Raw genomic sequence first — 105,087 nt, 5'->3', positions numbered from 1 at the left:
ATCAACGCTAATTATACAGCGTCGTTAGGCTGCGAAAATGTGCTAAAGACTGCAATGCAAACGTTGTGTAATAACGAAGAGACCGCTGGCGCGAAAGCGCAAGTGGCCGTGAATCAGGCACTTAGTTTCGGCGCGTTTTGGATCCTGGTGCATTAGGCTGCGAAGGGATCGCAGCATAACGTGCAGGGCGGGCCGGCGGGGCGCCGAGCTGCGTAGAAGGGAAGATATGGTGGTCGCGATGGGACGCCGTCCCGGAAAGCCTCTCGGCGGTCTCGCTGGACCATGAGAGCCGCCACGGGCAAGAGCACTGAGCGGGAGCCGCGAGCCCAAACACGCTCGCCGTTCCAGCTCAAGGCTCGTGCTCAAAGCTCCTGCTCAACGCTCGTGCTCGTGGCTAGGCTCGCTCCCCGTTCGAGATGCGAGCCCGCGCACGCTACTTGAACGATCCGCAGTTACCATCCGGGGTTTTGGTGTCCCGCCAACGCCGGGTTGAGATCGATCGCCCGCTGCGGAATCGGCATCAAATGGTACTTGTCCGGAATCGGCCCGCCGTTCGCCTTCGGGAATTTGCTCGTGCTCGACTTCGCGTGGGCCATGCTCGCCTCGATCCGCGCCTTCGACCACGCCCAGTTGCGCTGATCGTCGAAGTAGCCGTTCGGTCCCTCGAGCGACAGTTCCCAACGACGTTCGTTGAACACTGAATCGCGGAACAGGTCGTGGCTCAAACCGGGCGTCATCACCGGGATGCCGGCGCGCGTACGAATCTGATTGATCGCCGTGTACGCCTCGGCACCCGGACTGCCATTCACTTCGTTCGACGCCTCGGCGATCATCAGCAGCACCTCGGCGTAGCGGAGGACGATGTAGTTCGGCTCTTCCTGGCCCGTGCCCGTCATCTGGATGTCGAGGAACTTGCGCGGGAACGGCGTCTCGCTCGCGTACGGCTGCGACGCCGGCTTCGTCTCATCCCACGTGACGATCGTGCCGCCCTTGTTCCACGAGAAGATGAACGTGCCGTCGCGTCGCTTGTCGTCGGCGCGGAAGGTGTGGAACCAGATGCTCTCCGCCTCGAACGATCCGTTCGTCGACGCGCCGAGGAACGGCGCCGTGTTCGTGGGCGCCATGTGCGACGAGATGCGGCCGCCGAGCCCCGGCGCCCGGATGCACTCGACGTCGAAAATCACTTCGGTGTTGCGCTCGTTCACCGTGCCGCCGAAGAAGTCGAACAGCGTCTTGTAGTCCGCTACGAGGGAATAGTCGCCGTCCGACTGCACTTGCTTGGCGTAGGTGAGCGCGTTTTGCCAATCGGCCGACGTGCCGACGCCGGTGCCGGCCCGCTGCAAGTACATCTTGGCGAGCAGCGTCTTGGCGGCTCCTTTCGATGCGCGTCCGACATCCGCCGCCGTGTACGTCTTGGCCGACGGCAGGGCCGTGATCGCGTCCTTGAGATCCTGTTCGACGAGCGCGTAGACCTCCTGCGCCGTGTTGCGGGGAACGGCGAGGCTGTCGAGACCCTGCGTCGCGTGGATCTTGATCGGCACGCCGCCGAACATGCGCACAAGGTTGAAGTAGTGCGTCGCGCGCAGGAACTTCGCCTCGCCGACGATGCGCGACCGCAGCGCCGTGTCCATGTCGATCTTCGGCACGTTGTCGAGCACCGAGTTGGCGCGGTTGATCGCGTCGTACGCGGACTGCCACACCGACTGCACGTACGCGTGGTTGAGCGGGATCGCGTACACGTCCGGCTGGCTGCGCTCGTTCGTCGCCGACAAACGCGACGTCCACATCTCCGTGGGATGCTCGACGAGCATCACGAAGTTGCGGCCGTAATAGTTGTCGCCGGTACTGTTGATGAAATCGGCGTAGACGCCGTTGATCGCGGCGAGCGCGTCGCCGGCGTTCCGGTAGAAGTTCGTCGGGCCGATGAAGTCGAACGGCTGCTCGGTCAGAAACTGCTTGTCGTTGCACGCAAGAGCCACGGCCAGCAGGCCGAGCGCGCCGACAGTCTTCATTCGATTGCGCATTGGTCTGTGTCCTCGCTTCAGTAGGCGATGTTGACGCCGATCGTGACGCCCTTCGCGAGCGGATACTGCCCCACGTCGACGCCGCGGTTCACGTTGCCGATTCCCAGGCTGCTCACGTCCGGGTTGAACCCGCTGTAGTGCGTGAAGGTGAGGAGGTTCGTCCCCGTGACGTAGGCGCGCGTGTTCGTGAGGCCGTAGCGCGACAACAACCGTTCCGGCACCTGCACGTCCAGCGTGATGCTGCGGAGCCGCAGATACGAACCATCCTCGAGCAGGTCGCTCGTGATGTCCGATCCGGTGGTGCCCGGCGTGAAGTTGATGCGCGGGAAGTCGGCGCCGCTGTTGCTCGCCGTCCACGCGTCGAAGTAGCGGTCGGAGATGATGTTCGTGCCCGGGCTGCCCTGGATGAGACGCACGTCGTTGAGGTTCAGGATCCTGTTCCCGTACGTCGCGTCCATCAGCGTGCTCAGACGGAATCGTCCGAGCGTGAACTGGTTCTGCCAGCCGGCGTTGAACTTCGGATTGGGATCGCCGATGATCGTGCGATCGTCGGGCGTGATCGCGCCGTCGGGGCCGGTCGCCTTTCCGTTCACCGGAGCCCCGGCCAGGTCGACGATCATGATGTCACCGGGATGCCAGCTCGTGCCGCTCAGCGGCTTCACCTTCGCCGTGTACGCCGCGGCGGCGGCGGAGTCTCGGAGGATTCCGTTGGTCTTGTAACCGTAGAACACGCCGAGCGCCTGGCCGACCTGAATCAGTGATCCGAGGAGCTTGAGGTCGCTGTTGACGCTGCCGGCGAAGATCGACTGCACGCCGCCGAGGTCGAGCACGCGGTTCTTGTTGTGCGAGTAGTTCAGCGTCGTCGTCCACCCGAGCGAGTGCGTGCGGCCGTCGAGCAGCGTGAGAGTGAGCCCGAGCTCGTAGCCGTTGTTGCTCACCGAACCGACGTTCTGAAGGGCAGTGCCGAATCCGCTCTCGAACGGCAGGTTCACCGCGAGGAGCAGGTCGCTGGTCGTCTTTCTATAAATGTCGCCCGTGAAGCTCACCCTGCCGCCGTAAAGGCCAAGGTCCACGCCGACGTCGTTCTGCCTCGTCGTCTCCCATCCGAGATTCGGATTGCCGACCGACGCCGGGTAGTAGCCCGGGACGACCGCGCCGCCGAACGTGTATTGCTGCGACAACAGGTGCGCCATCGACTGGTACGGCTGGATCGACGGGTTGCCCGCGAGCCCCGTCGACGCGCGGAATTTGAGCAGCTCGATCCCCGGAAACTTCTGCATGAACGGCTCGTCGGTGACGCGCCATCCAAACGCGGCCGACGGGAAGAATCCCCACTGGTGGTCCGCGCCGAAGCGCGACGAGCCGTCCTCGCGCCCCGTGACGGTGAACAGATAGCGATTGGCCAGCGTGTAGTTCACCCGTCCGATGTACGACGCGAGCGTCCAGCGCGTGTGCCCCGACGACACGACAGGGCCGCCGGCCTGCGTGCCCGCGCCGATGTTCTCGAAGACGTCGATATCGCTGACGAAGTTGCTGTTCTGAACCGTGTTGAAGACGAGGTCGTTCTGCTGGCGCGAGTAGCCCGCCACCGCGTTGATCTGCTGCGACGCGCTGAACGTGTGATCCAACGACAGCGTGTTCTCGTTGAGAAAGTTCGTGTTTTCGGTCCGGCCCCGCTTCGCGTAGCCGTTCTGCTGCGACCCCATGAGCGTCGTGCGCGGGAAGTAGGTATCGCGCGACCGGTTGGAGAGATCGCCGCCGATGCTCGTCCGGAATTTCAGTCCGCTCATCACCTCGTATTCGCCGAACGCGTTCGCGAGCACGCGCGTGTCGCCGAGCTTGTCCGTCACGTCGGCGGCCATCGACACCGGGTTCGGGATGTTCGTCGGCTGGAGCACGGACGACGGGCTGTTCTGGCCCATCAGCGTGTACTGGCCGTTCGGCTGGCGAAGCGGCAGGACGGGGTAGTAGTCGATCGCCGCGCCGACGGCCCCGGCGCCCGCGTTGAGCGAGCCGTCGGTCGGCACCGAGTTCGTGTTCACTCGGCTCACGGTGACCGTGCTCGCGACGCGCGCGCGGCTCCCGATGTTCTGATCGAGGTTGCCGCGGAGCGAGATGCGCTTGAACGCCGAGTTGATGACGACGCCTTGCTGCTGGAAGACGCCGCCGGAAAGCGCGTAGTGCGTCGCGTTGGCGCCCGCGCCGCCGCCGGTCACGCCCAGCTGCAAGTTGGACGTCGGCGCGCTGCGGAAGATGAGCGACTGCCAGTCGGTGTTCGGGAGTGTGTCGGGATTCGCGAAGACGACGCCGGTGCCGTTGTTCACGGACCAGTCGTTGACGAATTTCGCGAAGCCGGCGGCGTCGAGCAGATGGTAGCGGTGCGCCACGCTTTGGCTACCGCTGTACGTGTCGAGCGTGAACACGGGGCGGGCCGTCTGGCCGTGCTTCGTGGTGATGATGATGACGCCGTTCGCGCCGCGCGCACCGTAGATCGACGTCGCCGATGCGTCCTTCAGGATCTCGATCGACTCGATGTCGGCCGGGTTGAGCGCCGCGAGCGGATTCGAAGGCACCGTCGTCGTCGCGTCACGGCCGCCGTCGCTCGGGTTCTGCAAATCCGGGTTGTTCTCGATCGGGAAGCCGTCGATGACGTAGAGCGGTTCGTTGTTGCCGGTGACGGACGAGCCCCCGCGAATTCGGATCGAGAGCGCGCCGCCCGGCGCGGCCGACGCTTGCGTCACCGAGACGCCGGCCGCCGCGCCCTGGAGCGCCTGCTCGAGCGAGAGCGTCGGCGTCTGGTCGACGTTCGGCGTCACCGTGGCGACCGACCCGGTCAGGTCCGAGCGTCGCTGCGCACCGTAGCCGACGACGACCATTTGGTCGAGCGTGACGGAGGCCGCGGAGAGCGCGATGTTGAGCGTGACGGTCTGGCCGGCGGCCACGGTCACCTGCTGCTCGACCGGGGCGTACCCGATGCGCGAGGCCTTGACGCGTTGGGTTCCGGCGGGCACCTCGTTTATGGTATATCGCCCGTCGGTGCCGCTTCGGCCGCCGAGCTGCGTTCCATTGATCGTCACCGAGACGTTGGACACCGGCGCCCCGGCGGTTCGGTCGGTGATCAGGCCGGCGATTCGGCCTGTCGTTCCCTGGGCCGACGCGGTCGCGGGGGCCGTGGCCGCAAGGAGGGCGGGGAGGACGAGTGCGAGACGGGAGAGGAGTCTCGACGAGAGCATGCGGCGTTCTCCTTCGGAATGGGTCGAAATTGCCTTTTGTTCTTTATACGAACAAAAGAGTCCAAGAAACGCGAGCCGAAGCTCGCGATCGCACTGACGACCGAACGTCCTGCACTCGGAAAACGGCGGGAAAAAACACTCACCTAACAACGTGGCCAGCGCTACGATTCGTCACATTCGCAGCGCCCGCCGGCCCCGCCCGCGATTTTGTTCGTACAACGAACATTCGCGACCCCCTAACCTGTGCATCCTCGGCCAATCGCGCCAGAGGCAACGCCGCCCGTGAAGATCACCTTTCGCTGGTTCGGGCAGACCGACCCGATACCGCTGGCTTACATCCGTCAGATCCCGGGTGTTACGGGCGTCGTGAGCGCCATCTACGACACGCCCGTCGGAGATGCTTGGCCTCAGGCGTCGCTCGAGCGGCTCGCCGAGCAGACTGACGCGGCCGGCGTTCCGCTCGCCGTCATCGAGAGCATCCCGGTCCACGAAGACATCAAGCTCGGACGCGCGTCGCGCGATCGCCTCGTCGATGCCTGGTGCGAGAGTGTCGCGCGGGTCGGCGCCATCGGTGTCGGCATCGTCTGCTACAACTTCATGCCCGTCTTCGATTGGATGCGCAGCAACCTCGCGCTGCGCCTCTCCGACGGCTCGACGGCCCTTGCCTTCGACGACGTCGAGCTGGCGCGATTCGACCTCTCCCGCGGCACTCGCGACTTGCCCGGTTGGGCCGCCGCGTACGACGCCTCGGACCTCGAGGCCCTCATCGATGCCTATCGGCGGCTGACTCCCGAGCATCTATGGGAGAACCTCGCCTTCTTCCTCGAGCGCGTCGTTCCCGCCGCGGAAAGCGCCGGTGTTCGCCTCGCGATCCATCCGGACGATCCGCCGTGGAGCATCTTCGGTCTCCCGCGCATCGTGACGAGCGGCCCCGCGCTCGAGCGTCTCGTCGGTCTCGTCGACAGTCCGGCAAACGGCGTGACGGTCTGCACCGGCTCGCTCGGCGCGGACCCCACGAACGACCTGCCTGCCATCATCCGCCGGGTGGGCCGAATGTCGCGGCTCCATTTCATGCACTGCCGCAACGTCAAGCGCACCGGCGACCACCGGTTTCATGAAAGCCCGCATCCGTCGGCGTACGGCAGCGTCGACATGCTCGAGGTCGTGCGCGCGCTGCACGACGTCGGCTATGCGGGCCCGATGCGCCCCGACCACGGCCGCATGATCTGGGGCGAAAGCGGCCGGCCGGGTTACGGCCTGTACGACCGCGCGCTGGGGGCGATGTACCTCCAGGGGCTGTGGGAGGCGGTCAGCGCCACGTAACGAGCGTGCCGCGAAGGCGGCCGAATCGTCCATTCGGAAAGGGGATCCACAAGGCGCGCTGACGGTTAGCGCGCCTTAATGATTTCGGCCAGGCATGCCGAAACTTTGAAACGCGATTTCCACCTTCCATCGACGAATGGCCGCACCGCAACTCACACAAGACCGGCTCGGGGAAATGCTCGTGCGCGATGGTTTGCTCACGCGCGAGCAATTGTCCAAGGCCTTGGCGGAGCAGAAGCAGAACGGGCAACGGCTCGGCTACACCCTCGTGAAGATGGGCATGCTGCCCGAGATCGACCTCACGAAGGCGCTCGCCAAGCAGCATCGCATGCCGGCCGTCGACCTGTCGCGATTCGAGGTGGACCCGAAAATCGCGAAGATGATCCCCGCCGAGTTGGCGCAGAAGAACCTCGTGATGCCGCTCAAGCGCGAGGGTCGTTCGTTGACCTTGGCGATCGCCGATCCGTCGAACCTCGGCGTGCTCGAGGACATCAAGTTCATCACGCGCTGCGACATCATCCCGGTCGTGGCCGGCGAATACACGCTGGCGACGATGGTCGAGAAGGTGTTCGGGTCGACCGACGACCAGCAGATGGCGTCGTTGATGGACACGATCACCGAGCTCGAAGGGATCAGCGACGTCGAGGTGCTCGAGGACGAGGACGAGGATGTCTCGCAGGCGGCGCTCCAGGCCCAGATGGAGGACGCGCCGGTCGTCAAACTGATCAACGCGATCCTCACCGACGCCGTGAAGCGCGGCGCGTCCGACATCCATTTCGAGTGCTTCGAGCACGAGATCCGCGTCCGCTACCGCATCGACGGCGCGCTCCAGGAAGTCATGAAGCCGCCGATGAAGCTCAAGGCGGCGCTCATCTCGCGGTTCAAGATCATGGCGATGCTGAACATCGCCGAGCGGCGCGTGCCTCAGGACGGCCGCATCAAGCTCAAGATCGGCAATCGCGTCATCGACTACCGCGTGTCGACGCTGCCGACGCTCTTCGGCGAAAAGGTCGTGCTGCGAATTCTCGACAAGGGCAACCTCGCCTTCGACCTTTCGACGTTCGGCATCGAGCCGCGCGCCGAAGCGGACCTCATGGAGGCGATCTCGAATCCGTACGGCATGGTGCTCGTCACCGGCCCCACGGGTTCGGGCAAGACGACGACGCTCTACTCGGCGCTCTCCAAGGTCAATCAGATGGACGTCAACATCATGACCGCCGAGGACCCCGTCGAGTACAACCTGTTCGGCATCAACCAGGTGCTCGTGCGGACCGACATCGGGATGACCTTCGCCGCGGCGCTCAAAGCGTTCCTGCGGCAGGACCCGAACATCATCATGGTCGGCGAGATTCGAGATCTCGAAACGGGCGGCATCGCCATCAAGGCCGCGCTCACCGGCCACATGGTGTTGTCGACGCTGCACACGAACTCGGCGCCCGAAACGGTGACGCGTCTGTTGGACATGGGACTCGAGCCGTTCAACGTGGCGTCGGCGGTGAACCTCGTGCTCGCGCAGCGGCTCGTGCGGCGCATCTGCTCCGGCTGCCGGGTGCAGTATCAGCCCGCGCCCGAGGAATGGGCGGCGCTCAAGGTCAAGCCGACGACCACGATGCGCGACCTGCGGTTCACCGAAGAGGCGCTCGCCAACGCGAAGCTGAAGGCGACCAAGGAAGCGGCGCCGTTCCTCGCGACCCTGAGCCTCGACACGCGGTTCGGTCAGCTCGGCTTTTTCAAGGGCGCGGGCTGCGACACGTGCGGTGGAACGGGCCTCAAAGGGCGTCAGGGCGTCTACGAGGTCATGACGATGACCCAACATCTGCGCAAGCTCGTCATGCAGAACGTCGGCGCGGCCGAGATTCGCGAGGCGGCCATCGAAGAGGGGATGCTCACGCTGCGCATGGACGCCTGGCTCAAGGTCATGAAGGGAATCACGACCACCGAGCAGATGATCCGCGAGACATCGGCGTGATCAAAGGGCGGCGCGGCACTGCCTCGGTCTGATTTCTATCGGCAAGTCGCTATCGCGCCAGAGGAAGCGAGCCTAGCCTCGAGCATCAGCCGACAGCAGGCGCTGGGAGCCGAAACGTCGGAGACGCGCCGCCGAACCGCGTCGTTCGGCTCGGAGCTCCTGCTCCAAGCTCGTGCTCACGGCTAGGCTCGCGGCGCCTCTCGAAATCTCTCCTCGGATCACCGGACCCTGAACGTTCCCGCGCGCCGTTCAGCGGATGAGAGAAATCTCACGCGCCTCTCGAAGCGGCGTGGAAATGGCCGGTATCGCGGGATTTCGCCTACACTTCCGGCGCGCCGAGGCCGAAACTTGTCGTCGAGGGCTCCGGGCGCCGACGAGGCGCCGACGTGCCCGGCGTCGATGGCGGCGCCGGGTGCGGGGGTTCCGCGCATGACCCAACCGATCCGTTCGTCGTCCCTCTAGGATGGGCGCCGTGTCTGTGGAACGAATCGTTCCATCTCGCGGCCCGTGCGTCCATCACACATCGCCCCAAGCGATTACAGCCCTCTACGCCTTCGATGACTCCATCTCCCTCGACCCCGTCGTCCTCCAGCAACCCTTCGGGCGTAAATCTTCGCCTGCTGCTCGAGGAGATGATCGATCGCAACGCGTCGGACTTGCACATCACGGCGGGCGAGCGGCCCAAGTTCCGCATCGACGGCGACATCACCAACTCGAACATCGAAACCGTGCTGCAGCCGAAGGAAACGCTGCAACTCGCGTATTCGGTGCTCACCGAAAATCAGAAAAAGCGGTTCGAGATGGAGGACGAGCTCGACTTCTCGTTCGGCATCCAGAACCTGGCGCGCTTCCGCGGCAACTGTTTCAAGCAGCGCGGGTGCGTTTCGATGGTCATCCGGCAGATCCCGTTCAACATCCGAAGTTTCGAGGACCTCGGCCTCCCCAAGGTCATCGCCGACCTGTCGGATCGTCCGCGCGGCCTGATTCTCGTCACGGGCCCGACGGGCTCCGGGAAGTCGACGACGCTCGCCGCGATGCTCGACCGGATCAACAAGTCCATGAAAGGACACATGATCACGATCGAGGATCCGATCGAGTTCATTCACAAGCACCAGGCGTGCATCGTCAACCAGCGCGAGGTCGGCTCGGACACGAAGAGCTTCCAGGCCGCGCTCAAGTACGCGCTGCGTCAGGATCCGGACGTCGTGCTCATCGGCGAAATGCGCGACCTCGAGACGATTCAGGCCGGTCTGACGATCGCCGAGACGGGACACCTCGCGTTCGCGACGCTGCACACGAACAGCGCGGCCGAAGCGGTGAACCGCATCATCGACGTGTTCCCGAGCCACCAGCAGTCGCAGGTGCGCGCGCAGCTCGCGTTCTCGCTCGAGGGGATCATCACGCAAACGCTGCTGCCGAAGCTGAGCGGCAAGGGGCGCGCGATGGCGGCGGAGATTCTCGTCGTCACGCCGGCGATTCGCGCCCTCATCCGCGACGACAAGATCCACCAGATCTACTCGATGATGCAGTCCGGCAAGAAGTACGGCATGCAGACGATGAACGACTCGCTGTACAACCTGTATATGAGCAAGACGGTGTCGCTCGACGAAGTGTTGCGCGCCAGCCACGACCAGTCCGAAATTCAGCGCATGATCGGCATTTCGCCCGACGGCAGCGAGAGCACGCCGGGCAAGCCTCAGGCGACGGCCGCCGCGGGCGCGGGACGGCGGTAGCGAAAGCGGGAATTTGGTGACGCGGCTCACGACGGGCGGCCCGTAATCTTCCGGCCGCCCCGGTCGTCTTTAAGAGGAAGCACCTCAGCAGCCATCTCGAGGGATTCATGCCTCAATACACGTACACCGCGCGCGCCGTCAACGGCGAGCTCAAATCGGCGACGATCGACGCGCCGTCGCGCGACGACGTCATCAAACAGCTCAGACAGCTCAAGCTGAACGTCGTCAAGATCGACGAAGGCACCGCGAATCGGAAGAAACGCGGCGGCTCGATCAAGATGCGCGACGTCGTGATCTTCACGCGTCAGTTTTCGACGATGATCAACGCGGGTCTCCCGCTCGTGCAGGCGCTCGACATTCTGGCGCAGCAGAGCGAGAACCCCGCGCTCAAAGACGTGACGCGGCAGGTCGTGTTCGACGTCGAGTCGGGCAACACGCTGGCCGACGCGATGCGCAAGCATCCGCGGGGGTTCAGCGAATTGTACGTGAACATGGTGGCGGCCGGTGAGGCGGGCGGTATTCTCGACACGATCCTCATGCGCCTCGCGGTGTTCATGGAAAAGAACGACGCCCTCATCCGCAAGGTGAAGGGCGCCATGATCTACCCGGGCGTCATCATCACGGTGGCGGCGATCGCCATCACGGTGCTGCTCATCTTCGTCATTCCGACGTTCGAGACCATGTTCGCCAGCGCGAACATCGCGCTGCCGCTGCCGACGCGAATCGTCATCGCGATCTCGCGCGGGCTCAAGAGCTACTGGTACATCGTCGTCGCCGCCGCGATGGGGATCTACTTCTCGATCCGGAGCTACTACCGGACACCGGGAGGAAAGCTCAACATCGACAAGCTGCTGCTGAAGATGCCGGTGCTCGGCGACGTGCTCCGCAAGTCGGCCGTCTCGCGCTTCACGCGTACGCTCGGCACGCTGATCTCGTCGGGCGTGTCGATCCTCGACGGCCTCGAGATCACGGCCAAGACGTCGGGCAACCGCGTCATCCAGGACGCGATCATGGAATCGCGGTCGTCGATCGCCGGCGGCGACACGATCGCCGCGCCGCTCAAGAAGTCCGCGGTCTTCCCGCCCATGGTGATCTCGATGATCGCCGTCGGCGAGCAGACGGGCGGTCTGGACGAAATGCTCACGAAGATCGCTGACTTCTACGACGAAGAGGTCGACGCGGCCGTGTCAGGCCTCCTCGCCCTCATGGAACCGGTGATGATCGTGTTCCTCGGCGTGGTGGTCGGCGGCATGGTCGTCGCGATGTACCTGCCGATCTTCGACATGGTGAACGCGGCGGGCGCGTAGATCCGGCGATCGCGAATCACAAGTCTGTCATCCGCCGCCCGGCGCGACGCGAGTCGCGCCGGGCGGTCTTCATTCGTATGCCTTCACGGACATGTCTACGAACACCGACTGGATCCACGATTGTCCGGCGACCGTGCAGGCAATCTGGCTTCACGACGTGGTTCGCTGCCATGCTAGACCGTGCGGCGGCCCCTACCTTCGCGTTACCCGGGCCGCGCTTCTACAATCCATAAAGGGCGCACTCTCCCACCCGGCTCCCGGCTGACGCATGATGGCTTATCGAGTACTCGTCGCGTTCGCGGCGGTCCTCCCAGGGTTCGTCGCCTGGTGGACGGGTCGCCGTCTCGCGCGTTCGCTCGACGATCCGGCGCTCGCCGAGCTCCTCCTCGCGCGGCGCCAGCGCCTCAGCGGGATCACGGCGACCGCGCTCGCCTTGATCCTGGTGCTTGGCAGCGACGACGCGTTCTGGAGCATCCCGCTGATGCTCCTCTCATTGCCCGTCGGCGGGTATCCGCTCCGTCGCGCGCTGGCCATCGACACGGACGGTATCGCACCCCACGTCTGGCGGTACGCGAAGAACGTCGTCGGCGCGATGGGGCTCTGGATCCTCCTCGCATGGATGCCGATGATCGTGCTGGCGATTCCGGCGCGGTATCGCCTCACGTCGCTCGCGTTCGCGCCGCTGCTGTGGGCGTGGGACCGCTGGTTCGCGCGCATCTGGCTCCGGTTGCACGACGCGCGCCCGCTCACGAACGCCGAAGTTGATTCGCGCGTGGCGGCGATCGCCGAGCGTGCCGGGATGCGGCCGCCGCCGGCGCTGTACGTCATCGGTTCGGCGCGTTCGCGCTGGGTCAACGCGGTGGCGCTGCCGGCGGTTCGACAACCGTCGATCGTGTTCGGCAACGCGCTCGTGGACCTGCTCGAGCCCGACGAAGTCGCGGCGGTCTACGCGCACGAATTGTCGCACTTGGAGCAGCACGGGCCGCGGATGCTGCGACGACGGCACGCGATGACTCGCGTGCTCATCGTGCTCGCGGTGGCGCTGCCGCTCGTCGTCGCCCGCTTCGCGCCGGGCAGCGAGTGGCTCGTCCGAATCGTCTGGCCCGTGGTGGTCTTGATGTTTCTCGCGCTGCGCGGCCGAGGACACAAACAGCGGGAAACGGAAAGCGACTTGCGCGCGGCAGCTCTAAGCGGTGATGCGGAGCTGGTCGCTCGCGCGCTTACGAAGGTCCACGTCCACGGACTGATTCCGCGCCGATGGTCGGTGAACTTCGAGAGTCGTGCGAGCCACCCGAGTCTCGCGCGCCGCATACAAGCGTTGCGCGGCGAGACGGCGGCCGCCGCGAGGGTCAACGCGCCGATGATCCTGCCGACGGCGCGCGAAGGCACGCTGTTGGCCTTCGACGATGCCCGAGCCTACTGGTTCGACGGCGTCTCTCCCGACACACCTCGCGAGCTCTCAGAGTTGCGCGCGAACGCCACCAGCATGCGGTCGGTCGCTTGGGCGGAGCTGGTCGAGCTCCGCGTGAGCGCCGCCGGCACGGAGCGCGCGTTGCTGGCGGCGCACCGCAACGGCGATCGGTGGAGCGTTCCGCTCGATTCGGCGCACGTCGCGGACGTTCAGCGGGCGCTGGACCGTGTCGACGTCCGGTTGCATCGCGAGTTGGGAAAGCGGGCCTTCCCAACGACGCGCATTCTCGCGGCCGCGATGCTCCTCGCGATGTTCTGGACGACCCAGATCGGCGTCCTGATCATTCCGGCGTCGCTGGCGGCGTTTCGTCCGAGCTTGGCGGCGCTCGCGGCGATGGGGACGATGGCACTCGGCACCGCGGCCGTCGGCATCGCTCGAAGTCTGCCGTTGGATGCGGCAAGCGCGTTGCGCATCGCGGTCATCGGCGCGCTCGGCGCGATCGGACTCGCGCTGGCCTGGCTCGAGGCGCGACGGGATCGCACCGCCGCGGCAAAACGCCGCGAGCACCGGACAGCCGCGCGCCCCGTGCTCCTCGTCCTCGCCGTCGCGGCCGTGGTGCTTGGCCTCGTGCTGGGCGGAGCCGCGGGAGACTTGTCGCTCTCGCAAGTCGCGCGCTTGCCCATGGCGCCGGCATTCGGCGTGACGCTTCTCGGACTCGGATCGGCGCTCTTCGTCTGGGGAGGTCGTGTCGCAGTCGCGTCGGCGGGAGCTTCGATGTTGGCGGGCATCGTCTTGTTCATCCCGACGCTGGTGTCGTCGACCGCGTCGAGCTCTTCACCTCCGCTCTCTCGCACCACCGCAGATGCGAGCGAGATCGCGCGCATCGCGGTTTCGGCGAACGTCTTCTCGGTCGATCTCTCGCCCACCGGTCAGCGGCTCCTCATTCGTCGCTACGATAACGGTAGGCCAAACGCGAATCGCTACATGCTTCGGTCGATCGACGGCTCGACCCGCGAAGTGCTCGGCGTTCAGGCCGCGTTCGCGGATGACGATCGCGTGTTGGTGTTGCGAAGTACCGGTGATTCGTTGTCGCTGCAACTCGAGCGCGCGGATTCGGCCAACGCGGTGTGGTCCGTGGCCCTGCCGCCGATCTTGGGACCACGGTTGCGCGTGTCGCCGCACGACGGCGCGTGGTCGATCGTCGGCCAAGACGACGAGAACGACTCGCTGGTCGTCGTCTCGGGCAGGATCGATTCCGCCAAAGCCATCGTACGCCGCCTCAAGTCGATGGCGACGCCAATGGGAGCGACCGCGATCTTCAGAGTCGGCTCCCGGCTCGTCGTACCGTCTTATGACGTTGGCAACCTCGGCGCCAACCCGTTTTCGCTGCTCGCGATGATGACGCCGCGCGCGACGCTGTGGGAGATCACCGACGCCGGCCGGAAACAGATCGGCGAGATGACGGGATTCCCGCTCTGCGGCGATGCGGACGACGGATCCGCCGCTTGCGTGGTACGGCAACAGGGCCAGAGCGAGGTGTGGACGCTCGCCGACACCGGTGCGCCGCGGATGGTCGGCCGGTTGTCGCTCGACGACGTCATGCGAGCGTCGCCCGGTCCGGGCCCGCGCGTGACCGCCATTCAAAAAGACGCCGCGATCATCCTCGACGCAGCGAGCGGCCGCGTGACGCGCATTCGTCTTCCGGCAGATTCCGGGTTCGCGATGGAGGCGCACAGCGTGCCCGGGCGGCTCGCCGTGCTGCGGCGAAAGACCGACGGTGGGTCGACCATAGTCCTATATCGGATTCCCTAGGTAGGTTCGCTAAACGTCGCGCCGTCGTCTGATTCGCGTCGGGTGAGACCGCCGCCGCAATCGGACCCACGAGGAACAACCGCGAGCGCGCCGGCGTCGCGGCGTGCGGCATGCCAATCAACCTCCGAGAACATCCGGAAGGACTGGCGGTATGCTTCGAGAACTCTCAGGCTCGCGCCCGGCACGCACCATCCGATCGGAGCACCTGGTCGGCAGCGCCCTCGCTCACGGCGCTGTGATCGCCGCCGTGATCCTGACTGCCCGCGGGGCGAGTCCGAACTCGCATGGATGGCAGTCGCCCCGAGAGAGTACGCCCGTGGTCCACTTGCAGTACCTCACATTGACCCCGGCGGATGTGGCGACGCCGGCAAAACCCGCGAACACATCCGAACGACGGACGACGCCCGCGCGAAGGAGTTCGGTGAGCGAGCGCCACGGCACGCCGTCGCGGCTCGTCTCTTTCAAGGAGTCGCTGGGCGCCATCACGGATCGCCTCGCCGAAATCCGTCCCGCGATCGACGCCGCCGACGTCGTCAACAAGCCCGACACCGACAATTCCCGATGGACCGCCGTAGCCGATTCCGAGTTCAGCAAGGGGCCGTCGCGACTGAGCGACGCCGTCCCGACGATGGTCGCGCAGGTCAAGAACGGGATCTACACGCCGGACCTCGTCGACGAGCAGGTGGCTCCACGTCCCGGCAACCCGAAGCCGAGATACCCTGAGTCCCTTCGCGCGGCGGGCGTCGAGGGCGACGTCAACGTGCAGTTCGTCGTCGACACGACGGGCCGAGTCGACGAGCCGAGCATCAAGTTCTCGAGCCACATCCACGAGTTGTTCATGGATGCGATCCGCGTGTCGTTGCGGAGAGCCCGATTCTTCCCGGCCCGACTCGCCGGCACCGTCGTGCCCCAGCTCGTGCAACAGGAGTTCCGCTTCGAGTTGCGCGAACGGCCTTAGACGGGGTGGGTGCGGGGGAAGGTGTGCGGAGACGTGGAACGAGTGCGGCGGCGGTGTACGGAGACCTGGAACGAGAGAGAGGATTGTGTGCGGAGGCTGGGCCGTTCTCCGCACTCCGCCTCCTTACGCGTTCCAGGTCTCCGCACGCCGTCTCCTCACACGCTTCAGGTCTCCGCACGCCGTCTCCTCACACCCATCCTGAATCCCATCCTCGATAGCCTACGTAGGGATTCCCGATACCAGGCGAAGCGCATCGGCGTTCTGCCGTAGCCGCGCGAGCGCCACCTGGTTTTGTCGACGGCGGTGCGCGCTGGCTTTCGCGCGCCCGGGCCACCGACTATATCCAATCCATCAGCGCGGACACTCGGAGCTGCCCATGTCGCTCGGAAGTTTCCTCAAGAAACAGTTCATCGACGTCATCGCGTGGACTGAAGAGGGCGCCGGCATTCTGCAGTATCGCTTCCCGATGCAGGACATGGAGATTCAGAACGGCGCACAGCTCACCGTGCGCGAGTCGCAGGCGGCGGTGTTCGTGAACGAGGGCGTGTTCGCCGACATCTTCTCGCCCGGCCTCTACACGCTCAACACGAAGACGCTGCCGCTCCTGACCAACCTGCGAAACTGGGACAAGCTCTTCAAGTCTCCGTTCAAGTCCGACGTCTACTTCTACTCGACGCGGCAGCAGACCGGCCAGCGGTGGGGCACGCCGATGCCCGTCACGATCCGCGACAAGGAATTCGGCGCGGTCCGGCTCCGCGCCAACGGCATCTATTCCTACCACCTGACCGATCCCGCCGTTTTTCATCAGAAGGTCGCGGCGACGCAGGGACAGTACACGACCGACGAGCTCGAGCCGCACCTCCGCAACGTGATCGTCGGCAAGGTGTCCGACGCGTTCGGCCAGAGCGGCGTCGCGTTCCTCGACATGGCGGCGAACATCGACGAGCTGTCGACGGCGATGCGCGCGCAGGTCGGGCCACTCTTCGCGGACTTCGGCCTTGCGCTCGACACCTTCCAGGTCGAGAGTCTGTCGCTGCCGGACGAACTGCAGAAGATGCTCGACCAGCGCATCGGCATGAACATGGTCGGCGACATGCGCCAGTACTCGCAGTTCCAGGCCGCCCAGTCGATGCCGATCGCCGCGGCCAATCCTGGCGGCGGCGCCGGTGTCGGCGTCGGGTTGGGGGCCGGGTTGGCGATGGGGAAGGCGATGGCCGACGCGATCTCCGGGGGGGGCGCCAGCGCGCCGAGCGCGCCGAACGGCGGCGCAACGCCATCCGCCGAGACAAAATTCTGTGGCGAGTGCGGCAAGCCGATCGCGCGGAGCTCGAAGTTCTGCTCCGAGTGCGGCGCAAAACAGGCGTGAGCGGCGTCGAGTGGGTCATCGACGCGCGTGGCTGTGATCCATCGAAGCTGACCGACCTGGCTTCGTTGAAGGAGTTGGTCGACGGCATCGTCGACGACTTGTCGCTCAACGTCGTCGGCGAGCCGCTCTGGCACACATTCCCGGGCGCGGGGGGCGTCACGGGGCTGTGCCTTCTCTCCGAGTCGCACCTCGCGATCCACACGTTTCCCGAGCACGCGTCGCTCTGCCTGAACGTGTTCTGCTGCCGCCCACGCGGCGAATGGGACGTCGAGGCTCGGCTTCGACGGCACGTGGTCGCGAGCGACGTGGACATCACGAAGATCCAACGCACCTACGCCGAGCTGACTGACCCCGTCCCCCTCCCGTGACCGGTCGAACTGCCGTCTGCCCGAACTGCGGCGCCGAGATCACGTTTCGCTGGTCCGGCGCCGTACAGACGACGTGCCCCGCGTGCCACTCGGTCCTGGTCCGCCACGACGTGGACCTCGAGCGAGTCGGCGCCGTCGGCGACGTGCCACTCTCCATGTCGCGCATCCAGCTCGGCACCGAGGGGTCGTACAAGGGCAAGCCGTTCGTCGCCGTCGGACGCATCGTCTACGAGTACGAGCGCGGGCATTGGAGCGAGTGGCACATCCGCTTCGGCGACGCGACGAGCGCCTGGCTCAGCGACGCGCAGACGGAATACGCGATCACGACGCAAGTCGAAAATCCCGGAACGCTGCCGGCGGCCGGAACGTGCAAGCCGGGCCAGCAGCTTACGCTTCCCGGCGGCTCGTACAGCGTCGCGGTGATCACGCACGCCCTCTACTCCGGCGTCGAAGGCGAGCTTCCGTTCGAGTACTGGGACAAACTGCAGGTCGAGTTCGTGGATCTCAAAGGATCCGGCGATCGGTTCGCGACGATCGACTACAGCGACGCCGCGCCGGTCCTCTACACAGGCGAATACGTCACGTTCGAGAGCCTGCGGCTCAAGAACCTTCGCGACCCGGCAGCCGACGAGGGTCCGCAGATTGCGGGCGTCAAAGGGCTCAACTGTCCGCAATGCGGCGCGGCGATCGAGATCAGGAGCGGCCACCTCGCGCAGACGGTTGCGTGCCCGTCGTGTACGGCGATCCTCGACGCGCGCGATCCTAATCTCGCGGTATTGGAAAAAGCGCAGGACCGGCTGAATCGCGCGACGCCGGCCATCCCGCTCGGCACATCCGGCGTACTCGGAAACGAGCGCTGGCAGGCGATCGGGTTTCAGCTGCGCGGCGTCGTCGTCGAAGGAGTCACCTACTCCTGGCGCGAGTACTTGCTCTGGAACGCCGAGCACGGCTTTCGCTATCTCACGGAATACGACGGGCACTGGAACGACGTCGTCGTGCTCAAGGGGGCGCCGAAAGAGACGCTGATCGACGGCCGACGACAGGCCGAATACGACGGAACGGTCTTCAAGCATTTCCAGTCCGCGAACGCCGAGACCCTCTTCGTGCTCGGCGAGTTCCCGTGGGAAGCACGCACGGGAGACAAAGTCGAGGACGCGGACTTCGTCGCGCCGCCCTACATGCTCTCGTCCGAGCGAACGTCCGACGAAGTCACGTGGTCGCTCGGGACGTACACGCCGCCGGAGAAAATCGCGCAGGCGTTCAAGCTTCCACCTCTTCCGACGCCGCGCGGCGTCTTCGCCAATCAGCCCAATCCACGGTCGGGCGCCGCGGGCGCGCTCAAAGGAACGTTCTTCTTGCTGGCCGCGGTGTTGCTCGTGCTCGCGGTTGCCCGCTTCATGACCGCGCGCAACGAGTCGGTGTTCACGCAGTCGTATGAGTACGGTGGAAGCGGGGACACCGCGGCGTACGTGACGCCCGTGTTCACGCTTGGCGGCCACACGTCGAACGTCGAGTTGGACATTCGCACGAGCCTCTCGAATGCGTGGGCGTACTACAACCTCGCGTTGCTGGACGAGAACGGCGGTCCGGGCTTCGACTTCGGGCGAGAAGTGTCGTACTACTTCGGCGTCGACGACGGCGAGGCATGGCACGAAGGATCCGCGGAGGACAAGGTGGTCCTGCCGTCGGTGCCGCCCGGGCGCTACTACCTTCGCGTCGCGCTGGACCGCGACGCCGGCGCGGGGCCGTTTTCGTACACGCTGGCCGTGAAACGCGACGTGCCGCGTATTTGGCCATTCCTCGCCGCGTTGGCGTTGCTCGCCGTGCCGGTGCTGTTCTCGGCGTTCGGTTCCGTGAACTTCGAGTACAATCGTTGGCGCGAGAGCGATCACCCGTGGGTAACCACGTCGTCCGACTCGGACGACGACGACGACCAGTGACGACGATGAACAAGACCTTCTATCTCATCCTCGGTGTGATAGTCCTCGCGACGACGGCGGCGGCTGAATGGCGAGGGTGGGGAATGACCAGCGTGACCGAGGTCAAAGACGTCCCGCGCACCGTGCGCAACAACCCGGGCTCCTATCGCCCGCACTACATGTTCCTGGGGTCCTCCTTCCGGCGGGGAAAATGACATGACCGTCTTCGACAATCTGGGTTCCAACTTCATCGCGGCCGTCGTCTTCGCATTGCTCGGGGTCATCCTGTTCGTGGTCGGCTTCATGATCTTCGACAAGATCACTCCAGGCAGCCTGTGGAAGGAGCTGCTCGAAGATCAGAATACGGCGTTGGGCGTTCTCATGGCCGGTGTGGCGATCGCCATCGCCATCATCATCGCCGCGGCGATTCATTGACCGTCGCGCTGTTCCTGTCGGTCCTGTTGATCGCGGCGTGCGGGCTCGTCTACGAGCTCGTCGCCAGCGCCCTCGCCAGCTACTTGCTCGGCGACAGCGTCTTCCAGTTCTCGACGGTGATCGGGACGTACCTGTTCGCGATGGGCATCGGGAGCTGGATGTCGCGCTACATTGGCCGCGGTCTGGTCGCGCGGTTCGTGACGATCGAGCTGATGGTCGGCGTGATCGGCGGATTCTCGTCGATGCTGTTGTTCCTCGCGTTCGCGTACACGTCGGCGTTTCGCCTGGCGCTCTACGCGATCGTCGTCGTCGTCGGTGTGCTGGTCGGCCTCGAGGTGCCGCTGTTGATGCGGATCCTTCGCGACCGGTTCGACTTCAAGGACGTCATCGCCAACGTCCTCACGTTCGACTACCTCGGCGCGCTCGGCGCGTCGCTGGCGTTTCCGATCCTCCTCGTGCCGCATCTGGGGCTCGTCCGGTCGGCGATCCTGTTCGGCATCGTGAACGCGGCGATCGCGCTCTGGTCGACCTTCCTCTTCGCGAAGATTCTGCCGACGCGCCGAGCGTTGAGGGCGGCGTCGGTAGCGGTCCTGGCGTTGCTGACGGCGGGGATGGCGGCCGCGGGCAAGATCACCGACGAAGCCGAAGGGAACATCTATTCCGATGACGTCATCTTCGCGCGAGATACACGATATCAGCGGATCGTGTTGACGGCGTGGAAGGACGACCTCCGCCTCTTTCTCAACTCGCACCTCCAGTTCAGCTCGCGCGACGAATACCGCTATCACGAAGCATTGGTACACCCGGGATTGTCCGCGCTGCCGGGAGCGAGACACGTGCTGGTGCTCGGCGGCGGCGACGGTCTGGCGGTCCGCGAGATCCTCCGACATCCGAACGTCGAGCAGGTCACGCTGGTAGACCTCGATCCGGCGATGACGAAGCTGTTTTCGACGCATCCGCTGCTGACGAAGCTGAACGACAGCTCGTTCTTGTCACCGAAAGTGCACGTCATCAACGCCGACGCGTTTGTGTGGCTCGACGAAAACAGTCAGGCGTTCGATTTCGCGGTCGTCGATTTTCCCGACCCCGACAACTACAGCATCGGCAAGCTGTACACCACGGCGTTCTATCGCCTGCTCGCGCGACACATCACCCCGGGCGGGTCCTTCGTCGTGCAGAGCACGTCGCCCCTCTTCGCGCGGCAATCGTTCTGGTCGATCGTCGAGACGCTCAGGTCGGCGGGGCTGAAGACCTACCCGTACCACGTCTACGTGCCGTCGTTCGGCGAGTGGGGGTTCGTGCTCGCCTCGCACGATGCGTACACGCCGCCGAGCGAGTTGCCGAACGGGCTGCGCTTCCTGACGGCCGCCGCGGTGAACGAAGCATTTCAGTTTCCGCGCGACATGGCGCCCGTCCCCGCGCGCGCGAACCATCTGAACGATCAGATGCTCGTGCGGTATTACGGCGAAGAGTTCGACAAGATCAACCGGTAGCGTCGTGAAGCGGCGTGCGTTTCTGGGCGCGTTGACGGCTCCACTGGTCGGAGTGCCGTTGCTCGCGCCCGCCCTCATCGGGTTGACGCGAAAATCGCCGCGAACGATCGCCGGTGGATTCGTGGACGACGGCGGCGCGTTCGGTCACCGGCTGCGCGACGGGACGATGCCGGTTTCGCGCGCGCCCGAATCTCGCATCCCAATCGTGATCGTCGGGGGGGGAATCGCGGGATTGAGCGCCGGCTGGGAGCTGCGGCGCAGCGGCATGACCGATTTCGTGATCCTCGAGCTCGAATCGGTGGCCGGCGGCAACGCGCGCTCCGGCCAGAACGACGTCTCGGCGTACCCGTGGGCGGCGCACTACGTGCCGGTGCCCGGCGTCAAGTCATCGCTCGTGCGCGAGCTGTTCGAGGAGCTCGACGTACTGCGCGACGGCGCGTGGGAGGAGCGATATCTGTGCTTCTCGCCGCAAGAGCGTCTCTTCGCGCACGGCGAGTGGCACGACGGCATCGAGCCCGATTTCGCGCTCGACGCCACGGGTCGCGCCGCGTTCAGCCGCTTCGACGAGCTGATCGCCGCCCATCGGGCGAGCGGTGAATTCACGATCCCGATGGCCGACGGTGTGCGGCGCGATTCTCCGTTGGATCGTGTGTCGATGGCGGAGTGGCTCGCGCAGCATCAGCTCGACACGCCGGCGATGCGCTGGTTCATCGACTATGCGTGCCGCGACGACTACGGCGCGCTGGCGAGGGACACGTCGGCGTGGGCGGGCATCCACTACTTCGCCTCGCGCCCGCACGACGAGCAGGGACCGCTCACGTGGCCTGAGGGAAACGGCTGGATCGCGAAGCGCTTGATCGCGATGCTGGCGGACCACATTCGGCCCGCCGAGCCGGCGGCACGAATCGAGCGAGCCGGCGCGCGTTGGCGAGTCATCTCGACAAAGGGGACGTATCTCGCCGCGTCGGTGATCTTCGCGGCGCCGTCGTTCTTGCTGCCGCACGTCGTTCCGGAGCTCGCGCCGCGGCGGGTGCCGCTCGTCTACTCTCCTTGGCTGACGGCGAACCTTACGCTCGACCGTTTGCCGCGGGAGCGCGGCCGCGGTGCGCCGCTGTCGTGGGACAACGTGATCTACGATTCGCCGTCGCTCGGCTACGTCGATGCGACGCATCAGTCGCTGCGCACGCATTCGGAGCGCGCGGTGTGGACCTACTACTGGTCGCTGGCGAATCGCACGCCGGCGGACGGGCGGCGCGATCTGCTCGCGCTCACTTGGCCCGACTGCGTCGATCGCATCGTCGCCGATCTGGAACGAGCACACCCCGACATTCGCGAGTGCGTGTCGCGGATCGACGTGATGCGGCTCGGACACGCGATGGTACGGCCGTCCGTTGGTTTCTTGGCCTCGACCGCCGCCGTGGCGCGGTCGCTACCGCCGGGACTTCATCTCGCGCACTCGGACTTGAGCGGCTTGTCGCTGTTCGAGGAGGCGCAGTTCCGTGGCGTGATCGCCGCGCGCGCCGTTCTGGGGAGGGGGCGGTAACGGTCAGCGGCCGCTTTTTCTCGCCCGGCGCGTTCTTAGGTGGGGCGGAGAGGAATTCAACGCAGACGACCCGGATTTTGAACCGCGATCCCGCAGATTGTCATTCTTGTCAACTGCGGGATTGTCATTCCGGTCTGCGTCGTCTGCGTTGAGGTTTTTGCGTTGTCGGTAGTGACGCGCTTTCACGGTGTCCGGTTAAGCCCACGACCTGTTGCATCGCCTCAGAGATGGGCGGTCCCATTCTGCGGCGACCCTCTCGCGTTTTTGTCGGCGGCATCATATATATGGACTACAATTGAAGCTTGCGGTTGCAACGCCGCCGATGGCGACCGTGAGTCCAGCCTAACGTTTTTCTCACTCACATGTCTCGCCTCTCTCGGAACGCTGCCCGCGCCTCGGTGGTGGTCGCAAGCTTGGCCTGCGCCTCTCCCACTTTTGCGCAGCGTTCTACCTCCACCAGCCCGACGTTCAACCACGGCGTCGTCCTCGGCGGCGAGTGGTTGCAGGCCAACGCGCTCCCTCTCAACCGGAATGCGTTGGGCAGTATGTCCGCCGACGTGTCGCTGCGCCGTCCGCACTGGGCAGTCGACGCCGGGTATCTGCGGATCGCGCGCGACCTGAGCACGGTGCAGGGCGGGTTTGTTTCGGCTGGTTTGCCACTGGCATGGGGACGTCTCCTCGCCATTCCGTCGATCGGCGCGTTCGGCGGACAGGCACAGCGCTCCGTCGACTCGACCGGCTACGACTTCATCGGCACGAACGGCGTCGTCGGCCACGTGCCGAGGTACAGCTTTTCGTCGTCCGGCTCGTTCGGCGGCGGTGTCGGACTCACGCTCGAGGTGCCGCTTTATCGCGTGATCGCGATCCGCGCGAGCGCTTCGGAGTGGTACTTCAGCGGCGCGACGCTCGAGGACGATCGGTCGCGCGGTCTGATCGGTGTCGGGCTATCGATCCGCGTGCCTCGCGTCGGAGGGGTCCGCTGATGCGACGAGCCCTCCCGTTCCTTTGCGCCGGATTGATCGTCGCTTCCGCCTGCGACGAAAATCTTCCCAACGGCCCGCAGACCTTCGGAGCGCAGCTGCGCATCGACGTCTCGCACGACACACTCGTCGTCGGCGACTCGAGCGTCGCGGCCGCGCAGGCTCTCGACGCCTCCGGACATCAAATCCAATCGTTGACGTTCAATTGGACCTCGGCCGACAACAGCGTCGTCGCGTTCGCGTCGCCTGGAACCTCCGACACGTCGAGCGGTCGCATTCGAAGGCTCGTTGGCCAGAAGGTCGGACGCTCGGCAGTGACGATCGCGCTTCCCGATCCCCGGTTCGTCACCACGCCGGCCTCGCGCAACGAGACCGTCGTCGTGGGCGGCGTCCGCGTCCTCACGACGCACGATTCGACCTTGAGCGCGGTCAATGACACGGGCGTCGCGATTGCGGCCGGTCTCGTGCGAGTGAACGGCGCGTTGGTACCCAAAGGCGGCCAAGGCGTGCGCTGGGTCCACGTGGGTTCGCACACGGCGACCGTCACCAACGGCGACACCCTTCGTTACATCGCCAAGTCGAACGGCCCCGACACGCTCATCGCCACGTCGGATTTCTGTCTGGCCGGGGCCAAATGCGCGGACACGGTCGTCGCGCGCGTCGCCCAAGTGCTCACCCTCACGCTCTCCACGCGGCAATTGCGCTCGTGGAGCTTCAGCGATTCGCTGGCGCCGAACGTCACGCTGGCCGATCGCCGCGGCAACGGACTCGCCGGAACGACGATCCGCTTCGTACCGCTCACCGCCGCCGATTCGGTGATCGTGCACGTCGGCGTGACCGTGGGCACCAGCAACCCGGCGACCGGCGCGATGGCGACGCCGCGGCTCATCTCCTCCGGAAATGGCACGGCGACCGTGGCCGTTCAGGGCATCGCGCCGGACGGATCCACGATCGTCGCGAGCGACGCGGTGACGGACATCGTGCGGCAGGTCGCTCGCTACACGAACGTCGAGGCGCTCCGCGCGGCGATGACAGCCATCGATTCGATTCCGGTGCGGCCCGTCGCCCGCGACGCGCGCGGTGCGGTGATCGCCGACGCGACGGTGTCCGTCGCGTCGAACGTCGGCGTCCTGTTCCACGCACCATGGGCCGGACCCAACGCGACCGTGAACGTCGGTACGGTCGCCGTGCTGACGCCGGCGATCACCGGCATCACGCTGCCGGATAGCAATCCGCTCGCGCCACAGGTTCCGGTCACGATCAATGAGTCGAACATTACGATCGTGAAGGTCGACACCGTGAAGGCCGGACACACGCTGCTCGGCGTCTCGCTCACCGCCTTCGACTCGACAGGTCTCCCGGCGTCTGGAGCGCCTGTTCGGTTTTCGGCCCCCGCTGGTCTCATACCGGCCACGGTCGTGACGGACATCAACGGCCAGGCGAGCACCACGTGGACGCCGCCCGACAGCGCGGCGACCTACACGCTGACCGCCGTTCCGACGACGCCGCTGGTGAACCTGGCCGATTCCACGGGGCGCATCATTCTCAGACGCTCGGTGCTGGTGGTCGCCGCCGATCCGGACGTGACCAAGTCGACCGTCGAGATCTCGGCGACGACCATCGCCGCGAACGGTACCGCGACCGTGACGGTCAAGATCCGCGACATCTTCAACAATTTCGTGAAGACCACCGTGCCGGCCGACTTCACCGTCGCGGTGACACGCGGCGCGGTCGGCGCCTTCACGTGCGTCAATGGCGCTTGTACCGCGACCTACACGGCGCCCGCAACCACCGGAGCAGACGGCATCTCCGTCCAGATCGGCGGGATCGACATCAAGTTCAGCCCGTTGGTGTTGACCATCAACTAAGCATCGCCGGCGGAAGGGTCCGCCGGCCGAAACCCTGGTGCACGAGTTGCGCGCGCGGGACCAGACTTCAAGTTGCTCGGCGAAGCCGGGATCGATGCGGGCGTGTAAGGACCCGCCGGCCGTCACCTCACGACCTCGAGGCCAGGTCATCGCCCTCGGCATCTTCTGGCGTCCGTGGAAAGCTGCGCGTTGATCAGGCCTCAGTGACCGCGACGCCAACTGGCTTTCGTCGCGCCGAGACGTAGAGCCCGACGCCGATTGCGTTCGCGACGAGCAGAACGAGCAAGATCTTCAGCGCGAACGTCGTGACGCTCGCCACTTGGATGATCGGGAAGATCGACAGCGCGCAGTAAAGCGCGGTCATGAGCAAACCGGAAAGCGACGTGATCTTGAGCCACATCGACGGCGCGGGTTTGATGCCGCGCAGGCCGATCAGCGGAATCGCGAACATCACCAGGTACGTGAGCGCGTAGAAGATCCCGCCGGCGTTCCAGATGAGTTGGAATGCTTCGGCCTGACCGACACCGATCAAACTGAGCAGGCCGATCACGAACGAGACGACGCCGACGAGCAAGATCGAGTTCACGGGTGTGCGGTACTTGGGATGGAGGCGGCTGAACCACGGCGGCAGGAGGCGATCCCAGCCCGCCACCATCGGCAAGCGCGCGACGGCGGTGAAGCTGACGCTCACTTGCGCGATGCGCATGCCGAGCGTCATCAAGATCGCAATCGTCACGAGCTGCGTGGCGATTCCGAACGGCCCGAACCCGACGCGCAGCACCTGCGCCATCGGGCCGATCAGATCGATCTGGTCGGCCGGGATGTAGGCGATGACGGTGCTCGTGCCGAGTACGAACATCAACGCGACGATCGGCGCGGCGATGACCACCGACCGTCCCACCGAGCGCGCCGGCGACCTGGTCTCACCGGCGAGAATCGCCACGTATTCGAATCCGCCGAGCGCGCCGAATCCGAGCTTGCCGAGGATGTTCAGGTTGAAGAGCGACACGGCCGGCATCTCCGTGCGCAGCGGGTGGTACTCGCGCAAGTGGCCCGTAGCGAGACCGATCAGCGGCAACGCGAGCAGCCCGGCGAACACGATGAGCATGAACACGCCGCCGATGTTGTGCACCCACTTGCCGATCGACAACCCGATCACCGACGCCGCGACCATGAAGGCGAGGATGACCGCGGCCGACACACCGACGAACCAGGAGCTCGAGCGGATCCAGTCCGCGCTCGGCCCGATGGCGTAGGAGAGGTACGTGGTGCACTGCAACCCGATTTCCGACAGACTCATGATCACGTAGAGCCAGAGGTTCCACGCGAGCATGAAGCCGATCATCTCGTTGAACCCGAGCTTCGCCCACTGATAGAGTCCGCCCTCGAGCGGCATCAGCTTGTTCAGGTAGATGACGACCGCCGCCGACGGCAAATAGAACAGCACGAGGGCCAGCGACCAAAGCACGACGTGCGACGGTCCGAGCTTGCCGGCGACGCCGATCCACGTGAGCCCGACGATGAACAGGATCTGCGTCAGAACGAGGTCGCCGACGCCCAGTTCCTTCTTGAGCGCGGCGCTGTGCGCCTCGACCGCGGCCTCGGCCTGCGCGAGCTCGGCGCTCGCCGACCCGATGGTGGACGTTCCGTCGTCGGTCATGCTTGCCTCTCACCTAGAATCGTCCAGTACCGCGCCCACGCCTCGAGTCCCTCGTGCAGCCGATGCACGCGAAAGAACTCGTTCGGCGCGTGGAAGTCCTCGTCCGCCGTCGAGAACGAGAAGAACACGGTGCTCAACCCCATGTGTCGCTGGAACAGCTCGCCGATCGGTACGGTGCCGCCCATGCGGACGCGAAGCGGACGACTACCATATACTGCGTGGAGCGCCCGGTCGGCAGCCTCGAGCGCGAAATGGTCGGGCTCGATGTGTGACGCGCCGGCGCCGTGGTCCATGGCCGAGATCGACAATCGCGTCCCCGGTGGAACGTGCGACTCGAGGTGTCGCCTCACGATCTCGACGATTCGCGACGGATCCTGATCGGGCACCAGACGACACGTGATCTTCGCGTGGGCTTCGCTCGGGATCACGGTCTTCGAACCCGGCCCCTCGTACCCGCCCCACATTCCGTTGACCTCGAGCGTGGGCCGCGTCCACTGCCGCTCGAGGGTCGAATATCCCGGCTCACCAAAGGCGGAAGGCGCGCCGACCTGCGCGAGGTACGTTTGCTCGTCGAAGGGCAGCGCGGCAATCGCCTCGCGCTCGGCTCGCGACAACTCCCGCACATCGTCGTAGAAACCGTCGACGGCGACGCGGCCGTTCGCGTCGTGCAGCGACGCGACGAGTTGCGCCATCGCGTGCAGCGGGTTGGCGACCGCGCCGCCGTGTCGCCCTGAGTGCAAATCCTTCGCTGCCGCCGCGAGCGTCAGCTCGAGGCCCGCGAGACCGCGACTCGACACGGTGAGCGACGGCTCGTCGATGCGCCACATCGCGCCGTCGGCAGAGATCACGAAGTCGGCGGCCAGCAGCTCCTTGTGGTCGCGAATGAACGCATCGAGGCTCGGGCTGCCGATTTCCTCCTCGCCCTCGAACATGAACTTCAGATTGATCGGGAGCGTGCCGTCGGCGGCGAAAAACGCCTCGGCCACCTTGATCGGAATGAGCATCGGCCCCTTGTCGTCGGACACGCCGCGCGCGTAGAGCTTCCCGCCGCGGATCGTCGGCGTGAACGGGGGGCTTTGCCACTTTTCCAGCGGATCCGGCGGCTGCACGTCGTAGTGGCCGTAGACGAGGGCCGTCATTGCGTGAGGCGTGCCGAGCCACTCGCCATACACCACCGGATTGCCGGCCGTCGCGATCGTTCTGACCTTGATCGGTCCCGCGGCCGCGAGCTTCGCGGCCACCCAACCCGTCGCCGCGGCGACGGCAGCCGCGTGCGCGGGATCGGTGCTCACGCTCGGAATCGACGCGAACTCGATCAACTCGTCGAGAATCCGTTCGTGGCTCGATTGCAGCGCCGCGAGTACGGCGGCGAGCCGCGCCGGCGTCGACGGCTCGGTCGAAGCGGCGCTCATCATTTGCCTCCGTCCACCGACAACACCTGCCCCGTGATCCACCCCGCGTAATCCGACGCGAAGAAGAGCACCGCGTGCGCGATGTCGTCCGGTGTCCCGAGCCGTTTGAGCGCGATGCGTTCGACGAGCTCGCGTTGCCCCGCCTCGCCGTACGACTCCCACTGGCGCTCTGTCGTCGGATTCGAGCGAACGAAACCGGGCGCGATGTTGTTCACGGTGATGCCCCACGCGCCGAGCTCGTGCGCCAGCTGGCGAGTCAATCCGATTTGCGCCGCCTTGGCCGCGGCATAGGCCTGAATGCCCGTGAGACTGATGCCGAGTCCCGCGCCGCTCGAGATGTTGACGATTCGCCCGGCGCGTGCCGCTTTCATTCGCGGCGCCGCCGCCTGCGAGCAGTAGAACGCGCCGCTCACGTTGACGTCGAAGATGCTTTGCCACTCGTTCGGCGCGATCTGCTCGAGAGGGCGCCCGATCTGACCGAGGACGCCGCCGGCGTTGTTCACCAGCACGTCGATGCGGCTGGACGCGGCGCCCGCTTCTTCGACGAATCGGTCGACCGCGTCCTTGTCGCGAACGTCGACGACGCGCGTGGAGCACGCGCCGTCATGGCCGCGCGCGAGCCGCTCGGTTTCACGCAGCTCGTCCGCGAGCACGTCGCAGGCCCACACGTTTCCGCCCCGCCGCGCGAAGGCGAGGCTGATGGCGCGGCCAAATCCGTGAGCCGCGCCGGTCACGACGATCGTCTTGCCGCCAAAATCGAATTCCATCAGCGGAACGCGGGCTGCGCGGTGGTGAGCGCGTCGAGGGTCTCGAGCGACTGAGGCCGCCGTGCGTCCTCGATTTCGTGGATCAACTCGACCAATCGCGCCGTGAGCGGCGTCGCGACGCCGGCCTCATTGCCGAGCGTGACGACGATGCCGAGTTGCGCATCGACTTCGGTGCGCCGCTTGCGCACCGCGAGGTCGCGCCAGATGCCGCTGTGGGTCTTGGCCGACTTCCGGTTGTGCGCGACCAGCGCGTCGAGCGAGGCAGCCGCGGCGTCATCCGAGGCCGATGGCAGGTACGCCGACGGGTCGAATCCGTCGAACGCTTCTGGCGTCACGCCGCGCGCCTGAGCGACTCCCAAAATCTCGCGCGCCAGGGCGACGTAGAGATTCCGATAGCGCGACATCGCCAGCGCGTCGGCGATGGACTCGTTCGTGAGAGCGGTCGCGAAGAGCATCGCGCCATACGCCTCCTTGCCCCACAAATACCCGAAGATGTTCGGCGTGACGATGGCGCGATCGTCGAAGCGCAGCCACGCCTCGTGAATGGCGGAAATTCGGGTAGTGACGCGCCCATCGATCTCGCCGAGCACCACCGCGCCGCGTCCGCCGTAATGAATGACGCCGGGCTCGATGTAGTCCGCGCCGAAGTTCACGAACGAGCCGACGGTGCGCGTCTCGCCGACGATACGCGCGATCGTGAGCTCATTGAGCCCGTTCTGCGCCGAGACCACGCAACCGTCGTCGCTCAAGTGCGGCAGGATCGCTCGCGTCGCCGCCTCAGTATGGTGTGCCTTGGTCGCGAGGACGATCGTGTCCCACGTGCCCGCCAACGTTACCGGCGTGAACGCGGGCACACGCTGCGTGAACTCGGCGATCGGTCCGGTGATCACGATGCCGGCGCTGTCGATCGCCGTAACGTGTTCAGTAACCGTGTCGACGAACGTTACGTCGTGCCCCGCGCGCGCGAGGTAGGCGCCGAGTGTTCCACCGATCGCGCCTGCGCCCCAGACGAGGAATCGCATCAGCGACGCTCAGGCGCTGCCCCAGGATCCGGTGAGAAGCGCGCGCGTCTCCTCGACCGCAATCTGCCACAGCGCGAGCATGTCTGCGTCCGGTCTCTGGTATAGTCCGCCGTAGTTACCGTCGCCGATGTAGCCCCGCATGCTCATCGGGTCGAGCGTCCGCACACGGGCCATGTCGAGCATCGGGCGCTGCATCGCCGGCATCTCCACTCCGGGCAGGCGCGTCCACGGAAAGTTCTCCATCCACGAGCCGTGCGAGGCCACCGGATCGATCTCGAGCACTTTCGCCCAGGTGCGCGGCGCATTCCACCAGTTGTGAAACACCGCTCGGCAATCGGGGTGGCACGCGGTCCACTCGGGAATCCACTGCTGGACCGCCGAATTCCCGCCGTGACCGTTCACGATGAGGATTCGCTTGAATCCGCTGTGGGCCATGCCGTCGAGGATGTCGCGCACGACGTCGAGATGGGTCGACACGCGCAGCGAGATCGAGCCCGGAAACTCGCGAAAGTACGGCGTGACTCCGTACGGCACGACGGGGAAGACCGGGATGCCCAACGGCTCCGCCGCCTCCACCGCGACACGCTCGGGGAGGATGCAGTCGACGGTGAGACGGAGGTGGCTGTGCTGTTCCGTGCTGCCGAGCGGAAGGATGGCGCGATCGTCGTGGTCGAGGTAGCGCTCGACCTGCATCCAGTTCATGTCGCTGATTCGCACGGCGGGTCTGGTAGCGGAGGGGGGAAAAATACGGCACTCCGGGAGACGGCGCGAACGGCTATGGCGGCAGGTGTCGTGCGGTTGTGCGACGATCACGAAAGGGGAGCGAGCCAAGCCTCGAGCAACAGCCGACAGCTGGGAGCTTTGAGCTCCTGCTCGGCGCTAAAGCTCCTCGTCGTCTTCCAAGACTTTTTGGCGATAGGCATAAGTCATCTTGCGGATTTCGACGGTCTCGGCCGAATAGCGAAGCCACTGTTCGCGGGGCATCAATTCCAGGTCGTGGACGCTGATCAAATGGTTTTCGGTCTCGTTGGATGACTTGATCGACATATCGAGAAATCGGGCGAGTTCGCGATTGGAATCCGTCCCGCACCCCTCGGCGATGTTCGTCTTGATGCTATCGGCCGCGCGCATCAACTGGGACCGCAGGTGACCGTAGCCGAGGCGTCCATAGCCAGCCGTGGCCTTATATAGCGCGATCACAAGCGCGTGCGCCCGTCGCCAGATCTCGAGCCGCTTGAAGTCCCGCATGGCTCAGCCTACGGCCGTCACCGACGCGAGCCCTCATCATTTCGTCTCTACCGGCGCCTTTCGACCGCTCAAGGCTCCTGCTCCGGGCTGACGCTCGCGGCTTGGCTCGCATCGTTCGTCGAGATCTCACCCCGGGGCGACTCACCCGGACGCTAGCGCCGGTGCCACACGGCGAGCATTCTCTTCCCATGCCTCGTCTCGCCGCGCTCTCAATCCTGGCTCTCCTGGCCGTCGCCTCGTGCGACCGTCCTTCTTCGCACTCCCTCGTCGGGGAGTGGGATGCCTATTCAGCCCTGGGCTCCACTCCGCTCCCCGGCTTCGAGGGCTGGCGCCGAATGGGCTTCGCGCATTTCGAATCGGACAGCGGTGGTATCGTCGGCGCAATCCGCAGCCGCACCGGCGATCCGATTCTCGACCTCGCCCGGGCCGAAATGCGCGGCGATTCGGTTCTCATCAGCGGCGCGCGAAACTTGACGCTGGCCGCGGCCTGGCACGGCGATACGCTGTCGGGCGTCATGCTCGCGGGCGGAACGCCGAGCGGGCGGCGGTATCGTCTCGTTCGGCGCGCGACGGCGTTCGCCGTCGAGCAATCGTACGCGCTCTGGCCGGGCGCCGTCTCGGATTCGCAGTACGCGGTTACGGAAGACACGCTCGTTTTCATGAAGACGCGCGACGGCGCGAAGCTGGCGAGCTACATCGCGCGTCCGGTTGGGAACGGACCGTTTGGCGTCGTGATGCAGCGAACGCCGTACCGGCGCGTCCTCCATCCCGCGGGAAAGTTCTGGGCCTCGCACGGTTACATTTTCGTCGCGCAGCACGTGCGCGGCCGCGACGTGTCGGACGGCAAGGACTTCGGCGACTACGATACCGACGTGCGCGACGGATACGACGCCGTCGAGTGGGCGGCAAAGCTGCCTGGCGCGAACGGCAAGGTCGGACTCATCGGACACTCCGACGAGGGAAGGCTCGCGTGGTACGCGGCCGTGAGCGCGCCACCTCATCTCGCGGCGTTCGCGCCGTCGGCGGCGAGCGGCGATCCGTGGCGCATCGTACCCTACGAGGACATGGTCTTCTCGCCGATCAACGTCGACTGGGCGTGCCTGATGCGCGCGCGCACGATGCAGAACACGGCCGATCTCGATATCGGGTCGGCGCTCGCGCACCTGCCGCTGATCGACTTGCCGCAGCGCTTGGGATGCGGAGACGTCCCGCTGTGGGATCGTTGGGTCGCGCACCCGTCGCTCGACGCCTATTGGCGCGCGCACGCCGTGACGACGAACATCGCCAAAGTGCGCGCGCCGGTGTTGCAGATCGCGGGATGGTACGACGACTCACGCGGTCCGATCGACTACACGAATGCGCTTCTCGCCGTGCCGAACCATCCCTTCATTCGGCTGGTCATGGGGCCCGGCGCGCACAAGGGCGTCGATTACGTCGCCGGCGAGTTCGGTCCGCAGTCGCGCGTCGACACGCGACAGCTTCAGCTCCGTTGGTTCGACCACTACCTGCTCGGCAAGGACAACGGCGTCGACAAGGAGCCGCCGTTCGACGATTTCGTGTTCGGCGACAACACATGGCGAAAGGAAGCCGCGTGGCCGATCGCGCGCGCCGTGGCGACGAAGTGGTACGTGTCATCGGGCGGCGCCGCGAACACCAGCGCCGGCAACGGCCTACTCGACACGATTCCTCCGACCGGCGCCGCCGGGGACACGTTCACGTACGATCCGGCCAATCCCACTCCGTTCCTGATCGACTCGCGCGAGCTGGAGACCTCGCTCAACGAGGACTACACGTCGCTCAACGCGAGCCGCCGCGACGAGTTGGTATTCACGTCCAAGCCGCTCACCAAGCCGGTCGAAGTGACCGGGCAGATGTCCGCCACGCTCTGGGCGGCCACGGACGCGAAGGACACCGACTGGAACGTGATGCTCCTCGACGTCTTCCCCGACGGACACGCCGAACGCGTGCAGGACGGCCTGATGCGCGCGCGATTCCGAAAGGGGTTCGACAAGGAAGTGCCGCTCTCTCCCGGGAGCGTCGAGCAGTACGATCTCGACCTCTGGTTCACGTCGCGCGTGTTCGAGCCGGGCCACAAGATTCGCGTGACCGTGTCGTCGTCGCTCTTTCCGAAGTACGACCGCAACCTGAACACCGGCGGCAACAACGAGCGCGACAGCACGTTCGTCGTCGCGCACCAGACGCTCGTGCACGACGCGGCACATCCGTCGCATGTTCTCCTGCCCGTGATTCCCCGATGAGCCTGTCTTTTCTCGACCGCGAACACACGATCGCCGGTGAAGGCTACTCGCGCTGGCTGGTCCCGCCCGCCGCGCTGGCGATCCACCTCTCGATCGGACAGGCGTACGCGTTCAGCGTCTTCAATCTTCCGCTGTCGCAACGCATCGGCGTCACCCACTCGGCGCCCGACGATTGGAAGCTGAGCACGATCGGGTGGGTGTTCAGCATCGCGATCGTGTTCCTCGGACTGTCGGCGGCGCTCTTCGGCGCGTGGCTGGAGCGCGTCGGCCCGCGCAAGGCGATGTTCGTCGCGGCTCTGTGCTTCGCGGGCGGATTCGAAGTCGGCGCGCTCGGCATCGCGACGCATCAATTCTGGATCCTCTTGCTCGGCTACGGCGTGCTCGGCGGCATCGGCCTTGGCATCGGGTACATCTCTCCGGTGACGACGCTCATCAAGTGGTTCCCGGACCGGCCGGGCATGGCGACGGGAATGGCGATCATGGGATTCGGCGGCGGGGCGATGATCGCGTCGCCGCTGTCGACGACGCTCATGGCGTACTTCAAGACGGCGTCGGCGCCCGGCGTCGCGTTTACGTTCGTGACGATGGGCATTCTCTACTTCTGCTTCATGATGTTCGGCGTGTTCACCGTTCGCATTCCGCGGCCGGGCTGGCGGCCGGCGGGTTGGACGTCACCGCCGCCACGCGCCATGGTGACGACGGGCAACGTCACCGCGGACCGCGCGATCACGACGCCGCAGTTCTGGCTTCTCTGGCTCGTGCTCTGCATGAACGTCACGGCGGGAATCGGCGTGCTCGGCCAGGCGTCGCCGATGATTCAGGAGATGTTTCCCGGTTCGATTTCCGTGAGCGCGGCGGCCGGCTTCGTCGGCTTGCTGAGCCTCGCCAACATGGGCGGACGCTTCTTCTGGTCGTCGCTTTCGGACGTGATTGGCCGCAAGGCCGTGTACGCGACCTTCTTTTTGCTCGGCGCCGTGCTGTACGCGTTGGTTCCGTCTACCGGCCGCGCCGGCAACGTCGCGCTCTTCGTGATCGGGTACGTCGTGATCATCAGCATGTACGGCGGCGGTTTTGCGACGATCCCCGCGTATCTGCGGGACATGTTCGGCACGATCCAGGTCGGCGCGATTCATGGCCGCCTGCTCACCGCATGGTCGACGGCCGGCGTGCTCGGGCCTGTGCTCGTCAACTACATCCGCGAGTACGAGATCGCCCACGGCGTACCCAAAGCCGGTGCGTACACGACGACGATGTACATCATGGCAGCGCTGCTCGTCGTCGGATTCGTCTGCAACCTGCTCGTGCGCCCGGTTGACGAGCGCCACGTGACCGCCGAATTCGCCGCGGCCAACACCGCCGTGGCCTGACGAGGAGCATTCGATGACCGGTGAATCGGGCCGCGACCAACGCTCGACAGGCCTCGCCCTCAAGCTCGTCGGCGCGTGGACGCTCGTCGGCCTGCCGCTGGCGTGGGGCGTCTGGCAGGTCGTTCACAAGTCGCTCGACCTCTTCAAATAGTAGAAGAGGGGAACAGCCGGCGACGATCTCGTTTGCGAACGCACCTTTTCGTGGCAAAGTCAGTATCTACGATTTGGTACTGCAACGATTTCGCGGAATCTGCGGATTTCGCGGAGCACGACCAAACAACGAAAGAATTCTTGGGGACTGCCTCCGGGGGGCATCGGCCTGCCCGAGGCCGTTCAAAAAAACGTTTGCAGTTCGTTTTTAGTCGTACTCCGCGAAATCCGTGGTCTTTCCGCGAAATCGTTGCCGTGCCGGCAGTTGCCCTTCTCCCACGAGTGTCACGCGGGGATCTTGAGCATCTTGCCCATGAACAGGATCGTACCCGTCTGCCGCTCACGGATCACGAAAATGAATGGATGATCGACGCGGAATTCGCGGAGTGCCGTGAGCTGGACACCGGTAACGGTCGACGCGCCGGCCGTGGTGCCGGTCTCGTCGACGGTGACGAAGGCCTTCTGCTTGACGAAGGAAAGCTTGAGAGCCTGGGTCGACATCCCCGAGAAGTTCGCCGCGTCGCTGAACGCTATGCCCATTCCCAGCGTCGACAGATCGTTCGTCAGCATACGGTCGTAGGCGAGAGTGAACTTGGGCATCGCGAACGCTTCGTCGGTATCGGTCAAACTCGCAATGAGAGCCGCCCACGTGCTCGCGTTCAGCTGCGCGGCGACTGAATCGATGCCTGCCTTCACGTTGAATGGCACGAGCACGATGTCCATCGCGAACGCCCCATTGCCGTACGGCATCTCCGCGATGGCCAAACCCTGAGCCGAACCGACGCGAAACTCGGGTTTCATGTCCTCGGGGCGATTCATGAACGGAACCGTCTGCATGGTGCCGTCGCTCGCCCAGAACGCCGACGGGGCCGTCGATTTGGGATCGAATTGGTACTGCCACGTTCCCTTGAAGTAGATCGCGTTGATGAGGAACATCACCTCATCCGGTTTGATGTCGTCGAGGATCGTCGGGATCTTGCCGGCGGTGTGCGAGCTCACCCAACCGTTGATCGTCGCAAGCGAGCCTGGGACGTCATCGAAATTGAGACCCTGAACCTGCGCGTCGAAATACTTCTTGGTCGTATCGAGGAACGGCTGCTTGAACGCAAACGCATTTCGATACCAAACGGAGTTCGCGATCTGGAACGTGGTCGTGAGATCGAGGCCGCGCAGCAGGCCTATGAGCCCCTGGTATCCCGCGTCGAGCTGACTCACGTCGCCGGAACCGAAACGCAACGCGGTTCGCATGGCGTCAAAGGTCGAGCCGGACGCGCCGTTCATCGCCATGCCGAGCGACATCGATGCGCTCAGAGGCGAGATGAAGACGTTGCTTCCCGGATCAGTCTTTGCGACTTGCTGAAAGAGGGCGAACGAGAAGTCGTTGCCGGAGGTCGCGACTCCCTGTTCGGCGGGATTGAGCGTGAACGAGGGCGGCGGCTTGGGCCCGCTCGCGTCGGAGCAGGCAACGGCGGCCATCCAAGCGGCTATGAGAAGAATTCGACGAGAAAGGGTCATGCGGATCTCCTTGACGGAAGACAGTCGCCTGCTGAACCGGCCCTCCCGAAAAAACGCCACTTCTCATCCCACGAATGTCCCCGTCTGATACCCGAGCGAGCACAAGACGTGCGCAGACCACAGTCCATCCACAAGGTTCAAGGGGGCTGTCGTGTTCGCCAGTCAATATTTCACGCGGTCGTTGGCCGCGCTGCTAGCCGCCTCGATGTGCGGCGTCGCCTGCGGGCGCTCGAACGCTCGATACGATTCGACCGCCGCGTCCGCAGGCGAGGTGTCCGCACCAAACGCCTCGACGATGGTGCGGGGCGTCGTTTCGGACGTCACGTCAAGCTCGCTCGTCATCAAAACCGACACCGGCAGCGTGACGTTGGCGTTGGCAAGTCCGCCGAAGGTCTTCGATCGCGAATCGGGAAGCTTGTCGGACGTCGCCGACAACGCGTTCGTCGGCGTCACCTCGGTCAAGCAGCCCGACGGCAAGGAACAAGCGACCGAGATTCATGTCTTTCCCGAAGATCTGCGCGGACTCGGTGAAGGGAGCCATATGATGGAACCGAGCGCGAGTCCGAGCGGCAGCCGGATGACAAACGGCAGCGTCCAGGCGTCGCGGATGTCCAACGGAACCGTCTCGAGCTCGCACGGCGGAACGCTCGTCGTGACCTACGCCGGCGGAACGCAGACGATCGACGTGCCGCCCAGCACTCCGGTGACGGTGATCAAGGAGACGTCGAAGCAGGCGGCGGTGGGCGATCAGGTGGTCGTCGTCTCGAAGCGCGGAGCCAACGGGGGGGGCGCGCTGACCGCGAGCTCGGTGCTCTTGGTGTCGAAGTAGCTCCGCCGCGAACGGCGCTCAACGCTTCGCTTTGGATTTCTTGGGCAGCGTGTGGACGTAACCGCGTCCGCGCTGGAGCCAACTGTTGAGTTGCGATGGATCGTCGGCGACGCGTGACGGGAGCTCGATGTATTCCTTCATCGCGCGTCCCGGCGACGGCTCGAACGGCCGGCCGCCGACGGTCGCAATTGCGGCCGCGCGATCGGCTTCGGAAAGCCGGACCATGATGCGGTCCTGGAACACGCAAGCGAGCATGTTGCCGTTGAGGAACACCGACGGATAGCCGAACATCGTGCGGTGTTCGAGGCCGGCCAGTCCATCGATCGCGCGCGCGAACGCGTCGAGCGTCTTCGCCGTTGGCTTGCTGAACACCGGCATCTTCCGAACCGCTCGTTTCGGCTCCGCCGCGCGTTTCTTGGCGGTCGGCTTCTTCGAGACGGCCTTCTTTGCTGCCGTTCGCTTGTGCGGAGGCATGCTGGGTTATCGGCGAGACGCCGCCTCGACAGATGTGGTGGGGTCCGCGCCGACCCACTTCTCGTCGCCCGTCGGACCGTAGGTGGCAGGCACCGGCCGGCCGAGCATCCGCAAATAGACCGTGAGTTGCGTGCGGTGATGCGCGGTGTGCAGCACGCGTCGCCAGAACACCCAGACTCGCGAGCGGCGCGCGTCGAAGAAGTCGACCTCGGTGAGCCACCACGGATGCCGTCGCCCCGCGAGGAACTCGAGTCGTGGCGACGCCAGCTCCAGTAGCCGCGCGACGGCCGTCTGCGTCGTCAGTGAATTCGGCAGCACGGACGCGGCGGGTACCTCCGGCAGGCCGAGAAACTCGCCGAAGAATCGCCGCTCGGAGAGCAGTTGGTGCCGCAAAATATCACCGACCGTCGACGCGCCGGCCTGCGGACGGTACGAGAGGTCCTCGTCGCCGAAGCGCGACCAGACCGAGCCGACCTTGTTGGTCTCGCTCGCGTAGGTATCGAGCGCGTGTTGCATGAGTCGCACGCGCGCGCGGGGAATCGCGTGGTCGGGGATCCCTTCAAACGTGTAGTGCATGTCACAGGTGGTGAAAGCTCGAGTGACGCGACGCGACGACTGGCAGTTTACCGGAAGAAGCCTTCAGGAGCCATCAGTGAACGTTCGTGTCGGTCGTTGGGTTGTATGCGCAATCATGGTCGCGGGAGTCACGATTGCTTGCGGTGGGGACTCCTCCAGCACTGGGCCGGTCGCGACGCCGCTGGCGGGTCTCGTACCGGGCGCGACCAATGACAGCAGTCCGGTCACCACGCCGCCTCCCAGCCCCACGCCGGGGTCGTTTCACGGCACCGTCATGGGACACAGTCCGTTTCCACCGGGCACCGACACACTCTCGACGCTTCCGCGCATCGTCGGCGCGCGCGTGACGGCCTACACGCACGGCCAGCCCACGGCGACCGACACGCTCGGAGTTGGCCAGCAAGTGGCGTCGGTGACGACGGACGCGAACGGGCGATTTCAACTTCCGACGCTGCCGGGCGGCCTCTACATCGTGACCATCGCGCCGCCGGCGGGGAGCGCCTATCAGGGCGTTTACGTCGCGGCGATGGCGTATGAACACAGCGCGGACTACCCATGGTGGGTGGTGCTGCCGCTCAAGTGACGTCGGAGGGACGCCGCAAAGAAGGGGCGCCGGCATCTCGGCGCCCCTTCTGCTTCCGACGCCGCGACGCTATGGCTGTGGCTTGCGCACCACCGTGAGCGTGACCGACGATGGATACTCGCTGGAGTGGTGCACGGCGTTGTGGGCCACGACCGGCTTCGACTCGTCGTAGTTGCGGCCGCCCGTGTTCAAATTCCGATCGAAACGCGGGAAGTTGCTGCTCGAGATCTCGATGCGCAGCCGATGTCCCGGCTCGAAGTAGTTGCTGGTGTTGAGCGGCTGGAAGGTCACCTTCGTCACCTTGCCGTTCTCCATCCACACCAGCGGCCTGTCATATCCATTTCGGTAGCGCATGCGCTGAATCGATTCGTCGAGATTGTACGCGTGACCATCCGGATAGACGTCGAGGATCTTGATCGAGAAGTCGGTGTCCTTGGCGTCGGACGACACGTACAACGTCGGCGTGATCGGTCCGCTGACTTCGGTGCCTTGGGTGAACGGCTCGCTCGTGAAGACCAGCACGTCGGCGCGGGCTTCCGTCTCGCGCTGGTCCATCGCGCCGGCGCCGACCGCGTTTCCCTGGCAGCAAACGTTGCCGCCGTGAGACAGGACGGGATGCATGGGGTCGTAGGCGAACTTGTCGGGCTTGTCGCTCGCGGGGGCCGCCTTGGCGAGCACCCCGTCGCCGTTCAGCGTGTTGGCGTTTCCGCCGCTCGAGAGATACAGCGTCATCGGCTCCGCGCCGCGCGGCGGCCACGTATCGGAGCTCTGCCACTTGTTCAGGCCCATTGTGTAGTAGCGGACCTTGGGCATGGTGTCGAGCATCTGGCCGCCCGCCCCTTCGCCCTTCAGGAAACGGTCGAAGAACGCGAACATGATGTCGTTGTACGCGAGCCGAGCGTCGCCCATGTCACGCTCGCCGACGACGGTGTGCTCGGTCGATCGCGTGTAGCCGCAATGGCCCGTGGGCGCGATGACCGCCCACTGCTGATTCGCCGCGGCGCCTTTGGCCGTGCTGCGGACCAAGTTGTACATCGCCAAGTTGGGGCCGACCGACACATCGTACCACGACATGAACCACAGGCCGGGGATGTTGATCCGCATGTCGTCGTGGAAAAGGCCACCTCGATACCACGCTGGATCGTTCGGGGCGCGCTTGATCATGGCGCCGCCCGTCGCGACGGGCATGGAGTCGGCGAAGATTCCCTTCGGGCCGCCGACGTCTTTCATGATGTCCTGCTCGGGCAGTGTCCAGAATGCCTTCGACCAATCCACGGGCGGCATGTGCTGCGCGAGGTCGAATGACTTCGACTCGCGAATAAGCTCCGCCTGTGTCGCGTTCTTCGGCATCATCGGCCGGACCTGATTCTGCTCGCCGTACAGCCAGTCTATGAATAGCATTTGTACGGCACCACCACGGTACCAGTTGCCCTGCTCGTAGTACGGCTTGATGCGTCCCACGCCGGCGCCGAATCCCTGCACGTTCATCGCCGCGAAGCCCGGCGTGTTCTGCGCCGCGACCGCGCCCTGCCACTCGGCCGTGGAGGAACAGCCGGTCGTGCCGACTTTGCCGTTCGACCACTTTTGCTTCGTCATCCACTTCACTTCGTCGACGCCGTCGGTGAGCGGCGGACCGAGGATGTCGTAGTTCCCCTCGGAGAAGAAGTGGCCGCGCTCCTGCATCTCGACGTATGCGTAGCCGCGCTTGACCGCGTTCAAAGCCGTCGTCATGTCCCGCGGCACGCCGTTCTGAACGTCCCAGTAGTTGAAGTTGTACGGCGTTCGCGACCAGATCGCGGGATACTTCTTCGAGAGGTCCTTCGGGTAGTAGATGTCGGCCGCCACGCGAATTCCGTCTCGCATCGCGATCATTTCCTTCCGATCGATCACGGCGACCGACTCCAGCTCGTGCTCGACGTCCCAACGATGCGCCTTTGTGCTGTCCGGCAATCCGCCGCCGCCCTGGGCAGCGGTGGCTGGCGCGGCGAGCGCCGTGAGACCGGTGGCCATGATGCAGGCGAGAATGACGCGACGCACGTGACGACTCCTCGTGAGGTCCGGATGGAATTGGCGGCCGGGTTCGCAGGGGGTCAAGAAGGGCGTCCCCGACTTGACGGCGCGACTCCGTTTCCGCCGCGCTGATGCCGAGGTCGTCAATGCGCCCTTGACGAGCGGCGGTAATGGATAGATAGTCTTACCGTCATAGACAGACAGACTATCCATGACCGACAAGTCGCAGGAATTGGTGCCGGGCACGCTCGAGATGCTGGTCCTTCGCACACTCAGCTTGGGCCGAATGCACGGCTACGGCATCGGCCAGCACATCGAGCGCACCTCCGCCGACGTCATCCGCGTCGAGAAGGGATCGTTGTACCCCGCCCTCGAGCGGCTCCTTCGCGCGGGCCACGTGACCGCGAAGTGGGACCGGTCCCACACCGGGCGTCGCGCGCGCTACTACACGATCACCGCCAGCGGCCGCCGCTGCCTCGGCGACGAGGTCTCCGCGTTCGAGTCGATGTACGCCGCCATCGTTCGCGTCCTCAAGACGACGTGAGGTCCCATGTCAGCCTTCGATGCCCTTCGACACAGAATCCGAACCGCCCTGCGCAGCGGCGAAGCTGACCGCGACCGCGCCGAGGAGTACGCGATCCATCAGAGCCTCGACCAGCAGCAGCGGATGCACGACGGAGCGGGGTCCGACGACGCGCGCCTTGCGGCGCGGCGCGACTTCGGCAATCCGACCTATCTCAAGGAAGAAGCGCGCTGGATGGGAGTGACGCGCTGGCTCGACGTGACGCGGCAGGACCTCGGGTATGCGTGGCGCGCCCTGCGTCGCTCGCCGGTGTTCACTCTTGTCGCAATCTCATCGCTCGGCATCGGCATCGGCGCGAACGCGGCGATCTTCGGAATGATCCACTCGCTGTTGCTCGCGAAGCTGGCCGTCGCCGATCCCGACGCATTGCGTCTCGTGACGCATTCGCCCGACGGCCCGATGCGTGCGTTCTTCACCTCCGACGAAGTTCCGGCGGTGAAAGCCGGCGTGCCGACCGACCTCGCGTCGTTTCATTCAACCGACGCGGCAAACGGCGAGATCAACGGCGTGCGCGTCGGTGGGGTGAACATCGATGCCGTGGACGGCGCGTTCTTCCGGGTCGTCGGCGTCCCGATGGCCGTTGGGCGTCCGATTTCTCCGGCCGACGTTCGGAACGGCGCCCAAATCGCGGTCCTCTCGAACGCCTCGGCGAACGCGCGCTTCGGGAGCCCCAGTGCGGCGCTCGGCAAAACGATCAAGCTGAACGACCAGCTCTTCACGATCGTCGGTGTGAGCGACGCAGGATATCACGGTCTCAGGCTCGGCAGCGCCTACGAGATGACGGTTCCGATGACCGCCGTTCCGGCGATGCAACACCGGCCGGCCGGTGAACGACGGCCCGACCTCTTTCTCATCGCGCGGTTCGGCGCGGACTCGTTGCGCCTGCGATCCGCGCTCGAAACGGTCTTCTCCCGCTGCTGCGCGAACGGCGCGCTGGCGTTTCCGCGCTCGAGGCAGGGAATCCAACGCATCGGCTTTCTCGACATCAGCAACGGCATCACCGAAGGCAGGAAGATCGACGTTCGCGCGCAATACGAGAACGTATTGCTTGCTCTAATGGGCGGAGTGGCAGTCCTCCTGCTCATAGCGTGCACGAACGTCGGCAACTTGCTTCTGGCCCGAGCGGCGGCCCGAGCGCGTGAGCTCGCGGTTCGTCTTTCACTCGGCGCTTCGCGAGGGCGCATCATCCGACAACTGTTGGCCGAATCGGTGTTGCTGGCGCTCCTCGGCGGCGCGACGGGAATTCTCCTCGCGATCTGGGGTTCGGCGGTTCTGTCGCGGAACATGCCGGCGGGACTGGCGATGCTCGAGCCGTTCGTCGCCATTCGCCCGAGCCTCATGATCTTCGGCTTCACCGCCTCGGTCGCGCTCGGGTGCGGCCTGATCTTCGGCGTCGTCCCGGCGCTGCGAGCCACGCGCGGCGACATCGTCGCGGGCCTTCGCGACCATCAGACCGCCGGCCGGCGCGTCCGCGCGCTCGACAAGAGCGTCGTCGCCGTGCAGGTCGGGCTGGCGCTGCTGCTCCTCTCGTCGGCGGGCCTGTTGAACGCGACTCTCCGGCATCTCACCGAGGCCGTCGGCGGCAGCCAGCCGGAGACGCTCCTCATCGTGCAGCTCGACGCCCGCGACACGCCGCACAGCGATACGCTGCTTCAGTCGCTGGTGCCGACGTTCCATGCTCGCTTTGCGGCGATGCCCGGCGTGAAGTCGGTCGCCGAGTCGTTCGTCGTCCCCCTGATCTATGGAGGGTTGCCGACGAGAAGCCTCGACGCTCCGGGATTCGAGACCGCGTCGGACGACCAAGTGGAGGTCGCGAGCTTCGCCGTCGCGCCGCGCTACTTCGAGACGCTCGGCATCGCGCTCGTCGCCGGTCGAGATTTCAACGAGAACGATGTGCTGGGGAGTCCGCGCGTCGCCGTGATCAGCGAGCATCTGGCACAGCAATTCTTTCCCGGGAGAAGTCCGCTCGGTCAGTCGATCGGCTTTCGGGCGGGCAGCGGTCAGTCGATCGGCTTTCAGGCGGGCAGCACCCCCGGAGACGAAGGGGGTGGGGGTGGGGGTGGGGGACGCAATCGGACGATCGTCGGCGTAGTGGCCGACGCGAAGCAGTCCGATCTCCGCTCCCCGGCGCCGAGCACCGTGTATCTCACGCGCCGGCAGTGGCCCGCCATGAGCGATCGCGCGGTATTCGCCATTCGCACGACGGTGCCACCGTCGCAGCTCGTACCGCCCGCGCGCGCGATCATTCTTGGCGAACTGCCCAAGATCCGCATTCGCCATCTGCTGCCGATGACCGATCTGCTCTCCATGACGGTCGGCCGAGAGAGCGCCATGGCGTCGTTGTCCGCCGCGTTCGGCTTCGTCGCATTGTTGCTGGCCGCGATTGGACTCTACGGCGTGATGGCGTTCCAGGTCTCGGCGCGGACGCGCGAGATCGGCGTGCGGATGGCGCTCGGCGCGGGGCGACGCCAGGTCGTGGGAATGGTGATCGGCCAGGCGCTGCGCGTGATCGCGGTCGGTGTCATGCTTGGGATTCCATTCGCGCTGTTCGGGGCGCGGTCGCTGCGCGCGCTGCTCTACGGCGTCACGCCGTTCGATCCCGCGCCGCTCGCGTCGGGGGCCGCCGTGCTGGTACTCGTCGGCGTCATCGCCGCACTCGTTCCGTCGCGCAACGCGGCGCGTGTCGATCCCTTGGTCGCGATCCGATGTGAGTAGCCGAGGCGTGTTTCTGTATCGCGCTGCTCAGAGGGGACTCATCCGTGAGCCGCCAGGCACGTCCGTTGCTTTGAGCCGGGGCGACTAACTCTCTGGGCGGCTCATATGAGTCTCTTGACGTGGTTGATCGTCGGATTGGTCGCGGGCGTGCTCGCATCCATGGTGATGGGCGGTACGGGCTACGGTCTGGTCGGCGACATCATCATCGGAATCGTCGGTGCGTTCATCGGCGGCTGGATCTTGGCGACGCTCGGCGCCGGCGTGCCCCTCGGTGGTCTCCCCGGCACGATCCTCGTCGCGTTCATCGGAGCGGTCGTTCTCCTCTTCATTCTCCGATTGATCCGCGGCGTCGGACGACGACCCCTTTGAGCAGCGGCCGCCTCGATGTCACGTCCGTATCCGACATCGCGGCAGCCGTCGCGACGGTGACCAAGGCGGGGAAGGGACTCTACGGCGTCGTGAACGCGGCGCGAAAGTCTTAATCGCCGTTCATCATTCCAGCGAGCTTCTCGAGGACCTCGGCGAGGTTCGGTTTGTCGTCGAGAACGGGCAGCAACGGATCGCTCTTCAGCGCTTCCATCCGCTCGATCGCGTTCTTGATCGTGTAGTCCTTCGGGTTGAGGTCCTTGTTCACCTCGTCCCAAAGGAGCGGCATCGAAACGGTCGCTCCGGGCAGCGGCCGCACGCAGAACGGCGCGACGATCAGCTGGCCGTGGCGGTTCTGCAGATAGTCGAGGTACACCTTGTCGCCGCGCTTGCTCACGTGACGCGTGATCGTCGCGATGGGATCGAGCTCGCGCAGCGCGACGCGCGCGAGCAGCTCGCCCATCGTGCGACACTGCGCGTACGTCAGCTGCCGGCCGAGCGGAATCATGATGTGGAGTCCCGTCTTGCCGGTCGTCTTGATGTAGCTCGGCAGGCCGATGACATCCGTCAATGCCTTGAAGACGACGGCGCACTTGATCACGTCGGAGAAGGGCGCCTCTTTCGGGTCGAGGTCGATCACGCACCAATCGGGCTGCTCGAGCGAACCGACGCGGCTGTTCCAGATGTGGATCGGAATCGAGCCGAGGTTGGCGACGTAGAGCAGCGACTCGACGTCGTTGGCGACAAAGTATTTGATGTCTCGCTGCGTGTCCTCGCTCCATATGGGAATCGTCTCGATCCACGACGGGGCGAATTCGGGCGCGTCTTTCTGATAGAACTGCTTGCCCTCGATGCCGTCGGGGAAGCGCGTCATCACCAGCGGGCGGTTGCGCAGATACGGCAGCATCCACGGCGAGATCGCGCGATAGTACTCGACGAGATCGCCCTTGGTGTAATGCTCCTTCGGCCAATAAACCTTCTTGAGATTCGAGAAGTTGAAGGCCTTCTCGACCGGCGCGGGTTTCAGCGGCGGTGGCGGCTCTTCGACTCCAGTCGGGGCCGGCGTCGCCGCATTCGAGGGCGCGGGCGTTGTGCCCTGGCGTACGCACTCGCGCGGATCCTTGTCATAGCGCATGCGAAGGAAGGCCGCGTGGCGCAGCACGCCGTCCGGCGTCCACTCGCGAAAGCGCACTTCGCACACGTTGACCGCTTCGACCCACGTCGTCGTCTTCGTCTCGGGAATGACGGCGGCCGTCGCGCCGCTATCGGTGCGGATCGGCGGACCACAAGGCGGCGTCTCACGAATGATCGACTCGAACATCGACGCGAGCTCCTCGAGCAACGAGTCGTTGAATCCGGTGCCGACCCGCCCCGAGTACACGAGCGCTCCGTCCACAAAATCCGCGAGTTGCAGCGCGCCGAGGCTCGACCGGCTCCCTTTGGGGCTCGTGAAGCCGACGATCACGAAGTCGTCGCTCTTTTCGGCTTTGATCTTGAGCCAGAGATCACTGCGCCCCGCGCGATAGGATGCGTCGGCGCGTTTCGCGAGAATGCCCTCGAGCCCCATCTTCTCGACCTGCGCGAGAAACGCCTCGCCCTCGCCCTCGATGTGGTCGAGCGGATGGATCGCCCCGAGCTTGGGCAGCGCCGACAAGAGCAGCGCTTTGCGAACCTTGAGCGGAAGCGGCCGGAGATCAAAGTCCTCGAACGCGAGAAAGTCGAACGCGAAGAAGGTCGCCGGCAGCTCGACGGCCGCACGCTTGATCTCCGCCGGATTGTGCAGTGTGCCGCGCTGCTGGAGTCGGGCGAAGCTCGGCTTGCCTGCGTCGTCGAGGCAAACGACTTCGCCATCGATGATGATCTCGTCGAACGGGAGCGCCTCCAGCGCGCGCGCGACTTCGGGAAATACGGCGGTGTAGTCGTTCCCCTTGCGCGTGACGAGCATCGATTTGCCGCGCGACTTGCTCGCGATCAGCCGATAACCGTCGAGCTTGAGCTCGAACAGCCAGTCGTCGCGGGTGAACGCCTTGTCCGTCGATTCGGCCAACATCGGCTCGACGGTTTTCGGGTCGACCCGGTGGCGCGGCGCCTTGACGGCTTCGACGGCTTGGCGTAGATCGGCGACGGGACTGCGACCGAGCTTCACTTCGTCGACCGTCAGCCCGGACAGAACCGACGTCTCCTCGAACTGGTCGCCGGGCGACTTGACGTACGCGTCTCGCTCCTTGATCAGCAGCCAGTCCTTTTCGCTCTTCTTCATCTTCACGAGCGTCCAGTTGCCGTGAAGCTTGTAGCCGCGCAGCTCGAAGAGGAGTTTCCCTTTGGCGAGACCCTCGCGCCAATCCTCGAGCGGGATCCACTCGCCGCGGTCCCACACGATGACGCCGCCCGCGCCGTAGTTGCCCTCCGGGATCACTCCCTCGAAATCTCCGTACTCGAGTGGGTGATCCTCGACCTTCACGGCGAGCCGCTTGTCCTTCATGTCGTACGACGGCCCTTTCGGCACGGCCCACGAGCGCAGAACGCCGTCCATCTCGAGGCGGAGGTCGAAGTGCAAACGCCGCGCGGCGTGCTTGTGGACGACGAACAGGCGCCCCGGCACGGCCGACACCGTGCCCATCGGTTCCGGTGTCGTATCCGGGGACCGCTTGGCACGGTACGCGCTGAGGTTGTCTACCGGTCGTTCGTCGTCGCTACTTGCCGTCACAGGGATGTTTCGCTTGGGCGGTGAACCTATGGAGTCCTGCCGGGCGAGGCCAGCGCGCCTCCCCGCCGCCGTACTCTTGCGTCGCTGCACGATCTCGACCAACGTCCTCGACCACCTCAGCTCTTTCCCGGACCCCTATGCCTGCACGCGCCATCGGCACGGCCACCATCTCGTTCGGCCTCGTCTCCGTGCCCGTGAGTCTGTTTTCAGCAGCCGAGTCGAAGGCCAACATCTCGTTCAACCTGCTGCACAAGAAGGACGGCGCGCGTCTCAAGCAGCAGTACATCTGCTCGAAGGACAACGAGCTCGTAACGCGCGACCAGATGGTCAAAGGCTACGAGGTCTCGAAGGACCACTATGTGATCCTCACGCCCGAAGAGCTCAAGGCGCTCGACGAAAAGGCGACGAACACGATCGACATCACTGAGTTCGTGCCGCTGGCGAAGGTCGATCGCGAGTACCTCGACAAGACGTACTACCTCGGGCCGGACAAGGGCGGCGATCGTGCGTACCGGCTCCTCGTCGCGGCGCTGGAAGAGACCGGCAAGGCCGCGCTCGGGCAATACGCGGCGCGAGGCGCGCAGCACCTCGTGCTCCTGCGCCCGCTCAACGGCGTGATGGTGATGGAGCAGCTCCACTACGCCGACGAGCTGCGCCCGACGACGCAGGTCGAAGTCCCCGAAGGAACGGTGAAACCCGCCGAGCTGAATCTCGCCAAGCAGCTCATCGAGCAGTCGGCGAGCGACGACTTCACGCCCGAGAAATACAAGGACACCGTGCGCGAGCGTCAGCTCGAGGCGATCGAGGCGAAGATCCAGGGCCAGGAGATCACCGAGGAGGCGCCGGCCGAGCGCGGCGGCAAGATCATCGACCTCATGGAAGCGCTCAAGGCGAGTCTGAGCGAAGCCAAGGCGGCGAACAAAGAAGAGGAGGAGGAAGAGAAGCCTCACAAGAGGCGCCGGGCGAAATCGGCATGAAGCTGCTCGCTGGAACGAGCGGTTTTGCTTTCAAGGAATGGAAAGGGCCGTTCTACCCGGCTGATCTCAAGGACGACGCGATGCTCGGCTTCTACGCCGGGCGATTTCCGACCGTCGAGATCAACAACACGTTCTATCGGCTCCCCCGCGAGCACGTGCTGCTCGACTGGGCGTCGCAGGTGCCCGAACCGTTCACGTTCGCGATCAAGGCCAGCCAGCGGATCACGCATTTCGCGCGGCTCAAGCCCGACGCCGCGAGCGCCACCGAGTTTCTCCTCAAGAACACGTCGGCGCTCGGCGCGCGGCTCGGACCGATCTTGTTTCAGCTTCCCCCGAATCTGAAAATCGACGTGGCGCGTCTGCGCGCGTTCGTCGCGACGCTTCCGACGGACCGCCGCTACACGGTCGAATTTCGCCACGAGAGTTGGTTCGACGACGAGGTGTATGCCGTGCTGCGTGAACGCGACATTCCGATGTGCGTCACCGAGCAGCCGGATTTCGCGTCGCCGTTCGTGACGACGGCCGGCTGGGGCTACGTGCGGCTTCACCGGCTCGACTACGACGCCGCGCTGCTCGAGGAATGGAGCAAGCGCATCGCGGGGCAGCCGTGGAGCGACGCGTTCGTGTACTTCAAGCACGACGAAGGGATCGGGTCCGGCCCGCCCGCGGTCGACGCATTCGTCGAAGCGTTCGACAAGGCGCCGACCGTCTAACGCGATCGCGGCCTCCCACCGTGCATGTCCGCGACGGCGAGTTCGCGCTCTCCGCAACCGACCTCTCGAGCTTCCTCGGCTGCAAACATCGCACGGCGCTCGACATGGCCGTGGCGCTCGGCAAGCGCGAGCCGGTCTATCAGAGCGATCCGCTCCTCGAGCTTCTGATTCAACGAGGGCTCGAGCACGAGCGGCGATTCGTCGACAGTTTGCGGACTGGAAACGCGAGCGTCGTCGATCTCGCCGGGATCGATCACAACGCCGAGCGTCTCGCGAAGACGGAGGCCGCGATGCGCGAGGGCGCCGACGTCATCGTGCAAGGGGCGTTCGCCGACGGCATATGGAATGGCCGCCCCGACATTCTCCGGCGAGTCGAGCAGCCGAGCGCGCTCGGCTCGTGGTCCTATGAGGTCTACGACACGAAGCTCGCGCGAGAGACGAAGGGGGGGACGATCCTCCAACTGAGCCTCTACTCGGACCTGCTCGCTCAGGAGCAGGGGGTGATGCCCGACTCGTTTCACGTCGTCACGCCGACGGCCGGAATGAACGTCGAGAGTTACCGCGTGAACGACTACGCGGCGTACTTCCGTATGGTGCGCGACAAGCTGGTGCTCGCCGTGGCGATCGGCGATGAGCCGCTCGCCGCGGCGAACTATCCGGAGCCGGTGGAGCAGTGCGACGTTTGTCGTTGGCGAAAGACCTGCGCCGACAAACGCCGCGCCGACGACCATCTGTCTCTCGTCGCGGGGATCTCGCGAGGCCAGCGACGAGAGCTTCAGGAACATGGCATCGAGAAGCTCGTCCAGCTCGCGAACGCCGCTTCGCCGCTCCCCTTCAAGCCGCGGCGCGACTCGTTGCGCGCCTACGAACGCGTGCACGACCAGGCACGGCTTCAGCTGGCTTCGCGCGGCGCCGCGGTCCCGGCGCACGAGCTGCTGGAGATCAAAGAGACAAAGGGGCTTTGTCGCCTGCCAGAGCCATCGCCCGGAGATCTGTTCCTCGACCTCGAAGGCGACCCGTTCGTCGGCGAGGCCGGGCGCGAGTATCTGTTCGGGGTCGTCGCGGCAGACGGCTCCTGCGACTCGAGGTGGGCGCTGACCGACGCCGAGGAGCATCGCGTGTTCGAGGGCGTGATCGATCGGATGATCGAGGCCGCTCGTGCCCATCCGGAAATGCATGTGTACCACTACGCCCCGTACGAGCCGGCCGCGTTTACGAGGCTGATGGGCCGCTACGCCACGCGCGAACGTGAATTCGAAGCGATGCTTCGCGCCGGGCGATTCATCGATCTGTACGCTGTCGTCCGCCAATCGATGCGCATCGGTGTCGAGCGTTACTCGATCAAGAGCCTCGAAACGCTCTACGGTTTCAAGCGGCAGATCGCGCTCGAGGACGCGAACCGCCGCTTGCGTGACGTCGAGTACGCCCTCGAATCCGGCGCCATTCACGACCTGCCGGCGGAAGCGCGAACGACGGTCGAAGGCTACAATCGCGACGACTGCGCGTCGACGCTCGCGCTGCGCGATTGGCTCGAGGCTGTTCGCGAACGCCAGATCCGATCGGGCGCGTGGATCCCTCGTCCACCGCGCGATCCGTCCGACGGCAAAGCGCCGCCAAAAGTCGACGAACGGGCGCAGGCCGTCGAGGCGCTTCGCGCTCGTCTGCTGAACGGAGTCGCCGAGTCGCCGGCCGACCGGAACGCGTCGCAACAGGCGCGCTGGCTGCTTGCGTACAGCCTCGACTATCACCGCCGTGAAGATCGTGTTGGTTGGGCGACGCATTTTCGACTGTGCGAGTCGCCGGACGAAGACCTGTACGACAAGCCCGAAGCCGTCGCCGGCCTGGAGTTCGACGGCCGTGTCGAAATCGTGCGGCACAAGAAGAGCGGGAAGGAGACCGGCACGGTCGTTGATCGATACGCTTTCCCGCCACAAGAAACCGAGATCGGTCCCGGCGACGAGCTGTGGCTCTCCGACAAGAAGGGGTTCGGAGAGGTCGTTTCGATCGACCGCCTCGCACACACGATCGAGATCAAGAAGAAGAAGGCGCGCGCTGAGATCCATCCGACGGCGGTGTGTGCGTTCTCGCACGTGAACACCGACGAGATGGCGGACTCGCTGTCTCGCATCGGCGAGTCCGTCGCCTCGGGCCGAGAGGACTATGGCGCCGCGCTCGCACTACTTCGAGGCGAAGCGCCGCGCCTTTCGGCGACAGGAGGCCAATTCGACGTCAAGGTAGGCGAGTCTCCGCCCGACAGGGCGCTTCGCGTTGCCCCCGCTCTCGATCGCACGGTGCTGCCGATTCAGGGACCGCCTGGAGCGGGAAAGACGTTCCTTGGCGCGCGCATGATTTGCTCGCTGGTGCGAGAGGGAAAGCGAATCGGCGTGGTCGCGAACAGCCACAAGGTGATTCGCCTGCTTCTGGATTCAGTGATCGAGGAGGCGACGGCGAGGGGGGTGAGCATAGCCGTCGCGCATCGGTGCGACGAAGGCGAACCCTCGAGAAGCGTCCGTTGCATCGACAACAACAAGGACGCGCACGGTGCGATCGTCCGCGGCGAGGTAAGCGTCCTTGGCGGAACAGCGTGGCTGTGGTCGCGCGAGGAGTTCGCCGGCGCGGTCGATCTGCTCTTCGTGGACGAGGCGGGTCAGATGTCCCTCGCCAACGTTCTCGCCGTCTCACAGGCGGCGAAAAGCGTCGTCCTGCTCGGCGATCCGCAACAGCTCGAGCAGCCGCGGAAAGGATCTCATCCGCACGGCGTCGAGGTATCCGCGCTCGAGCACGTGTTGGCCGGACGACAGACCATCGCTGAAGACCGCGGAATCTTCTTGCGGGAGACGTGGCGGCTTGCGCCGAGCATCTGTCGCTTCACCTCGGAGGTCTTTTACGACGGGCTGTTGAAGTCGCACGTCGGGCTCGAGAACCAGCGAATTTCCGGCGTGGATGGACTTCCCGAGGCCGGGCTCGCCGTCGTGCCGGTGGAGCACGACGGAAATCGGAACTACTCGCCCGAAGAGGTCGAAGCCGTCACGGCGTTGATCCAACGCCTCGGAGCCCATGGCACGACGTGGACGAACGCCGATGGCGACGCCGAACGACTCCTCGGTTCGGGCATCGTCGTCGTGGCGCCGTACAATGCTCACGTGACTCGCTTGGCGGGTCGTCTCTCCGCGACCGGCGTGCGCGTCGGGACGGTCGACAGGTTTCAGGGACAGCAGGCACCTGTCGTCATCTACTCCATGGCTACGTCGAGCCCGGACGAAGCGCCGCGCGGAATGGAGTTCTTGCTCAGCCTGAACCGTCTGAACGTCGCGACGTCGCGCGCGAAATGCCTGGCGATCCTCGTCGCCTCATCGCGTCTGCTCGACGTCGAGTGCCGCACTCCGCGCCAAATGCAGCTCGCGAACGCGCTCTGCCGCTTCCGCGAGATGGCGACCCCGATCGTCCTGCACTGACGCGCGGCGGCGCGCCCATCATTTCACGATTCGCGCCGTCTTGATCGCGTCGAGCTTCGGAAACGCCCGGTCGAGATACGAGTTCCCGAGGTTGCTGATGGACGTTTGATCGGGATCCTCGCCGTAGCCGCTGTACAACGAGTCGACCACGGCCTGACCCTGAACGACCACGCCGATCGGCGCGAAGTGCATGCCGTCCAGCGCCGGGTTGTCCTTCAGGTTGAAGAACAGCTGGTGGCTTCGTGAATTGGGCAGACTCATCGCGGCAAAGGTCAGCGTGCCCTTGGCATTCGTGTGCCGCACCGAGTCGTCGGGGATGTGCTTCGAGTCCTCCGCCGCGTTGCGCTTCGGGTCGCCGCTCATTCCGAACTGCGCCACGAATCCCGGAACGACGCGAAAGAATTTCACGCCGTCGAAGAATTGCTGCCCGACGAGCTGGTAGAAGTGATCCGCGCCGAGCGGCGCCCACGCCCGGTTCACTTGCACGACAATGCTCCCGCGCGTCGTCTCGAACGCGACACGGAAGGAATCGGGTGCCGTAGCGGTGGCGACCGCGGGGTTTGGCGCCGGAGCGTTTGCCGCCGCCTTGCTCGTATCCGCCGTCGCCGGCGCCTTCTCCTTGCATCCGGCAACGACCAGGAGCAGGCCCAGCGCCGTTAAACCGGTCCACCGGTCCACCCGTCCACCCGTCCACCCGCTATTTCGGCCAACCATTCTGCGGTATCCCCTTGGTGATTTTGAGCGCGTTGTCGAAGTAGACCTTCTTCAGCACACTGTCCGGCAAGCCGATCCCGTAGAGCTTCCAGAACGCATGATATGGACGATAATAATCGAAGTAGTCGTCGTTCGTCTCGAAGACGCGCCAATAATATGGATACTCTTCCGGCTGGAACGAGTCCTTGCCGAAGAGAATGCGGTCCTGGTACTTGATGAAGAAGTCGTGCGCGGCGCGCGGCTGCCGCCCGATGTCGTACAGCACGGCGCCGACTTCGGTGTACACGTTCGGCATCTCGTCCAGCATCTTCGACAGCGCACCGAGGTCGTTGGCGTGCCATCCCATGTGCGCGGCGACGAACGTCGTCTTCGGATGTTTGCGGAACAGGTTGTCCCGCTCCGTCATCAGCTCCTCGAAGCTCGGAAATTTGTCCTGCGGGTAGCGCCGGTCGGAAAACAGCGACAACTCGAGCCACCGCTCGTTCGTGTAGTCGATCGGCTTGAAGAATTCTTGTGGGTCCGCGGTATGAATGAACACCGGAAGCCCCAGCCTCGCGCACTCGTCCCAGATCGGGTCGAGCTCGGGGTCGTCGATGCGCAGACGCGACCCGTCGGGCTTTCGAATGGACAGGCCGAGGCTCTTCGAGATCTCGCCCACACCGACCGCGCCCGCCGCGATGTCGGCGTCGAGCTGCTTGATCGCGCCGGCTGCCCACTCGGGTCCGACGTTTCTGAAGTTGATGCCGGCCAGGATGCGCACGCGGTCTTTCATGCCCGGCGACGCCGCGACCGCGGCGAGAACGCTCTTCAACCGATCGCCTGACAGATTGTCCGCGCTGATCATCATCCGCACGTTCAAGCTGTCGAGCGACGCCTTGAGCGACGCCAGACCCTCGGCCGAAGCGATGAGTTGGCCCGGATGTCCGTGAAAATCGATCGCGGGATATTTGGCGGTCGGCACGAGATGCGCCGGCACGATCAGCGTCGACTTCGGCCGATAGTCGAGAATGCTCGGCGGCGCGAACTCGGGCGCCATGCAACTGCGCGGACGAATCTCCGTCGTGCCCGGCGGACACGACTCGCCCGCCGGAATCGCGGTGCCCCGTCCGCCGCCCCGGCCTCCACGTCCGCCCCCGGCGGGAGGGGTCCCTCCTTGTGCCCCGAGCGTCGACACGAGCAGCAGACTCGCCAAAACGAGACCGCCGAACAGGCCGCGCCGTCGTTCCCGGTCCACCGGTCCACCGGTCCACCCGGTCACCCGCGTCATGGAACCTGCGGCGTAACGGAGCCAGCGATTCCCATCGGATCGCGCATGTCGTCCTTCTTGAGATACGGCACGCCGTCGGTCATCCACTTCGGCGCCGGCGCACCCCTGAGGTAGTGATCGAAGAACTGGAAGTAGCGAATCGTGAGGTCTTTGCGATTTCCGAGGCCGCGTAATCCGTGGCCTTCTCCGACGTAGGCGAGCAGCACGGCGTTTTTACCGTTATAACGCATCGCGTTGTACAGACCGAGTCCGTTCTGGAACGCGACCGTCGGATCCGCCGTGCCGTGCATGATGAGGAAAGGCGCCGTCACCTCCGGCACGTGTGTCAGCGCGGATTCGAACATGTAGACGTCGGGCTTGTCCCACGGCGAGAATCCCCAGCGTCCTTGACCGTACAGGTAGTAGTCGTTGCCGTTCGCGCCGCTGCCGCCCGGCACCGCGTATGCCCACCCCCAGTTCTGACTGAAGTCCTGATAGAGGTCCGTCACCCCGGCGCCGACACCGACGGCCGCGAACAATCGCGACCGCGTGCCGATGAACGCGGCGCCCTCGCCGCCGTAGCTATGGCCATTGATCCCGATCTTCTTCGGATCGACGTAGCCCATCGCGATCACCTTCTTCACCGCGGCTTCGACGCAATCCAGCATGTCGCTGTGCGAGCGGCCGGTGTGGAAGTACACGTCGGGGATCATCGTGATGTAGCCGCGGCTCGTCGCCTCGATCGGCATCGAGCCCATGCCGGTCAGATATGACGGCGCCGAATAGCGATTCAGATTCTGCGAGTTCTTCTCGTAGAAGTTCACCAGCATCGGCCGCTTCTCGCCCGGCTTGTAGTCGTCGGGGATCGTCAGCATGCCTTGCAGCTTGTGGCCGTCGTGGTCCTTGAAGTCGAACAGGACGCGATGGCCCCACAGATACTCGGACTGCTGCGGGTTCGCGTTCGAGATTTTCTTGTCGCCCTTGAAGTCGAGCCCCGACACGCGGAGATCAGGGAACTCGGTGAACGTTTGCCGCGTGAAGAGATACTCGTCGGCCTTCGCGGCCTTCTGCGGATTCGAGTACGCGGCGTCGTCGTAGACCAGCTCTTTCAGCTGCCCGTCGGCGAGTTGATAGAAGCCTGCCTTCTTCGTGTATTCACCGTACGCCGAGAGAAGAACGGGCTTGGACAAGTCGATCGTGCTTCGGGTGGCTCGTCCTCCGCGACCACCGCCGCCACCGCCACCCGGCGCGCCACCGAAGCCGTTCGAATCCGGCTCGGTCGCGACGTAGCGGAAGCGAATCTGCCCCTTGTCGCCCGAGCCGTTCGTGAGGCTGCGCGCCGGTGACCCGTCGAGCGGCACGACCCACAAATCGAACTTGTGCATCGCGACGACGTTCTTGCCGTCGCTCGTGTACCCCATGAGGCCGAACGACGGCTTCGGGCCCGGATGATCGAAGTCCACGTCCACGAAGCTGACGCTCGTATTTCCGCCGAGCGTTTTCGTCGTCGCCGCATCGAGATTGTACGACTGGAACTTGTTGTCCTTCCAATACAAGAAGTTGTTCCCGTCCGGCGAGATGCCGAAAACGAACTGACCAATGAGCTGATCCTTGAGCATCAGCGTCCGCTCGCCGGTCGACGGATCGATGCGATAGATGTCGGCGGCGGGCCGCTTGTAGTCGGACGTGTATTCGCGCGTGTCGCGTCCGACGGCCCAGCGACCGTCCGCGCTCACTTCGACTTCGCGCATCGCCGTGTCGGCCAGCTTCACGAACTTCTTGTCCGCGAGATTGAACGCCTCGCGATACGTGAAGTTGCGATCCGCGTCGGCGCGGGTCATTTGCACCGACTGAATTCGGTCGTCCTTCGAATTCCACACGTCCACGTCCGCCACATCATCCGCGTTGCGGCGGCGCGTCGTGTCGGGCGCGGGCACCTGCTCCTTGGCGCCGAAGAAGATCCGCTTGTTGTCGTCGCTCCAATCGATCGCGGCGCGGTCGCTCAGCACCCAACCCTTCGGGAATCCGTCCGCCTTGGACGGATCGAATTTCACCGGCGGGTACTCGATTTGATCGAGCGCGGACTGCACGCTCGGATACGCGAGCAGCATGTTGTCGCGCTCCCGCATCTTGTCGACGTCGAGGCCCTTGAGAACCGCGAGCCCCGTGCCGTTGTCGTTCCACGTGAGCCGGCTGTAGACACGCGCGTCGTTGTCGAGCGTCGAGATGCGTCCGTTGCGGAGATCGAGAATGAATAGGCCGTTTCCGTCCCGCACCGTCCCGTCCACCGTGTACGCGAGGAGATCGCCCTTCTTGTTGAACAGGATCTCGCCGACGCTGCCGAGGAGTTGGTCGCGTCCGGTCGCGAGGTCGTGCAGGATCACGTCGGCGCCGCGCGGGCCATTGGACGCCTCGGCGTTCGCCGCACCGGCATTTGCGGCACCGCCGCCGGCCGGCGCTCCGCCACGGCCGCCGGCCGGACCGCCTGGTGCGCCCGGTACTCGACGGCGCAGCACGATGTGGCTCGACGTCGCGGCAAAGGTGAACGACTGGATGTCCTGCCAGGACTGCACCGTGCCCGTCGCCAGATTTCTCAATTCGACGTGCCGCGGCGGGGCCGCTGGCGCGCCATTGCCGCCCCGGGCGTTTTGCGCGCCCCCCCCCGCGCCGCCGGGTTGGGCGCCGCCGCCGCCGCCGCCACGGCCACCGCGACCGCCGCGTCCACCGCCGCTGGCGTCGACCGTGTACGCCAGCCATTTCGAGTCGGGCGAAAACGCCGGCGCGGTGCCGTTGGGGATCTCGAGATCCTGGCTATTGTCGAGCCGCACGAGGTGCAGCACGGGCTTCGCGTCCGCCGGCGCGGTGTTGGTCGCCGACAGCACGTACGCGACCCACTTCCCGTCGCCCGAGATCGACTGGTTGCCGACGCTCTTCCACTTGGTGTAGTCGTCGACGGACAACGCCTTCTTGGCGGCCGTCTGCGCGCCCGCGAGTTGTGGCGCGACGACGATGATGAGAGCGACGAGTGGGATGGTTCTCGTCAGCGTGCGATATGTCGTCCTGGGGATGGTCCTGGCGACGTCGATCACGAGCAAGCCTCCTGGATACGGCGGGCTGAGGTCCGGGCGGGGATGACCGCTACAATACGCCCCACCGTAGAACGTGGGAAGCGGCCGCGGCGCTGTTGCGCCCGACATCTTTACGCGCGTGTTTACCAACGCCTTGCATCCCTCCCGGTCTCGACCGACCGACTCCATTCCGCACGAGGACCATTTCGTGAGCTCACGCCGTGATTTCATCGTTCAAGCGCCGCTCGGAATACTCGGCGCAGCCGCCGCATGCAGCGGCGGGGGAACGTCCCAGACGCCGTCGGGCTCATCGGCAGGCGGCGTCCCAAGCACGCCGGGTGCGCCGCCCACCTTTGGCACCGCGCCGGCCGTCGGACCCGCGGTGGCGGCAGGTACGTTCGCCGAAGCGGAAAAGCTCGCGCAGGTCACGCTGACCGACGCGCAGCGCGAAATGGCCGCGTCGAGCTGGCGGACGTCGATGGCCTTCCTGCTCGAGCGGCGCGCCGGCCCGCGCAAAGTGCCGATCGACGCCGGCGTCGCGCCGGGCACAAAATGGAATCCGGCACTCCCCAACGAGAAGATCGGCCCGTCGCGCGACCGTTTTGTGCGTACGTCTCCGCACCTCGATTCCGCGCCCCTTCCATCGTCGGACGACGACATCGCCTTCGCGCCGGTGACGAAGCTGTCGCGCTGGATCGAGACGAAGAAGCTGACGTCGACCCGCCTCACCAACATCTACCTCGATCGGATTCAGCGTCTCGATCCGAAGCTCCGCTGCATCATCACCCTCACGCGTGACAACGCGCTCGCCCAGGCGAAACAAGCCGACGCCGAAATCGCGGCGGGGAAGTATCGCGGCCCGCTGCACGGCATTCCGTGGGGCGGTAAGGACCTGCTCGACACGGCGGGGATCGCCACCACCTACGGCGCCGAGTTCTATCGCAGCCGTGTGCCGACCGCCGATGCGGCCGTCGTCGCGCGACTCCACGACGCCGGCGCCGTCCTCATCGCGAAGCTCAGCCTCGGCGCGCTCGCGCTCAACGACATCTGGTTCGGCGGCCAGACGATGAACCCATGGCTGCTCGAGGAGGGAGCGTCGGGTTCGAGCGCGGGCCCCGGCGCCGCGACGGCCGCGGGACTCGTCGGCTTCTCGATCGGCAGCGAGACTGGCGGCAGCATCATCGCGCCCTCGATGCGGTGCGGAGTCACGGGACTGCGTCCCACGTTCGGCCGAGTGCCGCGCAGCGGCGCGATGACGTTGTGCTGGTCGCTCGACAAACTCGGCCCGATGGCGCGGAGCGTCGAAGACACGATGCTCGTGCTGCACGCGATCTCGGGACCCGATGCGGGCGATCTCGAAAGCGTGCCGTCGCGTCTCGACTTCGACGCCAACGAGAGCGTGAAGGGGCTGCGCGTCGGCTACTTCCCGGCGTGGATGAAGGAGTCGCCGGCGACGGATGTCGACCGCGCCGCGCTCGACACGATCAAATCGGTGGGCATGGTGCCGGTGGAAGTCTCGCTCCCGGATTGGCCGTACGATTCGCTGCAGCTGATCCTATTCGCCGAGGCCGCGGCGTCGTTCGAGGACATCACGCTCGACGGGCGAGCGGATCAACTGAAGGCGCAGGTGCCAGACGCGTGGCCCAATCTGTTCCGCGAGGCGCGCTTTCTCTCGGCGGTGGATTTCGTGCAGGCGGATCGTTTTCGGCGCATGGTCGCGACCGAAATGGCGAAGCTCTTTTCCAAGGTCGATCTCCTGCTCGTGCCGTCGTTGCGTGACGAGATGCTCACGATATCGAACTTCACGGGCCAGCCTTCGCTCACGCTGAGAGCGGGTTTCGTGAACGTGTCGGAGGCGCGCAGCGATTGGGCGCCCGACCCGAAGAATCCGCTTCCCAAATTCAATCCGCCGCGCCGCGTGCCACACGGAATCACACTGCTCGCGCCGTTGTTCGAGGAAGGCCGGCTCGTTCAGGCGGGGATCGCGCTCGAAAAGGCGTTCAACGTCGTCGGGGAGCGGCCGCCGGGTTTCTAAGCCGCGGCGGGGTACGCTGGTGTGGAAGAAGAATTCAACGCAGATGACGCAGAGTTGAAGGACGATGACGCAGATAGATCAAAGGGTGGTGACGACCTTCTCTTTCTGTCCGCGCCAATCGTTGTTCAAAATCTGCGATCATCTGCGTTGAGCTTTTCTCGAGCAACAGAGAAGCCAGCGTCGCGAGTCATTCGTCGCGGAGCACGATGGCCGGGTCGATGCGCTGAGCGCGCCCAGCCGGAACCGCCGCGGCCGCGGCGGCCACCACCAAAAGCAGCACCGACGCGATCACGAACGAAATTGGGTCGCTCGGCGCGACGCCGTAGAGGAGACTGCGAACGTAGCGTCCGGATGCGAGCGAGCCGGCGACGCCGATGGCGACACCGATGCCGACGACGACCGTACTTCGTCGCACGAGCATGCGGATCACGTGTCCGCCCGCGGCACCAAGAGCCATTCGCACGCCGATCTCGCGCGTCCGCTGCCGGACGTCGAACGAGACCACGCCGTACACGCCCACGCTCGCGACGATCAACGCGAACAGGGCGAGCGCGCCGAAGAGTGTCAGACCGAGCTTCCACGGCATCAACTCAACCTGGAGCGCTTGATTCATTGTAATCGCGCGAGAGGTCGCGCCGGGGAAAGTCGTGCGGAGAAGCGCCTGCGTACTCGCGGCGATCGCCTCGGCTCGTTCGCTGTGAGCTCGAATGACGAGCGTTCGATCCGAGCCGCGCGTCGGGAGCTGCTCGAGCGGATAGTAGTACTGCCACTCGCTCGTGTTTTCCTGGATGCGAAATTCGTGAACGTCCGCCGCAACGCCGACGACCGTGTAACACGGATGCGACGGCGCTACGGGTCGTAGACACTGGCCCACGGCTCGCTGGCCGGGCCAGATTTGGCGCGCCATCGTTTGCCCGACGATGATCACCGGCGGCGCGCCGGCGCGGTCGAAGGACAGAAACCCGCGCCCGTCGACCAGCCGAGTACCGGTGAGATCGAAGTATCGCGGGGAAACACCCAGATAGTACGAGCCCCCGTCGAGCGGGTGCGTGGAATCCGCATCCGGGCGGTACAGGGGCACGGAAATCCACTGATTCATCGGAGCGCCGTACGTGATCGCGACGCCTTCGACGCCAGGCATTCGCGCGACGCGCTCCGCGACGCCCGGCATCAACGCGGCGATCTGCGTCCGTTGCGTACGGTCGCCGAAATACACCTGTGTCGTGACGAGACGATCGTGATCGTAGCCGAGGTCCGTCGCGTACGCCGCCTGTAGCGTCCTCGCGAAAAGCATCGCTCCGGAGATCAACATCACGGAAAGCGTTGCTTGAACGACGAGCAGCGCCCAACGCGCGCGACGATGGCCGGACGTCGCGCGAGGCGTACCGTTCCGAAACGCGTCGGCGACCGTGCCGTGCCACGCCATCAGGCTGGGCAGAGCCGCGGCAACCAGGCCGGCCCCGAGCGTGGTGAGCGCCGTAAACGCGATGACGCGAAGTCCCACCGCGTGATGAGCCCACGCGATTCGCGGAAGCAGTTGTGCGCGGAGGACTCCTCCCTCCCAATCGGCGAGAAGCAAGGCGGCAAGTCCGGCGATCGCTGCGAGCACCAGCGACTCGAGCATCATCATCCCGGCGAGTCGCGGGCGAGAGATGCCGAGCGCGAGACGGACGCCGATTTCCCGCCGCCGCGCCACCGCCATCGCAAGAAACAGATTGGAGACGTTGGCCGACGCGATGATGAGCAACAGAGCGGCGACCGCGGAGGTCCGAGACACGATGAGCGTGCGACTGTCGTGCATTTCGGGTGCGCGATACGTCGACAGAGGGCCGAGCAGGATCGAGGCGTTGCGGTCGTAAGGCTTCGCCGAGAGGAAATGCTTGAACGCCGCCGTCGCGTGCGCTTCGACCGCGTGCGGCGATGCATTCTTCGCCCGGCGAACGACGAGCGGGATGTAGCGTGAACCGTCCTCATACCACGGTTTCTCGCCCGGCGACGCCGATTCACGCGGCATGGTGCTGAACGGCATCCACACGGAGGTCCGGCCGAGGCCGATGCCGTCGAACCCGGCGGCCGTCACGCCGACGACGACATAGCCCCTGCCGCGAACACGGATCTCCTGACCGAGAACCGCGTCGGCACCACCCAGCTGTGTGGCCAACGTGTGGCTGACGACGGCGACGCTTGCCGGCGCGGCGACGTCGTCTTCCGCGCGAGAAAAGGATCGTCCGCGCTCCAGGCGAACGTCCAGCATCGGCAGCAGCTCCGCCGTCGCGTAGCTCACGCCCGCCGAGAGCGCGACGCCGCCCGAGACGACCTCGATTGAATCGCGCACCGCTTCGACGGCGATGCTGACTTCGTCCTTGAGCGCCACGCGCAGCGCCTGGTACTCCGGATACGAAAAGGCGTAGTTGACTCGGAGATCGGCCAGGTGCGGGCGCGCGACGTACAACCGGCCCAGCGTTTCCGGATCGGACACGCCGGCGGGCGGGCGGAAGAAGAGCGCATCCATCAGGGAGAAAAGCGCGCCGTTCGCGCCGACGGCGATCGCTAGCGTGATCGTTACGGTCAGCGCGACGCCGCGTCGCCGACGCAACCCACGAAGGGCGTAGCGGAAGTCCGCAACGCAGGCGTCGAGAAAATGCCACACCCCCGACCGGCGAATGATCCGCCCGTCGATCTCCAGCAAATCGCTCCGAACCGCGTCGACGTCGCCGAATCGAGCTCGCGCGGCGGCGATCGCGTCGTGGCGAGACATTCCCTTGGCCTCGAACTCCGTGACGCGATTCGCAAAGTGAAAGCCCAGCTCGTCCTCGACGTCCGCGCTCGGATCTCTCCGCCAAAAGCGAAGATACCGACGCCACTTCGGCTCACTCGGTTGGTGGCGCATTACGCCGGCTCTGTCGTCGTTCGCATCACGCGGCCGACCGCCGCCACGTAGTCGCTCCAGTCACTCTGCTCGGCGACCAGTTGCTTCTTGCCCGCCGGTGTCAGTCGATAGAATCGCGCTCGACGTCCGGTATGCGACGTGCCCCACTCGGCCGCGATCCAGCCGCGCTCTTCCATGCGGTGCAGGGAGGTGTAGAGCGCGCCGTCGAGCACCGTCAACGATCCTTTCGACGACTCCTCGATCCATCGCGCGACGGCATACCCATGCTTCGGTCCCCGCGACAAGCCGCGAAGAATCAGCGCGTCGAGCGTGCCGGGCATGAGCTCCATGCCCGACGATACATCAACTATTGAGGCATGTCAACGTGAGGTATCAGCGCCCAGGCAGGCTCGGCAGCCAGGCCGCCGTCGCCGCGCCGACTTCGTCGAGGACGGCCGCGTCGTTACGCCCGCTCGACTTGAGGACGTGGAAACTGTGATCCGCGCCGTCGAGCCAGTGCATCTCCCACCGTGTCGTGACGGTCTTCAGCACTCGCTCCATCAATGCCGGCGTGCAGAACACGTCGCGCGTCCCGTTGAAGCAGAGCACGGGCATCGTGATACGCGGGAGATGGGCGTCGCGCAATTGATCCGGCTTTCCCGGCGGGTGCAGCGGATATGCGAGAAGCAGCAAGCCGTCCGCCTCGAAGCCTTCTGACGCGAGCATCGACGCCGCACGGCCGCCCATCGACCGGCCGCCGATCACCAGCGGCCGCCGCGATCCCAACTCGCGGCGTGCGTGCTCGACGACCGCGGCGAACGTGTTCATCAACTTGGGCATGGGATCCGGCCCGCCCGACCCGCGCTCCTTGTACAAGAAGTTGAATCGCACGACGCTGAGTCCGCGCCGGCGCATCTGGTTTGCCGCGGCGTACGTCGCCCGGTCGGACATGCTGCCGCCGGCGCCGTGCGCGCAAATGAACAGCCCACCGTCGTCGCCCGCGACCGCCGGCTCATACACCGCGCTCGTCGTCGCGTCGCCGACCGACACGCGCCACTCGGCCGCGCTCACGGTGCCGACACCGCCGCCGGTGCCAGCCCGATTTCGTCGAGAAAGCGATGGCCGCGCGTCGGTTTGCCGGAGCGCGTGATGTCGTGCGTCAACACGAGGCGGTCGCGCACGCGCGTCATGCCGACATACAACAACCGCCGCGCCTCCTCGATTTCGGCCGGTGTCGCTCCCGAGGTCGGCGAGCCGCCGGGAAGCTGCGAGTCCTCGACGCCGACGATGTACACGCGCGAGAACTCGAGACCCTTGGTCGAGTGAAGTGTGAGCAGATTCACACGCCCGCGCGCCGGATCGACGCCGTCCCACTTCGAGAGCACCGCCCGCTCGAGGAACGACGAGATCTGTTCTTCGAGGGGCCCGTCCGGAATTTCCGCGGTCAGTCGCCGCAGCCGTGACATCGCCGCCGGATAGCGCTCATCGGCCGATTTCTCCGCGCGGACTCTGAGCATGAGCTTCGCTCCGCCGAGCCGCTCGATCACCTCGTCGACCGTCGGGATCGAAAGGTCGCCGGCCTGCTCACGCTCGTAGTTCTCGAGACAGGTGCTGTAGCGGCCCAGCGAGAACGCGCGACAGATGCCGAGGAACATCTCCGCTTCGGGCGTGAGCGACCGCGGATCACTCAGCGCCAGCGCGATGCCGAGTTGGTCGAGCACGCTCACGAGCGCGGTCTTTCGCGCGCGACAGCTCTTCTCGCGGTCGAGGGCCAAGACCACCTTGGCGAGCGTTCGCGAATCGTCCAGCGCCTGGTGCGAGCGGCCCGCCTCGATGCCGAACTGCCGTGCGAGGTCGACGAGCTTGCGACTCGTCGGAAACAAGTCGCGGGCGAGCGGCAGCGTGTCGTAGGTATGGACGCCGAACCGCTCCTCCGGACCGATGGCTTTGACCATCCGCTGAAGAATCCGAAAGTCGAAGTCATAGCCGTTATGCGCGACGAGGACGTCTTCGCCGCAGAATGCGCGAAAGCGCGGCCAAACGTCCTCGAAGTAGGGAGCGCTCGCGACGTCGGCGTCGCTCAAGCCGTGCGTCTGCGTCGCGCCGGGCGCGATTGGGACGCGAGGACGCACGACGGCGTCGAACGCGTCGACGATCGCACCATCGCGCACTCGCACGGCGGCGATCTGCACGATTTCGGCTTTGGCCGTGTCGTCGTCGGTCGTCTCGAGGTCGATCGCGGTGAAGTCGCCGAACGCTTCATCGAGCTCGTCCATCTCGAGCAGCTGCGCCGCCTTGAAGACGCCGAGTGCGAGCCCGGTGTCCGGACACTCGGCCGGCGAAATGATTTCCGCGCCGGCGGGCGGCTCGCCGCCCAAGTCCACGGAGGTGATTCCGACCGCGCCAAGAATCGCCTTGAGCCCGATCTCGACACCGCCCCCCCCCAGGCGTGGCAACCACATGCTCGCTCGGTCTCGGCGCACGGCCGCCAGCCGCTCCTTGAGCGCCACCACTTCGGGAATCGACGCGGGATCGCGAATCTCGTCGTGGCGATCCTCGAGCACCGAGCGAATCTTGCCGACGCGCCGCGAGAGCAGATCCAGCACGAGCGGCCCAAGACGGGTATGGCGCCGCACCAGCGCGTCGAGGTTTCGCCAGTCCGCGAGCGCTCGGCGGATCCGGCGGCCCGTTTCGTCGTGACGCGGCCGGCGCTTCTCGATCTTCCGGAGTGCTTGTCGCACGTCGTGGCGGCTGCGCGCGGCGCGAGCGCGCGCTTCGTCGAGCAGCGGTTTGGGAAGGAGCGTCGCGAGGAACTGGTCGGCGAAGACGTCGTTCCTGGGCGCGCTCATGACGCGCAGTGCCGCGATGACGTAGGCGACGACCGGATCGTCGGCGAGCGCTCGCCCGAGCGCGAGCCGGCATGGAATGCCGGCGTTGAGCAGTGCCGCTTCCAGGACGTGCCCGATCTCGTGCGTGCGGTAGAGCAGCGCGACGTCGCCCCAGTCGTGACGGTGCTCGTCGCGGTCTCGCTGCAAATCCGCCACGAGCCACGCGCATTCCTTGTCGTCGTCGTCGAACATCTGCACGTCGACGGGGAAGTCGGAATCGCGATTCGCTTTTGGCTCGACCGTCTTGACGACCGCCGCCGTGTTCAGCGTGACGAGACGCCGCGCCAACTCGAAGACGTCGCGCGGGCAGCGCCGATTTTCCTCGAGGCAGATTCCCGACGCGAGCTTGAAGTCGTTGAGAAAGTTCCTGAACACGGCCGGATCGGCGCCCGCCCACGAATAGATCGATTGCTCGTCGTCGCCGACCGCGAAGACGTGGCGATGATCCTTGGCCAACGCTTTCACGATCCGGTATTGCACCGGATTCAGATCTTGAAACTCGTCGACGAGGACGACGTCCCAACGTGCGCGAACCGTTCGTCCTTCCTCATCCCGCTCGAGCAGCTCCGCGGCCTTGATGACGAGCGTATCGAAGTCGACGACCTTACGCGTTGCGAGAAAGCGCTCGTATCGCGCGAAGAGCACCGCATCGTCGTGCAACAGCGGATCGCCGCGAAAGCGATGCGCGGAAAATCGATTCAGCGTGCTTCCGTGCCAGCGGCGATAGCCCTCGATGCGCCGCAGGACGCTCATCTGGTATTCCTCGTCGGCGATGCCGAAGCCGGGCTCCAAGAGCACGTGGGCACCGAGCTCGCGCAGCAATTCGGCGCAAAACGCGTGGATGGTGCCGCGCTTGATGGTCGCCGCCGCCGTGCCGAGCGTGGACTCGAGTCGATGCGTGATCTCGCCCGCGGCTTTGTTCGTGAAGGTGAAAGCGCAGATCCTCGACGGATCGACGCCCAATTCCTGCACGAGGTGACGCACCCGCTCGATGAGGCAATACGTCTTGCCGGCGCCGGGTCCGGCGAGCACCAGAATCGGTCCCGCCGGAGCCGTAATAGCCGCGCGCTGCGAATCGGACGCCCCCCCCGGCCGCGCCGGCGGTGCAAAGGCCTCGCGCGCGGCGGACGTCGTCACGCCTTGATCACCGTCCGTACGTGGCGTTCAGCGCCGCTTTCGCGAGCGTGTGCGCGTGAATGTTGAACCCGACGTACGCGGCGGTCGCGCCGGCTGGAACGTCGAGCTTGTCGGTGTCGAGCGCGAAGAGCGTCAGGTGATAGTGATGCGGCTTGTCCTTGGGCGGCGGGCATGGACCGCCGTAGCCGGGCACGCCGAAGTCCGTATTCCCCTGCACGGCACCCGCCGGCAGGAGATTCTTCTTCGGATCACCCGCGCCCGCCGCGAGCGACGTCGCACTCGCGGGGATGTTGTACACGACCCAGTGCCACCACCCGCTCCCCGTCGGCGCGTCGGGATCGTACATCGTGAGCGCGAAGCTCTTCGTTCCAGCCGGCGCGCCGCTCCAAGAGAGCGCGGGCGAGAGGTTCTTTCCGGTGCAGCCCATGACTGCCGCCACCTGTGCGCTCGGAACGGTTGCCCCTTCCTTGATGTCGGCGCTCGTCAGTTTGAACGCGGATTTCTGCGCGCTCGCCGTCGAAAGCGCGGCGAAGGATGCGATGAAAAGCATGCTGCGAGATTTCATTTCTGATCTCCGGTCTCTGGTCTCGGGTCGCTGGTGTCTGTTCTTGGGGACTTCGGAGAGGTGAGTCCAAGTTAGCCGCCTGGGAATCACTCGGTTCCTGTCCACCCGTCCACCCGTCCACCGTCCACCCGTCCACCCGTCCACCCGTCCACCCGTCCACCCGTCCACCTGTCCACCCGTCCACCTGTCCACCCGTCACGCCGCCGCCCTCTCAATCGGCCGATGCACGAACACGAAGACTGCCGCGGCCGCGATCTGGAACACCATTCCAAAAATCACCAGCGCAACGAGGCTCCGCGCGTAGAGCTGCCCCATGATCGCGCTGCCGAAGAACCACGTGATGCCGAACACACCGTTGAACGCGCCGAACGCGTGCCCGCGCTTGTTCATCGACACCGCCTGGGCTATCCCGGGGCGGAGTGTCGCGTCCTGAACGCCGAGTCCGGCCGCCCAACACATCACCGCCGCCGACGCGCTCAGTGGCCCCCCGAGAAAACCGAGCGGCAGCGCGAACATCGTCGCCAAAATGCCGACGATCAGCACCCAGATGCCATATCGGTCGAAGAGAATGCCGGAGATGAACGCCGTGAGACCGACCACACCCATCGCGCCGGCGTACAGAAACGGAATCGTCTGCGGCGTGAATAGGCCGGTATGTTGGAAGTGGAATCCGAGAAGCGGAAAGTCGAGAAATCCCACGGCCAGCAGTCCGGAACCGACCACGTAGACCCAGAACAATCGAGTGAGCGGCTCGTCGGCCTTAGGCTTGGGCGGCGTGCCCTTGGTGGGACGGTAGTATCGCGCCAGCAGCAGCGACGCGAGCGCAAGCACCGCCGGAATCCCCAACATCAAGAACGCCGGGCCGAAGACGTGCGTCTTGGAGACGGCGAACGCCACGTACAGCGGCCCGATGATCGCGCCCGTCTGATCCATCGCCGCGTGGATGCCGAAGCCCTTGCCGTGCCCGACGACGCCGGTCGCCTCGGAGAGCAACACGTCGCGCGCCGGTCCGCGGATCGCCTTGCCCGTCCGCTCGGCGATGATGAGAATCGCCGCCATCTGCCAGGAGTGGACGAAGGCGAGACCGGGAATCGCGATCAGGTTCATCGCGTAGCCGATGATCACGATCGGCCAATACGCGCGCGTGCGATCCGCGAACTTGCCGGAGAAGTAGCGAAGGCTGGCGGCGACCATCTCGCCGAAGCCGGAGATCAGGCCGACCAATGCGGCGGTGACGCCGAGGTCATTCAAAAACGGGCCGATCCCGCTGTACGCCCCTTCGTACGTCATGTCCGCGAACAGGCTGACGATGCCCAGGCAGACGATGAAGCGGAAGGCGGCGTTGCGAGTGGCCGAGTTTGATGTCGCGGTCGTCACGCGCTCAATCTACGAGAATGCCGGTGACTTCAAGCACGGAGAGGATTCCGAGCAGCACGAGAGCCAGGACGGCGAAATGCCGGACGCGCCGCGGCGAAACGTGCGACGCGATCCAACCGCGAATGCTCGCCCCGAGCGTCACGGCCAGGCCGCCCTTCGTGACCATCGCCGCCACGGCCGCGATCCACACGGTGAGAGCGGCCGTACCATGCGTAAGCCCCCGTCCCGGCGCGACGCTCACGTTCGCGGCCGCCCACACCCCGGCCGTCGTCATCCCCTTGTCGCCCCACTCCGAAAGAAAAATCGTCGTGAACGCGATCAGGGCGCCGTGAAAGACGCGCTCGTCTTTCTTCTTCGGCGTCTGAACGTCTGGGTGACGCCACATCGCGATAGCGACGCCGACAAAGCTCACCGCGGTTGTAACGGCGACAAGCCACCGAGGCAGGAACTTGCCGATCGTCGCGCCGACCGCGACGGCGACCGCCATCTTTGCCATGAACGCGGCACTCATCCCCGAGATCACGGCGCTCCACCGAAAGCGCGTCGCGAGCACGCCCGAGGTGTACAGCAACTTGTCCCCGACGATTTCGGCGACGAAGACGGCGATGTATGTCGTGAGAAAAGTCTCGAGCATCAGCCGCCGCCGTCGCGCCGGCGGATCACGCGAAGCGGCGCTGCGAGCGTTCGCGGGCCTTGCGAGCCTCCTCCTCGCGATTGCGAGGCGGGGCGTGGGTCTCGAACGTATCGATCAGGCGTCGGGCGATCGCGGTGACCTCGTCGACGGCCTGGTTGAATGCGTCTTCGTTGGCGCGCGACGGTTTGGTCGACCCGCTCAGCTTGCGCACGAATTGCAGCGCCGACGCGCGCACTTCGTCGTCGGTCGCGGGGGGCGCGAAATTGGCGAGCGTCTTGATGTTCCTACACATGGGTGTCTCCAACTCGGCTCGGCCGAGGCAACATGAACGCAACGTGAATATGCGGGGCGAACTAGAGCGCGTCCACACTGCGCGCGCGCCCGAGCAGCAGTTCCCGCTCTCGGGCGTTGCGAGCGAGTCCCGCCGCCCGCTCGAACTCCGCGCGCGCTTCGGAGGCTCTGCCCAGCTTCGACAGGAAGTCGCCGCGGACGGCCGGGAGCAGATGATACGACTCGAGCGCCGGCTCGTTCGAGAGCGAATCGACGATCTCGAGGCCGGCGGCGGGACCGGAGGCCATCGACACCGCGACTGCGCGATTCAACTCGACGATCGGCGACGGCGTGAGCACGGCGAGCTCCGAGTAGAGGTTCGCGATGCGCTGCCAGTCGGTCTCCGAGGCGACGCGTGCGCGCGCGTGGCAGGCCGCGATCTCCGCCTGCACCGTGTACGGTCCGTGTTCCGAGGAGAGCGATTCGGCGCGCGCGAGCGCGTCGAGCCCGCGTCGAATCAACAGCCCATCCCAGCGTGAGCGATCCTGGTCGAGGAGCAGCACCGGCTCGCCCGTCGGGCCCGTCCGCGCGCGCAACCGCGACGCCTGGATTTCCATCAGCGCCACGAGGCCGTGGACTTCGGCCTCATTCGCCGCGAGTCCCGCGAGTATGCGGCCGAGCCGAAGCGCGTCCTCGCACAGCGCGGGGCGCACCCAATCTTCGCCCGCGGTCGCCGAATATCCCTCGTTGAAGACGAGATAGATCACCTGCAGCACCGACGACATCCGCCCCGTGAACTCGTCTCCGCGCGGCACCTCGAACGGCACTCCCCGGTCGGCGAGCGTTTTCTTCGCGCGAACGATGCGCTGCGCGATCGTCGGCTCGGGGACGAGAAACGCACGAGCGATTTCCTCGGTGGTGAGGCCGCCGAGAAGCCGCAGGGTGAGCGCGACGCGCGCGTCCGTCGAGAGGACCGGATGGCACGCGGTCAAGATGAGGCTCAACAAGTCGTCGCCGACATGATCGTCCAGCCTCGCGTCGAGATCGGGAACGGCGCGTTCACGTTCGTCCTCGAGCTCAGCACCGATTTGCGCGTGCTTTCGCTCGTGCAGGGCATCCCGGCGCATCGAATCGATCGCGCGGCGCTTGGCGGTGGTCATGAGCCATGCGCCCGGATTGTCCGGCACGCCCGACGTCGGCCACTGCTCGAGCGCCGCGACGAGCGCGTCCTGCGCCAAATCCTCGGCCAGGCCCACGTCGCGAACGACGCGCGCCAGACCGGCAATCAGTTTCGCCGATTCGATGCGCCACACCGCTTCGATCGCGCGATGAGTTTCGGAAGCCGTCACGGCTTCCAATCACATCAGCGCGATCGGGTGGGGCAAGGGTGGTGGTGGATTCGAGTCGCCGCGATCGCTATCGAGATGGCTATCGCGACCGCGATGCCATCTCGGCGCGCTGCCGCTCCTCCTGCTCGCGAAGCTCGGGCGTAAACGCTTCGCCGAAGTCTTCGGCCTCGAAGAACGGCCGGATCTCGATGTCCGAGTCCTCGCCAGGCATCGGATTCGGGCACCGCTTGACCCATTCGACGGCCTCCTCGATCGAACGGACCTGCCAGATCCAAAAGCCAGCGACGAGCTCCTTGGTCTCGGCGAACGGACCATCGACTACGCTTCGCTTTGAGCCGCTGAAGTGAACGCGCTTGCCGGCCGAGCTTGGCTTGAGTCCGTCGCCGGCGAGCATGATCCCGGCCTTCACGAGCTGTTCGTTGAAATTCCCCATCTCCTTTAGCATCTGGGTGTCGGGGACGCCGCCGGCCTCGGAGGTCTTGGTCGCTTTGACGATCACCATGACGCGCATTGTCGTGTTCTCCTGTAGTTGAGGTTCCCGATCGAGGCGGCCGGGAGTTGCCGCCCGGGTCTACCCCCCGGGTTTACCGCCCGGTCTCACCGCCATGATCGCTTCACTCATACGTCGAACGGCACAGGCGGGAATCGACACGCGGGTTTCGGGCCTCGAGTCCGGCAGGGTGACGACTCGCCCGGCAACTAAACCTCGCTTTCAAGGCTTCATTGGGGACAAGCCGCGGCCGCAGTCTAAGGGCCTAGACCGTGAATGATTTGCCTCTGGTCGGCGCCACGGCACCAGGATATGCATAGAAGAGAAGTTGAGAACATTCGAGGTACCTATGTCGAGGCCAATTCCTGGAGTCCAGCGGCGGCGCTCGCCGCGCGAAACCTTCGCGATGGCTCTGTTGGTCGCGGCGGCTTTACCGCTCGCCGCGCAGTATCCCACACCCACGCAGCCCGCGACGCAAACCGCCCAATCCAGCTCGGGAAGGTCGAGCTTGGACGCGCGCTGGATTCCGTGGGTCGGATGCTGGGACGCCGACACGACCGGCTACTCGGATCCGTCGCAGGCACTCTACACCTGCGTGATTCCGCTCCCGGGAACGAGCGGTGTTCAACAGCTGACGATCGCGCGCGGCAAGATCACGGCGCGCCGCCGACTCATCGCCAACGGGGCCAACAACGCGTTCGATGAGAACGGTTGTCACGGAACGCGTATGGTCGACTGGGCAACGAGCGGACGCCGCGCCTACATCCGCTCGACCTACACCTGCGACGTCGGCCTTACCGGAACGTCGAACGGCGTACTCGGGATGACGTCGACTGGTGATTGGCTCGAGGTCGAGACGGTACACGCGGGACAAGGACTCATCGAGCACGTCGACCAGTGGCGCGACGCGGGAGTTCCCTCGAGCGCCCCATCAGAAGTCTTCAACGCGCTCGAGTCTCGGCGGATGACGTCGACGACGGCGCGCGCGGCAGCGGCGTCTCCAATGACGGTGGCGGACGTGATCGATGCGCTGCGCCACGTCGATTCGTCGACCGTTTCCAGCCTGATCGTCGCGAGCGGACAACGCTTCAGCTTGAACGGCAACGAAGTCGCGGCGCTCTTCCGCGCCAACGTGCCGCGCGGCGTTCTCCAGGCCATGGTCGCGTGGTCGCCGCAGCCGGGGGCCGAAGCGCCAGGCTACGATCCCGACGCATACCTTCGCGCCACGGCTGGAATGGCCTACGGACAAACGCCTCCGCAGGTGATCGTGATCCAGCCGGCGCAGCAACCATCCGTCGTCGTGACGCAGGAACAGGTCACGCCAGAGCCGATGTCGCCGACGTATTGCACAGCGGTCGCGTGCTATCCGACCAACCAGCTCTCGGCGTACAACGGGAATCCGTCTCCGTACATGGATTTCTCGAATCCGTATTACCCCTATCCGTACAACTTCTTCTATCCGTTCTCGTCGGCGCCGATTCTCACCGGCAACATCAACCGGCCGTTCTTCCGGCCGAACTTCCCGTTCCGCCGCGGCCCGGTCGGTATCAACAGACCGATCAGCGGTTTTCCGAGAGGCGGCGGAGTCGTCCGCGGTGGGCATCGGTAGCGACAGTCAACGTCCAGCCCGGGTCCGCGCGTAGCATAAGGACGCGAAGAAGCGCCGCCTGCTCCGCGGATCCCCTGCGAGCGGTCGCCGGGAATCGACGGACAGCGCCACGATCGGGAACGCCGAACCCGGCGTTCCCGATTCATTGGTAAACCCAAGCGCCTCCGCGCCTCCTGTCCGCGCATGATCCAATCGTCCCCGCGCATTCCGATTTCGGTGGTGATTCCGACGCTCAACGAGGCGCCGCGGATTCGCTCGGCCATCGAGACGGTTCATTGGGCCGACGAGGTCATCGTCGCCGATGCGGGCTCGACGGACGGCACGCCAGACATCGCTCGCGGCTCCGGCGCTCGGGTGATGACCGTGACGGGCACGACGATCGGCGCACAACGGAACGCGGCGATCGAAACCGCGCGCAATCCGTGGATCCTCGCCCTCGACGCGGACGAGATGGTCACGCCCGAGCTGCGCGATTCGATCGCGGATCTGTGCCTGACCGGCTCGCCGCGCTTTTCGGCGTATCGTGTGCGCTCGCGCAACTGGCACCTGGGGCGCGAGCTTCGCCACGGACCGTGGGGACGCGACTGGAAGATTCGAGTTTTCTCGAGCGATCAGCGGTTCAACCAGTCGCGAGTCCACGAGCGAATCGACTCGAATGACGTTGGCGAGCTCGAGGGAGATCTCATCCACTATCCGTACCGCGATCTGGCGCACCAGGTGGTGAAGATCGCGAAATACGCGAAGTGGGCCGCGGAGGACATGCGGTCGCGTGGGAGACGGGCCCGCGTGAGCGATGTGGTCGCGCGGCCGGCGTGGCGCTTCTTCCGCGACTATTTCGTGTACAGCGGATGGCGCGACGGACGCGCCGGATTCATCGTGTCGGCGGTGAGCGCCTTCTCGGTCTTCTGCAAATACGCCTGCCTACTCACGCCCGAGGCGTGAACAGGACCAGGCGGCTCTTGTCCGCGAAATCCGCTCCTTCCGCGCACTTGTATTTCAAAAGCCGATGACCTTGAAGGAAACCGGGCTGAGGCCCGGCGCGGTGGCCGTCACCGAATAGGTTGCTGGCGTCGCAGCGGTGATGAACACGACGTCCGCGTTTCCTGCCGCGCCCGTGGTCGAATTCTGGACGCTGAGCGAACCGCCCGTCGCCGACCAGGCGACGGTGACTCCCGAGACGCGATTTCCGAAGGCGTCGACGACGCGCACGCTGATCAACGTGCTCGCCCCAGCGACGAGCGTCGTCGAATCCGCGCTGGCGGGCGATATCGCATTCGGCGCTCCGGGAGTCGAAGTCGCCGTGAGGTTGACCGAGCCGGTCCCCGCGGTCGCGGTGAGCGTGTTGACGCGAGCCGTGTCGCCCAGGGTCCAGATGATCGATGCGTTGCCGCTGCCGTCGGTCGTCGAGGTTTTGGCGTTCGTCGTGCCGCTGCCGGCCGCCGGGAACCAGCTGACGGTCACGTTGGGCGCGGCCACTCCCCCCAGCTCGACGTGGACCGTCGAGCTGAGTGCCGTCCCGATGGGCGCCGTCCTGTCGAGGAAGGTCGAGTCGGCGGAAACGCTATACGCCGTCCCGTTGTTGTTGCCGCCCGTTCCGTCGCCGGTCGAGGTTGGGTTGTCCGATCCGCACGCCGCAGCCGCGGCCAAAGGAAGAACGATTTGTAGGATTCGACGCATAGCAGGGTGACACGCGAGTAGGGAATTATCCCTGGTCGCTCACGTCCGGCGCAATGCCCGGCGACGAGCGGTCAACGTTGCTGAACCCCGGCCGCGCGCGACTCGGTCACACCACCCCACTCGTGGTCCAGGGCCTCCGCCATGGCCTCGAGAACCTCATCGACGTCGTCTTCGGTCATCCGATGGACCTGGGTACAAAGGCGCAGCGAGAAGCGCCCCCGCAATCGCGTGGACGAGGTCAGGAACCGGCCGCTGGCGTTCACCCGCGCGTTGATCCGCTCGTTGAGCGCGTTCAATTCCTGGTCGTCGGTCGAGCCGTCCGGCCTGGCGCGAAAACAGATGACGCCGAATTGCGCTGGCGACAGGATCTCGAACCCTGCCATGCTCGACAGCCGTCGCTCCGCGTGCTCCGCGCGGCGGATGCCGCGCGCGATCGCTTCGCGCATTCCCGCGACGCCGAAGTAGTTGATCGACGTCCAGACCTTGAGCGCGTGCGCGGCGCGTGTCAGCTGCGGCCCGAGGTCGGCGAAGTTCACCTCGTGTTCACGCGCTCTCACATCGGTGAGATACTCCGGATGAACGCTGAACGCTTCCTCGAGGCGCCGCGGGTCGCGCGCGAGCAGGCAGCCGCATTCGAACGGCACGAAGAGCCATTTGTGGGGGTCCAGTGTCACTGAATCCGCGCGCGCGATGCCGCGAAGCGTTTTCGCGCCCGACTCCGTGAGCGCGGCGAACCCTGCGTACGCAGCGTCGACATGAAACCAGAGCGACTCCTCCGCACAGACGTCCGCGATCTCGGTCAGCGGATCCACGGCGCCTGTGCTCGTCGTTCCGGCGCTGGCGATGATCGCGAACGGCTTCATCCCCGCCGCCCGGTCGGCGGCGATCGCGTCGCGCAGCTCGGCGACGCGCATGCGGAAGTCCTCGTCGCTCGCGACCGCGCGAACGTTCCCGCGTGGAATGCCGACGATCCACGCCGCCCGCTCGACCGACGAATGAGCCTGGTCCGACGTGTAGAGCGTCATCCGCGACAGCGCGGTCGCGGACGGATCGGCGGCGTGCCGGGCCGCGACGAGCGCGGTGAGCGTCGCCGTCGACCCACCGGAGGTGATGAGACCACTCGTTCCGTCCGGCATGCCGAGCCACTGACGAAACCAATCGAGCACGGTGAGCTCGATCTCGTTCGGTCCGGACGCCACGGACCAGACGCCGGCGAAAAAGTTGTAGCCGGTGGCGAGCCAGTCGCCGAGCACGGCGGGGAACGTTGGCGAGCTGGGGATGTACCCCATGAAGTGCGGATGCGGCTCGCGCGCGTGGTTCGGAAAGACCTGTTTGTCGAGAAAGGAGAGGATCTCGTCGAACGGTATTCCCTTCTCGGGCGCGGGCCCGGCGATCATCGCTCTGGCCTCGGCGCGGGAAAGCGACTTCTGCGCGGGCTGGTCGCGAAGGGTTGCGAGATGCGTGACGACTGCGTCGACAACGCGGAGGCTGAGGCGACGCATTTCCTCGTCGCTGACGTCTAAGTTGGACCGAATCTCGTGATTCATAGGTAGGGGGAACTTATTCCGCGGAGCGGCCGTACGGACCGGAAAATTGGGCGTCGGTCGTCTTGCCCGCATCGAAGCGCTACACTATGATGGCTCTAGCCACGCAGTGACAAGGCGATGACTGACACGCAGTTGCGCTCCTTGCAACCTCAGACGTTGCTCGGAGAGCGTTACCGTCTCGAGAGAGAGGTCGGCCGCGGAGGGATGGCGGTCGTCTGGCTCGCTCATGATCTCAAGCTGAATCGCGACGTCGCGATCAAGGTCCTCCTCGGGGAGCTTGCGTTCGCGATGGGACCCGAGCGATTCCGCCGGGAGATCGACGTCGTCTCGCGCCTCAGTCACCCCTACATCCTCGCGATCGACGACTTCGGTGAGTACGAAGGGCATCTCTACTATGTGATGCCGTTCATCGCCGGCGAGACGATCCACAAGCGTCTCGAGCGCGAGAGACAGCTACCGCTGCAGGACGCGCTGCGCATCGCGTATCAGGTGGCGTCGGCGCTCGACTACGCCCACAAACAGGGAATCGTTCACCGCGACATCAAGCCCGAGAACATTCTCCTGCAAAACGGCGAGGCGCTCGTCGCCGACTTCGGCATCGCGCGCGCGATCACCGAGGGAGGCGGCGCCAGGCTGACGAGCACCGGCGTCACGCTCGGCACGCCGACATACATGAGTCCCGAACAGGCGATGGCCGATCCGGGAATCGACGGACGCAGCGACATTTACAGCCTCGGCTGCGTGCTCTACGAGATGATCGCGGGGCAGCCGCCGTTTTCCGGACCGACGGCGCAATCGATCATCGCCCGCCACGCGCTCGACGAAGTGCCGTCGCTCGTGATCGTCCGAGGGACCGTGCCGGAAGAGGTGGAAGACATCGTCCTACAATCGCTCGCGAAGCTTCCCGCCGATCGATTTGCGAGCGCGGGCGACATGGCCGAGGCCCTGCGCGAGATCATGACCGGGGGCACGACGGCGGCTCGCAAGACGGGAGGCAAGCGGCGAACGACGACGCAGCGCCGCAGGGCACGTCAGGCGCAGGCCTCGTGGAAGCGATACGCGCTCATCGGCGGCATGGCCGTGCCGGTGCTCGCTGCCATCGCGTGGGCGGCGGTCCATTTCAGTCATCGGGGCGGGCAGGCCAGTCGAATCGGAACGGATTCCGATCCGAACCACATCGCGGTGCTGTACTTCGATGACCAATCCGACGGAAAACTTCGCGCACTGTCGGATGGGCTGACCGAGTCGCTCATCGACGAGCTGGGCGCGGTCAAACAGCTCAAGGTGACATCGCGAAACGGTGTCGCGCCCTACAAAGGAAAGAACGTTTCGCCCGACAGTCTTCGGAAGGCGCTCAAGGTCGGTACGATCGTGAGCGGGTCCGTCGCGCAGTCGGGTGACCGGTTGCGCGTGAAGGTTCAGCTGGTCGACGCCGTGGACGGAAATCAGCTGGCATCCAAGACGTTCGAAAAATCGCGGTCCGACCTGTTCGCGTTGCAGGACACGCTTGCCAAAGAGGTTTCGCTCGCGCTGCGAAAACAGCTCGGAAACGAGATCGACAACGTCACGGCTCGCCCGGGCACATCGAACGCGCAGGCCTGGGAAGCGCTCCAGCAAGTCAGGCAGGCGATCGCCAGCGTCGACAGCGTGGCGAGATCGGGCGGAGCTCAGCCGGCGCTCGACTACATCGCTTCGACGGACGCCGAGCTCGATCGAATCGCGGCCATGGACAAGAAGTGGGCGGCCCCAGTCGTCCTGAAAGGGATGAACGCCGTGAAGCGACTGAGTTTGTTCGCGAATGCCCAGCCGCAGCAGATTCCCAAGTGGCTCGACGAAGGATCGAAGGACGCGGAGCAGGCGCTCCAGGTCGCGCCCAACGATCCGCCAGCCCTCGAGCTGCGCGGCGACATCGGCTATTTCCGCTGGGCGTTCAACCAGACGCCGGACCCGACGAACTCGCGCAAGTTGCTCGACCAGGCGGAGGCCGACCTCCGAGCCGCCACGACGGCGACCCCGATGCAAGCCAGCGCCTGGAACGCCCTGAGCTATGTTCTCAATTCCAAGAACAAGTTCTCGGACGCGAAGCTTGCCGCGCAGCGGGCGTACGAGTCGGATCCGTATCTGAAGGACGCCGACCGGACGGTTTGGCGGCTCTTTCAGAACTCGGTGGCGATTGGGAATCGCACTGAATCGGAGAAATGGTGCGCGTTCGGCCGGCAGCGTTTCCCGACGAGCTTCCGGTTCAGCGAGTGTCGGCTCTGGGTGTACCAGTTGCCCGGAGAGAAGATCAGCGCCGACTCGGTCTGGGCCAGCTATCGAGAGTTCATCGATCGCGTGCCGGCAAGCCAGAAGCCGTATAACCAGCTCAAAGGCGGGATGTTGGTGGCCTTGGGCTTGTTGCGTGCGGGCGTGTCGCCGGACAGCGCCCGTGCGGTCGCCAACAGGTCTCGCGGCGATTCGCAGATCGATCCGTCCGCCTCGCTGCTACTGTACGAGGCGTACTTCCGCGCCCAGGTGGGCGACAAGAGCGACGCGATCCGGCTGTTGACCAAGTTCTTCGCGAGCAACCCGCCACAGCAGGCCTTCGCCAAGGACGACGATTCGTGGTGGTGGGAGCCGATCAGGAACGACGCTGCATACAAAGCGCTGGTCGGCGAGACCCGCTGACGGTCGGGGAATCCCCGGTTAGGGACCGCTCACACCGAAACCCCGCGTTGGCGCCCCCCGCGATGTCGTGCTATCGTTGCTCACACCGTGATATGAAATAGATCGAGTCACGGCGTGTTTCGATCGAGAGTTTCTTCGATCGAGTTGGTCGAGGGTTCCCAGTCCACAACCGATTTTCCCCCGCACCCCCAACGCCGGGGCCCAATCCCTCTCCCCTCAACCGCGAGGCAGTCATGCGTCGGTCGTCCGTCGCAGTTGCATCACTCGTAGTCCCGCTGGTTCTCGCTGCTTGTAGCGACAACACGACAACGTCGCCGCGGCGCGTCGTCGCGCAGGCCTCGTCACGAACGCTCCTCGCGTTGACGTGCTCGAACAGCACGTTCGCCACGATGACGCAGGACGCGAAGCTCTATTTCCCGGCGAAGGATCCCGTGTTCGACTCGATCCCGAACATGAAAAAGCTTTTCGGGACGAGCGCCGCCGCTGCCACGCCGACTGGCTTCTACCTTCTGACCCACACCGCGGCCATTCGCGATCAGGGCCAGGAGATCGGTTCCGGTGCAGCCGGCGGAAAATTCGTGCTCGACGTCGTCGGTTGCATGAGCGTGGGTCCCATCGACGACACGTTCAAGCCAGACCTGGCGCTGGCCGGCGGCGTGTTCGAGGTGGAAACCACCGGGAACGCGGCGGCTGTCGCCGAGGTTGCCTCGGCAGGTCACGCTACGGTCATCGCGAACCCGCTTTGGGGAACGGAGCCGAACGGCAACTGGGGTCGCACTGGGTTCCCAGCGTACCTGGTGTACGGCTACGCGCTCGGCGCGGACGTCACGGTCTCCGGTTTCGACATGGGGACGATCCCCCAGTCGATTAGCCGGCCTCCCTTTGTGGACCAGACTACAGCGAATCTCTTCCGGGTCGGCCTCTGCATCCCCGCGGCCAATGGGAACAAGACAGTGGCGAACCGCTTGGTTCACGACAATGCCATCGTCACCGGGCTGTTCGATCCGACCTCGAACCAAGATCAGGGCGCGAGCTTCTGCGCGGGCCATGTCGCCGCGGTCACGAATTCGACATGGCTGCAAAGGTTCGCCAGCAGCGCCTTGTCGCTGATCTCGCCCAAGTCTGCGTTCGCGATGCAGGGGTTTGATCTCGGCATCGGTGGGCTGCCCGACGGCTGGAGCCCGATTATCCCGGACGCAATTCCTGGCTCGAACGTCAGCCTCTCGTTCACCACCCAGCCCCAAAACACGTTCGCCGACACGCTGTTCACCGTGGTGGTCCACGCGAGCGACGGGACGAACTCGCTGCCGGGCGTTTCCGTCACCCTCTCCGTCGACAACAACCACGGCGTGCCGGCCGGCGCCATCATCTCCGGTGGCAACCCGACCGGAACGACCGATATCAACGGCAACGTCACGCTCACCATCGCGGTCGGCAAAGCCGGTGGATTCATTCTCGCGGCGAACGGACTATGGTCCGCCGTCGGCACACAAACGGGGCAGTCGAACCAGTTCCAGGTTCAGAACAAGTAGTCGGAATAGTCAGCTCGCGCAGACGGCCCTCGACTCGCTCGAGGGCCGTTCTGCTTTTCGGTGGGCCTAGCCGTGAAAAAGTTTGGCTAGGACCTCGACACCCTCTGCGTATCGCGGGCCCGGGCGCGCGAAGTACGCGTTCGCGTCTACCGGTTCGATGCGCGCGCCGGGAATCGCGGGAAGCTCACACGCCATGCGCTGCGCCTCGCGTATTCCAAATCCGCACGGAGCGACGATCACGATCTCCGGGCGCGTCGCACGAACGTCGTCCCACGTCATTCGCACCGAATCCCCCCCCGGCCTGCCGAGTGGGTCCTGTCCGCCCGCGATCTCGATCATCTCGGGCACCCAGTGCCCGGCGCAGAACGGCGGGTCCGCCCATTCGAGAAAGCTCACGCGCCGGCGCGGCCGCCCTTTCGTGCTCTCGCGAATCCGGTCGAGCTTCGCGTGATTGCGGTCGACGACGGCACGCGCGGCCGCCTGGCGGCCGACCACTCGGCCCACCGTCAGAATGTTCTCATCGATCTCGGCGAGCGTCCGCGGCGTGAGAAAGACCAGTTCCGGTTTCTTCGGCAGCGTGGCAAGCGCTCGCGTCAACTCGTTGCCGGACGGCGCGCACACGTGACACAGCTCCTGTGTCAGAATCACGTCCGGCGCGAGCCTGCGCAGGAGATCCTCGTCGACGACGTAGAGGCTCTCGCCCGTCTGCATGTGCCCCGCGATCGCCGAGTCGATCTCGGCCTGACTCAGACCGCCGAGCTCCAGCGCCGGCCGGCTGACGATCGGCAGCCGCTCGACGCCGGCCGGGTAGTCGCACTCGTGCGACCGTCCAAGCAACTGGTCGCCGGCGCCAATCGCGTTGACGATTTCGGTCCCGGCGGCGAGGAACGAGACGATGCGCATCACTCAAAACTAGCGCTCGGACTGGTGGCTCACGGCACCTGCACGTGCCTAGACTTGCTCTGGGGCACACTCAGCCCTCAGACTGCCCCAGCCTGTGGCGTCTGACGTCAGACGCCAGGCAACTGAGTGCGCAGGCAGTCCTCAGCCCGGTGTGCGGAGTAGTAGCCATTCTCACCACACGGAGTTCCACGCAGCTCTCTCGCCTCGCAATCTCGACGCTCAATGCTCGATGCTGGGCTCGCGGCTCGTCACCACTCGACGCGCTCCGATAGCAGGCTCAAAACTCTCTTCTGATCACTCATGCCTTCAGCAGCTTCTCCGCACCTCGCCTCACCCGACCTCAATCCGTCCTTTACGAAGGGCGTCTTTCTCGGCGAGCTTCGCGAAGATCTGGTCTTTCCGTTCCCAGAACTGACCACTGACGAACACGAATCGCTGACCGCGATTCTCGACTCGTTCAGGTCGTACGCTTCCGAGCGTATCGACTCGGCGCGCTTCGACCACGAAGGTCAGTTCCCCGATGGCGTGCGCCAAGGATTGCACGAGCTCGGCCTCATGGGGCTCAGCATTCCCGAGGAGTACGGCGGATTCGGCGCACCGGCGCGCGTGTACAATCGCGTGTTCGCCGAGCTCGGTGGGACCGACCCCGCGCTGTGCGTCTACTTCGGCGCGCACCAGTCGATCGGCTGCAAGGGGATCGTGCTCTTCGGCACCGAAGAACAAAAGCAGCGCTACCTGCCGCGATGCGCGAGCGGTGAGTTGGTCGCGGCGTTTTGTCTCACGGAGCCCGGCTCCGGTTCCGACGCGCAGGCGATGAAGACGAAGGCCGTCCTGAGCGACGACGGCACGCAGTATTTGCTGAGCGGCACGAAGATCTGGATCTCGAACGCCGGCTACGCCGACCTGCTCACCGTGTTCGCCAAGGTCGCCACCGAGGTGGACGGGAAGCGCAAAGAGCGCGTCACCGCCTTCATCGTCGACGCGCACGCGCCCGGCGTTTCACTGGGCAAGCGTGAGGAGAAGATGGGCATCAAGGCCTCCGACACGCGCGCGATCTTCTTCGACAAGGTCAAGGTTCCGGTCGGCGACCGGCTCGGCGCCGTGGGCCACGGCTTTCACATCGCGCTCGAGGTTCTCAACTCCGGGCGTCTCGGGTTGGCGTCGGCGTCGGCGCGCGGGACGCGTCACGTGATGCGGCTCGCGCTCGCGTACGCGAAGCAGCGCGAGCAGTTCGGAAAGCCGATCGGATCGTTCGAGATGGTGCAGCGCAAGATCGCCCTGGCCGCCGTGGACTGTTACGCGTTGGACTCGGCGGCGATGGTCGCCGCCGGCATGGTCGACCGCGGCGGCGTGGACTTTTCGCTCGAGACCGCGGCCGCAAAAGTCTTCGGGTCGGAGCTGGCGTTCCGCACGGCGAACGACGCGCTGCAGATCGCCGGCGGCATCGGCTACTCGAAGGAGTATCCATACGAGCAGGCGGTGCGGGATTCTCGTATCAATCTCATATTCGAGGGCACTAACGAGATCCTGAGAGCGTTGATCGCGCTCATGGGAATGCAGGAACCAGCCGAGCGCCTCAAGTCGCTCGGTCAGGCGTTCAAGGATCCGATCCATTCGCTGGGCGCCATCGGCCATTATCTCAAGGGACGCGCCAAACGAACGATCACCAAGCCCCACTTCTCGCGCGTGCACGAGTCGCTCGAGCGCGAGGCGGAGCTCGTGTCGACGCTGATCCAAAACCTCGCGCTGAGCGTCGAAGGCGCGGTCATGAAGTACGGCAAGAAGATTCTCGAGATGCAGTTCCTTCAGGAACGCATGGCGAATGCGGCGATCGACATCTTCCTTGCCACGGCCGTGCTGTCGAGGACCACCTGGGAGATCGCGCGCGCCGAGCGCGAAGGGTCCTCCGCCGAAGCTCACGTCGACATCGCGCGCATCTTCGTGCCGATGGCGTATCGGCGCGCGCGCCGCTCCATTCGAGGGCTGAGCCGAAATCAGGACGACCGGCTCAAAGCACTGGCCGAGCGCTCGCTCGAAACCGGAGAGCTGGGACCCGAGGCGCCTGCCGACGAAAGGTGAAGGCGCCTCGAGCGAGGCCGGTTAGCTCAGCCCTTTCCGTTCACGACGGTGCGCATCCACGGATGGATGCAGCACTGATAGAGCGTCGTTCCCGGCTGAACCACATCGTCCGCGTCAGTGCCGCCCGGCAGAATGACGTTGTTCTCCGCCAGACACTCCGGAGTCGGCGTGAGATGCAACACGGCGTTGATCTCGGGGACGAACCCACCGCCAAACTTTGCGACCTTCGTGAACGTGTGGGCTTCTCCGCCTCTGTTTACCGCCAGAAGTGTGAGGCCCACCTTCGCGTCCATCTGCGATGGCGCGTTGTGCCACGCGCCCGCGAATCCCTGGGCGGCCAACTGACCGAACAAGTCGCCGAAGGAAACACCGCCGTTTCGCGTGCACAGAATGCCCATGGCGGTGAAGCTCGGTCCGTCGCACGCGTCCATCATGCTCACCGTGCGATCGGTGGTGCCGCCTTTGTCGAGGCTCGCGACCAATCCATTCGAAGTCACGAGCGGCTCGGTCACGACCGCGCGATCTGAACAAGCTGCCGCGGCAAGGAGAACAAGCGATGCACCTGCGAGATGAGCGATCTTCATGCGACCTCCGAACTTGGTGGCGCGTACTTTCGCGAACGGGACGGAGTTTCCGCCCGGTCCGAGAGACTGGCCCGCACGGTCATGGTTGTCAAACAGCGACCGTGCAACATCCTGCAGGAGGTCGAGGACATGGGCGTCCTCCGCCGAACCCCACGTCGACATCGCGCACCGGGCACTGGGGACCCGAGGCGCCTGCCGACGAAAGGTGAAAGCGCCTCGGAGTAGCGCTGGCTAGCTCAGCCCTTTCCGTTTACGACGGTCCGCATCCATGGATGGATGCAGCATTGGTAGAGCGACGTTCCCGAGCCCACGACATCTTCGTCGTACGTCCCGCCCGGTGGGATGAAGTCGTCGTCGTGCCCCGGCGTAAGGAGGGCGAGACATTCGGCGGCCGGTACGGGATTGTTCGAGAGCGCGTTGAGGGGCGGAACGATGCCGCCGCCAAAATGCGCCACATGGGTGAACGTGTGTACTTCGCCGCCCTTGTTCACCGCGAACAACGTCAGCCCAACCTTGGCGTCCATCTGCGACGGCGCAAAGTGCCAGGCCCCCGCGGATTGATTCGCCGTGAGTTGCGCGATCAGTTGGTCGAACGTCACGCCGCCATTTCGTGTGCACAGAACCGGAGGATTCTGCGCGGCGAAGCTCGGACCGTCGCACGCATCCAGGATGTTCACGGTGCGGTCCGTCGCGCCGCCTTTGTCGAAGCTCGCGGCGGATAACGTTGCGCGGATCGACGGTTCTGTACCGACCGCGCGATCCGAACAGGCTGTCGCGGCAGCGAGCAGCAGGGATGTACCAGCGAGATACGTGAACTTCATTTGCGACCTCCGCGGCGGTTGAAATTCATGAAGTGTCAGCGGATCACGAAGCCGCTCTTGCCCTCCTCGGTTCCTCAAACCGCGACCGTGTAACATTTTGAGCCACCAGGGAGCGCAAGGGCGAGCCAAGTCGCGCCTGCCGGCGCCCCGGGGTAGCTTGCGGGCTTCATCGCCACCAACGGTCCAGGGGCCGCGGAAATGGGGAAGTTGGTCGTCCTGATGTTCACGGCCTTCGTCGACATGGTCGGGTCGACCATGATCCTTCCCCTGATCCCGTTCTACGCCACCCGAATGGGCGCGAACGGCGCGATGCTCGGCGTCATCCTGGCGTCCTTCGCCGTTGCCCAGCTCGTCAGTGCGCCGGGGTGGGGGCGCTTTTCCGACTACTACGGCCGTCGCCCGGCGATTCTGGTTGGATTGATCGTTTCGAGCGTTGCCTACGTGGTATTTGCCTTCACCGACACGCTGCCGCTTCTCCTCATTTCGCGCTTCGTGCAAGGCGTCGGCGGCGGCACGGTGGGCGTGCTCCAGGCGTATGTCGCGGATTCCATGCGCGAGAGCGACCGCGCGAAGAGTCTTGGTTGGCTCAGCGCGGCAACGAGCCTGGGCGTCGTCGTCGGCCCGGCGTTCGGGTCGTTCCTCACCGTGTTGTGGGGGCGTCGTGCGCCGGGACTCGGCGCCGCGATACTCTGCCTCGCGATCAGCGCGTTCGCCTCGCGATACCTGCGTGAGTCGAGCGAGCGAATGACGGTCGAACGGAGGGTGCGTCCACGATCGCACGCCACTCGCGCCGCGCTGATCCAGGTCGTGAACCACCCGACCGAGCCGGCGGCGCGCCTGATCCTCATCTACGCGGTCGCGATGGGCGGCTTCTATGGTACGAGCCAGTTCTTGCCGCTCGTGTTGGCGAACCGGTTCCACGTCACCGAGAAGAACGTCGGCTACTTCTTCATGTACTTTGGGTTGATGGGCGTGATCATTCGCGCGATGCTGCTCGGTCCGGTCGTGCGACGCCTGGGCGAACCGCGTGTCGCACGACTCGGAATCGTGTTCCTCGCAGCCGGACTGTGTCTCATGGCGCTGGCCGAGTCCTGGCCTACGCTGTTCGGGTCGTTCACACTCATGCCGTTCGGCACGGCGTTCCTGTTTCCGTGCGTCACCGCGCTCTTGTCGGTCGCGGTGCCGGCAAAGGAGCGCGGTCTGCAGATGGGCGTGCAGCAGACGTATGGCGGGATCGCCCGCGTCGTGTTTCCGCTCGCCGCCGGACTCCTCGTGGATCGGTTCGGGACGGGGGTACCGTTCCTGCTAGCAGGGCTCGTCGTGCTAGCGACGCTCGGGCTGTCCCGTTCCCTGTACGAGCGCACGGTCTTGAGTGCCGCCGATTGACGCCCGCCGGGCTCGGGGCTCTGTGACGGCCATCGAAACCGAACTGTCATTTGCAGGCGGCCGGTCCGTCGCCGTTCTTAACCAACCCGACAACTATTGATGGCTCAGGCCAGCCCGCCGATTCGGCACCACTTCACGGTCGACGTCGAGGAGTACTTCCAGGTCTCGGCGTTCGAACCGCATGTGTCGCGCGCCCGCTGGGACGATCTGCCCAGTCGGGTCGAACTCGGCGTTCGCAGCATCCTCGATCTGCTCGCCGAGCACGATGCTCGCGGGACGTTCTTCATCCTGTCGTGGGTGGCGGAGCGACAGCGGGCTCTGGTCCGCGAGATCGCCAAGCATGGCCACGAGATCGCGTCGCACGGCACGGATCACCGCCGGGTCACTGAGCTGACCCCCGAACAGTTCCGCGAGTCGGTTCGCACGTCGAAGCGGGTTCTCGAGGACATCACGCGCCAGCCCGTCTTCGGCTACCGAGCGCCGAGCTTTTCGATCACGCGCGATCGCGAGTGGGCGCTGGACGTCCTCGCCGAAGAGGGGTATCGCTACGACTCGAGTCTCTTTCCCGTGAAGCGAAAGGGCTACGGATTCGAGGGAGGACAGCGCGACCCGCACGTCTTGCGGCGCGCGAGTGGAACGCTCAGAGAAATTCCTCCGGCGACGGTGGAGCTGGGCGGGCGCGTGCTGCCCGCGGGCGGCGGCGCCTACTTCCGCATTTTGCCGTACTCGCTCGTGACGTCGGCGTTGCGCGGCGCCGAGCGGCGCGGAGCGCCGGGAACGTTCTACATCCACCCGTGGGAAGTCGATCCGGAACAGCCTCGGTTCTCCGTTCCCGTCGTGACACGGCTGCGCCACTACGGCGGTCTCCGTCGGACGACGCGGCGTCTTCGTCGCCTACTCTCGACGTTTCGATTCGGCTCGATCGCCGAGAGTTTCGGCGCCGGGTCGGTGTCGACGCGCGACGGCCGTTGGCCCGAAGAAGCGGGACGACGCGGTGAGGGTGTGCCACAGTGAGTGAAGTCTCGAGTCGCGACGCGGTACGCTCGCTCCGGGTGGTCGAGACCGACGACGCCGCGGCTTGGGACGCGTTCGTCGAGACACAGCCCGGAAGCACGATGTGTCACCGCTCCGGCTGGCGCGACGTTCTTTCCGACGTCCTTGGCCACGAGACCTCGCTCCTCGCGGCGGTTGACGAAGGCGGCAACTGGCGGGGCGTGCTGCCGCTGGTGCGGGTGCGCAGCGTTCTCGGACACTACCTCGTCTCGATCCCGTTCATGAACGACGGTGGCCCGCTGGGGACCGACGACGCGAAGGCGGCGCTCGTCGAGTACGCGGTCGCGGACGCGAAACGGACGCGGGTCAAACTGCTCGAGCTTCGCTCGCGCGATCCGGTTCCCGGCCCGGTGACTCCATCCGAGCGAAAAGTTGCGGTCCATCTCGCGCTTCCGGATACGGTCGAGGCGCTTTGGGCGGCGACGTTCAAGGCGAAGCTGCGCAGCCAAATTCGGCGACCGACGAAAGAGGGAATGATCGCTCGCAACGGGGTGGACCAGCTCGACGCCTTCTACTCGGTCTTCTCCCGCAACATGCGCGACCTCGGCACCCCGGTATTGCCTCGATCGTTCTTTACGAGGCTGCGGGCGGTATTTGGCGACTCCGTTTCGTTCACCGCTGTGTATGACGCGGGTGGTCTTGCCGCGGCGGCGGCGTGCTGCCTGACGTGGAAAGACGAAGTGGAGGTGACGTGGGCGTCGTCGCTCCGCGAGTTGAATCATCTCTCGCCCAACATGTTGCTCTACGCGAATCTGATGGAGCAGGCGATCGGACGCGGCTTGCGCACGTTCAACTTCGGCCGATCGACGCCGGAAAGCCCGACGCATCGATTCAAGTTGCAATGGGGCGGGCAAGACCGTCCGCTCGCGTGGCCGTCGTGGTCGCCCGGAGGCGCGGCGAGCACGCCGTCGCCCGACCGGGCCGCGTTTCGAGTCGCGACGGCGGTGTGGCGGCGATTGCCCATGCCCGTGGCCAACCGAGTCGGGCCGCTTCTCTCGCGGCACCTTCCATAATTTTGGAGTCACGCATGGACGTCACCGTTGGCATCTGCACGTGGAATCGCGCCAAGTTGCTCGACGCGACGCTGGCGCAGATGTGCAACCTGCGGATTCCGAGCGGGATCTCGTGGGAGTTGTTGGTCGTCGACAACAACTGCACCGATGACACTCCCGCTGTGGTTGAGCGGTACGCGGGGCGCCTGCCGATTCGTCGATTGGTCGAAAAGCAGCAGGGCACATCGTACGCGAAGAACTGTGTCCTGAGAAACGCGGCGGCCGACCTGTTGCTATGGACCGACGACGACGTTCTCGTAGATGAGGACTGGTTCGCCGCGTACGTGCGCGCGGCCGAGCGCTGGCCGAACGCAGGGTACTTCGGAGGACTCATCAAACCCTGGTTCGAGCACGACCCGCCGTCCTGGTTTCAGGCAAACGAGAATGCGCTTGCGCCCGCGATGGCGCTGCGCGATCTCGGTCCGGAAGAGCGACAACTCGGAGCCGACGAGCCGCCGTTCGGCGCCAACATGGCCTTCCGACGGGCCGCATTTTCGTCGCGCGATTACGATACCAAACTTGGCCCGCACGGAAACGATCAGATTCGCGGCGAGGAAACGACGTACTGCAGAGCCCTCGCCGCCGACGGATTCCAGGGCGTCTGGGTTCCCTCAGCAAAGGTGCGTCACTACGTGGTCGCGCATCGATTGACCCTGCGCTTCGTGCGTGAGTATTGGGTCGGTCTCGGACGAACGCAGGTTCGCGTCGAGAACGGGACCGCGGCCGGCGCGACCCCGCGATGGGTCTACCGTGCCGTCGTCATGTCGCACCTTCGCTATGCCTGGCAGCGCGCGATTCGCCACCCGGGATGGTTGGGCAGCTTGATGGAAGCGTCGAGAGTGCGAGGGGTGTTGATGGAGCATCGAAACAGCCGGAAAGCCTCCGAGGCGTGAGTCGGCAGGCGAAGAAGGGTGAACGGCGATGCATCTGAGACATCAGCTCTCCGTCTATTCGCCGGTCCCGATTGCGGCCCTCGCGGCTGCCGCGGCAGCCACGCTCGGCGGTCGTCGCGATTCTGTTGAACAGCTCGATGCCCTGCTGCGCCGCGAGTATTCGGCGGACGAAGTGCTCCTCTGCGGTAGCGGAACGCAAGCGCTTCAGGTCGCGATCGAATGCGCGCGCGACGACCTCGGTCGGCAAGCGGCCGTCGCGCTGCCGGCTTTCAGCTGCTTCGACGTTGCGTCGGCGGCGGTTGGTGCCGGCGGCCCCGTGATGCTGTACGACCTCGACCCGCTTTCGCTCTCGCCTGACCTGGAGTCCCTGGCGCGGGTGCTCGCTGCCGGCGCGCGCGTTGTCGTCATCGCGCCGCTGTACGGAATTCCCGTCGACTGGGATGCGATCGAGGACGTCGCCTCGACGCAGGGGGCGACTCTCATCGAGGACGCGGCGCAGGGGCACGGAGCGACGCATCGCCGCAGGCCGCTGGGCTCACTCGGCGACATCGGCACATTGAGCTTCGGACGCGGTAAGGGCTGGACGGGTGGTGCCGGCGGGGCGGTTCTGTTTCGTCGTGGACGACGTTCGTCGCGGACGCTGCGCACGGCCGCGAGCATGGCGAGTCTCAAGGCCGCAACTGTTCTCGCAGCCCAATGGGGGTTGGGAAGGCCGTCACTGTATGGCCTCCCGCAAAGTGCGCCAGGCCTTGAGCTAGGCGAGACCGTTTACCACCCGCCGAGGGAGATCAGGGCCATTGCGCGCGCGTCCGCCGCGGCGTTGCTCGCCGGGCGAGCCATGTCCTCGGGCGAAGCGGACCGGCGCCGCGAAAATGCGCGTAAGCTTCGCGCCCAAATCGCCGATCAACCCGCATTGCGCGAGATCGCATCGTCTGCCGCCGGTTCGAGTGCGGGGTACCTCCGCTTTCCGGTTCTGGCGGCCCAGGGACTTCGCGGCTTCGCGAGCGCCATCGGGGGAGAGGACGCCGTACGTCGGCTCGGTGTCGCTGCCAGCTATCCAAAGGAGCTGGGCGAGCTGCCTGCGCTGGCGCGGCTGGTGGTTGGGGAATCAAGGATGCCTGGCGCGGCCCAATTGGTGCACCAGCTCGTGACTCTTCCGGTGCACTCGCTGGGGTCCAGCCGAGACTTGGGCCGGCTGGTCGAAAGCATCGTGTCCTACGGAGGGCGGCCCGCGTGACTCGCGTTACGGCGAGCGCGTCTTGGCTCTGCGGCCTCGTGGAGTCCCCCAGTGGGCGCGCCGGCCGCGCAACTTCAAGCTAGCCAATGGCATGGCGGAGGATCGCTCGTGAGTCTGCCGAACAAGACAGAGCAGGGCTGCGCCCACGGTCCGCGGCTAGATTGACGTGGGCATGGTGAATTCGAGAGGCGCATGACGGCCACGACACCCCTGGGCGCCGGTAGAGCGGCGACGCCTACGCCGAGGGCCCCCCGACCGTCGATCGTTCAAATCGTCGGCGAGATCTGGGAATCCCGCGACCTCGTCGTACAGTTCGTCCTTCGAGATCTCACGCTGCGCTATACGCAGGCCGTGATGGGGTTCGCGTGGGCGCTCCTCATGCCGATCCTCATCGTCGGCGCCGGCATGATGTTTCGGGTCGTCCTGGCGACGCTCGCGAACTCGCCGCTCGAGGGGTCGAGCATCGCGTCGCTGGCGGCGAAGGCGCTCCCCTGGGCGTTCTTTTCCGGCGCGCTCTCGCAGGCCACGTCGAGCGTCATCGGCAACTCGAATCTCATCAGCAAAGTCTATTTCCCGCGCGAGGTGTTGCCGCTGTCCACGGTGATCGCCCAGAGCCCGGATCTGGTTGTCGGACTCGTCGTGGTCGCGTCGGTGATGCCCTTCATCGACAAGACCGGTCTTTCCTGGTCGGGTCTGTGGGTGATCGCGGTGCTGCTGCTGCTGATGCTCTTTACGGTGGGGTGCGCGTTGTTCCTCAGCTGCGCGAACCTGTTCTTTCGCGACGTCAAGTACATCGTGCAAGTGCTGCTCAACTTCGGCGTGTTCGCCACGCCGGTTTTCTTCGAGCCGCAGATGCTCGGTCCGAAAGGCGCATCGATCATGATGGTGCTCCCGTTGTCGCCGTTCATCCAGGCGATGGATGTTGCTCTGGTGCACGGTCACAGCCTTGCCGAGACCATCGTGGTGGCTTCTCGCAAAGGCGACGTCGTGGTTTGGGCGCCGTGGATGCTCGCCTACGCGGCCGGGTGGAGCCTGTTCCTGATAATCACCGGCATCTACGTGTTCCGGTCGGGTTCGAGCCGCTTCGCGGAGATGGCGTGACGACGAAACAGCCGTCGCTCGTTTTCGAGGGAGTCTGGAAGCGATTTCGGAAGGGTCAGCTTCACGACTCTCTGCGCGATCTCATCCCCGCAACCTTCCGCCGCATGACGGGCCGCGAGCCGAAACGGCCCGCCGATGACCGCTACTTCTGGGCGGTGCGCGATCTGTCGTTCGACGTGAAGCCGGGCGACGTGCTGGGCATCATCGGCGGCAACGGCGCTGGAAAATCGACGACGCTCAAGATTCTCAACCGCATCATGGAACCGAGCGCCGGCATCGTGAAGGTGAACGGGACGATCGGCGCGTTGATCGAAGTGTCCGCGGGCTTTCACCCCGACCTGACGGGCCGGCAGAACATCTTTCTGCAAGGCGCGATCATGGGGATGCGCAAGGCCGAGGTCATGCGCAAGTTCGACGAGATCGTCGACTTTTCGGGAATTCCGGAGTTCATCGACACGCCCGTCAAGCGATACTCGAGCGGCATGAACGCGCGACTCGGTTTTGCCATCGCGGCCCATCTCGAGCCCGACATCCTCATCATCGATGAAGTGCTCTCGGTGGGCGACGCACGCTTTCAACAAAAGGCGTTCGCGCGCATCAAACAGATGGCGAGCGCCGGCGCGCCGGTCGTTCTCGTTTCCCATCAGCTCGATCGGATTTCGGAGCTGTGCACCAAAGCGATCCTCCTCGAGCGCGGTGAGGTTCGTGCGACGGGTTCGCCGCTCAACTGCATCAACGCGTACCTGCACGGCATGTCGGGCCGCGGCCAAGGGACCGGCGAACCGAGCGTCGAATTCCAGCGTGTCCTGGCTTCCGACGGCCAGGTCGTGCGATCCGGCGAGGAGGTCACGATCACGGTGGCCGGCACGGCTTCGCTCGACAACCCGCCGCCTGGTTGGGTGCCCGCCCTCTGCGTCGTGGATCAACGCACGGGACGGAACGTTCACTCGATTTCCGGGCTGCAGCGCGACATTCCGCTGCCGGTCGAAGGAGAATTCGAGTACGAAATCGTGCTGCAGATGAACGTTCCTCCGGGGACGTATCACGTCATGCCGTTCGTGTGGGATTCGTTGAAGCGTCAGGACATCATGACGGGGCCGCGGCTGCAAATCGAAGTGCTGGAGCGGTCGCCCTTTTACGGTGATGTTCAAATGAACTCGCGATGGCGCGCTATCAAACTGGGTGCGCGGACCAGCGTTTCGCCCGACACCAAGCGACAGACGGCGTAGCTTCGATCGATCTCACGTCCTCCCACCCGTCGCCATGGACACTCGCGGAATAATCCTCGCCGGTGGGTCCGGAACGCGGCTGTATCCCGTCACGCGCTCGGTGAGCAAGCAACTGCTCCCCGTGTACGACAAGCCGATGATCTACTATCCGCTGTCGACGCTGATGCTGGCGGGGGTTCGCACGCTGTTGATCATCACGACGCCGCGAGACCGGCAGGCGTTCGAGGATCTCTTGGGATCGGGGTGCGAGTGGGGGCTCGAGATCTCGTACGCCGTTCAGGACAAGCCGAACGGACTTGCGGAAGCGTTCATCATCGGCCGCGATTTCGTCGGCGGTCACCCATCCGCGCTCATACTCGGCGACAATCTGTTCTACGGGCACGAGCTCGCGACCGCGGTCCAGACGGCGGCCAAGCGCGAACGAGGCGCGACCGTCTTCGCGTATCGCGTGTCGAATCCGCAGGCGTACGGCGTCGTCGAGTTCGACGCGGCGGGACGGGCCATATCGATCGAGGAGAAGCCCAAGACACCGCGGTCGAATTTCGCCGTGACCGGGCTGTACTTCTACGATCGACGAGTCGTCGACATCGCCGCCAACTTGAAGCCGTCGCCGCGCGGAGAGCTCGAGATCACGGACGTCAATCGCGCCTACCTGGAAGCGAGTGACCTGCACGTCGAGATTCTGGGTCGGGGCAGCGCATGGCTCGACACGGGAACGCACGACTCTCTCGTTCAGGCGACGCATTTCGTGCAGACCGTCGAACAGCGTCAAGGACTCAAGATCGCCGCTCCGGAAGAGGTGGCGTTTCGCATGGGATACATCGATCGCACGAAGCTGCTGGAGCTCGCCGACGCGCTGGGCAAGAGCGACTACGGCGGATACCTCCGGGCGATCGCCGACGAGGTTCCGAGTCCGTGATTGTGGAACGCACCGAGCTGCGCGACGTCGCCGTCGTTCGTGCTCCGGTGCACGCCGACACGCGCGGGTTCTTCACCGAGACGTTTCATGCGGACCGATTCGCGTCGATCGGGCTGCCGACGTCGTTCGCGCAAGACAACCACAGCCGCTCGCACAGAAACGTTCTGCGCGGGCTTCATTTCCAGCTCGAGCAGCCGCAGGGGAAGCTCGTCCGCGCCGTCACCGGAAGAATCTTTGACGTCGCGGTGGATCTCCGCCGCTCGTCGCCGGACTTCGGGCGGTGGGTCGGTGTGACGCTCGAAGCGGGCGACGGCCGGCAACTCTGGATTCCTCCCGGATTCGGGCACGGATTTCTGGTATTGAGCGACGTCGCCGACGTGACGTACAAGTGCACGACGGTCTATCACGCGCCGTCGAACCGTGCGATTCGTTGGAACGACCCTGAGATCGGAATTCGTTGGCCGTTGCCCCACGGCGTCGAGCCGACGCTGTCCGACGCTGACGCCGGGGCGTGCGCGTTTTCGTCGCAGGCCTGGTTCGAATGACCAGGCGTGTGCTGATCTTTGGGGCGGCGGGCCAAGTCGGATTGGAGCTGTTGGGGATGGCGCCCAGCGACGCTCGAATCATCGCGCTCGACGTGGGCGACGTCGACGTTCGCGATCGCGACGCGGTCCTGCGCGTCACACGCGAGGTGCGTCCCGACGCGGTGATCAACTGCGCCGGGTATACGAACGTCGACGGCGCCGAATCGGCGGCCGACGACGCGATGGCGGTGAACGGCGTCGCGCCCGGCGTCATGGCCGAAGCGAGCGCGGAGATGGGCGCCCGTTTTTTGCACATCTCGACCGACTACGTGTTCGATGGACGCGCTCACGAGCCATACGCAGTCGGCGCGCTCGCGGGTGCCATCAGCGTCTACGGCTCGACGAAGTTGGAAGGCGAACGTCGTGCGTTGGCCACGGCGGGGAATGCGGTGGTCGTTCGCACTGCGTGGGTTCACTCGGCTGTCGGCACGAACTTCGTGAAAACCGCCGTGCGTTTTCTCGGTGCAGGAAAGGCCATGCGTGTCGTGGACGACCAGATCGGCACGCCGACACGCGCGCGACACCTCGCGCGGGCGCTCTGGTGTCTCGCCGGCAACGCCGCGACCGGCTTGCTTCACTTCACTGACGCCGGCGTCGCGTCGTGGTACGACGTCGCCGTCGCCGTCATGGAGACGCTCGCGTCGGAGGGTCGTCTTCCAACCGGAGCTGGCGTCGAACCAATCCGCAGCAGCGAGCGTCCCTCGGTGGCCAAGCGTCCCGCGTATTCGGTGCTCGACAAACACGACTCGTGGCGTACCATCGGATTCTTGCCGCCCCATTGGCGCGTCGGTGTCGCCGCGTCTACACGTGAGCTCATGAATGCGTAGGCTCCTCGTGACCGGCGGCGCCGGATTCATCGGTGGGAACTTCGTCCGCTATTGGCTGCGTGAGCACGCGAGTGATCGCGTGGTCGTCTTCGACGCCCTGACCTACGCCGGCAACCTCGCCACGCTCGCCGGCCTCGACGCAGATCCACGCTTTGCGTTCGTCCGGGGCGACATCGCCGAGCCGGAAGCCGTCGCGCGTGCATTGGCCGATCACGAGATCGACACCATCGTGCATTTCGCGGCGGAGTCGCACGTCGACCGGTCGATCGTCGAGCCGGGGGCGTTCGTGCGAACGAACGTCGTCGGCACGCAGGTGCTGCTCGACGCCGCGCGCGCGGCGTGGCGCACGAATTCGGCGTGGCGCCCCGGCGTACGCTTTCACCACGTGTCGACCGACGAGGTCTACGGCTCGCTCGGGCCGCAGGACGCCGCATTCACCGAGCGCACGCCGTACTCGCCGAACTCGCCGTACGCGGCGAGCAAAGCCGCATCGGACCATCTCGTGCGCGCCTACCAGCATACCTACGCGCTCCCCGCGACGATCAGCAACTGCTCGAACAACTACGGGCCATATCAGTTTCCCGAAAAGCTCATCCCGTTGATGATCGTCAACGCGCTCCGCGCGATGCAGCTGCCAGTGTACGGCGACGGCAAGCAGGTGCGCGACTGGCTTTTCGTCGAAGATCATTGCGTGGCCATCGACCGGATTCTCGGCGCCGATGTCGCGGGCAGGACGTTCAACGTGGGCGGCCGCGCCGAACATGAGAATGTTCACATCGTGCGACAGCTTTGCGCCTTGGTCGACGAGCGTATCGGCGCCGACCGCGCACTTCAAGAGCGTTTCTCCGAATGCCCGGCGGCGCGTCGCGCAAGCTGTGCCGAGTTGATCGCCCACGTGCGCGATCGTCCCGGGCACGATCGGCGGTACGCGATCGATCCGAGCTTCATCGCGTCGACGCTTCGCTTCGAGCCGCGCGAAACGCTGCACACGGGTCTCGCCCGCACGGTGGACTGGTACCTGACGAACGAAGCGTGGTGGAGCGCAGTGATGGACGGCAGCTATCGCCAGTGGATCGATCGGCAATACGGCAACTCATCGGTGGGACCGGGCGCCGTCACGATCGGCGAATCCCGCGGAATTCCCGTCCGGGAGTGATCGCGGATGCCCGCGACGCCGTCTCTCAAGCGATTCATTCCGTTTCGCGCGCGTCTCTTCGAGGCGCGGGAAGCTCTGCGGCGGTTTGCGGCGATTCGGCGGGCTCGCGGGGAAGCGCGATCGGTGATTCAGCAAGTCCGTCGCCTCCGTGAACGCGAGCCGTCGCGGCCGATCTGCGGCATCCTGCTCGCCGAACACATGGGCGACATCATCGCGTGCGAACCGGTGGTCGCCTGGGCGCGCCAGCGCCACACGGGCGCTCGAATCGTCTGGATCGTGAAGCCGGCGTACGCCGAGCTCGTGACGACCCATCCCGGCATCGACCAGGTGTTCACCATTCGATCTCTCGCTTCGCTCACGCCCATCATTCAGTCCGCCGTGTTCGACCAGACGATCGATCTGCACGTGAACAATCGGCCGACGGGAATCGACGGCGTGCGGCATCTCAAGACGTGGGGTGATCCGACGATCGATACGCGAACTTACGTCCGCGAACGAAGCCTCATCGGAGCGTTCTCGAAAGCGGCCGGCATCGAGGAGTTGTCCGGAGAGGCGACGATCCATCTGCCACCGTCGGTGCGCGAGAGCGTCGATCGCCTCCATCTACCGAGTCGGTTCGTGGCGATTCACGCCGCCTCGAATGACCCGGACCGCGATTGGATGGCCTCCGCCTGGACGGACCTCGTCGGTTACATCGAAAGCTGCGGCGTCAGCGTCGTCGAGGTGGGCCTCGACGCCAAACTCCCGCCGGGACGATTTGTCTCATCGTTGTGCGGTCGCCTGACGTTGTTGCAGACCGCCGACGTGATTCGGCGTGCGGGATTCTTCATTGGCATCGACAGCGGTCCAGCTCACATGGCGAACGCGTGGCACACGCCTTCGCTCATTCTGTTGAGTCGTTTCAAGGGTCACGACTGGCGTCCGTACGAAGGCTTCTTCGTCCAGCGGACGGAAAGAGTGCTCCTCCGCCATCCGGGGCCCCTGGCGACACTCACCGCTTCCCAGGTGATCGAGCGACTGCGGGCCGACGAAGACTGGCTCCGTCTCGCCGGCGCCGGGATCTCCGCGCACACCGTCGAATGAAACAACTTCTCCGCATCGTCTTCGGCACCAACGTGGCCTCGCTGCCCTATTTGCTGCGCGGCAAGCCGGATCGTTTCGCCCAGGCGGCCCTGCGCGCGTTTCGGGGAGCGCGAGACGAGCCGTACTCTTCGCCGCTCGACATTCCGACGATTCGACTGGCCGAGATCCTCGCCGGCCGTCGGCCGCGAATCACCCTTCCGATCTCGGAGTACGAAGACGGGATGCTGCCGACCAACGAGCTGCTCACGTTGTTGGGCATTCTCGTCGCGGAAGAACCGAAGGAGGTCCTCGAGATCGGGACGTTCATGGGATACACCGCGCGGCAGATGGCCGAGACGCTTCCGACGGCGACGATCAACACGGTCGACCTTCCGGACGGCTTCGGTCCGGAGGGCGCGGAGGCAAGTCTGCCGAAAGACGATTGGCACTTGATCGCGAGCCGAGTGGTGGGCCGTGAGTTTCTGGACTCTCCGGTTGCCGCGCGCATTTGCCAGCATCGCGCCGACACGGCGACGTGGGATTTTCGCGAGGCGGGCCATCCGACCTTCTTCTTCATCGACGGCTCGCACACGTACGAGCACGCGAAGCACGACTCGGAGCAGTGCTACGCGCTCTGCGGCGGCAATGGAGTCTTTCTCTGGCACGACTGCGACCCGACGCACCCCGGCGTATTGCGGGCCCTCGGCGAGTGGAGAGCGATGGGGCGCGACGTGAAACGAATTGCCGGGACGACGCTGGCTTATTGGAAGGCTTCGTCGCCGGTTCGCTGACGACACGAACTTTCGATCCGGTCAAAACGAAACGGCCCCGATCCGGAGATCGGGGCCGTTCGCATTCATCCAGCGAAGACGATTAGCAGAGCGGACCTTCGAGGCTGTTGTCTGCCTCGAGGACGCCGGCGAGGTTGAGGATCGTCTGTCTGTCGCCCGACGCCAAGGCCGTGTTGACCATGCTGATGACGTTGGCAACGCTGAGCGGGTAATTCATGCCAGGGGTAGCCGCATTGAGCAGGGCCGCGACGGCCTGCTTCATCAGGAGGTTCTTGGCATCCTGAACCGACGGGCCGCCCTTGAACGACAGCGCGTCGAGCATGGTCGTGGTCTGGTTGCCCGTACCGACGAAGCCGGCGCCACCGAGCGTCGTGACGCCCGGGACGTACGGACTCGGCCAGTCGTTTTCCTGCGGGCCCAACCCGGTGTGCGTCTTCCAGAAGCCGAGCGTGCAGCCACCCGGAATGGCGATCACGGAAGGCGTGACCGATAGGATGTAATCCTGGTAGTCCGAGTCTCTGTTCGTCGGGTTGTTGATCGGGTCGTTGCCGGCCCACAACGGCGAGAGCGCGTTGTCCTCGAGACCGACCTCGAGCTTCTTACCGTCGGAGCTGATGAACAGCGAGAACTGCTGGAACGGCGCGCCCGTGTAGCTGCCCGTGGCGTCGGAGCAGGCGCTCTGCGCAGCGCAGCTGCCCGTCGCATTCAGCGACGTGTTCTTCACATAGAAGCCCCAGTTGGCACCCTTCTCGGCACCGGGGAGCAGGTTCGTGTTGAACGTGATCGTATTGTTGACCGTCTTCGTTCCCCACGCCGGCACTGGGTGGAAGGTGTACGTGGTGCCGACCTTGGTGAAGACGCCGACTTCGCTGGTGCCGCCGGCGTACGTGCCGACGAGCTTGACGTCGTACGTGTACTGACCGCTGAACAGGAACGACGAGCCGTCCTGGCCGCCGCCGATACCGCCGTTGTCACCCCAATAGTTGCCGCCGGTGAAACCTCCCCGGTTGGCGAACGAGAGGGCATCCGTTTCCAGGCAGGTGGCCGGGATCGTTCCGAGCACGTAGTAGCCGATGTTGCACTTGATCAACTTCGTGGTCGCGAAGTCCGCATCATCAGATGAGACGTTGTCCCAGAACGCCCCATGAAGGCGGGTCGCCTCAGTGGGATTGATCGCGTTCGTAAACGCTCCGGCGTCCCCACCAGCGACGACGACGCCGGGTAGGAACGTGTTGATGAGGGCTCGCGACGAACCGACCGGCGCGGCTCGCGTCGGCGAATCTGGAGCAACCACGGAGTCCGAACAGGCAGCGGCAAAAAGTACGGTGAGCGCCGACATTGCGGCGGTACTGCGGGTCATTCGCATTTGATTCTCCGATTGAGCGTGGTTCCAATCCGGGGCCCGTAGTGAGCCCTTGATCCCTGCGATAGTGCCGCTGCCCTGCTGCGCGCCACGGTCCGCGCGGCGCCGCTCACCCGGCCGGGATCTCTCGCATGCGGAAAAACTGTCGCGAGAGATCGGGCTGCTGAGTTCGCGGCCCCGCCTTTTGCATGTCTCGGTCCATCCTTAACAGGCCAAAACGTTACAGCCGTCCACGCGGTCCCGTGCCGTCGCATCAGGGTCTCTCCTTACTAATACGAAAGACACTATCGACGACCCGACAACGACTTGACGGCTCTTTCCGCGATACCGTCCAAGAACGGATGCTGTATCCAATCGCTCTATTTTCGCACTTGGTCTACCATACTTCGCGCTGAGTCGCTACCGCGGCGTGGCGTGGGCGCATCGCCCTTGCTGCATCTGCGCTACACACGACCCCCTCTGCGCGAATCCCGATGCAGGATAGCCGGTTAGCTGCACGAACTCGCGTTCGTCGAGGGCCCCATCGACGGCACTCGAAGGGTCCTTTCTGCCGCGGTCAGGGCCGCGCACCATCGTCACTGAACACGGCCTTCAACGCGTCCAGGAACGCGAGCCCGAACCGTAAATCGGGCTCGAGATGGTTCCCCTCCGCCCACTCGTTCCACGATTTGATGAATACGAGGTTCCGCTCCGCCGGGCGCCCCCGAACGCCCACCGCGATCATCCGCGCGTGCGCCTCGAACAGCTGCGGCGTCGCACCGTGGAGCACCAAACCGTTGCGCCCGCTTCGCGGAGTGTTGTCCCAGTTCGGAAGCAAGCAAGGATAGGCGCCATCGGTGAACGCCTCGGAGCACGTCCACAAGGCCGCGCCCTCCTCGTACCGATAGACGGTCGGCATTCCCTTCGCATCCTGATACTTCCGCTGCAGCCACTTGATTGGCCTTCGCCGGCTGACCCACGGACGAAGCTGGGGAAGCTTGCCCACGATCGCGCCGTCGAGTCCGAGATCCGCAGCTGTCGATCGATCGGGAATGTTCGTTCCGAGGAGGAAGAGATCCCCCAGGCCGGCTTCCTGCGCCAGTCGGCGCCACAGGTCCATCGTCGCCGGCGTTTCAGGAACGTCGGCCGGCCTGAAGAAAACGAAGAGCGGTCTGTCGTCGACCCGCACGTATCGTCGGTCGTGAAACCCTGGGAGCAGCGATTCGAAGTGACGGCGGTGATCGTCGGCACCCGGATAGGTCTGCTCGATCAAGACCCGGTTCGGCTCACCGTGCCAAATGCCTGTCCACGTCTGATTCGCCCAACACAGGCAGAACGGAAAATCGGGCTCGCCGGACGCCAGGACCTCGGTGAATGGCCGCTCGAGGATTCGGCGACCGGCGAACCAATAGTGGTAGTAGCAAAAAGCTTCGACGCCGTAAGCGCGCGCCATCGCGGCCTGCGCCGCGCGAGTCTCGGGCACTCGCAGATCGTAGAAGCCCAGATCGGCGGGAACGTGGGGCTGATAATGTCCCGGGAATAGCGGTTTCGCTTTCGCCGTGTTCGTCCACTCGGTGAATCCCCGGCCCCACCACTCGTCGTTCTCGGGAATCGGATGGAACTGGGGCAAGTAGAACGCGATCAAGCGTGCCAAGATTGCTCCAGCGGCTCAAAAGGGGATGGCATTCCTGCGGATCGGAGCGAGACGGGCTGCGACCCGCGGTTTCCATGCAGCGGCCGTTGCCGTGCATGATAAATGGCTCGATAGCGGTTCGCGACGCTGGTTGTGAAATCGTTGTCTCGACTCCTGCGGAGTGGCCGTTCGGCGCGCCGCTCTGGATCTATCGCGCGCTCGCCGACGCGACGCTCCCGTATCTCTGGAAGCGTGTCCGCCGCCGCGAGGACTGGCTCTTCCGCGACGTGACGGATCGCACATAATCGCGCGGGCGAGCGCGTGAACTCTTTGCGCCTCTGCAGCGAAACGTGACAGCGATTTATAACGTTTTCTAACAACTGCTGAAGATTCGCGCGGCCAGTGACCGCTCGGAATTCGGGTCGTCGAAGGAGTGACGGCGCAAGCCGTTTTCGCCCGCATTTCCGCTCTCGGCAGAGCTGAATGCGACAAAGCCAAACCTGGGGAAACCCAGCGACGGAAAGCTGCGGGGCTACCGCCCGGACGACGGGCCATGCCAGCCGAGCCGCCGAACATCAAATCTGCGGAGACCGTGAATGCTTCCCACAAAGAGGCTTCATGAGGTCGGTGTAGGACTCCTCGGGATCTCGATCGCCATCGCGCTCGGTTGTACGAGCATCGACAACGCCACGTCCGTGCATGGTTCGGCTGCCGGGTTTGGCGATGGCAAAGCAAACAACGTCTCGGTGTCGCCGCCGTCCGCATCCGTGATGCGCGGCTCGGTGACGCCGCTCAAATGTCAAGCACTCGACTCGCGCGGCGTCGTCGTCTCCTCCGCGCCGTCGTGGACGATCGCCGATCCGGGCGTCGCCACGATCGACGCCGGTGGTTCCGTCACCGGCGTTCGCGGCGGCAGCACGATGGCGAGCTGCGTCGTCGACGGCAAAGCCGCCAGCTCGCTCGTGACGGTCATCGAAACTCCGGTGACCTTCCTCGAAGTGACCCCAGGCGCCGACGCGATCGTCGTCGGCGACAACCGTCAGCTGATCGGAACGCCGCGCGATTCAACCGGCGCGGCGGTCGACGGCTTCCCGGTGCAGTGGTCCACGCCCGATACCAGCATCGCTTCCGTGTCGTCGGCCGGCGTCGTCGTCGCGCGCGGCGAGGGAACGGCGAACATCTCGGCGACGAGCGGCGGACAGGTCTCGTTCGCGAAGATCAGCGTCTCGAAATCCCCGCCGGTTCCGGTGGCGACCATCTACATCAATCTGAACGGCAGCACCGCGTTGAACGTCGGCCAAACGGTGCACGCCAACGCCGTCGTCACCGACGCCGCGGGGCGTGTGCTCACCGGACGCAGCATCACGTGGTCCTCGGGCAACACGTCGATCTTCAGCGTCGTCGGCACGTCCGCTGACAAGGCGAACATCACGGGCCGAGGCGTCGGAGCCGCGATGCTCACGGCGACGTCGGAGGGCAAATCGTTCAGTGTTCTGCTCACGGTCGGAAAGGCCCCGGTGGAGCAGGTCACTGTCACGCTTGGCTTGAACAAGATCTTGCCGGGCCAGACGACCCAGGCGACGGCGACCGTCACCGATGCCTTGGGCAATCCGCTGACGGGACGCACCGTGACTTGGTCGTCCCTCGATACATCGATTGCCAGCGTCGGGTCGAATGGCGTCGTGAGCGCGAATACGACGGGCGCCGTGGTCATTCGCGCGACGTCGGAAGGGCAGACGGGCGACGCGACGGAAACGGTGGGCGTCGATCCCGTCGCGACGGTGACGGTCACACTCGGCAGCGCAAGCTTGAATCCGGGGCAGACGATGACCGCTACGGCGACCGTCCGCGACGCGACGGGCAATGTGCTCAACGGCCGGACCGTTTCGTGGTCGTCGTTGAACCCGAGCGTGGCGACTGTCTCGATTGGCGGCACGGTCACGGCGCTGGTTGCGGGCAGCGCGACGATTCGCGCGACGGTGGAATCGCAGACGGGTGACGCGACGTTCACGGTCGACGCGCCGGCTCCGACGCAAACGCCGCCGCCTCCCGCGCCGACGGCGTCGGTTACGGTGACACTGGATTCAACGAACCTTGCTCCTGGACACACCTCGGTCGCTCACGCGGTCGCGAAGGACTCGAAGGGCAACGTACTGACCGGGAAGACCGTCACGTGGGCTTCGCTCAGTCCGACGATCGCCACGGTCTCCACCACCGGCATCGTCACGGCGACGACCGGGGGCTCGGCGCCGATTCAGGGCACGATCGACGGCATCAATGGCGCGGCGACGATCACCGTGATCGTCCCGCCGCCGTACGTGCCGACCCTGCCGCAAACGAACACGGATTCACTGGCCGAGCCGGTCTTCGACGCGACGCAGCAGACGATGCTGTTCGACGAAAACTTCGACTCGTACACGAACGCGATGCTCCATCCGGCGTGCGGGTCCACCGAAGTGCCGCACCGAGTCATCGACCATTCGTGGTACTACTGCACCACGTTCTCAACGAACGGAGGACCCGGCGTCGACAACGGCGTGCAGGTCGTCCCCGGTCACTCGGGCAACGGCCTGTCGTTCCATTACGACGGCATCTCTCAGGAGTCCCATGGCGTCGTGACGACCAATGGCTCTGCGCCGGTCGTCGGCCAGAAGACGGTGTTCGTGCAGTACTGGGCGAAGTGGACACCGGACGCCGGCTACTCGCTCACCACGAAGGACGCCGGCGGAAATTGGTCGGCGATCGTCCAGATCAAGAACATCATGCTCTGGCACGGCAACAACCGCCTCCAGTTCGACACCCATTCCCATTCCGGCAGCTGTCCGATCTATGGTCCGAGCTACACGATGATCGCCGCCAACGACATGACGCAGACCGGCTGCGAGTCGGACTCGCCGGCCGGTCCGTATTTCGGCCAGTACGCGGACGGTCAGTGGCATCGCTGGACGATCCAGTTCAAGCCGAATACCGCGTCGGGCGCGCGGGACGGAATCGCGCGCCTCTGGATCGATGGGCAGTTGACGAACGATCTCGAACGCGGCGCCTGTGGCATCACGCCGCCGGGCGGTTGGAAGCCGTGGTGCGATGTTACGGAGCTCGACGGCCTCAATTCCACGTCGACCGGTGTCGGCGTCATCGAATGGGGCGGGCCTCGCACCGATGCCAGCGGCATCAAACTCTCGATCGCCATCGACGACTTCAAATGGTGGACGAGCAAGTAGGATTGGGTCGCGGCCAAGAACCGCCGCGGGCCGCGATTAGAGCCTGCTAAATAGAGCACATCACGAAAAGCCCGCGAAAAGAATCGCGGGCTTTTTCGTGATGTGTGACGAGCGCCACTGACGGGCTCGGGATGCGAGGCTATTTAGGCGCGACATCTGGGCGCACTGCCCATCAGTTGCTGGCCTTGGAAAGACCCGCAGTCCAATTCTAGTTGCGCGATTCGCCCGCAGGCGTTGTCTCGGCGTCCGCGTGACCCGCCAGAAACCCCAAACCAAAAAACTCGGAGCTCGTCTCTCATGGAGCGTTGCGCGCCATGGCGCAATGTCGCGCCGTCACGCACGACTGCCACTTGGATTCGCCGCGGAGTCCGCATCGTCTCGCTCGCCTCTGTGACCGCACTCACACTGTCG

General features: G+C 65.3%; 80 protein-coding genes and 1 riboswitch. Of the genes, 47 read left to right on the top strand and 33 right to left on the bottom strand.

Annotation, left to right across the window (positions count from 1 at the left end; all coding sequences use genetic code 11):
- Positions 1–452 precede the first annotated feature (452 nt).
- Together VGQ44_19345 and VGQ44_19340 are read right to left on the bottom strand one after the other, a co-directional pair.
- Positions 453–2,024 carry a RagB/SusD family nutrient uptake outer membrane protein gene (locus tag VGQ44_19345; protein ID HEV8449000.1) on the bottom strand — a complete coding sequence of 524 codons (1,572 nt, stop codon included), beginning with the start codon at positions 2,022–2,024 and terminating at the stop codon, positions 453–455.
- Positions 2,025–2,041: 17 nt separating this feature from the next.
- Positions 2,042–5,257, bottom strand: a complete 3,216-nt coding sequence (locus VGQ44_19340; GenBank protein HEV8448999.1) for a TonB-dependent receptor — start codon at positions 5,255–5,257, stop codon at positions 2,042–2,044.
- 282 nt (positions 5,258–5,539) lie between these two features.
- Here VGQ44_19340 and VGQ44_19335 point away from each other — a divergent pair, with 282 nt between their 5' ends.
- From VGQ44_19335 to VGQ44_19265, 15 genes are all read left to right on the top strand, one after another.
- Positions 5,540–6,580: a mannonate dehydratase gene (locus VGQ44_19335; GenBank protein ID HEV8448998.1), complete on the top strand. Its 1,041-nt coding sequence runs from the start codon at positions 5,540–5,542 to the stop codon at positions 6,578–6,580.
- A gap of 136 nt (positions 6,581–6,716) precedes the next feature.
- Positions 6,717–8,549: an ATPase, T2SS/T4P/T4SS family gene (locus VGQ44_19330; GenBank protein HEV8448997.1), complete on the top strand. Its 1,833-nt coding sequence runs from the start codon at positions 6,717–6,719 to the stop codon at positions 8,547–8,549.
- A gap of 557 nt (positions 8,550–9,106) precedes the next feature.
- Positions 9,107–10,282, top strand: coding sequence for a type IV pilus twitching motility protein PilT (locus VGQ44_19325; GenBank protein HEV8448996.1), 1,176 nt, complete (start codon positions 9,107–9,109; stop codon positions 10,280–10,282).
- A 107-nt stretch (positions 10,283–10,389) separates the two neighbouring features.
- Positions 10,390–11,589: a type II secretion system F family protein gene (locus VGQ44_19320; GenBank protein ID HEV8448995.1), complete on the top strand. Its 1,200-nt coding sequence runs from the start codon at positions 10,390–10,392 to the stop codon at positions 11,587–11,589.
- Positions 11,590–11,857: 268 nt separating this feature from the next.
- A complete protein-coding gene (locus VGQ44_19315) occupies positions 11,858–14,812 on the top strand; it encodes a M48 family metalloprotease (GenBank protein ID HEV8448994.1) in 2,955 nt (984 codons plus the stop codon).
- Between the two features lie 421 nt (positions 14,813–15,233).
- A complete protein-coding gene (locus VGQ44_19310; protein ID HEV8448993.1) occupies positions 15,234–15,770 on the top strand; it encodes an energy transducer TonB in 537 nt (178 codons plus the stop codon).
- Positions 15,771–16,146: 376 nt separating this feature from the next.
- Complete coding sequence (locus VGQ44_19305) at positions 16,147–17,136, top strand: SPFH domain-containing protein (protein HEV8448992.1); 990 nt, start codon at positions 16,147–16,149, stop codon at positions 17,134–17,136.
- Positions 17,115–17,504, top strand: a complete 390-nt coding sequence (locus tag VGQ44_19300; protein ID HEV8448991.1) for an S-adenosylmethionine decarboxylase — start codon at positions 17,115–17,117, stop codon at positions 17,502–17,504. Before VGQ44_19305 ends, VGQ44_19300 begins: the two co-directional genes overlap by 22 nt.
- Entirely contained in the window at positions 17,501–19,444 is a 1,944-nt protein-coding gene (locus tag VGQ44_19295; protein HEV8448990.1) for a DUF4178 domain-containing protein, read from the top strand. The genes VGQ44_19300 and VGQ44_19295 overlap by 4 nt, the downstream gene beginning before the upstream one ends.
- Positions 19,445–19,449: 5 nt before the next feature.
- Complete coding sequence (locus VGQ44_19290) at positions 19,450–19,638, top strand: hypothetical protein (GenBank protein ID HEV8448989.1); 189 nt, start codon at positions 19,450–19,452, stop codon at positions 19,636–19,638.
- Between the two features lies 1 nt (position 19,639).
- Positions 19,640–19,858 (top strand): DUF350 domain-containing protein, encoded by a 219-nt coding sequence (locus VGQ44_19285; GenBank protein ID HEV8448988.1) that lies wholly within the window; start codon positions 19,640–19,642, stop codon positions 19,856–19,858.
- Entirely contained in the window at positions 19,855–21,351 is a 1,497-nt protein-coding gene (locus VGQ44_19280) for a polyamine aminopropyltransferase (GenBank protein ID HEV8448987.1), read from the top strand. The genes VGQ44_19285 and VGQ44_19280 overlap by 4 nt, the downstream gene beginning before the upstream one ends.
- A gap of 4 nt (positions 21,352–21,355) precedes the next feature.
- A complete protein-coding gene (locus tag VGQ44_19275) occupies positions 21,356–22,894 on the top strand; it encodes an NAD(P)-binding protein (protein ID HEV8448986.1) in 1,539 nt (512 codons plus the stop codon).
- Between the two features lie 362 nt (positions 22,895–23,256).
- The gene (locus VGQ44_19270) at positions 23,257–23,877 is read left to right on the top strand and encodes a hypothetical protein (GenBank protein HEV8448985.1); all 621 of its coding nucleotides are present in this window, start codon (positions 23,257–23,259) and stop codon (positions 23,875–23,877) included.
- Entirely contained in the window at positions 23,877–25,742 is a 1,866-nt protein-coding gene (locus VGQ44_19265) for an Ig-like domain-containing protein (protein HEV8448984.1), read from the top strand. The genes VGQ44_19270 and VGQ44_19265 overlap by 1 nt, the downstream gene beginning before the upstream one ends.
- A 193-nt stretch (positions 25,743–25,935) precedes the next feature.
- On the opposite strand, the gene VGQ44_19260 is transcribed toward VGQ44_19265, so the two are convergent.
- From VGQ44_19260 to VGQ44_19235, 6 genes are all read right to left on the bottom strand, one after another.
- Complete coding sequence (locus tag VGQ44_19260; protein ID HEV8448983.1) at positions 25,936–27,402, bottom strand: APC family permease; 1,467 nt, start codon at positions 27,400–27,402, stop codon at positions 25,936–25,938.
- Positions 27,399–28,814: a dipeptidase gene (locus VGQ44_19255; protein ID HEV8448982.1), complete on the bottom strand. Its 1,416-nt coding sequence runs from the start codon at positions 28,812–28,814 to the stop codon at positions 27,399–27,401. Before VGQ44_19255 ends, VGQ44_19260 begins: the two co-directional genes overlap by 4 nt.
- Entirely contained in the window at positions 28,814–29,581 is a 768-nt protein-coding gene (locus VGQ44_19250) for an SDR family NAD(P)-dependent oxidoreductase (GenBank protein HEV8448981.1), read from the bottom strand. The genes VGQ44_19255 and VGQ44_19250 overlap by 1 nt, the downstream gene beginning before the upstream one ends.
- Entirely contained in the window at positions 29,581–30,603 is a 1,023-nt protein-coding gene (locus tag VGQ44_19245) for a 2-dehydropantoate 2-reductase (protein ID HEV8448980.1), read from the bottom strand. The genes VGQ44_19250 and VGQ44_19245 overlap by 1 nt, the downstream gene beginning before the upstream one ends.
- A gap of 9 nt (positions 30,604–30,612) precedes the next feature.
- Positions 30,613–31,320: a creatininase family protein gene (locus VGQ44_19240; GenBank protein HEV8448979.1), complete on the bottom strand. Its 708-nt coding sequence runs from the start codon at positions 31,318–31,320 to the stop codon at positions 30,613–30,615.
- A gap of 162 nt (positions 31,321–31,482) precedes the next feature.
- Positions 31,483–31,851 (bottom strand): four helix bundle protein, encoded by a 369-nt coding sequence (locus tag VGQ44_19235; protein HEV8448978.1) that lies wholly within the window; start codon positions 31,849–31,851, stop codon positions 31,483–31,485.
- A 188-nt stretch (positions 31,852–32,039) separates the two neighbouring features.
- On the opposite strand from VGQ44_19235, the gene VGQ44_19230 reads away from it, so the two are divergent.
- The 3 genes from VGQ44_19230 to VGQ44_19220 are packed head-to-tail and all read left to right on the top strand — an operon-like array spanning position 32,040 to position 35,627.
- On the top strand, positions 32,040–34,109 hold the full coding sequence (locus VGQ44_19230; GenBank protein ID HEV8448977.1) for a CocE/NonD family hydrolase: 2,070 nt from the start codon (positions 32,040–32,042) through the stop codon (positions 34,107–34,109).
- Positions 34,106–35,476 carry an OFA family MFS transporter gene (locus VGQ44_19225; GenBank protein HEV8448976.1) on the top strand — a complete coding sequence of 457 codons (1,371 nt, stop codon included), beginning with the start codon at positions 34,106–34,108 and terminating at the stop codon, positions 35,474–35,476. The genes VGQ44_19230 and VGQ44_19225 overlap by 4 nt, the downstream gene beginning before the upstream one ends.
- Before the next feature lie 13 nt (positions 35,477–35,489).
- Positions 35,490–35,627 (top strand): hypothetical protein, encoded by a 138-nt coding sequence (locus tag VGQ44_19220; protein ID HEV8448975.1) that lies wholly within the window; start codon positions 35,490–35,492, stop codon positions 35,625–35,627.
- 284 nt (positions 35,628–35,911) lie between these two features.
- On the opposite strand, the gene VGQ44_19215 is transcribed toward VGQ44_19220, so the two are convergent.
- The gene (locus VGQ44_19215) at positions 35,912–37,141 is read right to left on the bottom strand and encodes a serpin family protein (protein ID HEV8448974.1); all 1,230 of its coding nucleotides are present in this window, start codon (positions 37,139–37,141) and stop codon (positions 35,912–35,914) included.
- Between the two features lie 151 nt (positions 37,142–37,292).
- Here VGQ44_19215 and VGQ44_19210 point away from each other — a divergent pair, with 151 nt between their 5' ends.
- Positions 37,293–37,970, top strand: a complete 678-nt coding sequence (locus VGQ44_19210) for a hypothetical protein (protein ID HEV8448973.1) — start codon at positions 37,293–37,295, stop codon at positions 37,968–37,970.
- A gap of 18 nt (positions 37,971–37,988) precedes the next feature.
- Here the strand turns inward: VGQ44_19210 and VGQ44_19205 are convergent, their stop codons facing one another.
- On the bottom strand, positions 37,989–38,444 hold the full coding sequence (locus VGQ44_19205) for a TfoX/Sxy family protein (protein ID HEV8448972.1): 456 nt from the start codon (positions 38,442–38,444) through the stop codon (positions 37,989–37,991).
- A 6-nt stretch (positions 38,445–38,450) separates the two neighbouring features.
- Entirely contained in the window at positions 38,451–39,020 is a 570-nt protein-coding gene (locus VGQ44_19200) for a DinB family protein (protein HEV8448971.1), read from the bottom strand.
- A 76-nt stretch (positions 39,021–39,096) separates the two neighbouring features.
- Here VGQ44_19200 and VGQ44_19195 point away from each other — a divergent pair, with 76 nt between their 5' ends.
- Entirely contained in the window at positions 39,097–39,603 is a 507-nt protein-coding gene (locus VGQ44_19195) for a hypothetical protein (GenBank protein ID HEV8448970.1), read from the top strand.
- A gap of 69 nt (positions 39,604–39,672) precedes the next feature.
- Here the strand turns inward: VGQ44_19195 and VGQ44_19190 are convergent, their stop codons facing one another.
- A complete protein-coding gene (locus VGQ44_19190) occupies positions 39,673–41,640 on the bottom strand; it encodes a CocE/NonD family hydrolase (GenBank protein ID HEV8448969.1) in 1,968 nt (655 codons plus the stop codon).
- Between the two features lie 184 nt (positions 41,641–41,824).
- Between VGQ44_19190 and VGQ44_19185 the strand changes: the two genes are divergently transcribed.
- The 3 genes from VGQ44_19185 (at position 41,825) to VGQ44_19175 (ending at position 45,280) form a co-directional block, all read left to right on the top strand.
- Positions 41,825–42,157: a PadR family transcriptional regulator gene (locus VGQ44_19185; protein HEV8448968.1), complete on the top strand. Its 333-nt coding sequence runs from the start codon at positions 41,825–41,827 to the stop codon at positions 42,155–42,157.
- A 6-nt stretch (positions 42,158–42,163) separates the two neighbouring features.
- Positions 42,164–44,911: an ADOP family duplicated permease gene (locus tag VGQ44_19180; protein HEV8448967.1), complete on the top strand. Its 2,748-nt coding sequence runs from the start codon at positions 42,164–42,166 to the stop codon at positions 44,909–44,911.
- 105 nt (positions 44,912–45,016) lie between these two features.
- Positions 45,017–45,280, top strand: coding sequence for a GlsB/YeaQ/YmgE family stress response membrane protein (locus tag VGQ44_19175; GenBank protein HEV8448966.1), 264 nt, complete (start codon positions 45,017–45,019; stop codon positions 45,278–45,280).
- 109 nt (positions 45,281–45,389) lie between these two features.
- On the opposite strand, the gene ligD is transcribed toward VGQ44_19175, so the two are convergent.
- Positions 45,390–47,984, bottom strand: a complete 2,595-nt coding sequence (ligD, locus tag VGQ44_19170; protein ID HEV8448965.1) for a DNA ligase D — start codon at positions 47,982–47,984, stop codon at positions 45,390–45,392.
- A 137-nt stretch (positions 47,985–48,121) separates the two neighbouring features.
- Between ligD and VGQ44_19165 the strand changes: the two genes are divergently transcribed.
- Genes VGQ44_19165 through VGQ44_19155 form a run of 3 tightly spaced genes read left to right on the top strand, consistent with a single transcriptional unit; the run spans position 48,122 to position 53,129 of the window.
- The gene (locus tag VGQ44_19165; GenBank protein HEV8448964.1) at positions 48,122–48,961 is read left to right on the top strand and encodes a Ku protein; all 840 of its coding nucleotides are present in this window, start codon (positions 48,122–48,124) and stop codon (positions 48,959–48,961) included.
- Positions 48,958–49,674, top strand: coding sequence for a DUF72 domain-containing protein (locus tag VGQ44_19160; GenBank protein HEV8448963.1), 717 nt, complete (start codon positions 48,958–48,960; stop codon positions 49,672–49,674). The genes VGQ44_19165 and VGQ44_19160 overlap by 4 nt, the downstream gene beginning before the upstream one ends.
- Positions 49,675–49,694: 20 nt before the next feature.
- Positions 49,695–53,129 (top strand): TM0106 family RecB-like putative nuclease, encoded by a 3,435-nt coding sequence (locus VGQ44_19155; protein HEV8448962.1) that lies wholly within the window; start codon positions 49,695–49,697, stop codon positions 53,127–53,129.
- An 18-nt stretch (positions 53,130–53,147) separates the two neighbouring features.
- Here VGQ44_19155 and VGQ44_19150 read toward each other — a convergent pair whose 3' ends face one another.
- The 3 genes from VGQ44_19150 to VGQ44_19140 are packed head-to-tail and all read right to left on the bottom strand — an operon-like array spanning position 53,148 to position 58,178.
- A complete protein-coding gene (locus tag VGQ44_19150; GenBank protein ID HEV8448961.1) occupies positions 53,148–53,807 on the bottom strand; it encodes a peptidylprolyl isomerase in 660 nt (219 codons plus the stop codon).
- Between the two features lie 19 nt (positions 53,808–53,826).
- Positions 53,827–55,110 (bottom strand): amidohydrolase family protein, encoded by a 1,284-nt coding sequence (locus tag VGQ44_19145; protein ID HEV8448960.1) that lies wholly within the window; start codon positions 55,108–55,110, stop codon positions 53,827–53,829.
- Complete coding sequence (locus tag VGQ44_19140; GenBank protein ID HEV8448959.1) at positions 55,107–58,178, bottom strand: prolyl oligopeptidase family serine peptidase; 3,072 nt, start codon at positions 58,176–58,178, stop codon at positions 55,107–55,109. Before VGQ44_19140 ends, VGQ44_19145 begins: the two co-directional genes overlap by 4 nt.
- 187 nt (positions 58,179–58,365) lie before the next feature.
- Between VGQ44_19140 and VGQ44_19135 the strand changes: the two genes are divergently transcribed.
- The gene (locus tag VGQ44_19135; GenBank protein HEV8448958.1) at positions 58,366–60,192 is read left to right on the top strand and encodes an amidase; all 1,827 of its coding nucleotides are present in this window, start codon (positions 58,366–58,368) and stop codon (positions 60,190–60,192) included.
- Positions 60,193–60,379: 187 nt separating this feature from the next.
- Here VGQ44_19135 and VGQ44_19130 read toward each other — a convergent pair whose 3' ends face one another.
- From VGQ44_19130 to VGQ44_19085, 10 genes are all read right to left on the bottom strand, one after another.
- Entirely contained in the window at positions 60,380–63,082 is a 2,703-nt protein-coding gene (locus VGQ44_19130) for an ABC transporter permease (GenBank protein ID HEV8448957.1), read from the bottom strand.
- Positions 63,082–63,411 (bottom strand): PadR family transcriptional regulator, encoded by a 330-nt coding sequence (locus VGQ44_19125; protein ID HEV8448956.1) that lies wholly within the window; start codon positions 63,409–63,411, stop codon positions 63,082–63,084. Before VGQ44_19125 ends, VGQ44_19130 begins: the two co-directional genes overlap by 1 nt.
- Positions 63,412–63,454: 43 nt before the next feature.
- Positions 63,455–64,132: an alpha/beta family hydrolase gene (locus tag VGQ44_19120; protein ID HEV8448955.1), complete on the bottom strand. Its 678-nt coding sequence runs from the start codon at positions 64,130–64,132 to the stop codon at positions 63,455–63,457.
- Positions 64,129–67,086: a UvrD-helicase domain-containing protein gene (locus VGQ44_19115; protein HEV8448954.1), complete on the bottom strand. Its 2,958-nt coding sequence runs from the start codon at positions 67,084–67,086 to the stop codon at positions 64,129–64,131. Before VGQ44_19115 ends, VGQ44_19120 begins: the two co-directional genes overlap by 4 nt.
- 7 nt (positions 67,087–67,093) lie before the next feature.
- Positions 67,094–67,651, bottom strand: a complete 558-nt coding sequence (locus tag VGQ44_19110) for a YbhB/YbcL family Raf kinase inhibitor-like protein (GenBank protein HEV8448953.1) — start codon at positions 67,649–67,651, stop codon at positions 67,094–67,096.
- 195 nt (positions 67,652–67,846) lie between these two features.
- Positions 67,847–69,028 carry an MFS transporter gene (locus VGQ44_19105; protein ID HEV8448952.1) on the bottom strand — a complete coding sequence of 394 codons (1,182 nt, stop codon included), beginning with the start codon at positions 69,026–69,028 and terminating at the stop codon, positions 67,847–67,849.
- Between the two features lie 4 nt (positions 69,029–69,032).
- A complete protein-coding gene (locus tag VGQ44_19100; protein ID HEV8448951.1) occupies positions 69,033–69,662 on the bottom strand; it encodes a TMEM165/GDT1 family protein in 630 nt (209 codons plus the stop codon).
- Positions 69,663–69,687: 25 nt separating this feature from the next.
- On the bottom strand, positions 69,688–69,954 hold the full coding sequence (locus tag VGQ44_19095; GenBank protein HEV8448950.1) for a DUF2277 domain-containing protein: 267 nt from the start codon (positions 69,952–69,954) through the stop codon (positions 69,688–69,690).
- A gap of 61 nt (positions 69,955–70,015) precedes the next feature.
- Positions 70,016–71,281, bottom strand: coding sequence for an RNA polymerase sigma factor (locus tag VGQ44_19090; GenBank protein ID HEV8448949.1), 1,266 nt, complete (start codon positions 71,279–71,281; stop codon positions 70,016–70,018).
- Positions 71,282–71,360: 79 nt separating this feature from the next.
- Positions 71,361–71,792, bottom strand: a complete 432-nt coding sequence (locus tag VGQ44_19085; GenBank protein ID HEV8448948.1) for a YciI family protein — start codon at positions 71,790–71,792, stop codon at positions 71,361–71,363.
- Positions 71,793–72,177: 385 nt separating this feature from the next.
- Here VGQ44_19085 and VGQ44_19080 point away from each other — a divergent pair, with 385 nt between their 5' ends.
- Positions 72,178–73,380: a hypothetical protein gene (locus VGQ44_19080; protein HEV8448947.1), complete on the top strand. Its 1,203-nt coding sequence runs from the start codon at positions 72,178–72,180 to the stop codon at positions 73,378–73,380.
- A 183-nt stretch (positions 73,381–73,563) separates the two neighbouring features.
- Complete coding sequence (locus VGQ44_19075) at positions 73,564–74,322, top strand: glycosyltransferase family 2 protein (GenBank protein ID HEV8448946.1); 759 nt, start codon at positions 73,564–73,566, stop codon at positions 74,320–74,322.
- 54 nt (positions 74,323–74,376) lie between these two features.
- On the opposite strand, the gene VGQ44_19070 is transcribed toward VGQ44_19075, so the two are convergent.
- Together VGQ44_19070 and VGQ44_19065 are read right to left on the bottom strand one after the other, a co-directional pair.
- Positions 74,377–75,057 carry an Ig-like domain-containing protein gene (locus VGQ44_19070; GenBank protein ID HEV8448945.1) on the bottom strand — a complete coding sequence of 227 codons (681 nt, stop codon included), beginning with the start codon at positions 75,055–75,057 and terminating at the stop codon, positions 74,377–74,379.
- Between the two features lie 71 nt (positions 75,058–75,128).
- Positions 75,129–76,559, bottom strand: a complete 1,431-nt coding sequence (locus tag VGQ44_19065) for an aminotransferase class I/II-fold pyridoxal phosphate-dependent enzyme (GenBank protein HEV8448944.1) — start codon at positions 76,557–76,559, stop codon at positions 75,129–75,131.
- Between the two features lie 162 nt (positions 76,560–76,721).
- Here VGQ44_19065 and VGQ44_19060 point away from each other — a divergent pair, with 162 nt between their 5' ends.
- Positions 76,722–79,271 carry a serine/threonine-protein kinase gene (locus VGQ44_19060; GenBank protein HEV8448943.1) on the top strand — a complete coding sequence of 850 codons (2,550 nt, stop codon included), beginning with the start codon at positions 76,722–76,724 and terminating at the stop codon, positions 79,269–79,271.
- 233 nt (positions 79,272–79,504) lie between these two features.
- On the top strand, positions 79,505–80,803 hold the full coding sequence (locus tag VGQ44_19055; GenBank protein ID HEV8448942.1) for a hypothetical protein: 1,299 nt from the start codon (positions 79,505–79,507) through the stop codon (positions 80,801–80,803).
- Between the two features lie 66 nt (positions 80,804–80,869).
- On the opposite strand, the gene VGQ44_19050 is transcribed toward VGQ44_19055, so the two are convergent.
- Positions 80,870–81,706: a cobalamin-binding protein gene (locus tag VGQ44_19050; GenBank protein HEV8448941.1), complete on the bottom strand. Its 837-nt coding sequence runs from the start codon at positions 81,704–81,706 to the stop codon at positions 80,870–80,872.
- 300 nt (positions 81,707–82,006) lie between these two features.
- Here VGQ44_19050 and VGQ44_19045 point away from each other — a divergent pair, with 300 nt between their 5' ends.
- Positions 82,007–83,785 (top strand): acyl-CoA dehydrogenase family protein, encoded by a 1,779-nt coding sequence (locus VGQ44_19045; protein ID HEV8448940.1) that lies wholly within the window; start codon positions 82,007–82,009, stop codon positions 83,783–83,785.
- A gap of 26 nt (positions 83,786–83,811) precedes the next feature.
- On the opposite strand, the gene VGQ44_19040 is transcribed toward VGQ44_19045, so the two are convergent.
- A complete protein-coding gene (locus VGQ44_19040) occupies positions 83,812–84,369 on the bottom strand; it encodes a hypothetical protein (GenBank protein ID HEV8448939.1) in 558 nt (185 codons plus the stop codon).
- Positions 84,370–84,605: 236 nt separating this feature from the next.
- Complete coding sequence (locus VGQ44_19035; GenBank protein ID HEV8448938.1) at positions 84,606–85,190, bottom strand: hypothetical protein; 585 nt, start codon at positions 85,188–85,190, stop codon at positions 84,606–84,608.
- Positions 85,191–85,409: 219 nt separating this feature from the next.
- On the opposite strand from VGQ44_19035, the gene VGQ44_19030 reads away from it, so the two are divergent.
- From VGQ44_19030 to VGQ44_18970, 13 genes are all read left to right on the top strand, one after another.
- Positions 85,410–86,576 (top strand): MFS transporter, encoded by a 1,167-nt coding sequence (locus VGQ44_19030; protein ID HEV8448937.1) that lies wholly within the window; start codon positions 85,410–85,412, stop codon positions 86,574–86,576.
- A gap of 99 nt (positions 86,577–86,675) precedes the next feature.
- Positions 86,676–87,590, top strand: coding sequence for an XrtA system polysaccharide deacetylase (locus VGQ44_19025; protein HEV8448936.1), 915 nt, complete (start codon positions 86,676–86,678; stop codon positions 87,588–87,590).
- The gene (locus VGQ44_19020; protein HEV8448935.1) at positions 87,587–88,642 is read left to right on the top strand and encodes a FemAB family XrtA/PEP-CTERM system-associated protein; all 1,056 of its coding nucleotides are present in this window, start codon (positions 87,587–87,589) and stop codon (positions 88,640–88,642) included. Before VGQ44_19025 ends, VGQ44_19020 begins: the two co-directional genes overlap by 4 nt.
- Before the next feature lie 14 nt (positions 88,643–88,656).
- On the top strand, positions 88,657–89,574 hold the full coding sequence (locus VGQ44_19015; GenBank protein HEV8448934.1) for a glycosyltransferase: 918 nt from the start codon (positions 88,657–88,659) through the stop codon (positions 89,572–89,574).
- A gap of 28 nt (positions 89,575–89,602) precedes the next feature.
- Positions 89,603–90,811, top strand: a complete 1,209-nt coding sequence (locus tag VGQ44_19010) for a DegT/DnrJ/EryC1/StrS family aminotransferase (GenBank protein ID HEV8448933.1) — start codon at positions 89,603–89,605, stop codon at positions 90,809–90,811.
- A 192-nt stretch (positions 90,812–91,003) separates the two neighbouring features.
- Positions 91,004–91,912, top strand: a complete 909-nt coding sequence (locus VGQ44_19005; GenBank protein ID HEV8448932.1) for an ABC transporter permease — start codon at positions 91,004–91,006, stop codon at positions 91,910–91,912.
- Positions 91,909–93,141, top strand: coding sequence for a polysaccharide ABC transporter ATP-binding protein (locus tag VGQ44_19000; GenBank protein ID HEV8448931.1), 1,233 nt, complete (start codon positions 91,909–91,911; stop codon positions 93,139–93,141). Before VGQ44_19005 ends, VGQ44_19000 begins: the two co-directional genes overlap by 4 nt.
- 34 nt (positions 93,142–93,175) lie before the next feature.
- Complete coding sequence (gene rfbA, locus VGQ44_18995; GenBank protein HEV8448930.1) at positions 93,176–94,060, top strand: glucose-1-phosphate thymidylyltransferase RfbA; 885 nt, start codon at positions 93,176–93,178, stop codon at positions 94,058–94,060.
- Positions 94,057–94,605 (top strand): dTDP-4-dehydrorhamnose 3,5-epimerase, encoded by a 549-nt coding sequence (gene rfbC / locus VGQ44_18990; protein HEV8448929.1) that lies wholly within the window; start codon positions 94,057–94,059, stop codon positions 94,603–94,605. Before rfbA ends, rfbC begins: the two co-directional genes overlap by 4 nt.
- A complete protein-coding gene (gene rfbD, locus VGQ44_18985) occupies positions 94,602–95,471 on the top strand; it encodes a dTDP-4-dehydrorhamnose reductase (protein HEV8448928.1) in 870 nt (289 codons plus the stop codon). Before rfbC ends, rfbD begins: the two co-directional genes overlap by 4 nt.
- Entirely contained in the window at positions 95,464–96,627 is a 1,164-nt protein-coding gene (gene rfbB / locus VGQ44_18980; GenBank protein HEV8448927.1) for a dTDP-glucose 4,6-dehydratase, read from the top strand. The genes rfbD and rfbB overlap by 8 nt, the downstream gene beginning before the upstream one ends.
- Before the next feature lie 6 nt (positions 96,628–96,633).
- Complete coding sequence (locus VGQ44_18975) at positions 96,634–97,710, top strand: glycosyltransferase family 9 protein (GenBank protein ID HEV8448926.1); 1,077 nt, start codon at positions 96,634–96,636, stop codon at positions 97,708–97,710.
- Positions 97,707–98,480: a class I SAM-dependent methyltransferase gene (locus VGQ44_18970; GenBank protein ID HEV8448925.1), complete on the top strand. Its 774-nt coding sequence runs from the start codon at positions 97,707–97,709 to the stop codon at positions 98,478–98,480. Before VGQ44_18975 ends, VGQ44_18970 begins: the two co-directional genes overlap by 4 nt.
- 82 nt (positions 98,481–98,562) lie before the next feature.
- Here the strand turns inward: VGQ44_18970 and VGQ44_18965 are convergent, their stop codons facing one another.
- Positions 98,563–99,846 carry a hypothetical protein gene (locus VGQ44_18965; GenBank protein HEV8448924.1) on the bottom strand — a complete coding sequence of 428 codons (1,284 nt, stop codon included), beginning with the start codon at positions 99,844–99,846 and terminating at the stop codon, positions 98,563–98,565.
- A 553-nt stretch (positions 99,847–100,399) separates the two neighbouring features.
- Positions 100,400–101,476 (bottom strand): glycoside hydrolase family 99-like domain-containing protein, encoded by a 1,077-nt coding sequence (locus VGQ44_18960; protein HEV8448923.1) that lies wholly within the window; start codon positions 101,474–101,476, stop codon positions 100,400–100,402.
- Positions 101,477–101,550: 74 nt separating this feature from the next.
- Between VGQ44_18960 and VGQ44_18955 the strand changes: the two genes are divergently transcribed.
- Complete coding sequence (locus VGQ44_18955; GenBank protein ID HEV8448922.1) at positions 101,551–101,760, top strand: hypothetical protein; 210 nt, start codon at positions 101,551–101,553, stop codon at positions 101,758–101,760.
- Positions 101,761–101,938: 178 nt separating this feature from the next.
- Positions 101,939–102,028, top strand: a riboswitch (cyclic di-GMP riboswitch).
- Positions 102,029–102,051: 23 nt separating this feature from the next.
- The gene (locus VGQ44_18950) at positions 102,052–104,676 is read left to right on the top strand and encodes an Ig-like domain-containing protein (protein ID HEV8448921.1); all 2,625 of its coding nucleotides are present in this window, start codon (positions 102,052–102,054) and stop codon (positions 104,674–104,676) included.
- The last annotated feature ends 411 nt before the right edge of the window (positions 104,677–105,087 follow it).

It is taken from the genome of Gemmatimonadaceae bacterium (assembly GCA_036003045.1).
Taxonomy (GTDB): domain Bacteria; phylum Gemmatimonadota; class Gemmatimonadetes; order Gemmatimonadales; family Gemmatimonadaceae; genus JAQBQB01.
Note: the sequence above shows the minus strand (reverse complement) of the source record. Positions and strands in the feature narration are given on the sequence as shown.

Coding starts and splice junctions, on each gene's coding strand:
- VGQ44_19345 (HEV8449000.1), bottom strand. CDS start 2,024: ATGCGCAATCGAATGAAGACTGTCGGCGCGCTCGGCCTGCTGGCCGTG.
- VGQ44_19340 (HEV8448999.1), bottom strand. CDS start 5,257: ATGCTCTCGTCGAGACTCCTCTCCCGTCTCGCACTCGTCCTCCCCGCC.
- VGQ44_19330 (HEV8448997.1), top strand. CDS start 6,717: ATGGCCGCACCGCAACTCACACAAGACCGGCTCGGGGAAATGCTCGTG.
- VGQ44_19325 (HEV8448996.1), top strand. CDS start 9,107: ATGACTCCATCTCCCTCGACCCCGTCGTCCTCCAGCAACCCTTCGGGC.
- VGQ44_19320 (HEV8448995.1), top strand. CDS start 10,390: ATGCCTCAATACACGTACACCGCGCGCGCCGTCAACGGCGAGCTCAAA.
- VGQ44_19315 (HEV8448994.1), top strand. CDS start 11,858: ATGATGGCTTATCGAGTACTCGTCGCGTTCGCGGCGGTCCTCCCAGGG.
- VGQ44_19305 (HEV8448992.1), top strand. CDS start 16,147: ATGTCGCTCGGAAGTTTCCTCAAGAAACAGTTCATCGACGTCATCGCG.
- VGQ44_19290 (HEV8448989.1), top strand. CDS start 19,450: ATGAACAAGACCTTCTATCTCATCCTCGGTGTGATAGTCCTCGCGACG.
- VGQ44_19285 (HEV8448988.1), top strand. CDS start 19,640: ATGACCGTCTTCGACAATCTGGGTTCCAACTTCATCGCGGCCGTCGTC.
- VGQ44_19270 (HEV8448985.1), top strand. CDS start 23,257: ATGTCTCGCCTCTCTCGGAACGCTGCCCGCGCCTCGGTGGTGGTCGCA.
- VGQ44_19265 (HEV8448984.1), top strand. CDS start 23,877: ATGCGACGAGCCCTCCCGTTCCTTTGCGCCGGATTGATCGTCGCTTCC.
- VGQ44_19260 (HEV8448983.1), bottom strand. CDS start 27,402: ATGACCGACGACGGAACGTCCACCATCGGGTCGGCGAGCGCCGAGCTC.
- VGQ44_19255 (HEV8448982.1), bottom strand. CDS start 28,814: ATGAGCGCCGCTTCGACCGAGCCGTCGACGCCGGCGCGGCTCGCCGCC.
- VGQ44_19250 (HEV8448981.1), bottom strand. CDS start 29,581: ATGGAATTCGATTTTGGCGGCAAGACGATCGTCGTGACCGGCGCGGCT.
- VGQ44_19245 (HEV8448980.1), bottom strand. CDS start 30,603: ATGCGATTCCTCGTCTGGGGCGCAGGCGCGATCGGTGGAACACTCGGC.
- VGQ44_19235 (HEV8448978.1), bottom strand. CDS start 31,851: ATGCGGGACTTCAAGCGGCTCGAGATCTGGCGACGGGCGCACGCGCTT.
- VGQ44_19230 (HEV8448977.1), top strand. CDS start 32,040: ATGCCTCGTCTCGCCGCGCTCTCAATCCTGGCTCTCCTGGCCGTCGCC.
- VGQ44_19225 (HEV8448976.1), top strand. CDS start 34,106: ATGAGCCTGTCTTTTCTCGACCGCGAACACACGATCGCCGGTGAAGGC.
- VGQ44_19220 (HEV8448975.1), top strand. CDS start 35,490: ATGACCGGTGAATCGGGCCGCGACCAACGCTCGACAGGCCTCGCCCTC.
- VGQ44_19215 (HEV8448974.1), bottom strand. CDS start 37,141: ATGACCCTTTCTCGTCGAATTCTTCTCATAGCCGCTTGGATGGCCGCC.
- VGQ44_19205 (HEV8448972.1), bottom strand. CDS start 38,444: ATGCCTCCGCACAAGCGAACGGCAGCAAAGAAGGCCGTCTCGAAGAAG.
- VGQ44_19200 (HEV8448971.1), bottom strand. CDS start 39,020: ATGCACTACACGTTTGAAGGGATCCCCGACCACGCGATTCCCCGCGCG.
- VGQ44_19185 (HEV8448968.1), top strand. CDS start 41,825: ATGACCGACAAGTCGCAGGAATTGGTGCCGGGCACGCTCGAGATGCTG.
- VGQ44_19180 (HEV8448967.1), top strand. CDS start 42,164: ATGTCAGCCTTCGATGCCCTTCGACACAGAATCCGAACCGCCCTGCGC.
- VGQ44_19175 (HEV8448966.1), top strand. CDS start 45,017: ATGAGTCTCTTGACGTGGTTGATCGTCGGATTGGTCGCGGGCGTGCTC.
- VGQ44_19165 (HEV8448964.1), top strand. CDS start 48,122: ATGCCTGCACGCGCCATCGGCACGGCCACCATCTCGTTCGGCCTCGTC.
- VGQ44_19160 (HEV8448963.1), top strand. CDS start 48,958: ATGAAGCTGCTCGCTGGAACGAGCGGTTTTGCTTTCAAGGAATGGAAA.
- VGQ44_19145 (HEV8448960.1), bottom strand. CDS start 55,110: ATGACGCGGGTGACCGGGTGGACCGGTGGACCGGTGGACCGGGAACGA.
- VGQ44_19130 (HEV8448957.1), bottom strand. CDS start 63,082: ATGCGCCACCAACCGAGTGAGCCGAAGTGGCGTCGGTATCTTCGCTTT.
- VGQ44_19125 (HEV8448956.1), bottom strand. CDS start 63,411: ATGGAGCTCATGCCCGGCACGCTCGACGCGCTGATTCTTCGCGGCTTG.
- VGQ44_19110 (HEV8448953.1), bottom strand. CDS start 67,651: ATGAAATCTCGCAGCATGCTTTTCATCGCATCCTTCGCCGCGCTTTCG.
- VGQ44_19100 (HEV8448951.1), bottom strand. CDS start 69,662: ATGCTCGAGACTTTTCTCACGACATACATCGCCGTCTTCGTCGCCGAA.
- VGQ44_19095 (HEV8448950.1), bottom strand. CDS start 69,954: ATGTGTAGGAACATCAAGACGCTCGCCAATTTCGCGCCCCCCGCGACC.
- VGQ44_19085 (HEV8448948.1), bottom strand. CDS start 71,792: ATGCGCGTCATGGTGATCGTCAAAGCGACCAAGACCTCCGAGGCCGGC.
- VGQ44_19080 (HEV8448947.1), top strand. CDS start 72,178: ATGGCTCTGTTGGTCGCGGCGGCTTTACCGCTCGCCGCGCAGTATCCC.
- VGQ44_19075 (HEV8448946.1), top strand. CDS start 73,564: ATGATCCAATCGTCCCCGCGCATTCCGATTTCGGTGGTGATTCCGACG.
- VGQ44_19070 (HEV8448945.1), bottom strand. CDS start 75,057: ATGCGTCGAATCCTACAAATCGTTCTTCCTTTGGCCGCGGCTGCGGCG.
- VGQ44_19065 (HEV8448944.1), bottom strand. CDS start 76,559: ATGCGTCGCCTCAGCCTCCGCGTTGTCGACGCAGTCGTCACGCATCTC.
- VGQ44_19060 (HEV8448943.1), top strand. CDS start 76,722: ATGACTGACACGCAGTTGCGCTCCTTGCAACCTCAGACGTTGCTCGGA.
- VGQ44_19055 (HEV8448942.1), top strand. CDS start 79,505: ATGCGTCGGTCGTCCGTCGCAGTTGCATCACTCGTAGTCCCGCTGGTT.
- VGQ44_19050 (HEV8448941.1), bottom strand. CDS start 81,706: ATGCGCATCGTCTCGTTCCTCGCCGCCGGGACCGAAATCGTCAACGCG.
- VGQ44_19045 (HEV8448940.1), top strand. CDS start 82,007: ATGCCTTCAGCAGCTTCTCCGCACCTCGCCTCACCCGACCTCAATCCG.
- VGQ44_19040 (HEV8448939.1), bottom strand. CDS start 84,369: ATGAAGATCGCTCATCTCGCAGGTGCATCGCTTGTTCTCCTTGCCGCG.
- VGQ44_19035 (HEV8448938.1), bottom strand. CDS start 85,190: ATGAAGTTCACGTATCTCGCTGGTACATCCCTGCTGCTCGCTGCCGCG.
- VGQ44_19030 (HEV8448937.1), top strand. CDS start 85,410: ATGTTCACGGCCTTCGTCGACATGGTCGGGTCGACCATGATCCTTCCC.
- VGQ44_19025 (HEV8448936.1), top strand. CDS start 86,676: ATGGCTCAGGCCAGCCCGCCGATTCGGCACCACTTCACGGTCGACGTC.
- VGQ44_19015 (HEV8448934.1), top strand. CDS start 88,657: ATGGACGTCACCGTTGGCATCTGCACGTGGAATCGCGCCAAGTTGCTC.
- VGQ44_19010 (HEV8448933.1), top strand. CDS start 89,603: ATGCATCTGAGACATCAGCTCTCCGTCTATTCGCCGGTCCCGATTGCG.
- VGQ44_19005 (HEV8448932.1), top strand. CDS start 91,004: ATGACGGCCACGACACCCCTGGGCGCCGGTAGAGCGGCGACGCCTACG.
- rfbA (HEV8448930.1), top strand. CDS start 93,176: ATGGACACTCGCGGAATAATCCTCGCCGGTGGGTCCGGAACGCGGCTG.
- rfbD (HEV8448928.1), top strand. CDS start 94,602: ATGACCAGGCGTGTGCTGATCTTTGGGGCGGCGGGCCAAGTCGGATTG.
- rfbB (HEV8448927.1), top strand. CDS start 95,464: ATGCGTAGGCTCCTCGTGACCGGCGGCGCCGGATTCATCGGTGGGAAC.
- VGQ44_18975 (HEV8448926.1), top strand. CDS start 96,634: ATGCCCGCGACGCCGTCTCTCAAGCGATTCATTCCGTTTCGCGCGCGT.
- VGQ44_18970 (HEV8448925.1), top strand. CDS start 97,707: ATGAAACAACTTCTCCGCATCGTCTTCGGCACCAACGTGGCCTCGCTG.
- VGQ44_18965 (HEV8448924.1), bottom strand. CDS start 99,846: ATGCGAATGACCCGCAGTACCGCCGCAATGTCGGCGCTCACCGTACTT.
- VGQ44_18955 (HEV8448922.1), top strand. CDS start 101,551: ATGCAGCGGCCGTTGCCGTGCATGATAAATGGCTCGATAGCGGTTCGC.
- VGQ44_18950 (HEV8448921.1), top strand. CDS start 102,052: ATGCTTCCCACAAAGAGGCTTCATGAGGTCGGTGTAGGACTCCTCGGG.